Source organism: Rhizobium sp. T1470 (assembly GCF_042140505.1).
Classification (GTDB): Bacteria; Pseudomonadota; Alphaproteobacteria; order Rhizobiales; family Rhizobiaceae; genus Rhizobium; species Rhizobium favelukesii.
Window position 1 is genome coordinate 746,809 of the sequence record NZ_CP148093.1, and the last position, 115,343, is coordinate 862,151.

Consider the following 115,343-nt stretch of genomic DNA (forward strand, 5'->3'; position numbering starts at 1 on the left):
CTTGACCTAGCGAAGCCGGAAGCGGAATTGCTGCGGGCGCTTCCGAAAGGTTCGCTAGCCGCCGAAACTGTACGGGCAGGATCGGACTAGCCTTGCTGCTGTGACACCAATACGGCAGAACATTTGAATGAGCTGCATAGCGGCGCGAGCTATGGCACGAAACTTCGCACCATACTACTTTCGAGGTTAACTTAAGTGGTCGGCCTGCGGCTGACGGGCCAAACGGGGGTCTTCTGAGTCATGTCATCGGCCTCAAAATCAAAGTCCTGGTCCAAAGCCATCCTTGTCCGCGTCGTGATATGGCGTCGATATCTTGAGGCGGCAGCAAAGCCCTATCTGGAAGTCGTAGAGGCTCTTTATAGAACGTGGCCGATTACATTGGTAATGCTCGGCTTGACCGTATGTTTCATTATTCCAGGGCTGGCTGCAGAGCAGACGCATGAAGCGCTCCTAGAATACGTTCGCGTTGACGAGCAGGTTCAAACTGTCTGGGGTACACTGCGATCAGCGAGGCGCGACGGCTTCCGAGCAATCGCTTGCTGGAATGCTGAAGCACGATTACAGCGCTCGGCGGAGTCACAGTGCGCCGCCTTCAACCAGGCTCAGATAACGAGATCCCGCGCTCCGAGCATCACTTGAACGCAATACCAAGGGCGCTTAAAAATTCGAGCATGAGGTCATTGACGGCACGCTGGCGCAAAATCCGGGCTTCTCTGATTTCCGTGTCGTCTGCAGCACCTTCAATTTCGAACTGCGCCACGGCAACGTTGCCTTCGCGCAGGTAACCTTCGTCTGGCTCCGGATCACAAAATCGGGTGAGCAATAGCGTCAGGGCACGTTCGATGACCTCCCGATCGTTGCCTTTCAGAGCCTCTTGGAATTTGGCGATTGCACCGCCGAGCCCGCCTTCTCCGTGTTCGAGGCAGTAGACGAGATCGTGCGCATCTTTGCGCTCACGCCGGTGATCAAAGGCAAACGCCTTGAGGCATGTGAATGCCACGATATCGGCGTAGGGGATGGATTCTGTCGAGCGGCCTTTTTCACCCAACAGATCAGCGGTGACTTCCACCCGATCGTGGTGCCCGAACACGAGCGACGCGTGAGGAATATTCACCGCAGAAACATTTCCTTCCGTCGGCAGTTCCTGCAATGCGCCACCCCGGAGCTTCGGATCGTCTGCCAAGAACTCCAGAATGACGAGAATGCCGTGCTCGGTCATGGTCTGCCAACGCCAATTGACCTTGTTGCCCTTGTCATTTTGCGCACGCTCGAAACACATTTTTTTGAGGTTCTGCTCGAGCGTCCGGTATGCCTCTGTATCGGCGAGGATCGACAGATCGACAGATCGACGACGACATCGATATCGCCGGTTCCTGCATGAGGCGGGACATCAGGCGATCGCTTGGTGACAATGTAGCGCGGGGCCAGCCCACCGACCAGAAAGACGGAATCACGCCAGGGGCCGAGCTCGCTGAACAGCGTAACCAGGACGCGCTCGCAGTCGCGGGTAACATCGGCACTATATTCAGTCAGTATCTGGGGCTTTGTCATTCGGGTACCGCGAGTTTTGTCAGCCGAAGATGGTCGGCCAGTTCCTTTGAGCGACCGCTGTCAAGCTGCAGGAGGTCGAGGTAAGTTTGAAGTGGATCTGTGACCCAGACATGACCGACCCGTTGGCGAAACAGAAAGTCGTGGCGTGGATTAGAGTCTATAACTCCCAGATTCCAGCCCTCTTTGACAGCCTTTGCTCCCAGTTTTCCAAGAAGGCTTTCGCCGCCGTGATCGATGCGGCAATGGATTTGGGATATTTTCGAGAGGTGCGGTGCATGGATCTGGCCGGCCATGAGCCCGGAAATTTCGTAGCGAACTCCCGTCTCATCGCAGATGCGGTCAATCTCATGGATCACCTCATCGATATTGGTCATCCGCATATAGTACGAGCGGAGCGGCTTTGGCTTGATCGAAGCGACATAGGAAGACCACTCGTCAAGCAGCGCGCGGGGATTGGAGAGTATCCTTTCCTTCGATGGACCGGCACCCTTGGAGTTCACCCATTCGCGGCGCTCTAGTTCGATAAGAACCTGGGATGCAGTTGTCGGAGATACGGATGCCCGCTCGGCCAGTTCATGCACACCGAACCATTGGTCCTTAAATGTCCAGACGGCATGGAGGGCCTGTGCGCGACTTCCAACGAACAGATTGTTGAGCGATCGAGCCTGCTGCTTCGAGGCTGGCTTTTCGACGAGAACAAAAAGATTGTCGGCCGAAAGATAGAGACTGCCGCTACGATCGAAATAACCGACCTTCTCCTCGCGCAGGAGTGCACGTGCACCTGGGGAAATGGTATCGGCCATCAATAGGGGGAGAACTCGGGAATTGCCTGGTGGCATGGCGGCAATGTATCTTTTTAGCTGCCAGATTGCTTCCCTGACGTCCCTTGGAAAAGCTGATCTCTTGGCTTCGACAACAAGCTGGAAAGGTGCGTCGGAAAATCGCGCATCGATAAGGAAATCTGCGTGAGAGTTTCCCATCTGGGGCTCAAACAAGGGCTCGGACGTGATTTTCCCGCCTGCCTCCGTGAGGCTGGCCGTCAACTCATTCAACATATCGAAAGCTATGGACTCTTCCATAGATATTCCCTGCGCAGCAAATATAACTCTTATGCCGTATATCCGCGAAAATGTATATCTACTGCACAGCAAACAAATGAAAACTGCTGTGCCAGCTCCGGCCCGCGCGGCAAAAGAGTCCGCGTCTTCTCATAGACGAGGTTCATCCGTTGATTGGCAATTGCGCCTGCTATAGGTTCGTTTCGCGCGTGAACATTCGGCCGCCTCCCACCGTGCATCGAGACAAAGCTTCGCTTGGTTCAGCAGATCGGGATGCGCCGTGAGATACCAGTAGGTATCCCGGACATGCGTGTGGCCCAAATAGGTCGAGAGTTCGGTAGTCGCCGCTCGATATCGTCGCCACCTCGGCACCAGGAAAGCAGGGTGCGCACCGCAAAGGAATGCCGGAGGTCGTGTATCCTTGGGCCTTCGGCTTCCGTCGGCTCCCGCAATCCGGCTTGGCGTGTCCACAGGATGAAAGAGTAGTGTGGGCTTGTGTCGTTCAAGCCACGTCCGCGGTCTCCCGTGAAGAAGAATCTGCTGCCGCGCCTTATCGGGCAAACATCGCGGTCCGCCGAATATCGTCTGAGAGCGTCCGTCGTGCTTGGATGCAAAGGGACGAGGCGGCTCTTGCCGAACTTCGTCTCTCGGATCGTCAGCATCCCTGCTTCCACATCGGCGTCCTCGCGAAGTAGTCGTGCCGCCTCTGAAAACCGCAGACCTGTGGACGCGAGCAAACCGAAGAAATGGTGGTAGGTCAGCCCTCGAAAGCTCGCTGGATGCAGCACGAGCATTGTCGCAAGAAGATCGGCGATCTGCTCGTCCGAATAGATGAAGGGTCGTGGCCGGCGCTGCGGCGGGAAAATGCCAGAAGGCGGAATCTCGGTTCGAGGGTCGTCAACCTTCAGGTGGCGAGCGAATGATCGCACCGTCGAAAGGCGCGATGACCATGTCGCAGGCCCACATTGGTGATTTGCCCATTCCACCGCGAGCTTCGAGGTAATGTGCTGCGCGCCACGCGCCTGCGCAAATTCCACAAAGTTTCGCAAACGGCTCTCCTGGCTCTGAAGATTGAAACCGAGCGACCGACGCAGCGTCAGGTATTGTTCGAGGGCTTCCGTCAGGTCGGTCATTGAATCTCTCCCGCCCACGGCCGCGAGAGGGAGCGCAGGCCCTCGATGTCGAGCTTCGCGTAAATCCTGGTGGTGTCCGGGTCTTTGTGGCGAAGTACCTGGGCAAGCTCCGTAAGACCGACGCCTGATCTGATCGCAATCGTCGCAAAGGTATTGCCGGAACACATGCGCATGATGTGATCGCATCCCGGAAACATCCGCGCGCTTCAGTGCTCTACGAGCGATGAGGATAACTGGCGTCGCCGTCCGAAACGGCGTGCATGGGGTGTCAACCCTATGAAAGATGACACGGGAGCTGGATGTTGGACGTCCATGCAAGATATAGTCGGAGATCTATAGCGCGACGATCAGGATGAGACGCGAGCGACAATCTGGATGAGATTCTTATGTCGCGGTTGGAGCGAAGTTATCATGTTGATTGTCGCTGGCAAGAGTTTCATCGTGTTCTGATTGCCGCTCCGCGACAAGCTGGGAAGAGCTTTTGATTGTCGCGAATGAGGCGGGTCTGCCGCGCTGGCGTTTGGCTTCCATGGCCGAACGCCGCCGGTAGCTTTCGACATTCATCTCGAAGATTGTTGCGTGATGGACAAGTCGGTCCACCGCGGCAAGCGTCATGGCCGGGTCTGGAAAGACGCGGTTCCATTCTCCGAAGGGCTGATTGGCGGTGATCATGATGGAACGCCGCTCATATCTTGCGGAGATGAGTTCGAAGAGCACGCTCGTTTCGGCCTGGTCCTTGGTGACGTAGGCCAGGTCGTCGAGGATGAGAAGATCGAACTTGTCGAGCTTTGCGATGGCGGCTTCGAGCTGAAGCTCCCTCCGCGCGACCTGAAGCTTCTGGACGAGATCGGTCGTGCGGGTGAAGAGCACGCGCCAGCCGTTCTCGATTAGCGCGAGGCCGACGGCTGCGGCGAGATGGCTCTTTCCGCCGCCGGGCGGACCGAACATCAGGATATTGGCGCCTTTGGCGAGCCAGCTATCGCCGGCTGCAATCGCCATGACCTGGGCCTTGGAGACCATGGGAACAGCGTCGAAGGCGAAGCTGTCGAGCGTCTTTCCGGGTGGCAGGTGGGCCTCGGCGAGGTGTCTTTCGATCCTGCGATGGGCGCGTTCGGCCAATTCATGCTCGGCGATGGCCGAGAGGAAACGGGCAGCAGGCCATCCTTCCCGATCGGCCTGCTCGGCAAATTGGTGCCAGAACGTCTTGATCGTCGGCAGCCTCAGTTCGTTGAGCATGATGCCGAGGCGGGCTTCATCGACTGTGTGGATGTTGCTCTTCATGCGACCTCTCCCGCATAGGCCGTGCCGATCAGGGCTTCATAACCATTGAGCGACGCGAGTTGCACATGAACGATCGGCAACTGATCCGGGTCCGGGCTGAAGACCGCTCTCAAAGCCGCCAGATCAGGCAGTTTGTGGGCGTCGAGCGTTTTGGCAAGCTCCTCGGCCAGTTCACGCTCGCAACTGCGATCGTGAGCCAAGGCAAGCAGTTCCACGGTGATCTTGCAAGCCTGCCGCTCGGGCAGTTGCTCGATGAGCGCGTCGAAAGTCCTGCGATATTCCGGCCTGGGGAAGAGCTTGTCGCGATAGACGAGCCCCAAAAGCGCCATCGGCTTTTTGCGCAGGGAATGAATGACGTGATGATAGTTGACGACTTGATCGTGCTTGCCACTCGCGTGGGCGCGGCCTCGGGGTAATGTCAGCAGATGCGTGCCGCCGATGAAGACGTCGAGGCGATCGTCGAACAGACGCACCCGCAGCCGGTGGCCAATCAGACGGGAAGGCACGGTGTAGAAGACCTTGCGCAAGGCGAAGCCGCCGGTGCTCGATACGGTGACGATGACCTCTTCGAAGTCGGTGGTGCGACGATCGGGAAGAGCTTGCAGATGCGTGCGCTCGGCATCGATGCGCTTGCCATGTGCGGCATTGCGGCGGCTGACGATCTCATCGATGAAGGCGCGATAGGATCCGAGGTCGCCAAAGTCCCTGGTTCCGCGCATCAGCAGAGCATCGCGGATCGCATTCTTGAGATGGCCGTGGGAACTTTCGATCGAGCCGTTCTCGTGCGCGACGCCCTTGTTGTTGCGCGTCGGCGTCATGCGATAATGGGCGCACAGTTCGTCGTAGCGATGCGTCAGATCGACCTTGGCGTCGGCATCGAGGTTGCGGAAGGCGGCCGATAAGCTGTCGCTGCGATGATAGAGCGGCGAACCGCCAACCGACCACAGGGCGTTCTGCAGCCCCTCGGCCAGAGCGACGAAGCTCTCTCCACCCAGGATGACATGGGCATGCTCGAAGCCCGACCAGACCAGCCGGAAGTGATAAAGCAGATGATCGAGCGATTGGCCGGCGATCGTCACGCCGAGGCTGCCCATGTCGGTAAAATCCGACAGTCCTAACCGACCGGGTTCGTGCATCTGACGGAAGATCACTTCCTGCTCCTGACCGTGAACAGCCCGCCATGATCGGATACGACGCTCAATCGTACGGCGAACACCTTCTGACAGCTCTGGATGACGCCGCAGCATCTCGTTGTAAACGGCGACCGCTCGGATGCCGGGCGCGGCCTTGAGGAGCGGAACAACCTCGGCGTCGAAGATGTGCTCAAGGGGATCGGGGCGACGCCGGTCGCGCGGCGGCTTGGTCTGCGATGGAAGACGCGCATCCTTCTCGATGCGGTAAGCCGTCGCCCGGCTGATCGACGCCTTGGCGGCAGCGACCTCAATGGGGTTGTTTTGTCGGTACTTCATAAAAAGCCTCGTCTGATGATCGGTTACATGGCGACCCGGCACAAAGGTGATTCTCCATTCTCAGAAAATCACCGACGCTACCGGGCCAACCGCGATCATGAGACGCCGAAAAATTGCGCCGCGGCGGGGGTGTAACTCCAGTCGGGCTACGCCCTCCCTTCGTCACACCCCCGCCGCCGAGTCTCATCCTGATTGACGCTGAGTCTCACCTTGTTTGTCGCCGCGCACGGAGATCGCCGCCCCAACGTCTTGTGGGAGCGGCATTGTTGCGATCCGACCAACCTTGCCCTTCACTCGAAGGAGGCCGACGCGCCAGTCGATGTCGTCCAATGACAGGCATGCGGCCTCGTTCGCACGCAGTCCCAGCCGCGAAAGCAGTAGGAGGACCTCGAAGTCCCGGCGGCCCGCGATCGTGGTACGATCGCAACCTTTTAGAACAATTTCTAGTTGATCGGCGCTCATGAAGGAGGGAAGCGTGGTGAGCCGAAGGTTCCTCACAGTGGGTATTGCCAGAGCCAGGTCATTCTCCGTGAACCGAGCGGCCCGACAGAACCGAAGGAAAATGCGAAGCTTCGAAGACATCACCTTAGACGTAGCGCTGCTTTGGCGGTCGAAGTGACCGGCAAGATAATCGCGCACGTTATCGTGCGTGAGATGAGAAATTCCGTTGTGATCGTCCCATACTGTTCGGAGGAAGCGTTGGATAAACCAACGGTGTGAGGCGATAGATCGCTCAGCATAGCCTCTGCGGTGAAGTTCCGCTTCGTAGAGCACTTCGATATCACCGCGACAATCGCTCGTCGCAGGAGGCCGGCTTAACGCGCCCGCCTTTACAAGCTCTGCTCGCAAACGGTGGATGGCGCGACGATCGCCGTAGCGAAGCGTACCCCTAGTGGCCAAGCCTGAGATGAAATGGTCAATATCCTCGTAGGCGAGCTGCGTTGGATGGCCATCATTGCGATCACTCTGGTGTGCGATGAAAGCAACGATGGTCCGGATTGCCGAGCGGATGCTCTTGGCCTTGTAACCTTCGTCAGTCATCGATTTGATCAGGGAACTGACGCAGGCTCGATGCGGCCAATCTTCGATCGGCGCCAGAGCGCCGAGTTCTCGAATGGATTCGTAGTCATTGATGTCTCCGCTAGGTTTGTTGTGCGGAGGCTGCTTATTATGCCGAGCTTACGATCCGGACCTACCGGAAATCGCGGGCTTTAGGAAACTGGCTCGGCATAGTCTCGGGCTCGGGATAAGTTCCCTTGGACTAACCCGCTCCGCTACGCCGGAGCGGCAAGGAGATGAGGTATTCAGTAGGAGCCCCAACTGCGCGAGGATGGGACGACTGGTAGCCCATCCATCGGACAGAGGAGCTCATCATGACCCCACTTCGCCAGCGCATGAGCGAGGATATGCAGGTGCGCAATTTCTCGCTCAATACCCAGCACTCGTATCTGCAGCAGGTGTCGCTGTTCGCACGACACTTCGGCAAGTCGCCGGACTTGCTCGGCCGTGAGGACATCCGGACCTATCAGGTCTATCTGGCCAACGAGAAGAAGCTGGCGCCGGGCTCGATCCACATCGCCCTTTCGGCACTGCGCTTTCTCTATAAGGTGACGCTCGAAAGAGATTGGGTGCCGGAAGAGGTCCTGCCGCTTCCCAGGAAGCCACAGAAACTGCCAATCATCCTCAGCCCGATGAAGTGCAGCAGTTTCGTATGCATCCGAGCAATCACGCGGGATGAAGGCTCGCGCGTGAACTTCAGCCGGGTTATGATCGAGTGATACGGTTCAAGTTGGGTCCTTTTGCATGCCTTCAGATTTTTCGGCGCGCTCTTCGGGCCCATTTGGCAGCCAGATCGTCGACGGCTTTGTTGAGTTGGCTGAGGTTGGCATTGCCAGGATCGTAATCGCTGCCGCCCCACCATTCGACGAGTTCGGCATGTCGCTCGTGTGCCGGATCGACAAGCGCCTCGCGGAACTCCTGATACCCCCATGGGCCACCGACGTCCTCGGGTGGGCAGTGTCCTGCCGCTTCGAGGAGCATCGGGCCTTCCGTGCCGATTGCCGGGAAGGTGCGCTCGATCTTGATGCTGTGCGTCCAGCCGTCGCCAAAGTCGTAAAGGTATTTGAACGATTTCGCGCCGGTGTCCTGGACTGCCGACAGCAGCGAGACTTTGCGAGCGTCGATGGGACCATCCCCCCATTCCTCGTCAGGCAATCCAAAACCGACGTCACGCATGCGGAATTCATAAAGATGGCTGTTGGTCCAGCCCATCGCCGCCTGCAACACCTCGTGCAGCCGACTGAGCCTGATACGGAATGGCACGACAACACGCCGCATCACCATTGGATCGACTTGATCGAGGGTGACCTTCAGGCGGACGACGGAGGCAGCCATCTTCAGGCCGCCAGCATATGAGCTGTCGCCGACGCACTTTTCCAGTTCCATGGAAGCAGTTCGTGCAGGCGAGAGGCGGGAAGATCAGCGATGCGGGCCAGGACGTCGGCGAGCCAGGCTTTCGGGTCGATGTCGTTGAGGCGGCAGGTCGTAATGAGCGTCAGCATGACGGCGGCACGATCGGCCCCGCGCGGGGAACCGGCGAAGGTCCAATTCCGCCTTCCCAATGCAATACCTCTCAGCGCGCGCTCGGCGGCATTATTCGTGAGACAAACTCTTCCGTCTTCGAGGAAGCGGGCAAAACCATCCCAACGTTTCAGCATGTAGTCCATGGCTTTGATGAGGTCGGAGGATCTGCTGAGCGCGGCACGTTCGCGTTTCAGCCACTCGTGCATGTCGTCGAACAGAGGCTTGCTCTTTTCCTGCCGCACGGCCAGTCGTTCTGCTGCACTCAAGCCGTTGATCTGTCGTTCGATTTCAAACAGGGCGTCAAATCGTTTGACCGCCTCCAGCGCGATCGGGGAGATCGGCCTGCCGTTGCGTTTGCTATCGCGGGCGCTTTTCTCGATATCGGCCAGCTCAAAGAATTTCCGCCGCGCATGGGCATGGCAAAAAGCAAACGTGATCGGCACTTCTTTCTTTTCGGCAACCGATATCGGTTCGAACCCGTTGTAACAATCCGTCTGTAGAATGCCGCCATATCCGGCCAGATGTTTTTGCGGATGCTCGCCCCGACGGTCGCTTGAAGCATAGTAGATCGCCGCCGGCGCGGCCCCGCCGCCATAGGGCCTATCATCACACACGTAGGTCCATATGCGCCCGGTCGTGCATTTGCTTTTGGCCCGGATGGGAATGGTGGTGTCGTCGCCAAAAAGCCGCTCAGCCGCAAAGACATGCTTCTCGATCAGATCAACAACCGGCATGAGAGCGGATGTTCCAAAACCAACCTGATCGGCTAGCGTCGAAGTCGAAAGATCGATCCCTTCGCATTTGAACCGGGTGCTCTGGCGGTTGAGCGGGCTGTGCATGCCGAACTTGTCAAACAGGATCGTCGTCAGGAGATGAGGGCCGATAAAGCCGCGCGGCGTGGCATGGAAAGGCGCTGGCGGCTGGCTGATCGCCTCACAATCACGGCAAGAGAACTTTTCCCGCACTGTTTCGATCACTTTGAACCGGCGCGGGATCTCTTCCAGCGTTTCGGTGACGTCCTCACCCAGTTTAGACAGGCGCGAGCCACCGCAGCATACACAATTGATCGGAGGATCGATCACCACGCGCTCGCGCTCGATATCCTCCGGCCAGGGCTTTCGCACCGGCCGTTTGCGCACAAACGGACGCACGGACGAGGTCCGGGCGGCGGCAGCCTGCGCTGCAATCTCATCTTCCGTAGCTGCCGTGACCAGTTCCTCAAGCTGCAATTCCAACTGGTCGATCAGGCGCGCCGTGCGCTCGCTGCTCTGACCGCGCAGTTCGCGCTTGAGCTTGTCGATCCTCAATTCAAGACTGGCGATCAGGGCGTCGCGGTCGGACAGCAGGGCTTGCGCATTAGCAGCTTCGGCAACCGCCACATCACGTTCAGCCTGCAATACCTCGCGCTCGGCCAGCAGCGCCATATAGGCGCCGGCAAGGTCCGCAGGAAGATCGTCAGGCTTCACAGTCATGAAGTCATTCGATCAGATTCTCACTGTATTTTCAATGGAATAATGCTATCCAACCCTCGTTGGACGCCATGTTTCCTGCGGATGGCGCCAGTCTATGCCAGACAGGAGATAGCTGAGCTGTGCAGGTGATATTGCAACCGCACCACCTTCGGCAGAAGGCCATATGAACTTCCCGCGTTCCAATCTTTTTGTGAACAAGCAACTGCCCTGGCCGTCATGCCAAACCAATTTTATCAGGTCACCGCGCCGGCCCCTGAAGCAAAACAAATGACCGCCGAGCGGGTCATGCTTCAAGACCTCCTGCACCCGAAGCGCCAGAGAGGGAAAGCCACAGCGCATGTCCGTATACCCCGTCGAAAGCCAGACTTTGACCCCTGTTCCCATCGGAAACGGGTTCATCGCAATGTCTCCAGTCCTCGGACAATCCGCAGCAGAGCCTCAACGTCGACATCGCGGTCCACGATCACACGGCGGCCGTTCGCGCTCAGCACCTCCATAAGGCCACTTTGTGCCATAAGGCCACTTTGTGCCATCGAAGGCTTGGTCGCAGCGACCGGGATGCCTGGCTCCGGAACCAACAGGGCAGGAATAAACCCCTCAATGCCACGGCCACTGCCAAGCCGTCCCTCACGTGCTGCCTTACGCCAATCGTTCAACTGAAAGCGCGTGATGCCATGTCGCCGTGCCGTTGCCGTGACCTGCTGGGGAGCGGAATAACTCTCCGCAACGATCGCAAGTTTGGCCTCGTTACTGAAACGGCGACGCCGCCCACTGTCGACAATCTCCATCCGGCTGACTTGCGGCCGGCCCTCTATCGTTACGTCCATCGCTATTACACCGTCTATATTGACGTCCATATAGACAGATCATCCAATTCCGCTCACTTCTCAGCAAGGCGGCCTCCCCCGGATGCATACGCAGTTTCTCGATTGCGTGCTCGATCTTAAACATCACGCCATCCTGACCACCTGCTATGCGGCCGGTTTGCGCATCTCTGAAGCGGTGCACCTGAAGCCCACGGACATCGACAGCCAGAGAATGGTCGTCCGTGTCGAGCAGGGCAAAGGCCAGAAGGACCGCTATGTGATGCTATCGCCCAAGCTGCTCGAGATCCTGCGCAATTACTGGAAGATGCGGCGGCCGAAGGAGTGGCTCTTCCCCGGCGATCGCGCCGGCCAGCCAATCACCAGGGACGCAGTGGGGCAAGCTTGCGCGAAAGCGCACAACCTCCCCCGCTTGTCCAAACCGGTCACACCACACGGCATGAGGCACGCCTTCGCGGTTCATCTCCTGGAGGCAGGCAGGCGCCGACGTGCGCACCATTCAGCTGCTGCTCGGTCACCGCGGCCTCGCGACCACCGCTCATTATCTGCGCATCGCCACCAACTAGTGCCGCGCCACAGAGATTATGACTCTTTGACGGGGTAAGCTTTGCGGAGCTTTTGGCGGGCTTTTTCGGTTGTGAACATCCATTGGATCTTTGCGCCATTAGCGTTGCGTTGCTGCTCCCAGGCTGCGACTTCGGCGATTATGGTGTCTTTATTGTCGATACGACGGTCGAGGCATTGGCTGCGCAGGACACCGATCTCGATCTCGACCATGTTGAGCCAACTGGCGTGCTTGGGCGTGTGGTGGAACTCCAGTCGCTTCAGCACCCTTCGAGCCTCCGGGGCTGGAAATGCGTCGTAAAGCGCCCCGGCGGAATGGGTGGAGAGGTTGTCCATCACCACGCGGATGATCGGGGCGTCGGGATAATCGACGTCGACCAGTTCGCGCATGCACTGGGCGAAGTCTTGGTTGGTTCGCCGATCGGTGACCTTCACCCTGCGCCAGGGCTGGTGGGCGTCCATGAAGACAAACAGATTGACCGTGCCGTTTCGGCGATACTCGCAGTCGTAGCGTTCAAGCTGGCCAGGCTTGGCCGCAATGGGCTCGCGCACTTCGCCGATGAGTTGGGTCGGGCTCTCGTCGAAGCAGACCACGGGCCTTTGTGGATCAGGCGTCTCTGCGTAGAGGTCGAGAACATCCTCCATGCGCGCGACGTATTCCCCATCGAGCTTTGGGATGCACCACATGTCTTTGCGCCAAGGTTTGAGATGATTCTCAGCCAGCCGGCGACGTACGGTCTCCGAGGACAACTCGTCATGATCGGTGAGTCGGACCATCTCATCGGCCAGAAGCTCCAGGGTCCAGCGGGCTCGCCCGGGCGGCGGCTTTGAGCAGGCGGTCGCCACCAACAGCGCCTCCTCCTTGCTCGATAGCTTGCGCTCAACACCCGGGCGCGGTTCTTCACTGAGCGCGCCTTCCAGATTGGCTTCCACAAACCGGCGCTTGGTCCGGTAAATCGTCGATCCGCTGACGTTCAAGGTTGCCGCGATCACCTCGTCGCTGAAGCCTTCGTCCGCCGCCACCAGGATCTGGGCGCGCTTGATCTTGCGCGACGCATGGCGTCCCCCGCTCAACAAAACGGCCAGTTGATCACGTTCCGATTGGCTAAGCTCTACGTGAAACTTTATAGTCATCGACACCTCCTTCAGCGCGGAGACGCAGATGAATCCGAAAATGAGTCCCTCACTTGACCCGCAAGCCGCAACGGCAAGACATGGCCTTACGCAAGTCCAAGGCCAGTACCTGGCCTTCATCTACGCCTACAGCCGCATCTTCAAACAGCCTCCGGCCGAAGCCGACATGCGTCGCCACTTCGCCGTTACGGCTCCGTCTGTTCACCAGATGGTGCTGACCCTCGAGAAGGCAGGATTTATATCCCGCGTGCCAGGCGCAGCACGCAGCATCCAACTTCTCATCCCACCAGAAGACTTGCCCATTCTACGATAACCCAACCCGTCATAATCTCTGTGGCGCGGTACTAGGGCTGCGCAACCTCGAGCCCCTTCGAGCTATTGCCGCGTCCAGCTCCCACCCCGCCGCCGCCCGCCAAACCTGAGTATTTCTGAGCTCCCGATGGTCCGTTCGGGGCCGGAAGTGGCGGATATATTCCGTCGCTACGGGGAGGCCTATCGTGCCCGGCACACATCGCTGTCCACTGCTCAGCGCCGTGTCATGACGGCGATCGAGTTGTGCCGGACCGCTGCGCTCGGGGGGCACGTCGAAGCGTGCGACCAATGCGGCCACCGGCGCATCGCCTTCAACAGCTGCCGCGACAGGCATCGTCCCCGCTGCCAATCGCTGGCCCGAGCGCAATGGCTGGAGGATCGGCGCGCCGAGCTTCTCGACACACAGTACTTCCACGTCGTCTTCACGCTGCCGCAGGCCATTGCCGCCATCGCGTACCAGAACAAGGCGCTCGTCTACGGCTTGCTGTTCCGCGCCACCGCCGAGACGCTGCGCACCATCGCCGCCGACCCCAAGCATCTCGGCGCCGAGATCGGTTTCTTCGCCGTGCTGCACAGCTGGGGGCAAAATTTGTTGCACCACCCCCATCTGCACTGCGTCGTCCCGGGTGGCGGGTCTCGCCGGACGGCACGCGATGGATCGCCTGCAAACCCGGTTTCTTCCTGCCGGTCCGGGTGCTCTCACGCCTGTTCCGGCGTTTGTTCCTCGAGCACCTGCAGAAAGCCTTCGACGCCGGCAAGCTGCAGTTCTTCTCCGACTTGCGAGCCTTGAGCGAGCGCAACGCCTTCCGGCACTATCTGGCGCCCGTTCGAAGGGCCGAGTGGGTCGTCTTTGCCAAGCCGCCCTTCGCCGGGCCCGAACAGGTGCTCGATTACGTCGGCCGCTACACGCACCGCGTCGCCATCTCCAACAACCGCCTCGTCGATATCGAGGATGGCGCGGTGCGTTTCGCTGGAAGGATTATCGGCACGGCGATCGGCAAAAGGTCATGAGCGTGTCGGCCGACGAGTTCATCCGCCGCTTTCTGCTGCACGTCCTGCCCGAGGGCTTCCATCGCATCCGCTATTACGGTTTTCTCGGCAATCGCTACCGCGAACAAAAGCTTGCCCATTGCCGCGACCTGCTCGGCATGCCGGTTCCCGAGCCATCAGAGAGCCAACCTTCAAAGGACTACCGCGACCGTTACGAGGAACTCATCCGGTGTTCCCTCAGGCAATGCCCGGCCTGTCGTCAAGGACAGATGATCATCATCGAAATCTTCGACGGCGTCCGCGGACCACCGCCATATAGGGATACGTCATGAAAGAAGCGCACCGCTTTCATTGTCGCCGTCGCACCAATCCGCCGGAAACCGGTCGGTCCCGAGAAGGTGCGTGCCGTCGCGCCCACCAGCCCATCCCGGCAGGAAACAGCATCAGTTGTCACGTTTATCGAGACCGGAACCGCGCCGCTTTCATCACCCGCGCTGCGGCCACCCCAGCATCCACACCACTACGCGATGCCTTTCCTAGAGACGGGCACCATTCAATACCCATAGATACCACTCGCGCCCGCGGCTCAGTCCAACACGTTTTTAGCTTACCGTCGCTGTCAGACTCGGCGCGTTCCGCAATGTCGAATACCGCGACGCCAAGCTAAAAACGCTCTGCATTATGCCGAACTCGGCATAATGGGACAAAAATATCCCTCGGCTGGACCGCCGGCGCTCGATCCCGCGAATCCGGACTTCCCGGCGAGCCATGGGCGAACTCGTCGCCGCGGCCCGTCGGCAGTTTGAACTCTCCATCACGATCCGCCAAGGCGGATAGATCGCCCGACAGATCGAAGAGCTGCTGGGCGATGAGGTGCACGACCACCCCTTCCCGCTGGATTCGGCCGTTGATGGCCATCATGCTCGATCCGAGTACAACGCGCCGGCGCCGCTCGAAAAGCTTCGGCCAGACGACGACGTTCGCCGGACCGGTCTCATCTTCGATCGTCAGGAACATGACGCCTTTTGCCGATCCGGGCATTTGACGGACGAGAACGAGGCCTGCGGTCATCAACCAACGGCCATCGCGGGCCGACATCGCCTCTCCGCAGGTGACGATGCTTCGAGCGGCAAGGTTCTTGCGCAAGAACGCGATTGGGTGGTCGCGCAGGGTCAGACCGGTATGGCTGTAGTCCTGGATGACGTTGTGCCCATCTGTCATCTGCCGGAGCTTGACGTCGGGCTCCTGCTGCTCAGCGATCGTCTTCATCTCGCGCTCGGCCGCAGCAGCAAAGAGCCGCAGTGGCTCATCGCGCAGAGGTTTGATTGCCCACAACGCGTCTCGTCGCTGAAGTTCGAGCGATGGCAGGAAAGCATCGGCCTATCTGATGGACATTGCGCGGCGCGGTCTTGAAGATTCCAAGTGCAAGTCGAATGAAGCCCTCGGCCGGTCCGGAATAGGCACCATGATTGTCATGCGCATCCGGCCAGTACGCGCTCCGCAGCGCCTCCTCATCCGCCCGGTCGATCCCGCGGCAATACCGATAGAGGCAGTCTCGGATCGCCTCGCGGTCGAGTAGTTCGGTCGTGCTTGCTTTGTCCAATGGCTCATTCATTTGCGGGTTCTGAGGTTGGAAGCGGCGTTTTCATGCCTTCACGTGCGCAGCCAGGGTTTCGGATCTTTTTGGCGCAGGCGAAAAACCTAAGACGCCGGGAGAACCCCAGGCCTGATGGCTAAACTCGGCGGAATGCGGGGCACGGTGCCCCCCTTTTTCGCTTCGTGCCCGACCACAAGGAGGATCGTCATTACACAGGCCATCAGCGCTGATATGAATAGTATGCCGTAAATCACCTGTCCGTCCCTTCTGCCCGAAGATGACCAGATTGGTTCACCGCCTGGAGTTTCTCAGTCTGCACGAAAGCCATGTCGACGCGCTTGCGCATCTGGCCTGACTGCCGTACCGCGTCGCCGCAATCAGTGCTTGTAGAAGCGAAATGTTTGCTAATATGCTGGCCGGGACTGTAGCAATCGTATTCGGCGACTGTTCGTTACCGATCCTGATGGTGGTTTCGATGAAAGGCTTGCAAGTCCTGACATTTCTTTTCCTCGGTCCGTGCATTCGCCGACTAGTTTACTCGCTCCAGCGATCGCTCCCGCCTAAATCCCAGTCGGGCAGCGTTCCGAGCGCCTATTGAGGAGATTCAAGTCTCATGCCAGTTCGGCTGAGAGCGCTGAAAAAGATTTGGCCTTTTCTTTTCAGCTACCTAGCCTTAGTTGAAAACAAAAGGTGGACCAAAGAGGCTGTGTTGTGGATGCGACAAAGCCGACGAAATTGTCGATGCCCTTATCGGCTGCGCTTGCGAGTGTGGTCAGTTACCTGATCCTAGAATGATAGCCGCGATAGCGCGGCGTTTTTTTGGCTTCGAAACGCGTGGCAACCTTGCGGAATTGCTTGTGGCTCGAGAAGCGGCATTCGATCAGATGGCGCTGGCATAGAGATGCTTGTGAAGCGAGCTCCTTTGCGCGCTGATTGAAACGCGCACGGCCGGTCGCATCGACGCCGAAGTTCTGCCCGCGACCTTCCCGCCGAACGCGAGCATCTGCAGATAGATGAAGCGAGCGGCGCGTTTGAGGTCGGTCAGAGTGGCGGGATCGCTGCTTTTGAGGCGCTCGAATTCTCGGCGGCTGGTGATCTGGGATTTGAGGGTATCCATGAACTGCGGATAGTGCCGCCGTAGGATCCGAAATAGTTCACCTCGTCGCCGTTGCGCTCGTTGATTTTCACCGCGCGGCACTCTGGTCCGCCTGAACACGCCCCACAGCAGCGGAGAGGACTATCATGAAGCGAGGCCCGGAGATCGTGATCACGACGAGCGCCTGAAGACATGTACCAGAGCGATCACCATCCCGGTCATCTACCCGGAACCGCCCCCTAATCACGTGCCAGCGCCACAACAGGATCGAGTTTAGAGGCGTTGCGGGCGGGGATAAAGCCGAACCCAATTCCGATCAGGCTCGAACACACCAGCGCCAGGACAATGGAAGCCGACGAGTAGATAAGGGGAAACTCGGTGCTGAATTGCGCGAACAGCATCCCGAACACGGCGGCGATCAAAACGCCGAGTAAGCCACCTAGCAGGCAGACCAGAACGGCTTCGATAAGGAATTGCTGCAGGATATCGCTCCGGCGTGCGCCGATGGCCATGCGCACGCCAATTTCGTTGGTTCTTTCCGAGACAGCGACGAGCATGATATTCATAACGCCGATACCGCCGACGAACAGAGATATGCCGGCAATGCAGGCGATCAGCAGAGCAAAGGTTTCCGTCGTCGCTTGAATGGTATTCTGCCAGCTGTCGATATTGAAGATAACGAAGTCTTGCTCGCCATGACGTTTTGTTAGAAACGTCGTTACCATCTTCTCCGCTTCGGCGGCGTCCATCGTATCGTTGACACGCGCCATGATGGATTGCAGTGAGCGCGAACCTGTCATCCGCGTTTGCACGGTCGTATATGGCAGGAGCACTTCCAGATTTTTTGCTTCTCCCATTTCCTTAACGACGCCGATGATGCGCACGGGCATATCTTTCAGAAGCACGATCTTGCCAATAACCGAACCGTATTCGTGCGGGAAAAGGGTCGTCTTCGCATTCGCATCAATAACAGCATCCTGCGCCAGATCGTCGACGCTCCTCTTGTCGAAGAAACGCCCCTCCAGCAGTTTGCTGTTGCGCGTGACAAAATGCTGATAACCGACCCCGCTCACCATTACGCTGACTTCCTTGTCGCCAACCCGTACCGTCGATGTGGATGAACTCATAGGCGTAGCTGCTACCACATAGGGCAGCTTGGCGAGTTCGTTCGCATCGCCCACCGTCAGCGTGGTGATCTGTTCGGCCTTCAGGTCACCGAAACTGCGGCCGGGACTGATATAGAGTGAGTTGGTACCAAGATCGCTGATCTGATCGAGAATCCGTTTCTGCGAACCCTGGCCGAGTGCTACCACGCAGACCACCGATCCCGTCCCGATAATGATACCCAGCATGGTGAGGAATGTCCGCATACGATGCGCATTCAAGGATCGCAACGCCATCGCAAAGGCCTCATTGAAGCGATCTCGCATTCCGTTGAACAATTTAGGCTTTTCTGGCTTTCTATCTATCGGGAGATCATTGCTTGCGCGCGCACCTGCGGCAGCGTCGTTCCGCGTATCAGCGATAATTTCACCATCTCTGATCTCTATAATCCGCTGCGCGCGCGCCGCCACATAGCGGTCATGGGTAACGATGATGATCGTCCGGCCATCGCGGTTCAGTTGCTGAAGTATCCCGAGGACCTCTTCCCCGCTATGGCTGTCCAGTGCGCCGGTCGGTTCGTCGGCAAGTATGACATCGGCGTCATTGATCAGCGCGCGGGCAATGGAAACACGCTGCTGCTGACCGCCTGAAAGCTGGTTTGGTCGATGATGCGTGCGCTCTCCCATCCCAAGGCGCTGCAGAATTGCTTCGGCCTTTTCGCGCCGCTCGTCGCGGCTTCGTCCGGCATAGATCGCCGGGATTTCGACGTTGCCGACTGCGTCGAGTTCGTTCAGCAGATGATAGCGCTGGAAAATGAAGCCGAAATGTTCACGCCGCAGTTCCGCCAGTTCATCGGCCTCAAGTTCCGAGGTCGGACGTCCCGAGATCTGATATTCTCCCTCGGAAGGCCGGTCGAGACATCCGAGAATGTTCATCAGCGTAGACTTGCCCGACCCGGAAGCGCCGATAATGGCCACCATCTCTCCGCGATGAACGGTGAGGTCGATATGATGCAGGACTGTGGTCACGTCGTCACCCGAGGGATACCGTCGGGTGACGCTTTTGAGCGATATCAGGGCCGCTTCGCTCATGTCACGTTCCGGCAGAGGTTGGAACGGGTGTTTGATTGTCGGTGACAACTTTGTCGCCTTCCTTCAAGCCCAAACGAATTTCCACATTGATCTTGTCTGTGATGCCAGTCTCAACGGTTCGCTCTTCGATAGTGCCGCTACTCGTAACAACGCGAAAGGTCGCCTTGTTTGGGTCATCCGACATCCGCTGTGCCGACACAGGAGCCAGAAGCACATTCCTAGCCTGGGCAAGCAGAATGTGAATTTCAGTCGTCATATAGGTTCTGAGCAGCCCGTCCGGGTTAGGCACGCTGAATATGCCCTTGTAGTAAATAGCCGAAGCCGTCTCCCCGTTCGATGAAGATGCGCTGCTGCTGCTGCTCGAACTGAAGCTCTTATCGTTGACGATGGAGCCCGGCGCGGGCTCGATCTTTTCCAGCTTCGCTTCGTAACGCTTTGAATTCTGATCGGAAATGGTGAAATAAAGCGGCAGGCCTTCGTGCACCTGCGTAATGTCAGCTTCGGAGATAGCCGCCTCGACGGTCATCATGTCCACCTGACCCAGAATTGCGATCGTCGGCGCGCTTTGTTCCGCATTGACGGTCTGGCCTTCCTGGACCACCGTGGCGAGAATGGTCCCATCGATGGGAGCGGTGATACGCGTATAGCCGAGGTCGGTCTCGGCAATTTGCACATCGATTTTGGAAGCAGCGATGACCGCTTCGCTGTTGGCAAGCTGCGCTTCCTTCGCCTTCAGCGTGGCGACAGCCTTGTCATACTCGGATCTGGCGACAGCGTTCTTATCAGTCATCATTTGATAGCGGGCAAGGTCCTGCCGCGCTAGTTCCAGATCCGCGATATTCTGATCGCGAGTAGCCTGATTTTGCAGCAAGGTCGCCTGGGCTTTGTTAAGCTTATTCTGCTGGTTGGTCGAGTCGATGAGCGCAATGACATCACCAGCCTTAACCTGGTGTCCTGGCTTCACATTGAGTGACAGGATGCGGCCTGTCGCCTGCGCGCCGATGGCGACGAGGCTTTTCGGTCTCAAGGTTCCGGTAGCAAGAACCGAGCTTTCTATGTCGCCACGCCGCATGGTCGTCGTGCCCGGAAGCGGCGCTCCCTTCGTCCAGTGACGGACTGCGACAGAGGCCATGATCAGCAATGCCGCCACAACCGCGAACCAAAGACGCCAGCGGAAACGTCGTTTCGATCTGGGTTTCATAGCGGCCTCTGTTCTGATGCCGGCGAGGCCGGTATGGTTGGCCTGACGAAATGCGGTCCTGTGTAACCGTCAATGACTTCCGGTTCGCTGACATCGTCGCGGCCATTCCAGCCGCCTCCAAGCGCTTTGTGCAAGGCGACGTAATTGGTCACAAGATCCGTTCTGGCCTCAGCAAGGCTGGTCTCCGCGTCAAAGAGGTCACGCTGCGCGGTCAGCACGTCGATAAAGCTCTTCTTGCCAGCTTTGTATTGACTCAGCGTTAGTTCGTTGATTTTCCAGCTGTTGCTCATGATCTTCCGCAGCTGCGCCACACGCAGACGGTTCTGGTTGAGCGATACGCTTGTGTCTTCAACTTCGCTCAGCGCCGTCAATACTGCCTTGCGATAGGCGATGAATGACTGGTCGCGTGTGGCCCTGGCCACATCGACAGCGGCATTCAGCTTGCCGCCTTGAAAAATCGGTACGCTGAGACTTGGACCGAAACTCCACCCGATCGTTGATCGCAGAGCCAGATCGCCGAAGTCTGTGCCGTCCGCATTGATATTACCACTCAACGAAATGCTGGGATAAAGAGCGGCTTGCTTCTGTCCGACGCCTGCTGTCGAACTCGCGTATTCACGTTCGGCCGCACGAATATCTGGCCTATTCGCTAGTACGCCGGCGGGCAATCCGACGGAGATCCTGCGCGGCACGGAAGGAATGGGGCGGGTTTTGTCGAGCATAGCCGAAAGAGCGGACGAGGAACGGCCAGTCAAAACAGAAAGGGTGTTGAGATATTTCGCATAGGTGATGCGCTGGCTGGGTATCCGAGCTTCCGTGGATGCGGCTTGCGTTTCTGCCCTGAGCAGATCGACCTGCGATACGTGACCAGCTTCCAGTTGAGCGCGTGTTAGCTCGACGGTCTGGCGTTGCGATGCCGCGCTGCGCTTCGCTATTGCGATGTTCGCCTGCACACCACGCAATTGCGCATAATTCGTCGCAATATCGCCTATAAATGTGACGAGTGCCCCGCGAAGCTGCTCACTGGCCGCTTCCATACTGTAGTAAGCAGCCTCCGCGCCTCGACGATTGGCGCCGAACAGATCGAGTTCCCACTGAGCCTTGAAGACGAGGTTCGACCCGCTCGACGTATCGGAGCGCGTATAGCTCCCACTACCGTCGAGCGATGGATAAAAGATGCCGCCTGCGGACGCATAATTGGCCCTGGCTTTCCGCACCCTCGCCTTTGCGGTTGCAACATTGGGACTTATTGCAATGCCATCTGCGATCAACTGATTGAGTACAGGATCGTCGAGATTCTTCCACCAATCGCCGATACGCGGTGTTGCGGCGCTGACCTTGCTGTTCCATTTGGACGGCGTCAACACTACAGGCATTTGATAGTCGGGACCAACGGCTACACACGCTGGCATCAAGGGCAGAATGGCCGTGAGTACTGCCAGGCGAACAAGCGGCGTCGTCAAATAATCGGTCCTGAAATATCGGTGCACTACTGAAGACTTTGCAACGGAACCAATTCCCGCCGCATGACTTTGACGACCGCCGGACAGCAGGAGTCCTGCGCCGGGAAGTCAAGGTTGTATTCTCTATCCAGCCGCTCGAGCGGTTGCGGGAGTCCAAAGCGTTTGGCAATGTCTACCAGCCAGCCGGTCATTCCGGCTCTCCGCCAGCAAGAAGCGCGAGCGGCATTTTCATGGAACTACCTCTCGCCAGCCGCAAGCAACGCGCCCCGCCAACGAAGCCTGTTGGGCGACCCCGATTTCCGTGAGATGCGCTTTGCTCCACTGGATTGGATCGGTAGACCCGAGAACTTCAGACATCCATTCCTCTCTAACGTGGTTGACTATCCATATGCTCGTAGCTTGCTCTTTTCACTTTTCCGATCTAGGTCATTCCATCCGACGAAATACTCGCCGACTATAAGGTCAATGCCTCGGCGACGTTGGTCACGCGCCTATGACGACACTAGCCACTTGGTGACTTTCCACCGCATTCCACAGGCAAATGCTGTGCCATCCACCGGCAAGGTCCAACCCCGACAGCTCCGGGACATGGTATTGGCTAACAATAGCCGGCTAATGCCGCGGGCGAGTTGGGTGAGGTTGTGGGCGGTGCAAATCAGCGCCAATTCGGCGCCTTCTTGACGCTGCCCACCAGGACTGCTTCTTACCTGTTCGATCTTCCGAACAGCGGCTCGACTTGCTTTCTGCAGCGCCGTGTCAAGTCAATCGGACGAACGGAGGAAATATAAAGCTTATTTGGATCTCTGATGCCCGAACGGATCAAGCGCGTTTGCAACGGGACATACCGAGACTTGGGGAACTTGGTCATGCGCACCGTTGCACAGCGGGCTTCAATATCGCGGCATCGCGGTCGATCGCCTCGAAATGCGCGGTCCGGGCGCGGCGATCGATCCGATCTGCGACTCGGACCAGGCCGATCGCAGTTCACCCGGCGGTTGGAGTGCACGGGCCGCGGCCGCCCATTAGGTCGAGGGTCTTGGGCATAGATATGGGCGTCAGCCCTCCGCCGTGACTTGCCGAATATCGGCATTGTCGCAATCTTTTGCCGGATCCAGACGCATAATGTAAGCCGAAAAAGGCTTTACGACTGCGAGCCAGTGCGCTGCGCGCTTGCTGGCTTGAAGGAGCTTGGCCACACTATTACCGCTCACTTGTCGAGCCTAATCGAACTGCCGGCGACGCGACTGCCCCGGCGCTCCAATCGCGACTTCACCCACGACGAAGCGCCGCGGCCGAGGCGACGACGGATGTCACGCGAGGATGGTGTCGTGTTCATAACAAAATGTCAGAGATCGGACATAGAGGCTGGCGGCTCACCACGTTGTAATTGAGACCTATTTTCTTTGGCACGTTAAGTGCTATCCGACAAAATGTTGCGGTACGGAATACAAGAAGGTAAGCGTCATGCGGTTTCGCGCGCCAACGATCCACCCGGCCGTGACGTGAATTCACACAGGGGCAGGCACTAGCCAAGCCGGCTATCCCGATGCTCATCGGACCAGCCGCGGAGAACTGAAATCATTCGCGCATTCAAATTTCGGGAAAGCATTCTCTCGGTCAACCGCATGCCCAAATCCTACTGGACGATCGAAAAGGCCAAAGGTGAAAACTCAAAACCCACGAGCCTTAATGCCAAGGCGGTCACCGGAAGCAATCTTGCTGACGACGAGTTCGTCTCCGTGTGTCTTCCCAACGAGCTTGCCGCCGGTACCACGGTGCCGCCGAGCTATGGATTGATATATTCCCACCGCTAAGACGTCGAGCGATTACGGGACGCCGGCGCCTTTCTTCGAGGTCGTCGCTGCTGCTGCTTTGTGCTCACCGGCAGCAAACTCAACGATATCGGACAGAGGGGCAGCCGGCGCGCAGTCGGCGAAGCGCGCATTGGGGCTTCATGGCCAAAACGCTCACCAAGACGATTGAGGTCGACGGCGAAACACACATCAGCCGCTCTATCAGAGCCTCCCGAAATCGATCCTGCCGGTCAAGCAATACCTCTTCACGGTGGCCAGGATGCCCGAAGCAATCCGTTGCGCATAGGCTCCGGGGACGGCTTCATTTTCGACACACTTGCATAGCCGTAGGGGTCGCAACCGGACGGCAGTCTGCGCGGTATCGATACAGGATACGACAGCCTGATACGGCAAGCCATAGATCAGGTCGAAGTTGATGCTGCCGATGCCGGCCTTTTCGCAATTGCTGGACGGCGGTCTCCGTCTGCTCGAAAGTCTGGTTGCGGTTGATGACCGTCTGGACCACCGGATCGAAACTCTAGACGCCGAGGCTTGCGCGACAGACACGTCGTGACGAGACTCGGTCGTGGGCTCTACCAGCTTCGCGGGTGACAGATCACGCACTTAGGCACCCGTTGGCACAGCGCCGCCAGGTCTTGGCCGCCTCAAGAAGTCTGATGTTTTCCTTCGCCGCCCCACGACCTTTCCAGAATGCCATCCTTCCTCGCGCTTTCTTTCTTATTTGAAGAGCAGTTCGATATCCACCATCGGCCGAAACAGCTTCATCGGCTGGTCGGGAAACGGCAAAAAGCTTTCGCGCTCGTAGAATCGGCGCGCAATGTCATCCTTGGCGTCAACGATCACAGCGAAGGAGGCGATCTCGCTTTTGACCGCCCGAAAAAGGGCGTCCGCAAGCAGAAACCGGCCAAACCCCTTGCCTTGATGGTGCCGATCGACCGCGAGGCGGCCGAGAAGGGTTGCCGGAACGAGCGGATAGCGCGGAAGTTTCCTAACTATCTTTTCCGGCAGGTCCCCGAGATTCACTGCCATCGATGAAAGGGTGTAGTAGCCAGCCACCGTCCCATCCGCCAGAACCAGCACGAAGGGAGCCGCCATGTTCTTGCGCGCGTCCTGACCTGCCTGAACGCGGAAATACCGATCGAGCGGCTCTACGCCGCTGTCGAATGCGGACCTGTCGTGCTGCGAGCCGAGAATTTCTACCCGCAGTGTTTCTTCGACGTCGTTCCCCACCCGTCAGACGCCAGTCGCCTGGCGATAGCGGCGCACGGTGTCGTGCAGACGGGCGTTTACCGGTTGCGGATTGAGCAACGCCTCGATGAAGGTCTTGCTGTCACGGACCGACAGGTCCAGACGTTGATGCTCCTCGATCGCCCGGTGGGCGGCCTCCTGGACGCTGAACAATACGAAATCGGTCACCGTCCGGCCCTGAAGGGCCGCTGCGCGCTCAATAAGATTTTTCTGGTCGGCCGTAACGCGCGTCTCTAGACGCTCGCCACGGACCCGGCCGCGCAGCGGGTTTGTAGTTTGGGCCATCATCATTCTCCTTGGCTTTTATGTACGGCCAATGGCCGGAAAAGTCAATGACTGCCGTCGCCCGTTAGAGGAAAGTCTTCCCCAACGCTCGGGCCTTGTCTCAGCTGATCCCTCCTACTGGAAGCGCGCAACACGGAGAGTAACGGTTCGTCTTGGTTGTGAAAGAGAGGCTGCCGGAACCCGTCGTCGACGATTGATCCCATAAGCATACACGTTCTGGAAACCAGCAGCGACCCCAACGGCGGCCACAAAGTAAATGTCAGCCGCGGCGATTGGATCAGCAGCGTGTCCTCGGTGCGGTTCTCGCTGCCGGTCGACGAACGCTACCTGTCGCATTCGAGCTGGGGCCGCGGGGTGGAAAGTCAGCTGATCGATGTCAAGGCGAAACGCACTGATCCGCATAGCTAGTGCCCATCCACAAACGGTAAACCGCTGAAATTATTGTATGAATCGCGATATTGCCGCGGGCAAAGCCCGGCGGTTTCAGGTATACTTTAGATCAAGCGACTGATTCTAAAGACAAACCCGTAACCGCCGGAGCCGACAATGCGCCAAGAACGCACCGTCCAATCCAGTATATTCGATCTTTTTGCCGGGCACGAGATCGGCCGTGAATTGAAAGCCATGTCTCAGTGGCTGGATGAGCATGGCGAGGTGCTGAGCCAAGTGACAGAGGACCTGCGCCGACAAGGGGTCAAGGAAACCGGCCGCGAGGGGCTGCCGGCCGAGGCTGTGCTGCGCTGCGCGCTGCTCAAGCAGCATCGCCAGCTGAGTTATCAGGAACTGGCCTTCCATCTCGAAGACTCCGCCTCGTTCCGCGCCTTTGCCCGGCTGCCGTGGGGATGGAGCCCGAAGAAATCGGTCTTGCACAAGACGATCAGCGCGATCCGGGCGCAAACCTTTGAAGAGATCAACCGGGTGCTGCTGGCGAGCGCCAAGCGGGAGAAGCTGGAAAATGGCAAGGTCGTGCGTGTGGACAGCACCGTCACCGCGGCACTGATCCATGAGCCGAGCGACAGCAGCCTGTTATGGGACGCCGTGCGGGTGATGGTGCGACTGTTGCAGCAGGCCAAGGCACTGGGTAGCGCCATTCCATGGCACGACCACCGCCGCGCGGCAAAGAAGCGGGCTCGGGCGATCGAATATTCCCGCGGCCGCCCGAAACGGATCAAGCACTACCGCACACTGCTCAAGATCACGCGGACCACCTTGAGTTATCTGCAGCAGGCGAGCGAACAGTTGCCCCAGACGGCGGGCCCGGCCGGCGAACTGTGGCAGGCCCAGCTCCGCCACTACCGGCCACTGATCGCACGGATCCTCGCCCAGACCGAACGGCGGGTCCTGGCCGGGCAGCCGGTCCCGGCCGGCGAGAAGCTGGTGAGCCTGTTCGAGCCGCATGCCGACATCATCGTCAAGGGCAGCCGCGACGTCGACTACGGCCACAAACTCAATCTGACGACCGGCAGAAGCGGACTGGTCCTCGACCTCGTCGTCGAAACCGGCAACCCGGCCGACAGCGAGCGCTTGCTGCCGATGCTGGAACGCCACATCGCCTTTTATGGCCAGGCGCCGCGTCAGTCGGCAGCCGACGGCGGCTATGCCAGCCGCGAAAATCTGAGCGGAGCCAAAGCCTGCGGCGTCCGCGACATGGCCTTCCACAAGAAGTCCGGCCTCCGCATCGAAGACATGGTCACAAGCCGCTGGGTCTATCGCAGGCTGCGCAACTTCCGCGCCGGCATCGAGGCCGGCATCTCTTGTCTGAAACGCGCTTATGGCTTGGGGCGCTGCACCTGGCGCGGGCTCGACCACTTTAAGGCTTATGTCTGGTCCTCGGTGGTCGCTTACAATCTCGCCCTCTTCGCCCGCCTCAGGCCGACCTGACACCCCTCATCCGGCAGCGTTCAGAGCACACCCGGCGAGCGGTGGCCGATACCTCATGACCCCATTGCCGCCAGATCGCTCTTCGGGCCATAACCTGCGAGGTCTTGTGCCATCACGCGTCCCAAGAAACGATGTCAGCCGGCAAACAACCTTTCAAAACCGCAGAAAAACAGCCGTTTATGGACGGGCACTAGCTAGTGCCCGTCCATAAACGGTAAACTGCTGAAATTATTGTAGGAATCGCGATATCTCCGCGGGCAAAGCCCGGCGGTTTCAGGTATACTTTAGATCAAGCGACTGATTCTAAAGACAAACCCGTAACCGCCGGAGCCGACAATGCGCCAAGAACGCACCGTCCAATCCAGTATATTCGATCTTTTTGCCGGGCACGAGATCGGCCGTGAATTGAAGGCGATGTCGCAATGGCTGGATGAGCATCGCGATCTGCTCGGGCTGGTGACGCGGGACCTGCGCCGGCATGGTCTCAAGGAGACCGGTCGCGAGGGGCTGCCGGCCGAGGCTGTGCTGCGCTGCGCGCTGCTCAAGCAGCATCGCCAGCTGAGTTATCAGGAACTGGCCTTCCATCTCGAAGACTCCGCCTCGTTCCGGGCCTTTGCCCGGCTGCCGTGGGGATGGAACCCGAAGAAGTCGGTCTTGCACAAGACGATCAGCGCGATCCGGGCGCAAACCTTTGAAGAGATCAACCGGGTGCTGCTGGCGAGCGCCAAGCGGGAGAAGCTGGAAAATGGCAAGGTCGTGCGTGTGGACAGCACCGTCACCGCGGCACTGATCCATGAGCCGAGCGACAGCAGCCTGTTATGGGACGCCGTGCGGGTGATGGTGCGACTGTTGCAGCAGGCCGAGGCACTGGGTAGCGCCATTCCATGGCACGACCATCGCCGCGCGGCAAAGAAGCGGGCTCGGGCGATCGAATATACCCGCGGCCGTCCCAAACGGGTGAAGCACTACCGCGCACTGCTCAAGATCACGCGCACGACCTTGAGTTATCTGCAGCAGGCGAGCGAACAGTTGCCCCAGACGGCGGGCCCGGCCGGCGAACTGTGGCAGGCCCAGCTCCGCCACTACCGGCCACTGATCGCACGGATCCTCGCCCAGACCGAACGGCGGGTCCTGGCCGGGCAGCCGGTCCCGGCCGGCGAGAAGCTGGTGAGCCTGTTCGAGCCGCATGCCGACATCATCGTCAAGGGCAGCCGCGACGTCGACTACGGCCACAAACTCAATCTGACGACCGGCAGAAGCGGACTGGTCCTCGACCTCGTCGTCGAAACCGGCAACCCGGCCGACAGCGAGCGCTTGCTGCCGATGCTGGAACGCCACATCGCCTTTTATGGCCAGGCGCCGCGTCAGTCGGCAGCCGACGGCGGCTATGCCAGCCGCGCCAATCTGCGCGGAGCCAAAGCCTGCGGCGTCCGCGACATGGCCTTCCACAAGAAGTCCGGCCTCCGCATCGAAGACATGGTCACAAGCCGCTGGGTCTATCGCAGGCTGCGCAACTTCCGCGCCGGCATCGAGGCCGGCATCTCTTGTCTGAAACGCGCTTATGGCTTGGGGCGCTGCACCTGGCGCGGGCTCGACCACTTTAAGGCTTATGTCTGGTCCTCGGTGGTCGCTTACAATCTCGCCCTCTTCGCCCGCCTCAGGCCGACCTGACACCCCTCATCCGGCAGCGTTCAGAGCACACCCGGCGAGCGGTGGCCGATACCTCATGACCCCATTGCCACCAGATCGCGCTTCGCGCCATAACCTGCAGGGTTCTGTGCCATCACCCGTCCCAACAAACATCCTTCAGTGGACAAGCAACCTTGAAAACCCCAGAAAAACAGGCGTTTATGGACGGGCACTAGCTAGAATTTAGATCGAGATGCGGTGTGCCTTCGCGAACCCCCGATCCGAGGCAATGAAGCGCTCCAGCACAGCCGCGATCAGGCGAACCAGCACCTCGGCATAGGCGGTGAGATCGCGATGGAGCTGCGCGGGCAATTCCATCGACACCTTCACCGGTCTTGTCGTCAGCGATCGGACCAATCTTCAACTTTGTCAGAATCAGCTTGTATACTTAACTCGGCGGGGATTCCCGCATGGACGGCCTTCAGCAACGCATGCGTGGCACCAGCAGGAAGGACAGCGCTCAGCGTCTCGATGTCGTCATCGGGAAGCGAAGCGGGTTTTGCATGACGTGTCATTGATCAACCTTCATTGCTGTTCGTCGAACGGTGGGTAGCCGTCGTTGTCTTCCCTCGTCGATGTTCTCGGCCGCGGCCGTCAGCGCCGTCTTGACGTCGCCGCCATTGAAGATCTCGTCGACTGCCTGCATGAAGGTGGAGGTGATCATCGGATAGGCCGGATGCGGCGGCCTGGCGATCGCCGTCTTTGACACCTGCTGGGAGGCCGTGGTGATGGCCCAGATCCAAGTGCCGTTCGGACTTGCGCCCTTCGGTCCGAATTTGGGCAGCGGCATGACGACAATGTCATCCTTCATCGAGGCGGCGGCTTCCGCGTAGACCCAATGGCCGCCGAGCGCGAGAGCAGCCGGATGTCCTTCGGCGTAGAACTGGTTGGTACCGGAGGATTGCGGCACGACCCAGCCGTTCTTGACCCAAGTCTGCATCAACCTCAGCGCATCGACGCAAGGTTCGCTGTCGAGCGTTCCCACGAATTTCCAGGTCTTCCGGTCGATCAGGTCGCAGCCTGGCGATTGTAGGATCGGGCTATAGGCATAAGTGATCCATTCGGTCTTGATGCCGTAGCCGCGAAACGTGTCGATCGGCCATTTGACGTCTTCGAGGTTCGAAAGCTTTTCGAGGTAGCCTTCGAACTCCTCTCGCGTCCATGCGTCATCGACGGATTTGGGAATCCGGGCGCCAATCGCTTCGAGATACTTTTTGTTGCCGTAAAGGACGACCGAGGAGTCCGTCAGGCCGAGCGCATAGAGCTCCTCGTCGACGGGATAGGTGCCCTGGGCGATGTTGGAGTCTGTCATGTCGTCGAGGACACCCGGATCGATCAAAGGTTTGATTTTCTGCAGGTAGCCGGACCAGACGTAGTTTGCGAGAAACGGCGCGTCGAGCTCCATGATGTCAGGCATCTGCTTGGACATGACGGCGGCGCTGAACTTCTCGTTATAGGCGTCGTGCGGCGCGTAGATCAGTTCGACATCCACGTCCGGATTAGCCTCTTCGAAGCGTTTGGCCACCGCGCCACAGGCCGAAACCGTATCGGGATCGCCCTGATGCATGACCTGGATGACGGTCTTTGATTCGGCCGGACTTATGGCGAATCCCAGCGCCGCGGATGCTACGAGCATAGAAAGTAAACGATTACTCATTTGTTTCACTCCTCCTCAACGGGTTTCACTTCCAATTGCATTTATACGGATGATCGCTCCACCAACTGGAACGGCGGCTTTCGCACCTCACCGGGTGCCATCGGCAACGACCCCGAAAAGCGCCATCCAGCCTATCAAGGGCTTGATCTTCAGCCCCTTGTTTGTGCCGGTGGCGTGCCGATTGACATGGATGATGGTGGAATCAACGATTAGGAATTCGAAGTCTGGATCGTCCGTTAACGCGTCGAACATGCGCCACCAGATGCCCTTCTCGCTCCAGCGGCTGAAACAGCGGTAGACGCTGTTCCACTCGCCGAACACTTCCGGCAGGTCACGCCAGGGCGAGCCGGTACGCACAATCCAAAGCACTGCTTCTACAAACATGCGATTGTCGCGGCCCGACGAACCGCGCGTGCGCTCATCGCCAATTATGTGGGGTGATATCCGCTCCCACTGTTCGTCCCGAAGAATCAGACGATCCAAAATACGCATGATTATCTCTAAGCTCGACTTTGTACAAAATCGGTGGTGATTTCGGGGGCATCTGAGCAGCCCTGGGTGAATCAATTCGCCGCAGGGTCCCGGCCTTGCGCCATTCGTTTGATCGGATTCGAACGAATGGATGAGCGAACAACATGATTGTAGCCGTGAGCCGGGAGACGCGGTCCCCCACATCCTTCGCAAATGGCTGTCGCCGTTTCGTTTCTGGTTTACCGCGCCAAGCTGGGAGCATCTGCTGGTCCTGGTGATGGGTGCGCTCCTTTCGCCTGGCAAGCGAACGGTGACGGCCTGCCTGCGCATCACCGGACGCGCGGAGGTAAGTAATTTTGCCGCCTATCATCAGCTCCTCAACCGAGCCCGCTGGAACCCTCGCACGTTGGCGGCCCGTCTGCTGTCCGTCATTGTTGCCCGGCTCGTGCCCGAGGGCCCTGTCGTGATTGGCATGGATGATACAATCGAACGGCGTTGGGGCCAACGCATCGCCGCGCGTGGAATTTATCGTGACCCGGTGCGCTCCAGCCATGGCCACTTTGTCAAGGCCAGCGGCTTGAGATGGTTGAGCTTCATTGTTCTTTCACCTGTCCCATGGGCAAAATGTATTAAAGCCCTGCCGGTGCTGACGATCCTGTGTCCCTCTGAGCGCCATGATCAGAAGAAGGGCCGAAAGCACAAGCTGCTGACTGATTGGGCAAGGCAAGGCGTCTTGCAGCTTTGCCGCTGGCTGCCGGGCCGCGAAATCATCTTTGTCGGCGATAGCAGCTTTGCCGTTCATACACTGGCTGCGGCTCTTCCCGACACGGCCACTCTCATCACGCGGTTGCGTCTGGATGCCAGTCTCTTTGCTCCACCAGATCAACGGCACGAACATACGCTCGGGCGACCGGCGCAAAAAGGCAGGCCATTGCCGAAACTGAAAACGCTCCTCAAAGACGCAAAGACCGAGTGGCAGCGCATCGTCGCATCGTCCTGGTACGGCAAGCAAACCGACAAAACCCTTGATGTCACATCAGGAACCGGCCTCTGGTATCGGCGTGGAACGCCCCCAAGACCAATTCGCTGGGTTCTCGTTCGCGATCCATCAGGCCGTCGTGAACCCCAGGCGTTCATGAGCACCAACGTCAACCTTGAGCCCGCTCAGATCATTGCCTATTTCGTTCGGCGCTGGCAGATCGAGGTCACCTTCGCCGAAACGCGAGCGCATCTTGGCGTGGAAACCCAACGGCAGTGGAACGACAAAGCCATCATGCGCACGACCCCGTCGCTGCTGGCGCTCTACAGCCTCGTCACACTCTGGGCATGCGATCTGCTCGGTCATGGCGTCATTCCCTATGCCGCCGCCTGGTACAAGAAAACAGAGTTCACCTTCTCCGATGCCATCGGTGCGGTTCGCATGATCCTGTGGGATCAGGATATTTATCGACAGTACCCGCCAGACCCGGACATTCCTGAAACTCAACCAAGCCGCCTCAAGCGGATGACACAAGCACTTTGCTTCGCTGCATAATGTACAAAGTCGAGCTAAGAGGCTGCCTCAAAAAGAAGTGGGTGATTTCAACAGGTTGTGATTCCTTCGGATTTGCGAAGATTCGATGGAGTTCACGATGGCCTGGACCGAAACCACCCGTCGGCAATATGCCCGGCGAGCAGCACGCTATGCAAGCGATATGACGGATAGAGAATGGCGAATTGTCGAGCCGCTCCTACCTGCGCCCCGTCGACTTGGGCGACCGCGAACAACGGTGCTGCGTGAGGTCATGAATGCGCTTTTGTATATCGCCTCGACCGGCTGCCAATGGCGGATGCTGCCAAAGGACTTTCCGCCGTGCTCGACGGTTCAGCGATACTTCTATGCGTGGCGGGGTATTGGGCTTTGGGCCCGCATCAACCACCATCTAGTGATGGCGGCGCGCGAACTGGAAGGCAAAGAGGCCAGTCCTACGGCAGGCGTGATCGACAGCCAAAGCGTCAAAACCACCGAAAGCGGCGGCATTCGAGGTTACGACGCCGGCAAAAAGATCAAGGGCCGCAAGCGCCATATCGTCGTCGACACACTCGGCCTGCTGGTTGGCCTCATGGTTCACAGCGCCGATATCCAGGACCGCGATGGCGCTCCCGATTTACTGAAATCCATTTGTCACAGATGGCCATGGTTGCTGCATGTTTTCGCCGACGGTGGCTATGCGGGCGACAAATTGAAACGGAAGCTGAAGAAGGTCGGTCGCTTCACGGTCGAAATCATCAAGCGCAGCGACAAGACCAAAGGCTTCGAAGTGCTACCACGCCGTTGGGTCGTCGAGCGAACATTTGCATGGCTTGGAAGGTGCCGGAGATTGGCGAAGGACGTCGAAAAATCCATCGCTTCAGCCGAGGCATGGATCATGATCGCCCATATCCGCCTCATCACTAGACGTCTCGCAAGGTATTGTTACCATTGAACTCTTTTCGAGTCCGACTCTAAACATCATGAATTTGATTTGATCAGCCTTGGGAAGCCAAGAGTCCACTAGCGCTCCCCGGACCGTAGACGAATCTTCTTGCACGCCACATGCCATGGCATGCTGTAGGAAGAATGCCCACTGATTGGGGGATCATTGCGCTAAGAGCCTCTGTCATCCGTTCACTCCCGTTTAAAGCCCACAGTGTGGTGCGGCCGAGAGCACCTTGTTTTTCGCCACGCCAGCGAGGCTGGTCAGGACCAGGTCAGAATTAAATTTTGAACTCCGAATACATGACCCCCATGGGTAATCGGCGCCGTACCTTCCTTGATCCGAAAGGTGGGGATCCGCGCCAGCCATTCATGGACCCCTATAGCAATCTCCCGCCGGGCAAGGTTTGCCCCTAGGCAAAGATGAGGACCATAGCCAAACGCTATGTGGTGGTTGCCCTGTCGTGCCAGGTCGATCCTGTCAGGGCACTCAAATTCGGCGGGGTCGCGGTTAGCAATCATCGTGGCGCAGGAAACGAAGTCTCCCTTACGGATCGTTACTCCTTCAAAGTCGGCATCTTTCGTAGCCACACGAATAATCTGAACGGTTGAATAGGCGCGCAACAATTCTTCAACCGCGAGGGGGATCCGGTCCGGCTCTCTCCGTAGCAATTCCTGATCCTCTGGATTGCTTGCGAGATAGGCCAGGTCAAAGCCTAATGCGGCAGCGACCGTGTCGAGTCCCGCAATCAAGAAAAGTACGCCGATGCCGCGCACTTCCTCGTTTGTCAGGGAGCGACCCTCGACCTGCGCCCGCACAACGAACGTCATGAAATCAGCAGCTGGTTGCTTCCGACGCATCGCTGCAACTTCATCAATAAAATTCACGATCGATTTGGCCGCTTCCGTTCGATTAACACCATTGCCGTGGAGCAAGTCGCTTACCCAGCGAATGAGAACGTCGGATCGGCTGTTCGAGAACCCCAAAAGGCCGAGGTAAACGTCAACTGTGAATGGGATGGCGAAATCCTTCATGACGTCACAGCTGGTCCTCATTCGGGCGATCAGGTTGATCAGCGCACTCGCTTGCTTACGGACATTCCGCTCCAATGCCATCACTCGCCTAGGGGTGAACAGCGGATCTAGGAGTGCACGAAAGATACCATGGTCGGGTGGCTGGAGCTCGAGCGGGATCATTGGCCAGTCTTCGCCGAGTGCGGAGGAGAAGATGCTGCGATGGCTGGAAAAGGTTTCGATATCCTCTAGCACCTTGCGCTGGTCGCGCGCGCGAGTGATTACCCAGGTACCCCGTCCATCCCGCGTGTTATAGGGGGAATAGAAAATGTGGGGCTCTCCATGGACGCGAGCAACAGCTGCGTGCGGGTCTCCATTCGCTGTTGGTGCCATGCCGGGCGATGTGAACAGACTGAAGTCCCTCACCAACGCGGACGGAACATGATCTGGAATGTAATCTCGCTGCACTCTATTTTCTCCTTCTGTCCAACCGACTCGTCAGCTTCACGGGTGCGAAGTAAGACAGTCAAATCTCATGCCAATCTCCCCGATCAAGACGAGGAGTGAATTACGGGCGATCTTTCAATAACTTAGGCTCAGGATGTTAAAGAAGGCTGTGTCGCGACTCCGACAAAACCTCCGGGGAGGTATCTGATGACGTCACCTGACGCCGCTGTCGCCAGTTTGGCGCTTTCGAAGGAAGTGCCCCTGGAGCGTCTAGCGGTGCGCTCACTGCGCTGATAACGCGTCCTCTACACGGCGTCCAAAGTCTAACAAGGAGCCGCCAGCAGAAGAGGTCGATCGGTCATAGGTATAGCGCGTCAACCTAGTACTACAGTTGCGCCTGTTTTTGTAGTGCGCGCTCATTGCGGAGGCTTGATGTTTTCGTCTCCAGAGTGACCATGCGAGAACGAAGGCTGTCTTGATCGGGGGTCGCAGTAGGAGCCGTGTGATCAGATAGCGGATCTCTGCGACGCTTGGTAGAAGCGCGAGTTTGTTGGTCAGGCGGCGATTGGCTGGTTTGGACTCGTTTCGTTCGGTTTGCCACCGGCGCTTCGGCGCAGATCGGAACCCAACTTGGCGAGGAAGGCTGCAGCCGCCATGACGAGTGTCATGTGACGGTGCCAGGCATGCTAGGAACGGGCCTCGCAATGGTCAAGGCCGAGATCATCCTTGGCGCGCTGGAAGCATTCCTCGATCGTCCAACGCAGCCCAGCAGCACCTGCCAACTCGCAAAGCTCGGTCCCGGCAGGCGCAAAGACAAAATAATAGGCGCGGTCATTTGGCTCGCGCCGGTTGCGGCGGATCAAGAGCCAGCGCTCCCATTGTGGATCAGGGCGAGAGCTAAGAGGAATGCGAGCCCACTCATAGAGCCTCAAGCCTTTAGCCCCTTCGCCGGCGGCATGGCTGTGCCAAGCTTCTGGTTTCAACTCATCGGCCATGGTTTCGGGATCGGTTTGCTCGATCCCCTGGTCGCGAACGAAGCGCAGGCGATGATTGGAGCGCACCGCCAAAACATAAGGCTGGCCGCGGCCTTCCAGCATCCTGCGTAGCCGTGAATCCGAACCATAAAGTGCATCGGCCAGCACCCAGGCACAGGGTACGCCGGCATCGAGTGCCGCCGCGATCAGATCACAGGCGATCTCCGGCTTGGTGGCAAAATGCTGCTCTTGTGGGATCTGCGCAGAAGCACGCCGCACCTCATCGTCAGCCCAGGCTTTCGGCAGATACAGCTGCCGGTCGACCAGGGTTTGGCCATAGCGGCTTGCATAGGCAAGGAAGACACCCACCTGACTGTTCTCAATTCGGCCGGCCGTCCCGGAATATTGCCTTGCCACCCCCACCGAATGCTCGCCCTTTTTCAGGAACCCGGTCTCGTCCACCACCAGAACGCCGTCTGCATCCCCCAGAGCCTCCACCGCATAAGCCCGAACGACATCGCGCAAAGCGTCAGCATTCCAATGGCTGCGCCCCAATAGCGATTGCATCCGATAAGGACGCTCCAGGCCAGCCTGCTCGGCCATCAGCCAACCGGTCTTGCGCTCCACCCCCGACAGCACGCCATCAAGAAAGGCACCACTCGATAAGCGCAATTCATGGCGACGAAAAACCGGCCCCAGGCGCTCCTTCAATGCATCGAGCTCGCGTTGCCATGCCAGTACCGATCCAGACCAGCTTGCGACGGACATGAATTCCCTCCAGCTAAATGCCAAGAGTGAATCATGATTTCATGTCAAACGCAACTGTAGTACTAGATGAGAGAACGCGTCTCACCTTGATTGATTGCCGCCCTGTACACAGCGTTGGTCTGACCCACCGCCCGTGGGCGATCTCATTTTCCGGTTTCGCCGGAGCTAAATTTGGCGTGCAGTCCGGAAATGAGGCTCTTCAGCTCCCATTCCGGAACCAATGAAGATGCCTCGGTTGGTGGCAGCCAGATTAGCACGCGTTCTCGACACTCCGGAAATGTGAATCTAACCTTTTTAACCTTCAGGAGATGGACTTCCACGACGCACTGAATGGAGCGATTGTCTTTAAGCCTCTTCAGATATGTGTAGTACCCGTACGGCTTCTTTTTGCCTTTGCCTTTTATGCCGCCTTCTTCCCACGCTTCACGTTCCGCAACCTCATGCGGCCGCAACCCCTTGATCGGCCATCCCTTCGGGATGGTCCAGCGGTGCGTTTCGCGTGTCGTGATCAGAAGAACTTCCAGTATCCCGTCAGGATTGACCCGAAAGCAGATGGCACCGACTTGATCGGCAGCCTGTCCATGCATTATGGCCTCCGCATGCGGAGCAGGCCGCGCACTCGCCCAATCGAGTACAGCGAATTTAGGAGTGCACCAAAGATGCCATAGGCCGGTGGATGTAGCTCGAGCGGGATCATTGACCAACGTTCGCTGAGCGCTGGGAAAAAGATGCTGCAATGACTAGGGCGTCGACTCATAAACTCTGACACCAGATCCGCGCCGCGACAAGTTTGACAGCGGCGAGATAGTTTTCCGGGCGCTTGTCGTAGCGTGTGGCGATACCTCTGAACTGTTTGATCTTGTTGAAAAACCGCTCCACGAGGTTTCGCTGCCGATAAACCCAGCGCGAGAATGAGAAGGAGCCCGTCCGATTTGCTTTGGGCGGGATGTTGGCCCAGGCTTTGCGCGCGGCCGCCTTAGCCCGGATGGCGTTACTGTCATAGCCCTTGTCGGCAAGCAGGATGTCGCCTTCGCCGAGGCTGTCAGTCAGCGCATCGGCTTCAGTGCAATCAGCAATCTGCCCGCCGGTCAGGCGGAGCGTGACGGGCCGACCTTCAGCATCGACGAGCGCGTGGATTTTGCTCGTGAGCCCGCCGCGGGAACGTCCCATGCCACCATCGTCTTGATCCCCTTTTTTCCCGTGGCCGCGTGCTGGTGAACGCGAACACAGGTCGAGTCGATCATGACGATGTCGCCATCGTAAGCTTCTGAAACCGCTTCAAGAAGCCGATCCCAGACACCAGCCTTCCGCCAGCGGACGAAGCGGTTGTAGCAGGTGGTTGGCGGCCCATACCGCTCAGGAACTTCCGCCCAAGGAGAGCCTGTTCGGAAGCGCCAAAGGATGCCATTCAACACCCGTCGGTCGTCGACACGGGGAACGCCGCGCGGCTTGTTGGGAAGAAGTGGCGAAATAATCGACCATTCCTGGTCCGTGAGTTCGTAGCGGCGGCGTGTCATCATGGCTCCTCATTCGGAAGCCTTGAATCACGAGGCACGCAAAACGCCAAGAACATTAATGGGTTTACGCCCTAGAAAGGGTCTGCGGGTCATCCAGCGCCTTGCACTGGTCTCGCGGGCGCGGGATCAGCCATGTACCTGGCCCATCGCGCGTGTCAAAGGGGAAACGAGACAGGGGTTCTCCATGGATGCGACAGATGCGTGTAGCGGAGTTCCATTGGGCGCCGGTACAGGCCGGACGATTTGAACAGTTAAGTCTCAACAATCGAGCGGGATATGATCGGGAACGGAAATCGCTTTCCCCATAGGTTTTACTTCTCTCTCGCCACTCATCAGCTGGGTCGTTTTCAGGTTGGGCCGGGTCGCTAATCTCGTCAGCGGTTTGCGGCCTCTCAAGCGAAAAGCGAGCGAAAGGACTCGCCGCGCGGCGGTACTTTCTCAAGCTCGAATGGCGCGATGAAGAAGCCTGATCACGCGCTGCCGACGGCGACAGGCAACACGGTTCAAAAAGATCGGAACCGGCGTCGCAACGCACTCTAAAATGGAGCAAAACGATGAGATTCTCCTCTTCCATGCAGCGTAATACTTTTCCAAAGTTTCCTCTTCCTTTCCTCCATCGCGTCTGCCCGCGACACAGCTGCAGGCTCGTAGTGGCCGCTGCTTTGTGATGGAGAGGTTTCAAATCTCATGCCAATCTGACTAATTATACCAACATGCATTGATCAAAACCGATGCGCCCACTCGCGCAGTCCAATGGACATTATCTTCCAGGGTTGCGCGACGAGTTTGTTCCAGGCGGCACAGCAGTGAGCGACGATGTCCTCGTAGTCTGTGAAGATGCGGTTCGACAGCCAGTTGTCCCTCATAAACTGCCAGACGTTTTCGACAGGGTTCAATTCAGGCGAACGCGGCGGCAAGAACAGCAATGTGATGTTGTCAGGGACGCTGAGCTTCGGCGTGACGTGCCATCCGGCTTGATCGAGGATGAGGACCGCGTGAGCGCCGTCATCGACTGCCTGGCTGATTTCCAGCAGATGTTGATTCATGGCGTCGGTATCGCAATAGGGCAATACGAGGCCCGCGCCCTTACCTTTCTTGGGGCAGATGGCACCGAAGATGTACGCCCACATCGTCCGTTGATCCAGCGGCGCTGAAGGTCGGGTGCCACGGCGAGCCCATCGGCGGGTGATCTTGTTTTTCTGACCTATGCGCGCCTCGTCGGCCCACCAGAGTTCGATCTCGGTATTCTTCGGGAGGCTGCTTCTGATGGCTGCCAATGCGGCAGGGAACTCTTTTTAAAAGCGTCCACTTCGGGTTCATTCTGGGCGTAGTGGCGCGGCCGGGCAGACAGCTTGGCAAAGCCGAGAGCCTTCAATTCGCGACCAACCGTGGTCTCGTCCATCGAGATCCGGAATTCCTGGAAGATCCATTGGACCAGATCCTTGCGCCGCCACCGAACGACACCGTGGATAGCCGGGATCGGACCACGCTCTACAATCTTGGCCAAGGCCTGGCGCTGATCATCATTCAGCTTGGGCCGATTGCCGGGAGCCTTGCCGTTGAGGAGCCCGGCCGACCCGTGCTCATTGAAACGAACGACCCAGTCGCGAACAATCTGCAAGGTCACGCCCCCGATCCGGGCCGCATCTGTACGCGAGCCGCCGTCATAAATTTCCGCCAACGCCAGAAGCCGCCGCGCTTGAGCGGCATCCTTGGTCCCTTTCGCGAACTGCCGCAGAGCAGGACCATCAAAATCATCGCGCAATGCAATCGCCGAACCCATTGCAAACCTCCCGTTTGCCCCATGGATTCAGATTTTCACCGATTCGGGAATCTGGAGGGTTATGTGAGGTCGGATAGGACAGTGGCGTCATACTCGGCCGACCTCACATAAGCCGGATTGAACGAAGGCGCGGGTTGTTTGGCACTATGGGGATTGCGTTCTGCGTCCGGTTCCGGCGCGGTGATGCGGTGGCCCTGAGGGCGCGCAATCAAGTGGCAGACGGCGAGGTTTTACATGATTGTCGAAGCGCAATGTCGCGGGTCGCTGTGCCGGTTGTGCCGATATGGATGCATTTGCGCCTACGGATCGAACATCTGGCCTGGTTCCAGGCAGCGACGATTGTCCGCCGGAACGGCGTCCAAGTCGGCGGGTGATATGGGTCGTCTGCCGATCGCCTGATGTCATGATGTGTCACATCGGAATGAAGATGACCGTGCTTGAGCGGGTCGGATGTTGGCCTTCATCCGACGCATCGGCCGGTCACATTCGGGGCATGTGAAGGGGTAGCCTTGATTTGGGTTGAGGCAATGCGGTTGCTCGGCCGACGTCGACCGCTGGCCCAGCAGGTCCCGACAGAGGGCGATGCGTTGCCGGCGATGGCTATTGGCGAGAAAGCCGAAGTGACGCATACGGTGAAAGCCGTCGGGTAGTACGTGGAGAAGGAAGCGCCGGATAAACTCGAGCGGGTCAAGGCGCATGATCTTCTCGCGATCATGTCCTTGGCGTCGATAGTCCTTCCACCGGAAGTCGACATGCTCGTCATCGGCACCGACGATACGACTGTTGGCGATGGCCACACGATGGGTGTATCTGCCGAGATAGGCGAGCACTTGGTCCGGTCCGCCAAACGGCGGCTTGGCGTAGACGACCCATTCACTGCGACGGGCGTGCGCGAGATGGCTGGTGAAAGCGGTGGGGTCGGCAAGGCGTGCAAGCGCGTTGGAGAAGCGAAGTTTACGCTGAGCGAAGGCGTCAGCAAGGGCCGTCAGAAAGAGCCGCCGGAAGACACGCGATAGAACTCGGACGGGCAAGAAAAAGCCCGGCCGGCATGCAATCCACTTTGACTTATCCGGTGAGAGACCGCCGCCTGGTATGACGCAGTGGACGTGGGGATGGTGGGTCATCGCCTGGCCCCAGGTGTGAAGCACGGCGATGATACCGATCTCGGCACCCAGCCGTTTAGGGTCGGCGGCGACCGTCTGCAGCGTCTGGGCTGCGATCCGCATCAGCAGTGCGTAGACGACCGCCTTGTTGTGGAAGGCTATCTCGGCGATGCCAGGCGGTAGTGTGAAGACCACATGGAAGTACTGGACCGGCAAGAGATCGCAGATGCGGGCCGCGACCCATCCCCTGCGAGCTATGCCCTGGCACTTCGGGCAGTGACGATTGCGGCAGGAATTATAGGAGATGCGAGTCGTGCCACACTCATCGCAGGCATCGACATGGCCGCCGAGCCTGGGTGTGCGGCAAGCTTCGATCGCGCCCATGACACGTCGTTCGCCACGACTAAGATGACCGGCGTTCTCTCGCCTGTAGCAGCCACCGTGTCGCCGAAAGATGTCGGCAACTTCGAAAGCGGGGCGCAACCGATTATGATACCGGCGGCGTCACCTCCAGTCGCAATCGGTCAAGCGGGCTTGCCGTGGAGCGGATCGTGTCGGTGGAAACCCGCGTGTAATGTGCCGTGCTCGACAGGTGTGCATGACCGAGCAGTACTTGGATAATACGAATATCGGTGCCGTTCTCCAGCAAGTGGGTGGCAAAACTGTGCCGCAATGTATGGATGGTGACCCGCTTGGCCAGTCCCGTTGCTGCAACCGCCGAACGACAAGCGGCATGCAACACCGTCGGCTCGATCGGCTTGTCAGGATTGCGTCCGGGAAAGAGCAGCGTCTTGGGCCTCGTCAAGCGCCAATAGCTGCGTAGGATGCCGAGCAGTTCCGGCGACAGCATGACGTAGCGGGCTTTGCCGCCCTTGCCATGGCGGATATGAATCACCATGCGCGAGCTGTCGATATCACCGATGCTTAGTCCGCAGACTTCCGAGACCCTGAGACCGGCTCCATAGGCGCAGGTTAGTGCCACACGCGCCTTCAGGCTGGAGACAGCTTCCAGGAATTGGACTACCTCGTCCGTCGACAGAACGATGGGTAGCTTCCGCGGTGCGCGGGCATAGGGGATGCGCTCCGGGATCTCATTCTGACCGAGCGTGACCCCATAAAAAAACCGCAGCGCGCAGACGATCTGGTTCAATGCCGCCCAGGATATTCCACCTGAGACAAGGTAGACTTGGAACGCGCGGACATCTTCAAGATCAAGCCGATCCGGCGAGTGGCCGAAATGGCGGCTGAACTTCTGGACGGCATTGATATAGGATCGTTGGGTGGCCGGAGACAGATTGCGGACCGTCATGTCCTCGATCATCCGGCGGCGAAGAGGGCTTATCTCGGCCATCTGGACCTCCTGTCTGAAGGGTGGGTTTGCAACACCCTCATCCTCTCAGCCAGGAGGCTCTTCTCAAAGCCCGCCGCAATTGCCGCGGTAGCGGCTTAGTTCAATCCCAAGTGAGTCGTACTCTGCGCTCGCTGGTATTAGGCCGCAGAAATGTTTTTTATGACCGTTTTCAGATATTTAGGCCTAGGGAAAGCGAGAGGTTGACGCGACTGGCCTGTGTCACGGATGCAACAAAAAAAGGTGCCGGTTTCATTTCGAATGAGGGCAGGAAGTCGGAGCTGCACACACTAATCTGAGCCAATCAGCGAGCTACTGGGTCCCTCCCTGGCGGTGCTGCTTCCAGTTGTCTTCGTATGCTGCAGGCAAGGTGCGCCCATCGGCGCAAAAAAAGCGCGATCTGGAGACCAGATCGCGCTAAACCGCACTTGCCGTGCGGGCCCTGGGAGGCATTACTTGGCCGGCTTGGTCACCGGCGGAATGATTTGATCGGCACCTCGCCGGCAAGCGCTGCCGAGAGCTGCGCTCGATCGAGCTCGCCTTCCCACTTCGCCACGACGAGCGTTGCAATTGCATTGCCGATAATATTAGTAATTGCCCGGCATTCCGACATGAAACGGTCGATGCCGAGGATCAGCGCCATACCGGCGACCGGCACCGCCGGAACGACCGAGAGCGTCGCGGCAAGCGTGATGAAACCGGCGCCGGTTATGCCGGCTGCACCCTTTGAACTCAGCATGGCGACGAACAGCAGCAGGATCTGGTCGCCGAGAGAAAGCGGTGTGTCGGTCGCCTGGGCAATGAAGAGCGCCGCAAGGGTCATGTAGATGTTGGTGCCATCGAGGTTAAAGGAAAAACCGGTCGGGATGACGAGACCAACGACCGAACGCTTGCAGCCCGCCTTCTCCATCTTGTTCATGAGGCCTGGAAGCGCAGCCTCTGAGGACGAGGTGCCCAGTACCAGCAGCAGTTCCTCCTTTATATAGCGGATGAGCGCGACGATCGAAAAACCGTTATAACGCGCCACCGCACCGAGCACGAGGAAGACGAAGAGGAATGAGGTGAGATAGAAGGTGCCGATCAACATTGCGAGGTTGGCGATCGAGGCGACGCCGTACTTGCCGATCGTGAAGGCCATGGCTCCGAAGGCACCGATTGGTGCCGCTTTCATGAGGATCGTCACCAGCTGGAAGATCGGCAGTGCCAGCGCTTGCAGGAAGTCGACGACTAGCTCGGCCTTCTTTCCGACCATAGCAAGGGCCATGCCAAAGAGAACGGAGATAAAGAGAACTTGAAGGATGTCGCCTTCGGCGAAGGCGCCTGCAAGCGTCGTCGGAATGATGTGCATGAGGAAAGCGGTCACCGACTGATCGTTTGCCTTCGCCATGTAGGTGGCGATCGAGTTCACGTCGAGCGAGGCCGGGTCGATATGCATGCCCGCGCCCGGCTGCACCACATTCACGACCACGAGGCCCACGACAAGCGCCAGCGTCGAAAAGGTCAAGAAGTACGCCATCGCCTTAGCGGCGACGCGACCGACCTTGGCGAGATCGGTTATGCTGGCGATACCAGTTGCAACGGTCAGGAAGATGACCGGCGCGATAATCATCTTCACGAGCTTGATGAAGGCGTCGCCGAGCGGCTGCATCTGCGTGCCGACTGCGGGGTACAAATGCCCGAGCAGGATACCCGTGGCGATTGCCGCAAGAACTTGGACATAGAGATGTCGATGGAATGGTGTCTTGCCGCGGATCTTCGCAGAATGCTCAACGTTCATTGCCGAATCCCCCATATGGCGTGAACCGTGCTCAAAGCCGTTTGCCGAATCGACGCCGAGGGCGTAGTTGCGGCCACTAGCAAACGTTAGCTTCACCTAATTCAAACCGGTCGCGCATCCCGGTGTTTCGCTTTGCTCAGGAACAAAGCAGTTTCTATATTCCTTACATTCTCGGCAACTGGGTGCCGTGCATAGCGAAAACCCCTCGGCCTCACAAAGCATGCGATAAAGATACTTTTTCCACCTCATGTGATTGGTATTGCCGGCCGCTAGTGTGGGAAAATGGATGGCAAGCAAGAGGCTAAGTTCGGACCTATCGGATAGACCAAGCTCCAGCCACAGATGGTCGTGGCGCAAGGCGCGCCGGGCGATGATCTTGGCGAAACAAGCGCTTGTTGGGTCGCCCTGTCGAGCATGCGCGAGCAACAGATCCCGCAGAAGTTCCTCTTCCACACCCGGCTCGGCTTCGCGCACGTTTTCCAAGCTGAACGCCTGCTTAACAGTGGCGGGAACACAGTGTTTAAGGATGTCTCGCAGTTCGGCACGGGAAAGGCCGGTTGCCTCGGTCGCAGTTGCCACGTCGGCCGCAATCTCTTCCAACACGTGCAAGAGCACGCAGGAAAAGACGTACTGATCGAAGTCCATATCCAAGTCTATAGGTTGCTTCAGATCCAGCGATTGCGGTGATTGTAGCGAACCAGATCGATCAGTCGGGAGGGTCACTCTCCTATTCGACAAATTTCGGATCTGAGTGACACTTGACATGTTGCTTCCCTCCTTCGCTACGTCGCCACGAGATGATCTGCGGCGCGGCAGCGTACTGCTCTAGGATAGTGTTTCAAAACTCATGCCAATCGCGTTTACAGAGGCTGCTTGATCAAGCTTTTGCTATGTTTTCAAAAGGCTAAGCAAGCTCCTGGTTGCAGGCAGGGTGGACACCGAAGTGTCTAGGAACCGACAAAACGACAAGTTGCGTGTCGGTTCTGCGCCGAAAGTTGCGGGGGCCTCGTTATTGAGACGCTGACAATAAATTCGCGGCGTTCTGGCTTTGCAAGACTGCCATCGCAAGGACAAGGTCAAACGTGGGGTCGAGCTCGCGCCGCGGCCATTTTGGGGCCGCGTTGCATTGATTGTGTCAAAGCTGCGCCTGCCGTCCAACCGGAGAGGGCATGACTTAAAATATAGGCAGCGCTTGCTCAAACTGAAGGGAAAGGGGACTCAGTACGCGCCATGCCAGATCCTTAATCGTGCAGGGCAACGCAGTGCAGTCACGGACAGATGTCAAATGGCACGGCGCTTGCAGCCCGTTGGAAGCCGCCCAACAGCCAAACAGAGCAGTTGACGCGACGCCGCTTACGGGTCCGACTATTGTGAGTTTTTTCGAGACCTCTGGGCAATATTGAGGACACTCTATAGCGGGCTCGAAAGCATCCAGAGCCGGAAAGGAGCAATGCTGATGACGATGAAGAAAAGGGTTCCGTTCGTTACTTTTCGCACACGTGTTCGCGATGAGACCGTGGACGGACCAAATCCGTACCGTTGGGAAAACAAGACGACGGAAGATTATTTTGGCGGTAGGCGCACGATTTTATTTTCGCTCCCGGGCGCCTTCACGCCGACCTGTTCAACTTATCAATTGCCCGATTTTGATAAGCTCTACGAGGAATTTGAGAAGCACGGAATCGAGTCGGTCTACTGCCTCTCTGTCAACGACGCATTCGTAATGAATGCGTGGGGCAAGGCATCTGGACTGAAGAAGGTCAAGCTAATTCCTGATGGTTCGGGTGAATTCACTCGCAAGATGGGCATGTTAGTCGCAAAGGACAATCTGGGCTTTGGCCTTCGCTCCTGGCGCTACGCTGCCGTGATCAACGATTGTCTTATAGAACAATGGTTCGTGGAGGAAGGCCTTTCGGACAATTGCGAAACCGATCCCTGGGCCTCGTCGCCACAGAACATTCTCAAAACGCTGAAGTCTCTCGAGACCGAGTCCGCCCCCTGACCAAAGGAGAGAGCTGGCTCGGCTCTTTGAGAGAGGATCCTAAATTTCATTCCACGACAAGCTCGTGCTCCAATGCTTAAGGTGTGGTTCTGCGTTGGGTTGGTGCGCTGAATGCGCCCCTACCAAGCCTGGCGTACACACTCGTATCGATGCCTGACCAAACCCAGTGCTAACCAGGAATGACCCCTAAGAGTTCACGCTATCCCAGGCGCCCCTCTGCGTTGTTCGGTCTCGACGGTGTTGGAAATGCGACATAGCGGCCTGAGCTTAACGCTGCTTTAGCAGGGTTTTTCGGTTGGCACGCTAAGTGCATCGTCGAATTACGAACAAATCTCGAAACCAGGAGAAACGATCAGATGATCACGCTCACCGAAATGGCAATCGCCGCAGTGAAGGGCGTCATATCCCAGGCTCCCGAGCCTGTGACCGGCTTGCGCATCACCGTCGAAATGGACGGCTGCGCCGGCATTCAATACAATGTGGGCTTGGAGATCGATTCCCGAGAGGGCGATGCTGTTATTGAGACGGGTGGGGTCAAGGTGTTCGTGGACGCAGGATCTCAACCCCACATTGCCGGCTCGACCTTGGATTTCGTCACGGATCCGGGTTCCTTCGGTTTTATCATCGATCATCCTAACCCGCTGGAGAAGTGCGCCTGCGGCAAGTCCTGTGGCTAATCACATCGCATGCGAACCTGCAAGCGGGATCGACACAGTTGCAATGTTTGTGTCACATCGGTCGTTGAGTGGTATCCAATGGAAGCTATTTATCTCGACAATAATGCATCAACACAAGTCGATGCCGAAGTTGTTCATGCGATGCTACCGTTCTTTTTGAATCAGTTTGGCAACCCTTCATCGATGCATGACAGCGGCGCCGCCGCCAGCGCAGCGATTAAGACGGCGCGGCGGCAGTTGCAAGCGCTGACCGGCGCAAAGTTTGACCATGAGATCGCTTTCACTTCGGGCGGGACCGAAAGCGTTAATACAGCGATTCTTTCGGGTCTTGAGATGGATCCCGGGCGCACGGAGATAGTGACTTCGGCGGTAGAGCATCCGGCCGCGCTGACGCTATGCGCACACCTTGAGAAGACGCGCGGCGTCAAAGTGCACAGGATCCCGGTGGACCACCATGGCCGCCTCGACCTTGATGCCTACAGGACCGCCCTCACCCATCGCGTCGCAATCGTTTCGATCATGTGGGCGAACAACGAGACAGGCACAATATTCCCCGTCGAAAGGCTCGCTGAGATGGCGAAGCAAGTTGGCGCACTTTTTCACGCCGATGCAGTGCAAGCGGTCGGCAAGCAGACGATGGACCTGAAATCGACGGCAATCGACATGCTGTCGCTCTCCGCCCACAAGCTACATGGACCGAAAGGCGTCGGCGCCCTCTACATAAAACGCGATGCGCCCTTTGAGGCACTCGTAAGGGGCGGTCATCAGGAGCGCGGCCGACGCGCCGGCACAGAGAACGCGCCCGGGATCGTAGGTTTAGGCAAGGCGGCCGAGCTCGCATTGGAGCGCATGGACGAGGAAAACAAACGCGTAAAATCGCTCCGCGATCGATTGGAGAGAGGACTTCTTGAGCGCATCCCCGGGACCTTCGTCACCGGCGACCCCCTGGCACGATTATCTAATACCACGAACGTCGCCTTCGATCGCATTGCTGGCGAAGCAATACAATTTGTGCTCAATCGCCATGGCATCGCTTGCTCCTCGGGCTCCGCCTGCACTTCTGGTTCCTCGGTGCAGAGCCATGTTCTAACGGCCATGAACATTCGCCAGGTTACGCCACTCGGGGCAGTTCGCTTTTCCTTTTCACGCTATAACCGCGATGAGGATGTCGATCGAGTGCTCGAACTAATACCAGGAATCGTGGCGCAGCTACGTGACGGCGCCGCCCCCGTCTCCAGGGGGCAGGCAAAGTGATGCCGGCCTTCCAATCCCGCTATCCGCTTGAGAGTAACCGAGGTCCAGAAACCGCGATGTTCCACAATAAAACGCCGCTAACAAGGCCCCTGGCGTCACCTCACCCCGCGAGACGAATGGAGACCGTCCACTCGCTCACTTCGGCCTGCGTCCTCAATGCGGGATCGATAGGTCTGCGCGCCGAAGAGATCGACGAGGTTCGTGCCACGGGCGCTTTTGGGCCTCCCAATTCAGCGCAAGTCCCGGATAATACCGTGAGCGGCGTCGCCGCTCTCAACCGCGTCGCATTCTCAATCTGCGAACCACGCGGCGGCGCCTCGGATTCGAGCGAATTGTAGACCACCAAAGGAAAAGGCAAATGAACAGTTGTGCGGGCGAGAGCTATCCCATTGATGTTACCAACATTCTTGAGCGGTTAAAGCGCTTGTCGGCTACTGAGGAATTCTTCGAAGTCCTAGGCGTCTCTTATGATGTGAAGGTGCTCAATGTCTCGCGGCTCCACATCATGAAGCGCATGGGGCAATATCTGGCCGAGGAGGATCATTCAAACCTCCCGGACAAGGCAATCGCTGCTTGCGCGCGCGCCACTCTCGCACGCGCTTACGAAGACTTCGCAAACTCTTCACCGCTTTCCCATCGAGTCTTCAAGGTGCTCAAGGACCGCGATCCGACAAAGGCCGCCGCGCCGCGTCGCATCTTTGTACCATTAGGCCCCAACTTGACCTCAGTCGGACAGAAATAAGTGCAGCAGGGTTGCGACACAAATGTCTCCAATCCGACAGGATCCGTCGTGTCGCTGAACCCTCACAAATGGAACACATTAAGATTTCAGGGGGTTTACCTACCCCCGACGTGGTTGGCACGAGTAATGCTTAGTAAGAAACGCCAATCCACTTCGATCGGGAGCCCAAAGTCATCATGCACATCGTAGTCTGTATCAAGCAGGTGCCGGACTCGGCCCAGATTCGCGTCCATCCGGTGACGAATACCATCATGCGCCAAGGCGTGCCGACAATCATCAACCCGTACGATCTCTTCGCGCTCGAAGAGGCATTCAAAGTGCGTGACTGCCATGGGGGGACGATCACTGTCCTCACTATGGGCCCACCCATGGCAGAGCAAGCGATGCGCAAGGCGCTCACTTATGGCGCCGACCGCGCGATACTTTTGACCGACCGTCACTTTGCGGGGTCCGACACGTTGGCGACTTCATTCGCTATCGCTCAAGCAATCGCGAAGATTGGCGATAGCTTTGGCGCGCCTGATATCGTCTTCACCGGTAAGCAGACGATCGACGGCGACACCGCCCAGGTCGGGCCTGGAATTGCCAAGCGTCTGAATCTCCAACAGCTGACTTATATAACGAAAATCGCTTCTATCGATCGCCATGCGCGCGAGATCACCGTTGAGCGGCGCTCGGAAGGCGGCACGCAGATGCTGAAGAGCAAATTTCCGTGCCTTATCACTATGCTGGAGGGTGTCAATTCTATCCGCCGCGGCTCTCTCGATGATGCTTTGCGTGCCGCCCGGTCCCCAATTCTGAAGTGGAGTGCGGCCGACGCTGGAATTGAGGAACTGGCTAGCTGCGGCTTGAGAGGGTCGCCGACGGTCGTGAAACGCGTATTCGCTCCCACCGCCCGAGCGCAAAAAGCTATGCAAATCGACACAACCGACAAAGCCGTTGGCGATGTCGCTGACGAGGTGGTCGCATCAATCTTCACCAACCAACCTGCGTTGGAGGGTGAGCTTTCATCCAATGGCAGCGCGTGAGCGGCAAGGAGGAGCGCATGATGGAAATCCAAAAAAGTGAGACGCCGTCTCAAGCCACCAGCCGTGCCGGCATGAAGAAGGAGTTGCCGAAGCATTATCAGGATCATCGGCACGTCTGGGTCTTCATTGAGCTGGAGCGGGGCCAGGTCCATCCCGTGTCCCTCGAATTGCTCGGTGAAGGCCGCAAGCTTGCCGACAAGCTGGGCGTTCAGCTTGCTGGCGTGGTCGTCGGGCCGCCGGACGGAGTGGGGACCGGGCCTGCCATTGCAGACGCCTTCGCTTATGGGGCCGATCTCGCCTACCTTATTGAGTCGCCGCTACTAGTAGACTATCGAAATGAGCCATTCACCAAAGCCCTGACAGATCTGGTCAATAGCCATAAACCTGAAATTCTGCTTCTGGGCGCGACCACGCTCGGCCGCGACCTTGCGGGTTCTGTGGCAACTACCTTGCAGACAGGGCTCACGGCCGACTGCACGGAACTTGACGTCGATGTAGATGGTTCCCTCGCGGCAACACGGCCGACCTTCGGCGGTTCTTTGCTGTGCACTATCTATACTCTCAACTGCCGTCCGCAAATGGCAACAGTGCGTCCGAGGGTCATGGCGATGCCGCAGCGATTGGCTAAGCCAATCGGACGCGTTATCCGACATGATTTGATAATGGTCGAGGAAGAGATCATCACGAAAGTCCTTGGCTTCCTCTCTGACAGCCAATCGGAAGATGCCAATCTCGCCTACGCCGATGTCGTGGTTGGCGGCGGGCTCGGGCTCGGCGCAGCCGAGAACCTGCAGCACGTGAAGGATCTCGCGAGGACGATCGGCGGTGAGTTTGGCTGTTCGCGACCGCTGGTCCAAAAGGGTTGGATGCCGTTTGATCGACAGATCGGTCAGACCGGCAAGACGATCCGACCCAAGCTCTACGTTGCAGCCGGAATATCGGGCGCAATCCAGCATCGGGTTGGCGTCGAAGGAGCTGATTTTATTGTCGCTATCAACACCGATCGGAACGCACCGATCTTCGATTTCGCCCACGTGGGCGTTGTTGCTGATGCAATCCGGTTCCTTCCAGCATTGACCGCGGCCTTCACGAGGCGATTGGCGCCGCGCGATCATCTGAAACTAGTGAACTGAGGAAGGTCCAATGAGCGAGGAGAAATTCGACGCCATCGTAGTCGGAGCCGGTATGTCCGGCAACGCTGCTGCTTACACGATGGCTAGGTCCGGTCTGAATGTGCTGCAATTGGAGCGCGGAGAGTATCCGGGCTCCAAAAACGTTCAAGGCGCCATATTGTATGCCAATACGTTGGAGACGATAATTCCCGATTTCCGCGACGACGCGCCTCTTGAACGGCATCTGGTCGAGCAGCGGTTCTGGATAATGGACGATACGTCGCACACAGGAATGCACTATCGATCGGATGACTTCAACGAGCAGAGGCCAAACCGCTACACTATCATCCGCGCCCAATTCGATAAGTGGTTCTCAGGAAAGGTGCGTGAGGCGGGCGGCACGGTACTATGCGAGACAACGGTGACGAAACTTGCCCAGGATTTGAGTGGTAAGGTGATAGGCGTCCACACGGACCGCACCGGCGACGTGATCCTTGCGGATGTCGTCGTTCTCGCTGAAGGGGCAAATGGGCTCCTCGGCACACGGGCCGGATTGCGCGAGATGCCGAAGCCGGAAAATGTTGCACTCGCCGTCAAGGAAATGCATTTCCTGCCGGAAGAAGTCATTGCAGAGCGCTTCGGCCTGACCGAAGACGAAGGCTGCGTGATCGAAGCAGGCGGGACAATCTCACGCGGAATGGCCGGACTGGGCTTCCTCTATACCAACAGAGAGTCAATTTCGCTTGGCATCGGCTGCCTCGTCTCCGGCTTAGCATCAACCATGGAAAAACCGTACGCTCTTCTCGACGCCTTCAAGGGCCATCCCTCGATCCGACCGCTGATAGCGGGGTCGGAGGTCAAAGAATACGCCGCGCATCTCATCCCGGAGGGCGGCTTCAAGGCAATCCCGCAGCTCTTCGGCAATGGCTGGGTCGTCGTTGGCGACGCAGCGCAACTCAACAATGCCGTGCATCGCGAGGGTTCCAACCTTGCCATGGCTTCGGGGCGCATGGTCGGCGAATCAATTTTTCAGATAAAATGCCGCGGAGGTGCCATGACCAAGCAGAACCTCTCCCTCTACAAGCGCATGCTGGACAGGTCCTTCGTTATGAAAGACCTGATGAAGCACAAAGATATGCCCGCCCTCCTCCATAACAATCGTCAAAGCTTTTTCACGACTTATCCGAAGCTGATATCGCAGGCCGCGCAGAATTTCGTGCGCGTTGACGGTACTCCTAAGATTGAGAGCGAAAAGGCGACATCCGGCGCCTTCATCAAGGCACGTTCGCGTTGGGGGTTGGTCAGTGACGCGGTCCGTCTCGCCTTGGCCTGGCGCTAAAGGAGAATTCAGATGAAGTTCACGACAATGGAACGCATCGAAGACAAACTCTACCAAAATCGTTATCTGGTCGATACGGGGCGCCCACACATAAAAGTGCGACCGCATTTGTCGCCAAGCCCGAACCTGCTTGCGTTAACGCAAATTTGTCCGGCCAAATGCTATGAGGAGAACGATGCCGGGCAGGTGGAAATTGTTGTGGATGGCTGCATGGAGTGCGGCACATGCAGAGTGTTATGCGAAGCAAATGGTGACATCGAGTGGAATTATCCGCGAGGCGGGTTCGGGATCCTCTTCAAGTTCGGATGATGAGGGCCATCTCCAGCTCAGAATGCATTGACCGCCCCTCTGCTAAGCGACGGCAGATAAAGGAATCGTCGTGACAGCTTGCATATCATTTTATTTTTTCTGCGGTTTCGAATGGAGGTATAAAACTTCCGAATGCTCGAACAACAAAGTTCGCGCACTGGGGGTAGAAAACTATGAGCAGCCTACCAAACGGGTTTACATACTCCGATAGAGTTCGGCCGGCGGGCGAGCAATCGGTCATGAACACGCATAACCCGGATATGTGGCGCAGTGGAATCTATCGGATATCGAGAGACCTCCTCGCTTCCTCTCGTCTTGAGATTGCATTTTCTAATGTGCTGAATAGCCTCTCTTTGCTTCTGCCAATGCGCCACGGCGAGATCGTGATTTCAGCCGAGGAAGGGAAGGCAGAGGTAACCATATGCTCCGGCTTCGGCCGTGACTCTCCCTCACCCACTCCCACGATCAAACCGAAGGCGGCAATAGAGCATATCATCGCTACCGGTGCGGCACTCGTCGTGCCTGATATTAGGAAATCGGACTTATTCAACACTACATTGCGGACGTCTCAAGACGGCAATCTTGCCGTTACCTTCATGGGGGTCCCCATCAAGGCGGGCAAGCTGGTGCTCGGGGCACTATGGATTGATCGCGTTAAGACTGGCACCACCAGTGATAACTACAAGGAGGAGATACTTTTCCTAACCATGGTCGCCAACCTCACCGGATCGGCCAGCCGGCTCAATCGAGATGTTTGCAGAGATGGCGAATCAATAATCGAGGAACGAGCAGAGCGGATTTCCCGCGTCGAGGGAAAGCCTGTCCCCACCCCGCGAACGCAAATCAGCTGGATTGTCGGAGAGAGTCCTGCGCTCAAGGAGGTCGTCCAGACCGCCGTTATCGTGGCGACGACCAACTCCGCTGTGCTTTTGAGGGGCGAGAGCGGCACCGGCAAGGAATCCTTTGCAAGGGCGATACACGAATTGTCGGCACGGCGAAAGAAGCCCTTCGTGAAACTGAATTGCGCCGCACTATCGTCGGGTGTTCTGGAATCCGAGCTGTTTGGGCATGAAAAAGGCGCTTTTACAGGAGCGATCTCGCAGCGTGCAGGCCGTTTCGAACTGGCGGATGGTGGCACGTTGCTGCTGGATGAAATAGGCGAAATATCGCCAGAATTTCAAGCGAAGTTATTACGCGTGTTGCAGGAGGGTGAACTTGAGCGGGTCGGCGGAACGAAGACGCTTAAAGTTAATGTTCGCCTCATATGCGCCACCAACAGAGACCTCGAGACGGCCGTTGCGTGCGGGACGTTTAGAGCCGACTTATATTATCGGATCAATGTGGTGCCCATTATTTTGCCGCCGCTGAGGCAGCGCGAGGGTGACATTCCGCGTCTAGCGAAAGTATTCCTCAAGCGATTCAACGAGGAGAATGATCGAAACGTTGACTTCTCGCCATCGGCACTGGACATTTTGTCGCGATGCGACTTCCCCGGTAACGTTCGCGAGCTCGAAAACTGCGTACAAAGAACCGCCACTCTAGCCGGTAAAAATACGATCGTTCCATCAGATTTCGCGTGTCAGCAGGGCCGATGCTTTTCTTCGCTCCTCGGGAAAGGAGCTGATTGTAATAGTTGCAACACCGCGATCAGCGACCTCGTTCCGGGCAACAGGGTGTTAGTCGGACCACCGGCCAACTCCGGCACTACAAGCGGTCCCGCATCCACAATCGGCGCACCGAGTCTGACCGACCGTGACCGACTAATCAATGCAATGGAGATGGCCGGTTGGGTTCAGGCCAGGGCGGCTCGTATCCTCGGCCTGACGCCGCGCCAAGTCGGCTATGCTCTGCGCCGGCTTCGTATAGAGGTCAAAAAGTTCTAACGGCGAGTGACATCATGGACTTCATCAGCGTCACTTTTGTCTTCAGTTGGTCTAACGCGACACACCGTGTGCGACGTGGCCCTGTCGCAAGTTCGACAAAACCATTGTAGCGAGCAAGCTCGCAAAACGGACACGCAAGCTATTGCGTGGAAACATTACCATTTTTTGAATTGGCATTGCTCTTGCGTCTGAAGCTGTAAAGTTAACTCGTCAATGGAGCCGTGCGATGCCGCAACCGATGATAGAGCTTGAGACTACCAGGAAAGCATCCCTCGACGGAGTGCCGCGGGCCGCAAAATCTGTCGGCTACGCACCTTCCTCCTGCGGCCTTTCGGCGCCGGACGACATAGATCCGGCGACCTGGGAAAGGATCAAGGACCACCCCTGTTTTTCGGAAGAAGCGCATCACTATTTCGCCCGCATGCATGTCGCGGTCGCGCCAGCCTGCAACATCCAGTGCAACTACTGCAATCGTAAATATGACTGCGCCAACGAAAGTCGGCCGGGGGTTGCATCGGAAAAGCTTACTCCGGACCAAGCGCTGCGTAAGGTGATTGCGGTCGCCAGCGAAGTGCCGCAGCTTTCCGTCCTCGGCATCGCCGGGCCGGGCGACGCTTGTTACGATTGGAAGAAGACAAAAGCAACGTTCGAACGAGTCGCGAGGGAAATCCCCGATATCAAGCTATGCATCTCGACTAATGGGCTCGCGCTGCCTGACCATGTCGATGAGCTTGCCGAGATGAATGTTGATCACGTTACGATCACCATCAACATGGTGGACCCGGAGGTCGGGGCAAAGATCTATCCCTGGATATTCTATGGGCACCGTCGCTACACCGGCATCGAAGCCGCCAGGATCCTTCACGAGCGGCAAATGTTGGGGTTGGAGATGCTGAAAAAAAAAGACATCCTCACTAAGATCAATTCGGTGATGATCCCGGGCGTCAATGACGCGCACCTCGTCGAGGTCAACAGATGGGTCAGGGACCGCGGCGCATTCATGCATAACGTGATGCCGCTGATTTCCGAGCCTTCACACGGTACCTATTACGGACTGACCGGCCAGCGTGGTCCACAGCCGTTAGAACTGGAGGCGCTTCAGGATCGCCTGGAAGGCGGCGCCAAGCTGATGCGCCATTGCAGGCAGTGCCGCGCCGACGCTGTTGGTCTACTCGGCGATGATCGCAGGCGAGAGTTTACGCGAGACCACATCTCCAGCGATATTACTTACAACGCCAGCAAGCGCCACGCCTACCGCCAGCTGGTCGCGTTGGAGCGCGGAGATCATCTGGCGGCAAGGAAGGACGCGATCACAGCTGTCACGTCCGCAGAGTCCGGCGGACGGCTTCATGTTGCCGTGACCACCAAAGGCGGCGGCCGAATCAACGAACACTTCGGGCACGCGACGGAACTCCAAGTTTACGCAGTCTCTCAGAAAGGGATTAACTTGGTAGGGCATCGCAAGGTCGAACAGTACTGCCTCGGCGGCTGGGGCGAGGAGGCCACCCTTTATAACATCATCAGTGCGCTCGAAGGCATAGACATCTTACTCTGTGCCAAGATCGGTGATTCCCCAAAGAAACAACTAGCAGAAGCGGGTGTGCGAGCAACGGACGCTTTTGGCTATGACTACATCGAAACTGCGATCGGTGAGCTTTACGCCGCCGAGTTTGGTGTTAAACCGTTGGTTGCAACGGCCTGAGCCGCCTTCTGACTGAACCTGGAGCTAGAACATGGCCTTCAAGATCATTGCGTCCCAATGCACCCAGTGCGGCGCATGCGAATACGAATGTCCCTCAGATGCAATCAATTTCAAGGGGGAAAAGTACGTTATCGATCCTAAGAAGTGCACCGAGTGCAAGGGAGAATTCGACACGCAGCAATGCGCGTCGGTGTGTCCGGTGCCTAAGACTTGCGTCCCGGCTTGACCACCAATCGATAATTGCAGCACAAGGATGAGAGGAGCGGCCATGGGCCTTCTACGCGAACAGGAAGTTGAAATCCGTGAGCGACCGCGGTTTAGGCCGGGTGAGCGGGTCCGCGCCACCCGCCAAGTAAGGAATGACGGCACCTATCCTGGGAAGGACATCGGTGAAAATCTCGTGCGCAAGGGCGACGAGGGCTTTGTGCGCGACGTGGGCACCTTTCTTCAGCAATTTTATATCTATGCGGTCGAATGGGTTGATCGCGGCACCATCGTCGGGATGCGTGCCTATGAAATAACGAGCCTGGAGGTTGCAACTCCGGGGACTTCTGAAATCGCCACTTGTCTTAAAGAAGGGATAGCCAGATGAAAGTGACCGTTCGTAGAAACGGCGCCGATTTGTCGGTTTATATTCCAAAGAAAGATCTCGAGGAGCCGGTGATTTCGGTCGAGAATGAAAATCTGTGGGGCGGCTTTGTATTGCTGAGGAATGGATGGCGGCTAGCCCTCCCCGAGCTGCCGCAGAACACCCGCCTGCCCGTTACTGTCGAGGCGAGGAGGCTACCCAGTGAAGACTGATGGAGTAGGAATCAAATAAGCGGCGAAGCCGATGCAGACATCCCTGGCGAGTATGGCATCGAGTGTAGTCGCGGCTGTTAGGCGTATCAAGCCGCGCTTCTGCCCAATCCCGCATATTGATCACTCTCCAGCAACTGACCTATGGAAATATCATCAACGTCTATGCCGCCGACGATGAGCAATCATCCTTCTGACCGAGATGGCATCGATACGCTGTGCCCTACGCTGGACAGAAGACAGGAACAACTTCCTCGATGATTCGAACCCTTTCAGATCCAGACGCCATCGTGCGTCTCAAAACGAAATCTCCACGGTAACAACTAGAGCGCCGTACCTTTAATCGAACCCATAGCCTGCGGCTGTAAAATAGTTTCGACATTCTTGGCTGTTGAAGAGGTTGCAGATGGATCCGAGCGCATTTGAGAGTGCGTCAAACGTGCGAGCGGCGGCGGCTCGGAGATGGGCCTTAATTTTGGTGAAGGCCATTTCGATCGGGTTCAAATCTGGCGAATAAGACGGCAGAAACAGGAGCCACGCACCAACTTCCTTGAGGCAGGCTTTGGCTTTATCGCTCTTGTGAACGCGAAGATTATCCAGGATGACGACATTGCCTGGTTCGAGTGTCGGCGCAAGCTGGGTCTCGATGTAGGTGTCGAAGATTTCCCGGTTCATCGGCCTGTCAATAATCCAGGGCGCAGTAAGACCGAAACAGCGCAAGCCTGCAATGAATGTCTGTGTCCCCCAGTGGCCAAAGGGCGCATCCGTGATGAGACGCTCGCCGCGCGGGGAGCGCCCACGCAGTCTCACCATCTTTGTGTTCACCGAGGTTTCGTCCAAGAAAACAAGTCGATGCGGTTCAAATCGCATCCGGGGTTGGCGTTTCGAATCCAGACATCACGATCCTTTCGGATATCAGCGCGAGCGCGTTCCGACGCCATTATCTGTTTTTTTATATGTGTATCCCTGCGTTATCAAAAACCGCGACAGGGACGATGGTGGAATAACCAATCCATGTTCATCCTCAAGGCGACGGGCAAGCTCTGGCATGGTGATATCCGGTTTGCCTTCGACCTGTGCGACCAGGAAATCGCGAAACGCCGACAGTTTCCCTGCACCTGGTGGCCTTCCTTGACGCGCGGGGGTTATCAGCCCAGTCCGCTCCCGGCGTTGCAGCAGCTTGATCGCACTGCTGTCGCTGATTGCGAAATGACGGGCAGCGGCTCGCCGTGATTGGCCGCTAGCGACCATGGAAACAACACGCTGACGAAGATCAACAGAATGAGATTTATACCAACGTGAGCGGTTTCTGACTCGTTTTGCGGTTTCCAAATCAGTTGAATTCTGAATCTCTGTCGCAAACGGAGGTTTGCGGATGACATTGGGAATTCCACTGCGCGATGACTTCGACGGTTTTGCCCTGCGGGCATTGGCCAAGAGCACGAAGGATGCGGCACAGGCTCGGCGGCTTCTTGCCCTTGCCGAAATCTATGATGGTCATTCACGCAGCGACGCGGCCAGGATCGGAGGCGTGACCCTGCAGATTGTCCGCGATTGGGTTATGCGCTTCAATGCCCGCGGTCCGTCAGGGCTCATCAACGGCAAAGCGCCTGGCAATCAAGGAAAGCTTTCCGCTGTGCATCGCCAGGCTTTGGCGAAGATTGTCGAAAGCGGGCCGATACCAGCAGTGCATGGCGTCGTTCGCTGGCGGCGCAAGGATCTGGTTCAATGGCTTTTCCAGGAATACCGGATCTCTGTGGACGAGACGACCATTGGCCGCGAATTGAAGGCGCTCGGCTTTGCAAAGCTGTCTGCTCGTCCGCGCCATTACGCCCAGAACGAGGGTGACCTGGAGAGTTTTAAAAAAACTTCCCCGCCACACTGGCAACCATCAAAAGCAGGCTCCCCAAGAACATCGAGATCGAGCTCTGGTGGGCCGACGAAGCTCGGATAGGGCAGAAGAACAAGATCACCCGACGATGGGCACGCAAGGGCACAAGGCCTTCGGCACCACTCGATCAACGCACGATGTGGACTTATATCTTCGGCGCCATCTGCCCCAAGAAGGGCAAAGCTGCGGGCCTTGTTCTTCCCTACTGCGACACCGATGCCATGAACCATGCCATGAACCAGCATCTGCTCGAAATCAGCCAGGCGGTCGATGAAGGTGCTCATGCCGTGCTGATCGTTGATCAGGCTGGATGGCACGTCACGCCGAAACTCAAAGTACCCGACACCGTCACCCTGCTGTTCCTGCCGCCGCGGTCGCCCGAATTGAACCCTGTCGAGAACCTGTGGCAATTTATGAGGGAGAACTGGTTGTCCAACCGGATATTCAAAGACTACGACGACATCGTTTCCCATTGCTGTGACGCATGGAACAAGCTGGTCGCGCAGCCGTGGAAGATCATGTCAATTGGAATGCGTGATTGGGCGCACCGGTTTTGATTAGCGCTCGTTGGTATTACCCATGTGATTCACCTCCAACCGCAGTGAATCTGGAGGGTTATGTGAGGTCGGATAGGACAGTGGCGTCATACTCGGCCGACCTCACATAAGCCGGATTGAACGAAGGCGCGGGTTGTTTGGCACTATGGGGATTGCGTTCTGCGTCCGGTTCCGGCGCGGTGATGCGGTGGCCCTGAGGGCGCGCAATCAAGTGGCAGACGGCGAGGTTTTACATGATTGTCGAAGCGCAATGTCGCGGGTCGCTGTGCCGGTTGTGCCGATATGGATGCATTTGCGCCTACGGATCGAACATCTGGCCTGGTTCCAGGCAGCGACGATTGTCCGCCGGAACGGCGTCCAAGTCGGCGGGTGATATGGGTCGTCTGCCGATCGCCTGATGTCATGATGTGTCACATCGGAATGAAGATGACCGTGCTTGAGCGGGTCGGATGTTGGCCTTCATCCGACGCATCGGCCGGTCACATTCGGGGCATGTGAAGGGGTAGCCTTGATTTGGGTTGAGGCAATGCGGTTGCTCGGCCGACGTCGACCGCTGGCCCAGCAGGTCCCGACAGAGGGCGATGCGTTGCCGGCGATGGCTATTGGCGAGAAAGCCGAAGTGACGCATACGGTGAAAGCCGTCGGGTAGTACGTGGAGAAGGAAGCGCCGGATAAACTCGAGCGGGTCAAGGCGCATGATCTTCTCGCGATCATGTCCTTGGCGTCGATAGTCCTTCCACCGGAAGTCGACATGCTCGTCATCGGCACCGACGATACGACTGTTGGCGATGGCCACACGATGGGTGTATCTGCCGAGATAGGCGAGCACTTGGTCCGGTCCGCCAAACGGCGGCTTGGCGTAGACGACCCATTCACTGCGACGGGCGTGCGCGAGATGGCTGGTGAAAGCGGTGGGGTCGGCAAGGCGTGCAAGCGCGTTGGAGAAGCGAAGTTTACGCTGAGCGAAGGCGTCAGCAAGGGCCGTCAGAAAGAGCCGCCGGAAGACACGCGATAGAACTCGGACGGGCAAGAAAAAGCCCGGCCGGCATGCAATCCACTTTGACTTATCCGGTGAGAGACCGCCGCCTGGTATGACGCAGTGGACGTGGGGATGGTGGGTCATCGCCTGGCCCCAGGTGTGAAGCACGGCGATGATACCGATCTCGGCACCCAGCCGTTTAGGGTCGGCGGCGACCGTCTGCAGCGTCTGGGCTGCGATCCGCATCAGCAGTGCGTAGACGACCGCCTTGTTGTGGAAGGCTATCTCGGCGATGCCAGGCGGTAGTGTGAAGACCACATGGAAGTACTGGACCGGCAAGAGATCGCAGATGCGGGCCGCGACCCATCCCCTGCGAGCTATGCCCTGGCACTTCGGGCAGTGACGATTGCGGCAGGAATTATAGGAGATGCGAGTCGTGCCACACTCATCGCAGGCATCGACATGGCCGCCGAGCCTGGGTGTGCGGCAAGCTTCGATCGCGCCCATGACACGTCGTTCGCCACGACTAAGATGACCGGCGTTCTCTCGCCTGTAGCAGCCACCGTGTCGCCGAAAGATGTCGGCAACTTCGAAAGCGGGGCGCAACCGATTATGATACCGGCGGCGTCACCTCCAGTCGCAATCGGTCAAGCGGGCTTGCCGTGGAGCGGATCGTGTCGGTGGAAACCCGCGTGTAATGTGCCGTGCTCGACAGGTGTGCATGACCGAGCAGTACTTGGATAATACGAATATCGGTGCCGTTCTCCAGCAAGTGGGTGGCAAAACTGTGCCGCAATGTATGGATGGTGACCCGCTTGGCCAGTCCCGTTGCTGCAACCGCCGAACGACAAGCGGCATGCAACACCGTCGGCTCGATCGGCTTGTCAGGATTGCGTCCGGGAAAGAGCAGCGTCTTGGGCCTCGTCAAGCGCCAATAGCTGCGTAGGATGCCGAGCAGTTCCGGCGACAGCATGACGTAGCGGGCTTTGCCGCCCTTGCCATGGCGGATATGAATCACCATGCGCGAGCTGTCGATATCACCGATGCTTAGTCCGCAGACTTCCGAGACCCTGAGACCGGCTCCATAGGCGCAGGTTAGTGCCACACGCGCCTTCAGGCTGGAGACAGCTTCCAGGAATTGGACTACCTCGTCCGTCGACAGAACGATGGGTAGCTTCCGCGGTGCGCGGGCATAGGGGATGCGCTCCGGGATCTCATTCTGACCGAGCGTGACCCCATAAAAAAACCGCAGCGCGCAGACGATCTGGTTCAATGCCGCCCAGGATATTCCACCTGAGACAAGGTAGACTTGGAACGCGCGGACATCTTCAAGATCAAGCCGATCCGGCGAGTGGCCGAAATGGCGGCTGAACTTCTGGACGGCATTGATATAGGATCGTTGGGTGGCCGGAGACAGATTGCGGACCGTCATGTCCTCGATCATCCGGCGGCGAAGAGGGCTTATCTCGGCCATCTGGACCTCCTGTCTGAAGGGTGGGTTTGCAACACCCTCATCCTCTCAGCCAGGAGGCTCTTCTCAAAGCCCGCCGCAATTGCCGCGGTAGCGGCTTAGTTCAATCACACCAATACCCTCGTGAAAACCCCACTCGATTCCCAATTCAAGTGCGATGCTCTAGTGGGGTGCATTGTGTCGATATGCGCATAAGGATTGGTTTCGTGCGGCCGCTACCCCTTCGGCAACAAGAGAGATGCGATAGCCTTGACACTCTCTTCGATTGGCGGACCTGCGCCGTGCACAGCAATGTCTGGTGCGAGTGGCCTTTCGTAGGGGCTGCCTATGCCTGTCATGTTGGGCAATGAACCGCTTCGGGCCTTCTTGCACAAGCCCTTCGGATCGCGGCTTTCACAGGTGTCGAGGGGCGTACCAACATAAACTTCCGAAAAATTGTTCTTACCAAGTAATTCGCGCGCCAACTCCCGCTCACGGAGAAACGGCGAGATAAACACAACCAATACGATCAATCCCGCGTCCATTATTAACTTCGCAACTTCAGCAATTCGTCTGATGTTTTCAGCCCCATCCGCATCGGTAAAACCGAGATCTTTATTGAGGGCGTGTCGAATGTTGTCAGTTCCTCTCTTCAGTGTAAGCGCGATTTTCGATGCGTATTGACGCCTGTTCCACACCGAACGGCGGATAGCATCGGTCGCGGTATCCGGCTCTATTCGGTCGTGGAGGTCTTGGAGAAGTTGAACGGGAGCAGGTCGCCGATGTCGGCATTCTCTTCGCGCTGTGGCAACTCGGTGAGTACGTGGCGCAGCCAGATCAGAGGGTCGACGCCACAGGCGCGGCATGTCAGCATCAGACTGTAAATCACAGCACTGGCCTTGGCTCCGTCAGCAGTGTCGCTGAACAGCCACGATTTTCTTCCGGTCGCAAAAACCCTGATGTCGCGTTCCAGGATGTTGTTATCGATCGGCATCCTGCCGTCGCTGGTGTAGCGCGTCAGATAATCCCATTGGTTCAGGGTGTAGGACACAGCATCGCCGAGCTTGGTATCCGGCACGACCTTCGGCGCGATGTTATCGAGCCACGTCTTGAGGGCGTTCAGGACAGGCAAACTGTGCTGTTGCCGGAAGCGGCGAATGCAGGCGGCCTGCGTTTCACCGGCGTCGGGCTTTATCTCTCGCGCCTGCCTCTCGATCCGGTAGAGCTGCTCGAAGAACCTGAGCGCTTGCTCCGGCGGGCCGCCGCCATTCTTTCTTGCCTTGAGGGCTTCGACGAAGCGCCGCCTGGAGTGAGCCATGCATCCGACATGGGTTGCGCCATGCAATGTGCGCCAGGCTGTGTAGCCATCGCTCACCAATATGCCGCGGTAGTCACCAAGGAAGGTCTGCGGGTGGATCTGGCCGCGCCCGGGCTGATAATCGAGCAGTACGATTGGCTGGTCACTGTCCTCGCCGCTGCGATAGGCCCACATGTACGATGTGCTGGTGGCCTCCTTGTCCTTTTCCTTGAGGACTTGAACCGTCGTCTCATCGCCATGAATGAGAGGCTGCGATCGCAACCGCAGTTTCAGCGCATCATAGATGCGGTGCAGATGCTTCTCGCTTGAGCCGATGACCCAGTGAGCGAGAGCGCCGCGGCTGATCGGAACACCAGCACGCTCGAATGTCTGAGCCACGCGGTAAAGCGGTGTGCCGTCGACGTATTTGTGGACGAGCGCGAAGGCTAACGTCGAGGCGGTAGCGATGCTGCCCGGCAGGGGCTGCGTCGGCATCGGTGCGATCACGACGGGTGTGTTGATCCCGGTGCGGTCGCAATGGCGGCAAGCGTACTTGAACCGCACATTCTGTAGGACCTTTGCCTTGACCTCGATATGGAGCTGCTCGGTAACAGCCTCGCCCATGCGATGCATCTGACCCTGGCAGCAGGGACAAGACTTCTGATCGTCGGGGAGGTCATATTCGACGCGCTCGCGTGGCAGGTCTTCTGGCAGAGGTCTGCGTCCACGCTTCTTTCCCGTTTGACCTTCTACCGCTGGCAGGCCGGTGTCCGGAAGCTCGACAACATCGCCTGCTTCGCTGCCATCCTCGACCGCAGCCTCTTCGGCCTCGTTGAAGAGACGATCAATGTGCTTTTCACTGCGGGGGGCAAAGCGATGGAGTTTTGCCAGTGCAAGCTCTTCTTCCAGCTTGACGACCCGCTGCGAGAGCGCTTCCTTCTCGGCTTTGAGCGCAGCGATTTCGGCAGCATTGGCTGCCAATTGCGCCATCAGTTCTGCAATGCTCGGTTCGCCGGTGCGAGTCATCAGATTCTTGAATCTGAACCGCCCAGCCGCGTCAACTGCTCAATTCGACATCCGTCAGCCGGCAATCTGATATTGCCGCACCGGATGGCGCACCATTGCGTCGATATCGATGCCATCGAGGATCCAGTGAAGCTGTTCTGTCGTCAGCATGACCACCGGCACCTCGCAACGGGGCCATCTGAACCTGTCCTCGGTCAACCGCTTCAGGACCATCACAAAACCGGAACGATCAAAAAACAGCAGCTTCATTCGGTCACGCCGGCGATTGCAGAAGGCAAAAACCGCAGGCGCAAACGGATCCAGCGCCATCGTCTCCTGGACCAGGACCGCCAGGCTGTTGATGCCCGCGCGGAAGTCGATCGGTTCGCGATGCAGGTAAACCTTGAGATCACCGCCCAGTCTGAACATGACCCAGCGCTCCTATGATTGCTTCCAGCACTTCCACACCGGCGCACTCGACGGTCAGGCTGACCCCGTTCGGCAGGAGTGCGCTCACCTTGGATGCGGGAAGGCACTGGCTCAATGGCTTGGTCTTCTTCAGATCGCCAGCAGAACCCGAGTGCATATCCGGAGCAATCTGAACCGGAACGAACGCCGAGGCCAAAGGCAATTGACGCTCCGCTCTGGACTTCTTCATCCACTTCCGGACGAGATTCGCATTGACGCCGTGCTCCAGCGCCAGCCGCGAGACCGAAACGCCGGGTTCTAACATTACAGTTGCATATCTATCTGTGGTCTGAATCTATGGGTCTCCATGATTCGGAGGTCATGGATGACAGGTGCATCAATCGAGACTACGCTTGAGCTTTGGGCATCATCGTTGCGCGACGTGAAGGCTCGCATGCGCAGACTGTTTACGCAGGAGCGAGTTGCAGCCTCTGCGAACCTTTTCCTGGACGGCTTGCTGGGTGACGAGCGGCGTAAGACAGGTTGGATGCGTGCTGAGGCGGCCGGTGATCCAGGCCCGTGGCGGCAACAAGCCATTCTGGGGCGCGGGCGCTGGGACGCGGACGCACTTCGCGACATCGTGCGAGAGTATGTCGTAGAAAACCTCGCCACGGATGATGCGGTCCTGGTCATCGACGAGACGGGCTTCCTCAAGCAGGGCAAGACATCGTGCGGTGTTGCACGTCAATATACAGGTTCGGCTGGCAAGATAACGAACTGCCAGATCGGTGTGTTCGCCGCCTATGTGTCCGTTCGCGGTCATGCCTTTATCGATCGGGCCCTGTACTTGCCCAAAAGCTGGACCGGCGATCCGGCAAGGCTGGCAGCAGCTCATGTTCCTCAGGCTACAGCCTTCGCTACCAAGCCAGGCCTGGCTGTCGAGATGATACGGCGTGCGCTGGCAGCCGATGTGCCGTTTTCATGGGTGGCCGCAGATGCGGTCTATGGCGTCGGGGACGTTGAAGGGACCCTGCGTCGAGCCTGCAAAGGCTACGTTCTTGGGGTTAAATCGGACCACCATTTCGGCTCCTGGTCGGGTAAGCCTCCGGTCGCCGGCACAGCGCAGGAGATCGCCCGTGATCTCGATCCAAGTGCATGGCAACGTCTTTCCGCCGGTGAGGGCACCAAAGGCGCGCGGCTTCATGACTGGGCCTATTGCGAACTCGCCGACCTCGATGCCGACGAATACAACGAGACGACATCTGGGCTTTGGACCCGTGGCCTCCTGATCCGGCGCAATATCAGCGACGGTGATCTCGCATTCTTCACCACATGGTGCCTGGCCGGGACGGACATCCAGACGCTCGTTTCCGTTGAAGGCCATCGCTGGGCGATCGAAGACAGCTTCGAGACCGCCAAGAACGAGCTCGGACTCGATCACAATGAAACCCGGTCATGGCATGGCTGGCATCGCCACGTCTCCCTCGTCATGCTTGCCTTCGCCATGATGGCGGTGATCCGGTACCGCGCCAATGACGCGACGCCCCAAAAAAGACCGCGGATGCCGACCATCAGGACTTGATCCGCTGGTCTATCCAGGAAGTCCGGCGCATCGCCATAATACCAACGAGCGCTAATCAAAACCGGTGCGCCCAGTCACGCATTCCAATCGACATGATCTTCCACGGCTGAGCGACCAGCTTGTTCCATGCGTCGCAGCAATGGGCGACGATGTCCTCGTAATCTTTGAAGATCCGGTTGGACAACCAGTTGTCACGCAGAAATTGCCACACGTTCTCGACGGGATTTAATTCGGGCGAGCGTGGCGGCAGGAAGAGCAGTGTGATGTTGTCGGGCACATCGAGCTTCGGCGTGACATGCCACCCCGCCTGATCAACGATCAGCACGGCATGAGCGCCGTCATCGACGGCCTGGCTGATTTCGATCAAATGCTGGTTCATGGCGCTGGTGTCGCAGTAGGGAAGAACGAGACCCGCACCTTTGCCCTTCTTGGGGCAGATAGCGCCGAAGATATAGGTCCACATCGTGCGTTGATCGTGTGGTGCCGAAGGCCTTGTTCCCCTGCGTGCCCATCGCCGGGTGATCTTGTTCTTTTGGCCTATCCGAGCTTCGTCGGCCCACCAGAGCTCAATCTCGACGTTCTTCGGGAGCCTGCCTTTGATGGCTGCCAGTGTGGCGGGGAACTTTTTTTAAAACTCTCCAGGTCGCCTTCGTTCTGGGCGTAATGGCGCGGGCGGGCAGACAGCTTTGCAAAGCCGAGCGCCTTCAATTCGCGGCCAATGGTCGTTTCATCGACGGATATCCGATATTCTTGGAACAGCCATTGAGCAAGATCCTTGCGCCGCCAGCGCACAACGCCATGCACCGCCGGTATCGGGCCACTTTCGACGATCTTTGCCAAAGCCTGGCGATGCACGTCGGAAAGCTTTCCTTGATTGCCGGGTGCTTTGCCATTGATGAGCCCCGACGGGCCACGCGCATTGAAGCGAATAACCCAGTCGCGGACAATTTGCAGGGTCACGCCTCCGATCCTGGCCGCATCGCTGCGGGAATGGCCATCATAGATTTCGGCAAGGGCAAGAAGCCGCCGAGCCTGTGCCGCATCCTTCGTGCCTTTGGCCAACGCCCGAAGAGCGAAGCCGTCGAAGTCATCGCGCAGTGGAATTCCTGATGTCATCCGCAAACCTCCGTTTGCGGTATTGATTCAGAACTCAACTGATTTGGAAACCTCAAAAAGAGTCAGAGATCGCTCACGCTGGTATAAGACTCGCTCAGCGTCGCATAAGCCCCGCCTACGTCATCGCATGGTCATGCTGGAGGCGCGCCCATCAGGCGGCCGCTCGACGAGCTCACCTCAAAACTAAAATGCAACTGTAATGCTAAGCACGCCGCGACGTGCTTAGAACCCGGCGTTTCGGTCTCGCGGCTGGCGCTGGAGCACGGCGTCAATGCGAATCTCGTCCGGAAGTGGATGAAGAAGTCCAGAGCGGAGCGTCAATTGCCTTTGGCCTCGGCGTTCGTTCCGGTTCAGATTGCTCCGGATATGCACTCGGGTTCTGCTGGCGATCTGAAGAAGACCAAGCCATTGAGCCAGTGCCTTCCCGCATCCAAGGTGAGCGCACTCCTGCCGAACGGGGTCAGCCTGACCGTCGAGTGCGCCGGTGTGGAAGTGCTGGAAGCAATCATAGGAGCGCTGGGTCATGTTCAGACTGGGCGGTGATCTCAAGGTTTACCTGCATCGCGAACCGATCGACTTCCGCGCGGGCATCAACAGCCTGGCGGTCCTGGTCCAGGAGACGATGGCGCTGGATCCGTTTGCGCCTGCGGTTTTTGCCTTCTGCAATCGCCGGCGTGACCGAATGAAGCTGCTGTTTTTTGATCGTTCCGGTTTTGTGATGGTCCTGAAGCGGTTGACCGAGGACAGGTTCAGATGGCCCCGTTGCGAGGTGCCGGTGGTCATGCTGACGACAGAACAGCTTCACTGGATCCTCGATGGCATCGATATCGACGCAATGGTGCGCCATCCGGTGCGGCAATATCAGATTGCCGGCTGACGGATGTCGAATTGAGCAGTTGACGCGGCTGGGCGGTTCAGATTCAAGAATCTGATGACTCGCACCGGCGAACCGAGCATTGCAGAACTGATGGCGCAATTGGCAGCCAATGCTGCCGAAATCGCTGCGCTCAAAGCCGAGAAGGAAGCGCTCTCGCAGCGGGTCGTCAAGCTGGAAGAAGAGCTTGCACTGGCAAAACTCCATCGCTTTGCCCCCCGCAGTGAAAAGCACATTGATCGTCTCTTCAACGAGGCCGAAGAGGCTGCGGTCGAGGATGGCAGCGAAGCAGGCGATGTTGTCGAGCTTCCGGACACCGGCCTGCCAGCGGTAGAAGGTCAAACGGGAAAGAAGCGTGGACGCAGACCTCTGCCAGAAGACCTGCCACGCGAGCGCGTCGAATATGACCTCCCCGACGATCAGAAGTCTTGTCCCTGCTGCCAGGGTCAGATGCATCGCATGGGCGAGGCTGTTACCGAGCAGCTCCATATCGAGGTCAAGGCAAAGGTCCTACAGAATGTGCGGTTCAAGTACGCTTGCCGCCATTGCGACCGCACCGGGATCAACACACCCGTCGTGATCGCACCGATGCCGACGCAGCCCCTGCCGGGCAGCATCGCTACCGCCTCGACGTTAGCCTTCGCGCTCGTCCACAAATACGTCGACGGCACACCGCTTTACCGCGTGGCTCAGACATTCGAGCGTGCTGGTGTTCCGATCAGCCGCGGCGCTCTCGCTCACTGGGTCATCGGCTCAAGCGAGAAGCATCTGCACCGCATCTATGATGCGCTGAAACTGCGGTTGCGATCGCAGCCTCTCATTCATGGCGATGAGACGACGGTTCAAGTCCTCAAGGAAAAGGACAAGGAGGCCACCAGCACATCGTACATGTGGGCCTATCGCAGCGGCGAGGACAGTGACCAGCCAATCGTACTGCTCGATTATCAGCCCGGGCGCGGCCAGATCCACCCGCAGACCTTCCTTGGTGACTACCGCGGCATATTGGTGAGCGATGGCTACACAGCCTGGCGCACATTGCATGGCGCAACCCATGTCGGATGCATGGCTCACTCCAGGCGGCGCTTCGTCGAAGCCCTCAAGGCAAGAAAGAATGGCGGCGGCCCGCCGGAGCAAGCGCTCAGGTTCTTCGAGCAGCTCTACCGGATCGAGAGGCAGGCGCGAGAGATAAAGCCCGACGCCGGTGAAACGCAGGCCGCCTGCATTCGCCGCTTCCGGCAACAGCACAGTTTGCCTGTCCTGAACGCCCTCAAGACGTGGCTCGATAACATCGCGCCGAAGGTCGTGCCGGATACCAAGCTCGGCGATGCTGTGTCCTACACCCTGAACCAATGGGATTATCTGACGCGCTACACCAGCGACGGCAGGATGCCGATCGATAACAACATCCTGGAACGCGACATCAGGGTTTTTGCGACCGGAAGAAAATCGTGGCTGTTCAGCGACACTGCTGACGGAGCCAAGGCCAGTGCTGTGATTTACAGTCTGATGCTGACATGCCGCGCCTGTGGCGTCGACCCTCTGATCTGGCTGCGCCACGTACTCACCGAGTTGCCACAGCGCGAAGAGAATGCCGACATCGGCGACCTGCTCCCGTTCAACTTCTCCAAGACCTCCACGACCGAATAGAGCCGGATACCGCGACCGATGCTATCCGCCGTTCGGTGTGGAACAGGCGTCAATACGCATCGAAAATCGCGCTTACGCTTGAAGGAAGCAGCGGGGGGTCCCACCGGCTGCCGAACACGTTCATGATTCAAAGGTGCGGCTGCTAAACGCAGGACGGACAGCATCGGGTACGCAAGTGGGAGCGCAAGAGTATACTCAAAGGCCATCAAGAGCAGCCGGAATATCAACAATTTACTATCGATGGGCGTTTCGATCCGCAGAAATCCGAGGAATTCTTGATCAATATCAGAGTTAATGCTCTTGGCAACTCCTAAGACGTCTCCGACTGAGGATCAATGCGCGACGCCTCCTGCAACAGTATTTCCCGCAACCAAATGTTTCCGGGATCAGTGTTGTGAAGGGCGGGCCACTGGACAGCCTCAGTGAACAAGAGGGGTGGCAGCGGAGATTTGACCATGCGCAGTGGTATCGTTTGTTCGAAATACCTGACGAGACGCAATGGGATAGTTGCTATACGGTTGGTACCCGACAACAACGGCGGAATCAAAGTAAAACCTGGTACAACAAGCTCGATACGTCTCTTGAACCCGTGCCCAAGCAGCAGCCATTGCTCGACGGAGGGCTTCAGCTCACGTCCGAACTGGGCGGCAACATGCCCCATCGACATATATGTCTCGACCGAGATGTCCCCCAATAGCTGCTTATTCGTGGGGCAGCCGACGCACACGAGTTCCTCGTCGAACAACTTCGCTTTGGGATGCGCGCTCGACATGAACACGTCCGGAAGAATTAAAAAATCGACATCACCGCGCCGGAGAAGCTCGTGGGGATCATCATCGAGAGGCAGCAACTCGAAGCTGACGCCGGGAGCCTCCCGGGCTAAGCGCTCCACAACCCTCGCAAAGAACACGAGTATCATGAAATCAGAAAGAATGATCCTGAAACGGCGATCCGACTGGGCTGGGTTGATCGGATCCCAGGGAATGACGGAGAGCTGAATGTGGAGCAGGGCGTCGCGCACCGCTGGGGCGAGCGCCTCCGCACGTGGTGTTGGGACAAGTTCGCGACCCTGCATCGAAAACAGCTCGTCGCCGAAATAGGTGCGCAGTCGCGCGATAGCCGCGCTCATGGCCGGCTGACTGAGGTTGATCATGCGTGCGGCGGCCGTGAGCTTGCGCTCAGTCATCAGCGCGTCGAGCGCGACGAGGAGGTTTAGATCTAGGCCTTTGAAACGCATGTGCGGCATCCATAGCGCAGATGATCGTTATCCAAACAATCAATTTTACCAACCTTGCAGAGTCCTATTAGAGAAGCCTGAGGTTAATGAAATCAAGGTGCGGCGTGAGAAAAGTTTCAGAAGTACAGGATGGTTTCGAATTTGGATCCGTCGCCTAAGCGCTCGGCCAGCGGTCCAGCGCTACAGTTTGTGTCCCCGGTGTGACTTGCCGGGTACTCACCGCTCCGACCGTGCTTTGAAGAAACAACACACTGGAGTTCTTACATGTCCTTAAAAGTGCAGTGGAAACTATGCTGGGAAAATCAGCTGGAACGGGCAGACCACCAGGAGCTCTCAGAGTTTTTTCGAAAAACTTATGGGCCAACAGGAGCGTTCCACGCGAAACCATTCGAGGGCGGCCGCAGTTGGGCCGGCGCGAGGCCGGAACGCCGTGCAATTGCTTACGACTCGCTCGGGATAGCAAGCCATATGGGGGTGTTGCGCCGTGTTATTAAGGTTGGTGAGACTGATCTGCTTGTGGCTGAACTGGGATTATACGCGGTGCGACCCGATCTGGAAAAAATGGGCATCGCTCACTCGGTAGGTGCTTTGTCTCCAAGTCTGCGGGAGCTTGGCGTCCCATTCGCCTTTGGTACGGTTCGGCACGCCATGCGGAACCACGTTGAGAGATACTGCCAACACGGTATGGCTAGCATTTTGACCGGAGTTCGTGTGCGGTCGAGCATCCCAGAAGCGCATCCGGATCTCCCCTCCACGCGCACCGAGGACCCCCTCGTAGTAGTATTCCCGGTTGGACAACCGATGAGCGACTGGCCGCCAGGCACATTGATTGAACGAAACGGAATGGAGCTATGAAGCGCCCCGATTATATATGCGAGGTGCCGAGTAACTGCGATGACCGGACCGAAGATCGTAGTATTTACTTGACGTTTGACGACGGCCCCAATCCATGCTGGACGCCGCAAATCCTGAATGTGCTGGCTGAATACGGCGCGCCGGCGACTTTCTTCGTCATCGGTGCGTATGCGAAAAGCCAGCCGGAACTCATCCGACGGATTGTCGCGGAAGGTCACGAAGTGGCTAACCACACGATGACACACCCGGACCTGTCAACATGTGGGCCTCTCGAAGTTGAACGCGAGATAATTGAGGCAAATGAGGCCATTATCGCCGCTTGTCCTCAGGCGGCCGTCCGACACATACGAGCACCTTACGGTGTCTGGAGCGAGGAAGTGCTTACAACATCGGCGGGCGCTGGGCTGACTGCGGTACATTGGTCGGCAGACCCGCGAGATTGGTCTCGCCCTGGCGCCAATGCGATTGTCGATGTAGTGCTGGCCTCGGTTCGGCCCGGTGCAATCGTGCTGTTGCACGACGGATGTCCTCCCGACGAGTTGGGCCAATGCGCGGTTACCTCTCTGCGTGACCAAACTCTCACGGCGCTTTCCCGTATTATCCCGGCGCTGCATGAGCGTGGTTTTGCGATTCGTCCACTTCCCCGCATAACTGAACAGACGAGAACCCATGTATCTGCTTGACACAACCAGCACCGCCGCTATCTCGATCTACGCGCTGCTCTTGACGGCTTACAAGAGCATGCAAGTCCTATATGCTCGGCCTTTAAACGGTCCAGCAGTGTCGGCAGCACCGATCGAGACCGGCCCTCTGCCAGCCGTGGATGTTATCGTCCCCAGTTTCAATGAGGATCCAGGCATCCTCTCGGCGTGCCTAGCGTCCATTGCAGACCAGGATTATCTTGGAGAACTGCGAGTCTACGTTGTTGACGACGGTTCTCGGAACCGAGAGGCTATCGTGCGTGTACATGATTCCTATGCGCGCGATCCGAGGTTCAGCTTCGTTCTGCTCCCAGAGAACGTCGGAAAGCGGAAAGCACAGATCGCTGCGATAGGTCAATCCTCTGGGGATCTGGTGCTGAATGTGGACTCAGACAGCACGATCGCTTTCGACGTTGTCTCGAAGCTTGCCTCGAAGATGCGAGATCCAGAGGTCGGTGCGGCCATGGGCCAATTGACGGCTAGCAATAGAAGTGACACTTGGCTGACGCGATTAATCGACATGGAGTATTGGCTTGCCTGCAACGAAGAGCGCGCGGCACAGGCTCGTTTCGGTGCCGTTATGTGTTGCTGCGGCCCATGTGCTATGTACCGCAGGTCCGCGCTCGCTTCTTTGCTTGATCAGTACGAAACGCAACTGTTCCGCGGCAAACCAAGCGACTTCGGTGAGGATCGCCATCTGACGATCCTCATGTTGAAGGCAGGCTTTCGAACTGAATATGTTCATGACGCGATAGTGGCGACAGTCGTTCCGGATAGGCTGGGATCGTATCTGCGTCAACAACTGCGTTGGGCACGCAGCACGTTCCGCGACACATTTCTAGCACTCCCTCTACTGCGCGGCCTCGACCGCTATCTCACGTTGGACGTAGTCGGGCAGAACGTCGGGCCCCTGTTACTCGCCCTTTCCTTAGTGACGGGACTGGCGCATTTCATAATGACGGCCACAGTGCCATGGTGGACAATTTTGATGATTGCATCCATGACCATGATACGCTGTAGCGTGGTAGCATTGCATTCTCGCCAACTTAGATTTCTTGGTTTCGTTCTGCACACACCCATCAACCTCTTTCTCTTACTTCCCGTGAAAGCTTATGCGTTGTGTACATTGTCGAATAGCGACTGGCTGTCGCGCGGTTCCGCGCCAAACGTACCAGTCAGCGGGGCAAAGCAGATCCCAATACAAAGCTCACGGCTGGTGCCACCTGACTGCACTTGCAGCGGAGAGTGACACATGAGACAGGCAGTAAAAGATCAATTGTTAGATGGTGAGTTGGCCCAAGACGTTCCGCGTCGGCTTGAGCTGAATCCGTTCGTGACGGAGGGCGACACGGGTCTAAGCGTTAAGACTTCCAAACCCGGCTCCATACCAACCGTGGCAATCGATCTTGCCAGCGTAACAAAGTCATACGGTAACAAGCCCGTAGTTAACGGACTGTCGTTCACTGTTGCGGCCGGTGAGTGCTTCGGTCTGTTAGGCCCGAACGGTGCGGGCAAAAGTACGATTACGCGCATGATCCTCGGCATGACAACGCCTGGTAGTGGCGAGATCACGGTGCTTGGGGTGCCAGTGCCCGCGCGGGCTCGTTTGGCACGCATGGGTATCGGTGTAGTTCCGCAGTTCGACAACCTCGACATTGAATTCACGGTGCGTGAGAACCTGCTGGTCTTCGGGCGCTATTTCCGGATGAGCACGCGCGAGATAGAAGCGGTCATCCCATCGCTCCTTGAGTTTGCTCGCCTCGAAAGCAAGGCGGATGCTCGTGTTTCGGATCTATCTGGCGGCATGAAGCGGCGGCTGACACTTGCACGTGCACTCATCAACGACCCCCAGCTCCTGATATTGGATGAGCCGACCACTGGACTTGACCCGCACGCACGTCACTTAATTTGGGAACGGCTGCGGTCGCTGTTGGCACGCGGCAAGACGATTCTCCTGACCACACATATCATGGAAGAGGCAGAGCGGCTGTGCGACCGGCTGTGCGTGCTCGAAGGAGGGCGCAAGATCGCTGAAGGCCGACCTCACGTGCTAATAGACGAGCACATCGGTTGCCAGGTGATTGAGATATACGGTGGGAATCCCCATGAGCTAAGTGCATTGGTCAGTCCGTATGCCCGCCACATCGAGGTGAGCGGCGAGACCGTCTTCTGTTATGCGCTCGACCCGAAGCAGGTGCGAGTCCAACTGGATGGGCGCGCAGGTGTGCGCTTTCTACAGCGTCCACCTAATCTTGAGGACGTTTTTTTACGGCTAACCGGGCGGGAACTGAAGGACTGAAGGATGTGGAAGCTTTATGCGGCGGCTCTGCCCGCCAACGGGTGGAATTGGATTGCCGTGTGGCGCCGCAACTATCTCGCGTGGAAGAAGGTCGCGCTAGCGTCGATCCTTGGTAACCTCGCCGACCCATTGATTTACCTGTTCGGCCTGGGTGCGGGCTTGGGGGTGATGGTGGGGCGCGTTGACGGCGTTTCGTACATTGCATTTTTGTCGGCAGGAATGGTGGCGACAAGCGCGATGACTGCGTCGACTTTCGAAACGATCTACGCAACTTTCGCTCGCATGCGCGCTCAGCGCACGTGGGAAGCAATCCTTCACACACAGGTCACGATCGGCGATATCGTGCTCGGTGAGTTGGCGTGGGCAGCGACCAAGGCTTCTTTGGCGGGTACAGGAATTGGTATCGTCGCCGCTATGCTGGGCTACGCGGAATGGCCGTCCCTCCTTTATGCGCTGCCGGTCGTCGCCCTGACTGGCTTAGCGTTTGCGAGTCTGGCGATGATCGTCACGGCACTTGCGCCCAGCTACGAATATTTCATATTTTATCAGACGCTCGTCATAACACCGATGCTATTCCTGTCGGGCGCTGTCTTCCCGGTCGACCAGCTGCCGGGCGCTTTTCAACACGCAACAAGATTCTTGCCGCTGGCCCATTCGATCGATGTTATCCGTCCGATAATGCTCGGCAATCCGCTGGTGAATGTCGGTCTACATATAAGCGCTCTTTGCTTCTATGCAGTAGTACCGTTTTTCTTGTCGACCGCATTGCTCCGTCGGCGCCTAATGCCTTGACTCAAATTCGTCGCGACTTTACGCCGTTTCGATCATGGATATCATCGTCATTAATCGGAAGCGTCGGTCGATCGGCATGGACGGTCTAGGCGCGCTAGCGTTTGGATAACTCATCCCTCTGGATTGTTGATAGCCGCTGCGCGGGACGGCCATCCGGCGGAAACATCAATCGACGTGGATGCGCGGCTGAGCCACCCACCTCCTCGTGTCGGGGAGTTGCTACACGCGGAGACCACCAGCGAGGCGCCGCAGAAGACGGCGAACATCCCCAGTGGGCGCATGGAAAGAGATTGAAAGAGGTTCGCTTCTGTATTGCGCAATTGAAAGCGGCGTCATTTGCCTTGCATCCTGCGGTCAAGGAATTCCTCGATCGCGTGCGCCAGTTCTGTCAGTTGATGGCCAACGGTACGTATATGAAGTTCTGGGTTTTCCGGGGTTTCATAGGGCGAGGATACACCGGTGAAGTTCGCGATCTTACCTGCGAGCGCCTTCTCATAGAGGCCCTTCGGATCGCGGCGTGCGCACTCCTCGATCGGAGTGTCTACGAAGATCTCGATGAACTCGCCCTCCTCCATCATTTCCCGCGCCATTCGCCGCTCATCGCGGAACGGTGAGATGAAGGACACGAGGACGATAAGACCGGCATCGGCCATGAGCTTCGCCACCTCTGCCACGCGGCGGATGTTCTCGACCCGATCCTCTTCGGTAAAGCCAAGGTCCCGGTTGAGGCCGTGACGCACATTGTCGCCATCGAGCAGGTAGGTATGCTTGCCCTGGGCGTGAAGTATCCTGTCCAGCTCGTTAGCGATGGTCGATTTGCCGGAGCCCGAAAGCCCGGTGAACCAGAGAACGGCAGGAAGCTGGTTCTTCATGGCGCTGCGCGCGACCTTGTTCACCTCGAGCGCATGCCAGTGGACGTTATCCGCGCGCCGAAGCGGAAAGTCGATCAACCCCGCGCCGACCGTGGCGTTCGTCACCCGGTCGACGATGATGAAATTGCCCGTGGCCCTATTGTCCTTGTAGGCGTCGAAAGCGATCGGCGTCTGTGTCGAGATGTTGCAGACACCCACTTCGTTCATCTGCAGCGACTTCGCTGCCTCGCGGACGAAGCTGTTGATGTTGACCTGGTGCTTGAGTGCGGTGACCGTCGCACTGACGCTGTCTGTCTCCGTTCTCAAGATGTAGCTTCGTCCCGGCATCATCGGGCTCGCATCGAACCAGATCACATGCGCCTGAAATTGGTCGGCCACGAAGGGCCGGGCGCCAGGCGCTACGAGCATATTGCCGCGGGAGGCGTCCACCTCGTCGGAAAGGACCAGTGTTACCGCCTCGCCCTCCCCTGCCGTCGCAAGCTCCCCGTCATAGGTCACGATCGCCTTGACCGAAGTGCGCTGCCCGGTTTTCGCGACGACGACCGGATCGCCCACGGAAATCCTGCCGCAAGAGATCTGACCCGCATAGCCGCGGAAGTCCGAGTTCGGCCGCATGACCATCTGAACTGGGAAACGGAAAGGCTTGGCCCGGTCCATCGGCTCAAGCTCTACCGTTTCAAGATATTCGAGCAGCGCGGCGCCTCTGTACCAGGGCGTATTGGGGGAAGCCGAGATGACGTTGTCGCCGTCTCTCGCTGAGATCGGTATCGGCCGGATGCTGGCAAAACCGAGCTCTTTTGCAAAAGCCATGTAGTCGGCGACGATCTCGTCGTAACCCTTTTGTCGAAAATCTACGAGATCGATCTTATTGACGGCTAGCACGACATGGCGGATTCCGAGAAGCGAGGCGATATAGGAATGCCGTCGGGTCTGCTGAAGGATGCCCTGCCGGCTGTCGATGAGGATGATGGCGAGATCTGCCGTAGAGGCGCCGGTCACCATGTTGCGCGTATATTCCTCGTGGCCGGGCGTGTCGGCGACGATGAACTTGCGCTTGGACGTCGCGAAATAACGGTAGGCGACGTCGATGGTGATCCCTTGCTCGCGCTCGGCCTCGAGCCCGTCGAGAAGCAGAGCGAGATCGATTTCCTCGCCGTTGGCAGCACCGGGAGAACCGACGCGCCCGAGGTTTGCAAGTTGGTCCTCGAAAATCAGCTTCGCATCATAGAGCAGTCGACCGATCAGGGTCGACTTGCCGTCGTCGACCGACCCGCATGTGATGAACCTCAGGATCGACTTGTTGTTGTGGTCGGCCAAATGCGCTTCAATGTCATGTGGCGGTATGGATTGAACAAATGACATCAGAAGTAGCCCTCCCGCTTCTTTTTCTCCATTGCCCCGACTTCATCCGAGTCGATCAGGCGGCTCTGCCGTTCAGACGTGCGCACCGTCAGCATTTCCCGCAATATGTCGGGAACCGTGGCAGCCTCGGACTCCATCGCCCCAGTCAGCGGATAGCAGCCAAGGGTACGGAAACGGACCTCGTGCTCGAGAACCTCCTCTTCGGGCTGGATCGGCATTCGCTCATCGTCGACCATGATCAGCATCCCGTCGCGCCGAACGACTGACCGCCGAGCCGCGAAATAAAGCGGTACGATCGGAATGTCCTCGCGCAGGATGTATTGCCAGATGTCGAACTCGGTCCAGTTTGAGAGCGGGAAGACGCGCATGGTTTCGCCCTGCCCCACCCGCGTGTTGTAGGTCTTCCACATCTCCGGGCGCTGACGCTTCGGATCCCAGCCGTGCTGGGCACTGCGGATGGAAAAGATACGCTCCTTGGCCCGTGATTTCTCCTCGTCCCGCCGCGCGCCCGCCAGCGCCGCGTCGAAACTGTATTTCTCCAGCGCCTGCCGCAGCCCCATCGTCTTCATGATGTGGGTGTGAACATTGGAGCCGTGCGTGAAGGGGCCGATGCCCTGATCGATCCCGTCCTGATTGACATGGACGAGCAGGTCGAAGCCCAGCTCCCGCGCCATTCGATCGCGGAACTCAATCATCTCCCGGAACTTCCATTTCGTATCGACGTGCAGGAACGGAAACGGCGGCTTGCCGGGGTAGAACGCCTTCATTGTCAGATGCAGCAATACGGAGGAGTCCTTGCCGATCGAATAAAGTGCTACCGGGTTGGAGAATGTTGCAACGACTTCTCGAATTACGTGAATCGATTCGGCTTCAAGCCGCCGAAGATGAATAAGAGACATTTATGCCTTGTCTATGCTCAGGTACTCGTTCGAGTTGCACCTGCACCGACGAACTCGGGCAGGCTGCAATGGTTGATTAGCCGGAACTTTTTTGCGGCCCGGCTATCCGGTCGTTCAATGGAATCACGTCTCCTTCTTACCTACCTGAATGCCCGTTGCGTTATGGTCTCGGCCGACGGTTGCCGGGCAGGCGCTCGGTGGCTCCTGCCTCGCTCAAGGCAGCTGCCCCCTGCGCATGCAGCACGCGGGCGATCGCCCCACGGATGGCTCCCGATGCGCCAGCGACGAGCGCCTTCCGACCGTTCAATTCGAACATGTCTTATCCTCTTGTGAATTCAATTACCTCAGGTTCATAGTATCTTCCTCGCCGCAGCCGCCGGCCGCGATGTCGCGGCTGATGCGCGGGGTAGGTCAGACAACACCTTGCCAGCTCCGCTTTCGTCGAAAATACAGGCTCTCGAGAGGCGAACCATTCCACCGCTGATGCCGGTAAACGCTGGCAATGCCTCAACGACGTCTCGCGTAGATCCGTTGCGCCACCGGAAAAGCTGGCTCACATGAACGCAGGCCGATCACGCGATCTCTGAAACGCTAGGCCCAACCTCAACCGCTGCCAGACCCGCCGCTCCTTCTCCTGACGAGACCGGCGCCCAACGCCGCTCGCCGCACGCAATCACCTTAATCTGATACAAACAGGGCTTCTCATACCCATTCAAGAGGTGAACCTACAGGATCAACTCACATGACTTTTACGGCTGCCTGAATGCCAGAACAGCGTTCACGCCGCCCATGGCGAAGGCGTTACTCATCGCGACCCGCACCTTACGCTCACGCGGTACGTTGGGCGTGACGTCCAGATCGCACTCGGGATCTGGCTCAAGATAGTTGGCGGTCGGTGGCACGACGCCTTCTTGTATCGCCATCACGCAAGCGATCATTTCAAGCGCACTCGCTGCGCCGAGGCAATGCGCGTGGGTGGACTTGGTGGAAGAGACAGACATCGAATAGGCATGGTCTCCGAAGACGCGCTTGATGGCTGCGGTTTCGATTTGATCGTTAGCCTTGGTGCCGGTGCCGTGCGCGTTGAGGTAGTCCACGTCTTCGGCGTTCAGTCCCGCATCGGCAAGGCAAGCGCGCATCGCCGACTCCGGCCCATGGACAGCCGGTGCGGTGATGTGGAAGGCATCGGCGGAAAGGCCAACACCGGCGACCTCGGCAAGTATCGTTGCACCGCGGGCAGCGGCATGTTCATAGCTTTCCAGCACGGCCATGCCCGCACCCTCGCCGAGTACCACGCCCTTCCTGTCGGCGGAGAAGGGTCGGCAAGTGTCCGGAGCGAGTACGCGCATAGTTTCCCATGCCTTCAGCATGATCCAGACAAGTGGGGCATCGCTGCCTCCGGCAAGCATGACGTCGGCCCGACCGCACTTGATCTGGTCTACCGCCGAAGCGATCGCATGGTTGGCCGAGGCACATGCGGAGGTAACGCCGAAGACTGGGCCCCGCAGGCCGAGGCTCATACCGACCTGGCAGGCGGCGGCACTCGGCATCGCCTTTACAACAGTGAAGAGCTCAGTGCGCGTCGCTCCGCCTAGAAGTAGGGTGCGGTAGGCTTTTTCGGTCGCGTCCCATCCCCCAGAGCCAACGCCCACTGTGGCGCCGAAACGAAGGGCATTTCCTTCATTGCAGGAAAGTCCGGCCTGACGCATGGCTTCGTGCGCTGCAAGCACGGCAAGCACACTAAAACGATCCATTGAGACGAGCTGCTTGCGGTCGATGTCGTGCTCAGGGAGCGTCCTGATCTCAGCCCCGACTATGCCCTTCAGCCCGTGAAGCTCTGAATTGAGAAGCGGACCAATGGCGGAGCGGCCTTCGCGCATCCGTTTCCAGATGGAGGTGGCGTCGGTGCCCAGTCCGCACAGGCCCCCCATTCCGGTGATGACAACTCTCCTATCCATTCAAGCCTCCTTAGTGCGCAAGCCGCGGATGGCTTCCACCATGTCGCCGACGTTCTGCAGATTCGACCAGGCCTCGGCCGTGTTCATCTCGATCCTGATACCGTAGGCCTTTTCCAAGTCCCAGAGGATGTCTGCCAAACCAAGCGAATCGACACCTATCGAGGTCAATTCCGTGGCAGCCGTTAATTCGCCGACAATCGATGCAGTCCCTCCATCGCCGCTCTCTAATTCGACGCGGCTCTTGATGATGGCAATGATTTCCGTTGCGAGTTGATCTACCATTCTGTTCCCTTTAGCTCGTGTTTCGACGTGTCTGCTGCTTAATTCCTGAGGCGCGTCGCATCGCGAAAAATTGCCGTCAGGCTTGCGCGACCGTCCAAGCCCAATGCTCATAGGAGCCGGGCGAAATCCGGCTGGTCTGCGCCGAAGGTCCGATGACGAAGAACATCATTGGCCTCAATCGTGTGGAGCTTGTGCTATGTATTAGTGCGATTGGTAAAATCGATTGTTTGGATGTAGGCCATCTGTGCAATGGATAGCTGAAGAGCACATTGCACATTACCCATTCTCGTAGATCTAACGAGTAAGCCTAATCTCACGGATATGTGATGCATCCAAAGAAGCACCACCGAAACATCTTGCCGTGAACCATACCAATTGACACTTTCGTCACTTTGCCAGGCAGCGCTGTGTTCGCGCTCCACCGCATGACGTCCTCAGCTGTCGAAGATTCGGCTATTCAGCTCGCTACTCATATTAACCGCGTGGATGCACGTCATAAAAACAATCAATTTTACCCATCTGGCCAAACGCGATTAGAAAGCTTGCTTTAATCCGTCCTGATTTAGATGAGGAAAAGAGGCGGAGGCGCCGGCGCAACGGGGCCAAACACAACCAAACGAGAAGGTCTAGCTCTGACGAGGTCAGGATCAAGGCGGGCATACGATGACCAGCACTTGGGGAGCAGCGCCGGCCTCCCCAGACTGGACGAGCCTATGGATAGCCAGGATTCTTTGCTGGAACGACCGCTGTTAAATGGAGACACGCTGAATGACCCAATCCACACTGTCGCCTGAACCATTTGCAATCCTTGCGATGCCAAGGACCGGTACCCACTACTTGGAAGAATGTTTAAACGAGCATCCGAATGTGCTGAGCAACGGTGAATTGCTCAACACATACGACACGAACTGGCCTGATCAAGAACGCCTGCTACTCAGCGACCGCGAGCTCCTTGAACGTGCCTTCATGCGCTATCCCCTACGAAGCGACAAGAAGGTGATGCATGTGGGCTGCAAGATCAACGAACCTCAGTTTCAAGAGCGTCCAGGTTTTTTTGCCGAGCTGGCCGCTTGGCCAGGCCTTAAGATCATCCTTGTGATTCGCAGAAACACATTGGAATCACTGAGATCGTTTGTGCAGGCAAGGCAAACCCGCCAGTGGCTTAAGTTCGATTCGGACAATGCCGCGCCACCGCCACCAGTGACGTTATCATTCGCCACATGCGAAGCTTACTTCAAAGCTGCCGACGATTTCCACGCTCGCGTGGTGAACGCCGTTGATTCAAGCAAGATACATTTAATCGAGTATGAGAGTCTTCTTCGCGATCCCCACGCTTGCATGGCAACGATCTTAGATTTCCTCGGCGCTCCCGCGATGCAGCTTTCCGATCGCGGCATTCTTCGGCGTCAAGAAATGCGCCCATTGGACCAAACGGTACGGAACTTTCATGAGTTGCGGGTTCATTTCGCACATGGACCTTACGCGAGCTATTTCGAACTTGGTAAAGAGCTGGCTCCGTTCGTCTGAACAGTTCCCGGCGTTTGTTTAAGTGGTTTTTCGCCTGCCGGTTCTGATCTTATGGCATGGTGAGGCGACCCTGGTGTTGACCACGGACAGAAGCATGATCCCGGTGACGAGATTTTGGTACTGAGGGACTTGACGAACAAAGGCCCATTACAGAAGCATTTTCTCATAGTCGAGTCGTCGCGATGATTTCCGTCCGCTAGGTGCTTTGTGACCGTCTACCATGCTGTTGATTTGCATCTCGCTAGAATGAGTTTTCAACCATACCCAGGGCGCTGATGGGATACGGACTTTGCATGGCATGGGCTGACCGGTGGGCACTAGTATGGCCATCCCTTGATCTGACTCGGAGCGATTCCATCGATGTACTGAGGAAAATCGCGGAGAGAAGTCGCTGCCACGGCAGATGTTCTCACTCCGAACGTGGCGGACTGGTTGTCCGCGGCGTCCTCGTCCTCGGCCGCCGCGATCCCGCCGAAATTCGAGTGGCGCGACATTAATGACATCTGCCGCCTGGTATGCCCAAGAGGCTGCTGACGAAGCAGGGTCCGGAGGCCATCATCTGTCCGGAGGCAGATTCGATCCCGTGTGCCCGTAGGAACGAAGCCGACGCAAGCCCTGAATGGCAGCGTCTTTCACGGTCCTCTCGTATTTTTTCAACGACGGGCAAAGAGAAGGCCAAGCGAGGGCCTTCATGAGGCGGCGCGGACTGGCTCATCATTGATCCGCAGCTGGTGGCCGCCTGCCAGGGTTTGCCGGTGAAATTGGCGCCTAAGAAGATGCTCGCTCCCCCTACAAGCTGTGGGGAGCGAGCTGCACCACAATCCATTTCGCACGTAAAGTACGTCCTGAAGGTTATCCGAAGGCGCATGTCAGGAAACCTCGACAGAACGAACTGACGCTTGTCGGTTTCCGCGGCCTTAAGCTCGGCCAGGTCTTCGAGAGGCCGTGGGGGTTCCCTTCGTCGGAGCTGTCCCGCCGTGATGCCGAGGTCTATTCGGCAAAATGTTGGCCTGAACTGATCGTTCGGATGGTGACCTTCCCTATTATGGATACATATGAAGATATGCGTTTCAAAGGCCTTGATCTAAATCTCCTCGTCGCACTCGACGCACTGATGACCAAACGAAGCGTGACCGCAGCGGCACGCATGATCAACCTCAGTCAGCCGGCCATGAGCGCGGCTATCGCGCGACTGCGCACCTATTTCGGCGACGAGCTGTTTTCGATGCAGGGTCGCGAACTTGTCCCAACACCACGTGCGGAGGCGCTCGCCCCAGCGGTGCGCGACGCCCTGCTCCACATTCAGCTCTCCGTCATTGCCTGGGATCCGATCAACCCAGCCCAGTCGGATCGGCGTTTCAGGATCATTCTTTCTGACTTTATGACACTTGTATTCTTTGAGAGGGTTGTGGAGCGCTTGGCCCGGGAAGCTCCCGGCGTCAGCTTCGAGTTGCTGCCTCTTGATGATGATCCTCATGAGCTTCTCCGGCGCGGTGATGTCGATTTTTTAATTCTTCCGGACGTGTTGATGTCGAGCGCGCATCCCAAAGCGAAGTTGTTCGACGAGGCACTCGTGTGCGTCGGCTGCCCCACGAATAAGCAGCTATTGGGAGACATCTCGTTCGAGACATATATGTCGATGGGGCATGTTGCAGCCCAGTTCGGACGTGCGAAGAAACCCTCCGTCGAACAATTGCTGTTGCTTGAGCACGGGTTCAAGAGACGTGTCGAGATCGTCGTGCCAGGTTTTACGTTGATTCCGCCGTTGCTGTCGGGCACCAACCGTATAGCAATTATCCCATTGCGGCTGGCCAACCACTTTGCGAAAATCATACCACTGCGCATGGTAAATTCTCCGCTGCCACTCCTCTCGTTCGCTGAGGCTGTCCAGTGGCCGGCCCTCCACGACAAGGATCAGGCAAGCATCTGGATGCGGGAGATTATGTTGCATGAGGCCTCGCGGCTGGCTGCTCCGCATGAGACCGGGTCTCTTGAGCGCTAGACATTGACGGATGCGGCGTTGTTTTCATCGCTCTTTTCAGCGGATCGAGATAGACTAGTGCCCATCCACAAACGGTAAACCGCTGAAATTATTGTATGAATCGCGATATTGCCGCGGGCAAAGCCCGGCGGTTTCAGGTATACTTTAGATCAAGCGACTGATTCTAAAGACAAACCCGTAACCGCCGGAGCCGACAATGCGCCAAGAACGCACCGTCCAATCCAGTATATTCGATCTTTTTGCCGGGCACGAGATCGGCCGTGAATTGAAGGCGATGTCGCAATGGCTGGATGAGCATCGCGATCTGCTCGGGCTGGTGACGCGGGACCTGCGCCGGCATGGTCTCAAGGAGACCGGTCGCGAGGGGCTGCCGGCCGAGGCTGTGCTGCGCTGCGCGCTGCTCAAGCAGCATCGCCAGCTGAGTTATCAGGAACTGGCCTTCCATCTCGAAGACTCCGCCTCGTTCCGGGCCTTTGCCCGGCTGCCGTGGGGATGGAACCCGAAGAAGTCGGTCTTGCACAAGACGATCAGCGCGATCCGGGCGCAAACCTTTGAAGAGATCAACCGGGTGCTGCTGGCGAGCGCCAAGCGGGAGAAGCTGGAAAATGGCAAGGTCGTGCGTGTGGACAGCACCGTCACCGCGGCACTGATCCATGAGCCGAGCGACAGCAGCCTGTTATGGGACGCCGTGCGGGTGATGGTGCGACTGTTGCAGCAGGCCGAGGCACTGGGTAGCGCCATTCCATGGCACGACCATCGCCGCGCGGCAAAGAAGCGGGCTCGGGCGATCGAATATACCCGCGGCCGTCCCAAACGGGTGAAGCACTACCGCGCACTGCTCAAGATCACGCGCACGACCTTGAGTTATCTGCAGCAGGCGAGCGAACAGTTGCCCCAGACGGCGGGCCCGGCCGGCGAACTGTGGCAGGCCCAGCTCCGCCACTACCGGCCACTGATCGCACGGATCCTCGCCCAGACCGAACGGCGGGTCCTGGCCGGGCAGCCGGTCCCGGCCGGCGAGAAGCTGGTGAGCCTGTTCGAGCCGCATGCCGACATCATCGTCAAGGGCAGCCGCGACGTCGACTACGGCCACAAACTCAATCTGACGACCGGCAGAAGCGGACTGGTCCTCGACCTCGTCGTCGAAACCGGCAACCCGGCCGACAGCGAGCGCTTGCTGCCGATGCTGGAACGCCACATCGCCTTTTATGGCCAGGCGCCGCGTCAGTCGGCAGCCGACGGCGGCTATGCCAGCCGCGCCAATCTGCGCGGAGCCAAAGCCTGCGGCGTCCGCGACATGGCCTTCCACAAGAAGTCCGGCCTCCGCATCGAAGACATGGTCACAAGCCGCTGGGTCTATCGCAGGCTGCGCAACTTCCGCGCCGGCATCGAGGCCGGCATCTCTTGTCTGAAACGCGCTTATGGCTTGGGGCGCTGCACCTGGCGCGGCCTCGACCACTTTAAGGCTTATGTCTGGTCCTCGGTGGTCGCTTACAATCTCGCCCTCTTCGCCCGCCTCAGGCCGACCTGACGCTCCTGATCCGGTAGCGTTCAGAGCAAGCCCGGCGAGCGTCGGCCGATACCCCATGACCCCATTGCCGCCAGATCGCTCTTCGGGCCATAACCTGCGCGGTCTTGTGCCATCACGCGTCCCAAGAAACGATGTCAGCCGGCAAACAACCTTTCAAAACCGCAGAAAAACAGCCGTTTATGGACGGGCACTAGACTAGGAACTCACGTCCATTTTCCGCCTTGCGCCGGCGGAACTCTGCACCGGAGGCGTAGCCGGCTAACCGGCGCGACTCCGAGGAAAAACGATCACTTCACACACATCCGGGGAGGGCGGCGCTTCCCTCCCGCGCAAGACGACTTCGCGCGGTACCTCTTATTTCGAAGCCGGCAATGGCGAGACGTTAATCCTCATTCATGGGGTCGGCATGCGGCCGGCGCATCGGGTATCGAGGTCTGGATCATCAGGTAGTGCGAACGGCGTCCCTCGTCGTTCTTGTCCATTAGGGGAATCATCACAGGGGCATTGGCGGGGCCGCGCGTATCGCAGAAGGCAAGGTATGATTTAGCGCCCACCGCCTGATTGCGGGATTCGAGGTGACGAAGCGCCTCCCGGAGGATTGTACGACTGACACCGAGTTGCGCGCAGAGATCGCGTTCGACCAGGCGGTCACCGGGGTCTGAAATATCCTTCAATAATCGCGTCCCGGACTTTGTCGAGCGCCAGTTCCCGCAATGTCTTGGTGGGACGCTCTACGCGAATCGTATTCCCTGCCGGTGCCTCGTTCATTGCCTCACCTCGTCTCGATCTCTCGATCTGCCGAACCAGGTACAAGCTTCGCATAAGAACGGATCTGACCTGCTGTATTATGGCGTACCAGAGTATAAGTTTGCTCGCTATGATTTTCCGATGCGTAAACGGGGACTCGGGAACCCAAATCGCCGCCGGGCTGGCGGCCCAGCTATTGTGATGCTTGACTTACTGTCCACCTCACCATCATGACCGTCGGATTTGACGGCTTACGCGTATGAGGAAGGGACGGAAGGACAATGTAAAGCCCATAGGATCGACCATGATTGCGTCAGCCGTTTAGAGGGTACCAGAAATTGAGTAAGCCGGACTATCGGGGATATCGCCCACCATGAAGACCGCGGCCACCTTGGGGAGACATGTGGAAGAATAGATTGTCGAAAAGAATGGGCCCGCTAAGACGATGCGAGCCTTTTATGAGTATCCAATAAGGGCGAGGGATTTTAATGAGATGCGTCAAAGTCATGCATCGGCATTATCGCAACGTGGTCTGGATTGGTTATGGGTGCGTAGACTGCTGGTTCGTCAGATTCGCCCCGCATTGACCCCACGACGGTCGGAGCGACTTCTGGCGCGTTGCCGCGGAACAGAGAAGCGTTCAACCACTGAACCGAGTGTAGCGAGTAGTCTGTACCCATTTCTACGCTTGGCTTTCTAGTGGCGTAAAGGGCGGAATAATTGTCGACGTAATCCCTCGGAGACATTGTCTCTACGTTTCTACCCGCGGAAATACGCGAGCCGTGGTCGCCATGAACGACGATCGTGGCATCCTGAAACCTTTTATCGCTGACAACCGCATTAAAGAACTTATCCAGTTGCTTGGCCAGACAGAGCGTTTGAGCGAAGTAGAATCCATATTCTTCCGCGCGCGCCTCATCTAGCTTTTGACCTACCAACCCGCGTGCTTCCGTAAGATAGGATCTCGAAACCCAACGGTTCGTTGGTTTGCAATCTTTGTCGTAGACGGCAGGACTGTGCGGAAATAGAAAATGCCCAAAAAAGGCGTTCCCACGACCTTTATCTAGAATTGTGTTCTGAAACTGTTGAAGCCAGTAAGGAAAGGCTAGTTGGTCGTAAGATCGCGGATGCCATTCCTGCAATTCCGTCTCGAATGTCCCCAACATATTGGAGGCCGCGACTCCAACTGCTGCCATTGCAAAGCTTCTCCTGTTTCCATCCACCAGCGCCTTAACATCCGCCAGTGCCGCAGTAGCGGGAGGAACGTCCCGGTATGGTCCGCCCTCGATTCGCTGCCGTTCAAGAAACCTAGTACCGCGCCACAGAGATTATGACGGGTTGGGTTATCGTAGAATGGGCAAGTCTTCTGGTGGGATGAGAAGTTGGATGCTGCGTGCTGCGCCTGGCACGCGGGATATAAATCCTGCCTTCTCGAGGGTCAGCACCATCTGGTGAACAGACGGAGCCGTAACGGCGAAGTGGCGACGCATGTCGGCTTCGGCCGGAGGCTGTTTGAAGATGCGGCTGTAGGCGTAGATGAAGGCCAGGTACTGGCCTTGGACTTGCGTAAGGCCATGTCTTGCCGTTGCGGCTTGCGGGTCAAGTGAGGGACTCATTTTCGGATTCATCTGCGTCTCCGCGCTGAAGGAGGTGTCGATGAATATAAAGTTTCACGTAGAGCTTAGCCAATCGGAACGTGATCAACTGGCCGTTTTGTTGAGCGGGGGACGCCATGCGTCGCGCAAGATCAAGCGCGCCCAGATCCTGGTGGCGGCGGACGAAGGCTTCAGCGACGAGGTGATCGCGGCAACCTTGAACGTCAGCGGATCGACGATTTACCGGACCAAGCGCCGGTTTGTGGAAGCCAATCTGGAAGGCGCGCTCAGTGAAGAACCGCGCCCGGGTGTTGAGCGCAAGCTATCGAGCAAGGAGGAGGCGCTGTTGGTGGCGACCGCCTGCTCAAAGCCGCCGCCCGGGCGAGCCCGCTGGACCCTGGAGCTTCTGGCCGATGAGATGGTCCGACTCACCGATCATGACGAGTTGTCCTCGGAGACCGTACGTCGCCGGCTGGCTGAGAATCATCTCAAACCTTGGCGCAAAGACATGTGGTGCATCCCAAAGCTCGATGGGGAATACGTCGCGCGCATGGAGGATGTTCTCGACCTCTACGCAGAGACGCCTGATCCACAAAGGCCCGTGGTCTGCTTCGACGAGAGCCCGACCCAACTCATCGGCGAAGTGCGCGAGCCCATTGCGGCCAAGCCTGGCCAGCTTGAACGCTACGACTGCGAGTATCGCCGAAACGGCACGGTCAATCTGTTTGTCTTCATGGACGCCCACCAGCCCTGGCGCAGGGTGAAGGTCACCGATCGGCGAACCAACCAAGACTTCGCCCAGTGCATGCGCGAACTGGTCGACGTCGATTATCCCGACGCCCCGATCATCCGCGTGGTGATGGACAACCTCTCCACCCATTCCGCCGGGGCGCTTTACGACGCATTTCCAGCCCCGGAGGCTCGAAGGGTGCTGAAGCGACTGGAGTTCCACCACACGCCCAAGCACGCCAGTTGGCTCAACATGGTCGAGATCGAGATCGGTGTCCTGCGCAGCCAATGCCTCGACCGTCGTATCGACAATAAAGACACCATAATCGCCGAAGTCGCAGCCTGGGAGCAGCAACGCAACGCTAATGGCGCAAAGATCCAATGGATGTTCACAACCGAAAAAGCCCGCCAAAAGCTCCGCAAAGCTTACCCCGTCAAAGAGTCATAATCTCTGTGGCGCGGCACTAGTTCCGTCAAATGATGCGAAGGTATGGCAATCGACTTTGATTTCGGTTTGGCAGTAATCTAGATGAGCAGACTGGAAGACGGTGACTGCTAATACCAACGTGAGCGGTTTCTGACTCGTTTTGCGGTTTCCAAATCAGTTGAATTCTGAATCTCTGTCGCAAACGGAGGTTTGCGGATGACATTGGGAATTCCACTGCGCGATGACTTCGACGGTTTTGCCCTGCGGGCATTGGCCAAGAGCACGAAGGATGCGGCACAGGCTCGGCGGCTTCTTGCCCTTGCCGAAATCTATGATGGTCATTCACGCAGCGACGCGGCCAGGATCGGAGGCGTGACCCTGCAGATTGTCCGCGATTGGGTTATGCGCTTCAATGCCCGCGGTCCGTCAGGGCTCATCAACGGCAAAGCGCCTGGCAATCAAGGAAAGCTTTCCGCTGTGCATCGCCAGGCTTTGGCGAAGATTGTCGAAAGCGGGCCGATACCAGCAGTGCATGGCGTCGTTCGCTGGCGGCGCAAGGATCTGGTTCAATGGCTTTCCAGGAATACCGGATCTCTGTGGACGAGACGACCATTGGCCGCGAATTGAAGGCGCTCGGCTTTGCAAAGCTGTCTGCTCGTCCGCGCCATTACGCCCAGAACGAGGGTGACCTGGAGAGTTTTAAAAAAACTTCCCCGCCACACTGGCAACCATCAAAAGCAGGCTCCCCAAGAACATCGAGATCGAGCTCTGGTGGGCCGACGAAGCTCGGATAGGGCAGAAGAACAAGATCACCCGACGATGGGCACGCAAGGGCACAAGGCCTTCGGCACCACTCGATCAACGCACGATGTGGACTTATATCTTCGGCGCCATCTGCCCCAAGAAGGGCAAAGCTGCGGGCCTTGTTCTTCCCTACTGCGACACCGATGCCATGAACCATGCCATGAACCAGCATCTGCTCGAAATCAGCCAGGCGGTCGATGAAGGTGCTCATGCCGTGCTGATCGTTGATCAGGCTGGATGGCACGTCACGCCGAAACTCAAAGTACCCGACACCGTCACCCTGCTGTTCCTGCCGCCGCGGTCGCCCGAATTGAACCCTGTCGAGAACCTGTGGCAATTTATGAGGGAGAACTGGTTGTCCAACCGGATATTCAAAGACTACGACGACATCGTTTCCCATTGCTGTGACGCATGGAACAAGCTGGTCGCGCAGCCGTGGAAGATCATGTCAATTGGAATGCGTGATTGGGCGCACCGGTTTTGATTAGAACGCCGTACCTTTAATCGAACCCATAGCCTGCGGCTGTAAAATAGTTTCGACATTCTTGGCTGTTGAAGAGGTTGCAGATGGATCCGAGCGCATTTGAGAGTGCGTCAAACGTGCGAGCGGCGGCGGCTCGGAGATGGGCCTTAATTTTGGCGAAGGCCATTTCGATCGGGTTCAAATCTGGCGAATAAGACGGCAGAAACAGGAGCCACGCACCAACTTCCTTGAGGCAGGCTTTGGCTTTATCGCTCTTGTGAACGCGAAGATTATCCAGGATGACGACATTGCCTGGTTCGAGTGTCGGCGCAAGCTGGGTCTCGATGTAGGTGTCGAAGATTTCCCGGTTCATCGGCCTGTCAATAATCCAGGGCGCAGTAAGACCGAAACAGCGCAAGCCTGCAATGAATGTCTGTGTCCCCCAGTGGCCAAAGGGCGCATCCGTGATGAGACGCTCGCCGCGCGGGGAGCGCCCACGCAGTCTCACCATCTTTGTGTTCACCGAGGTTTCGTCCAAGAAAACAAGTCGATGCGGTTCAAATCGCATCCGGGGTTGGCGTTTCGAAATCCAGACATCACGATCCTTTCGGATATCAGCGCGAGCGCGTTCCGACGCCATTATCTGTTTTTTTATATGTGTATCCCTGCGTTATCAAAAACCGGACGATGGTGGAATAACCAATCCATGTTCATCCTCAAGGCGACGGGCAAGCTCTGGCATGGTGATATCCGGTTTGCCTTCGACCTGTGCGACCAGGAAATCGCGAAACGCCGACAGTTTCCCTGCACCTGGTGGCCTTCCTTGACGCGCGGGGGTTATCAGCCCAGTCCGCTCCCGGCGTTGCAGCAGCTTGATCGCACTGCTGTCGCTGATTGCGAAATGACGGGCAGCGGCTCGCCGTGATTGGCCGCTAGCGACCATGGAAACAACACGCTGACGAAGATCAACAGAATGAGATCTACCCATGTGATTCACCTCCAACCGCAGTGAATCACACCAATACCCTCGTGAAAACCCCACTCGATTCTCAATTCAAGTGCGATGCTCTAGCGCTCGTTGGTATAACCCTTGTTGATGCCACAGATCGAACAACGACAATTCCTTGAAAGTCGTTACCTTGCCCGGGTACGCATAATGCGATCCATCGCCGGGGAAATTATACGAATAGTCCATGTTCAAGGGTATCCGTTGCGAGCGCCCCACAGCCATGGGCGTGACGCCGATCCTCAACCCGGACTAAGCGTCGTTGGCGGGTGCGCCTGGGTTAAAGCGCATCGGCTGGCAGTGCGCGTAAATACCCTCGACCGCGAACGGAAGCGTACGCCAGGCATCTTTGAGAATGGCCTCGGGAGGCTTGGGGAATGCCGTCGAGATCATTTGGATCAGCTCAGGCTTTGTGCATTGAGTGAGAATAGCCATAAGCGGATCGCCGGTCTGCTTTTGAGCGAACAGCGGTGCCCATTCCTCGAGATTTAAACCAATGGCCCCGAAGAACCCGTCGGCCCAGTCGCCCGCAAGCACTTCGCCCTCGTCGGTGCGCATCAATACCGGGGCATAGCGCCCGGGCGCCGTCAGCTGATGGGCTATGAGGTTATAATGATCGACGATCGTGTCGATCACCGCCTGGATCTTGTTGCCGATGAAGGCTCTCTTTTCGTGATCGCCGATGACATGGAACATCCAGTCGTTGGGCAACAGGAAGACCGGTCCAGCCGCCAGACCCGTGAGGAAGCCATTCATCATTGAGACGTCGCGGCAATGGGGTGCCGGCTCGGCCTTTTCAAACCAGACTTCCAGCTGCTCCAGGGTTAAAGGTTTCGCACGCTTGGGCCGCTTCACGCTGCTACCGCCATATTCATATCGGCATGTTCTTTCTTCCATTGCCACGGCAGGCAACGCTCAAGGGAGGTCGACTTTATTTCGCCCGACACGATGCGTTCAAGCACGTCGTGGAGCCAGGTGTACGGATCGACGCCGTTCAGCTTGGCTGTCGTCAGCAAGGAGCCTAAAATGGCCCAGGTTTCGGCACCGCCATCACTGCCAGCAAACAGACTGTTGACGCGCCCAAGCGCAATACTTCTCATATTGCGCTCCACGGTGTTGGAATCTACCTCAAGCCTACCGTCGTTCAGGAATAGGGTCAGGCCGGACCAAAGCCCCAGAGTGTACTTGATGGCGGATGCGACAGGGTCCTTGGCAGAGATATCTTTGATCGTATCCATCAGAAGCGCTTTCAGGTCAGCCATCAAGCCTTTGGTTTTCGCCTGACGAACAGACAGGCGATGCTCGGCGCTCGTGCCGCGGATTTTAGCTTCAATCGCATAGATTTCGGCTAACCGCTCGATCACCGTTTTGGCCAGCTCCGATTTGTACTTCTTATACACATCCACAAACTTGCGACGCGCATGGGCCAGACAATAGGCGAGTTTAATCGTTCCGGCTTTACGACCGGGCCGGGTCAAACTCTTATAAGCTTTATACGCATCGACTTGCAGAAGCCCGTTGTAGCTGTCCAGTTGCGACTGGATTTCCGCCTTGCCTCGACCTTGGGCAAACACATAGGCAACCGCAGGATACGCGGGACCGTTCCATGGGCGATCGTCCACCGCATGCGCCCAGAATTGACAGACCTTGGCGCGTTTTTGGCCCTTTTTCAGGACAGGCATCCGGGTCTCGTCCACAAACACCCGGCTATGGCTGTGAATGTAAGCTAAGAGCTTGTCGTAGAGCGTTTTTAGCCACCAGGCCGAGCGTTTCACCCAAACGCAAAGTGTTGATGTGTCTAAACGGACCCCTTGTCCTTTCAGCATCTGAACCTGGCGGTTGAGTGGCAGGTACCAGGCATATCGCCATACGACCACATTGCTGATCATGGCCGTCGTCGCCAGGCCGCCATCGAACAACCGCGGTTTCGCTTTGGCTTGAACAATGCCGGTTTCGCAAGCCCGGCAGGCGTACTTCGGTCGCACGGTGCGCAGAACATAAAGCGTGGCCGGCCGTGACGCGAGGGCCTCGCTTTCTTCTTCACCAATGCGATGGAGTTGCCCCTGGCAGCAGGCACATTCCAACGATGATGGCTCAATGACCTCAACGACGCGTTCAAGATGTTCAGGGAGGGCACCGAGGTTGCGGCGAGGCTGAGATTTGGAGCTTGCTTGACGCGGCGCCTTGGCGGGCTTTGGCTCATCGTTGGTCGCGTCCACCGCAACGTCACGCTCCGCGTCCCCTAGATCGAGACGGATCTGCCCTTCGAGAACCGCAATGGACTTTTCGGACTTCTGCCCAAAAGGTTGCGCGTTGGCCGCCTTCAACATGCCCTTCAGACGCTCGATTTCAGCGTCTCTTTCCAGGACCATACCGACCAGAATGTCTGGGTCCCGAGGCAGGGGTTGGCCACGGTTGAGCATGGCAAACACTAGCCAAAATTCGCGGAATTGTCCATGGATTACAATAAGATCACGCTATTTTTTCAGGGCGCTTCACGGGCCTTTGCTCTACTTTTGTCCAGTCCAGACCATCTAACAAAAGCGCCATTTCGCTCGCGCTGAGATGAACCGCCCCATCACGAGCGGCAGGCCAGGTAAAGTGACGATCTTCCAAAACCTTGGTCACCAACACCATGCCACTGCCGTCCCAAGCCACCATCTTCAAACGATCGTTGCGCTTGCTGCGGAAGATATACACGTCGCCCGAATACGGGTTCGCGCCAAGCGTGGTCGACACCAGCGCCGCCAGACCGTTTATGCCTTTCCTATTATGCGGAGCACCGCATAATGCAGAGCGTTTTTAGCGCACCGTCGCCATCGGCCTCGGCGCGCTCGTCAACGTCGATATCGGCGACGCCACGCTAAAAACGCTCTGCATTATGTGAAGCGTGCAGTTATGTGGAGTCCGCCGCGGCTCAAGCTGCTTCCTCGTTTTGTCCAATAGCTTAGATCGGTCATGAGCCTTTCCCACTCGGCATAATTGTTGTCGTCTCGAGACGTTTTTTTGTCATCGAGAGGAGACCACCCATGCCAAAATCGACGGAAGTTCTACCGGAATGCACGCAACTGATGGACGCAGGCAAATTGCGCCCGTTCGTAGAGGCGTTCACGAGCCAATTGTTGAACTTGGGACATACCCGCCTGACTGTGTCAGGCTACGAAGCTTCGGTCCGTCATTTTGGACAGTGGCTACAGAGCACGAAGATTGCCATCACTGAGATTGACGACGATGTCGTTCGCCGCTTTGCGCAGCACCGATGCCGTTGCCCTGGCAGCCGGCAAACCGATTTTCTATCGGCCAAATATGTCAATCGTGTACGCCGGTTTGTCGGTTTCCTGGTGGAATACGGGGCGGTGACGCCGCCGACACATGAGCTGCCAGGTGTGGACCATCACGAGGTCCAAATTGCTGCTTTCCAGACTTGGCTGAGACGGCATCGAGGGATATCCGAGCGCACCGTCCATCGCCACGGTCGCATGGTCACGCGTTTGCTTGCCGGCCTCGGTCGTGATCCAAAACTGTACGACGCCCGTCTTGTTCGGCAAGTGGTTCTTGACGAGGCCCAGCGAAGTTCGCGCGCCAACCTCAAAACGATGACGATGGCGTTGCGAGGCTACCTCAAGTATCTGGCTACCCAGAGTTTGTGTCAACCGGGGCTTGATCAGGCAATACCGACGGTCCCGCAATGGCGGTTATCGGCCTTGCCGCTCTACATCTCCACCGCCGACGTTGATCGGGTGGTTGCGTCGTGCGACGTCACGACACCGGTGGGCATGCGCGATCACGCGGTTCTGCTGCTGCTTGCACGTCTCGGCCTGCGCGCCGGCGACGTTTCGAGCATGTGCCTAGAAGACATCGACTGGCGAGAGGGCACTTTATGTGTGCGCGGCAAGGGCCGCCGCGAGATCCGGCTTCCGCTGCCTCAGGACGTCGGTGAAGCGATCATCGACTATTTACGGGAGGCCCGTCCGCCCGCCGCCTACGAGGAGGTCTTCCTGCGGGCTGTCGCGCCGCATCGGCCGTTAGCGAGCGCGACTGTCTCTAGCATCGTCAAGCTTGCGCTTGTTAGGACGGGTATCGATAACGCTCCCTCCCGAGGCGCCAATCTCCTGCGGCACTCCGCGGCGACCAGCATGCTTCGGGCCGGCGCCACGCTGGATATGATCGGGACAGTGCTTCGCCATCGATCGGTCAACACGACTGCCCACTATGCGAAGGTGGACATCAACATGCTGCTCCAGATCGCCCAGCCTTGGCCGGGGAGTGCGTCATGCTGAGCCAGGATCTGTCGCGATATGTGGAACTCCAGCGCACGGTGGGCTTCAAGTTCCGCGTCCAGCACACGCTCTTGAGGAGCTTCGTCACCTTCGCCGAAAGGCATGGCGATCGGCACATTGAAGTCACTCGTGTACTTGAATGGGCGACGCTTGCGCCATCCCCACAGCAGCGCCGCAACCGGCTGGTGACGGTCCGCCGCTTTGCGTTGGTACTAGCAGCCGAGGACCTGCGCCATCAGGTTCCTTCCGCAGAAGCCTTGGGGCGCAACCTGCTCAAGCGGCGGATCCCGCACATCTATACGCCGGATGAGATCAGCGCGTTGTTGCAGGCGGCCGCACGATTGAAGCCGTCAGACACGATCCGGCCGCTGATGTACGAGACCCTGTTCGGATTGCTGGCCACCACCGGAATGCGCATTTCCGAAGCCCTCGCGCTTCGACTTGAGGACGTGACCGCCGATGGGTTGGTTATCCGACAAACCAAGTTCCAGAAGAGCCGCTTACTGCCGCTCCACGACACGACGCGGGACGCCCTGGATAAGTATTTGTTGGCGCGTCGTCGGCTCGGAACCTTGAGCAGCATGCTGTTCGTTTCCGCTATGGGCGCGCCGCCGGCCTACAGTACCGTGATTGCTGTCTTCCTCCGCCTCGCACGATCGCTCGGTTTGCGGGGAGAGCCTGGGCAAACGGGCCCCCGCATTCACGATCTGCGGCACACATTCGCCGTGCGCTCCCTCGAGCAATGCCAGCCCGATCATCATGCCGTTGGCCGCCACATCGTCGCCCTCAGCACCTACCTCGGCCATGCCCACGTCAGTGACACCTACTGGTATCTGCAGGCAACGCCGATCCTGTTGAGGCAGATCGCAGCGGCTGGCGAGGCCTTGCATCAAGGAGCCGTCACATGACCGCGCTGGCTCCGCATCTCACCACCTTTCTACGAGAACATCTGCCGCAAGAGCGGCGGGCGAGCCCACACACCTGCGAGGCTTACGCCTACAGCTTCCAACTGCTGCTCTGCTTCGCCGCTAGCCGATTGAAGACCACCCCGTCCCGCATCGAGATCGAGCAACTCGATCCGCCGCTCCTCCTCGCGTTTTTGGAGCATATTGAGAGGGAGCGCGGCAACTCGGCGCGCACCCGCAACGCCCGTCTTGCTGCCATCAAAGCCTTCTTCCGTTTCCTCGAGTACCGGCTCCCTTCCTGTCTGGATCAGGCGCGCCGGGTTCGGGCGATCCCAATGAAGAAGATCGACGAGGCGCTCGTCAGCCATCTCAGCCTCGACGAGATGCAGGCTTTGCTTGATGCACCGAACCCGCGTCAGGTATCCGGCATTCGCGATCGAGCGATGCTGCATCTGGCCTTCGCTGCCGGGCTGCGCGTCTCCGAGCTCGTCAGCATCCGCCTCGACCAGATTGACCGCCAGACGGTCACCAGCATCCACATCATGGGTAAGGGACGCCGCGAACGTGTGTTGCCCTTGTGGAAAGAGACCACGGCGGCGTTGAAGGCTTGGCTGGCAGTCCGCCCGGCGAGTGGCGACACCGAAACTCTTCCTCAATGCCGTGGGACGCGCGATGACCCGGGCCGGATTCGAATATATCCTTGCCAAGCACGCCGCTACCGCGGCGCAGAAGCTCCCATCTCTCGCCGATAAACGCGTTACCCCACATGTTTTGCGCCATACCTGTGCCATGCACACTCTGAAAGCGACCCGCGATGCGCGCAAGGTGTCACTCTGGCTCGGTCACGCCAGCCTGCAAAGCACGGAAATCTATCTGCGGGCTGATCCAACCGAAAAACTGGAGGCGCTTGCAGCGATGGCGCCGCCGTCGCTCAAGCCGGGTCGCCTTGCTGCTCCCGACAAGCTACTCGCGATGCTGAAGTCCATCGGACGATCGAAAAATTATGTCGAGTAATCCCACTCCCCAACACCGCAGGCGGCAAGTAGTTGTCGCGGCGGACTCCACATAACTGCACGCTTCACATAATTCCTAAAATCGACCGGCTTGGAAGCAATCAGGATCCGCAAATCCGATCTAAGCGCAATCAAGCCGAACCCCGTATCGCGCTGAACACCGTCCGCAACGTATGCTCATCAACACCGCCGTCGATAACGACACAGGCGCGGTTAATCTCAACGCGAACGGTCAACATCTTTCCGAGAGATGGTTGAGGCTGTTCGTCGCCAACCTTCACGACCGGCACGAAACGCATCTCCTGCTCATCCGATGTGCTTTCGCGGGCGCAGCGACGCCAATAGTGCAACAGGCCTTGACTGACGCCGTGTTGACGCGCAACGGCAGAGATATTGGCGCCGGGCACAAAACTCGCCGCTGTGATCTTCGCCTTGTCCTCCGGGCTCCATCGACGGCGGCGATCCTCGCCGATGATGACTTCGACACGACGTGACGTCGATCGAGCCCGCTCTGCATTACCTTGCGCATAGTGCTGATGACTGTCATCAGCACTATGCGGCACAACTTGCTCGTCGCGCTCGATTGGCACCAGATCCATCATTCCCACCTCTCAATCTCGAAAGATCGGGATTATGCGCGAACTGAAATTCAATGAAATGTGGGGCGCTCGCAACGCTTACGTTCAAGGCGGCTGGGACCGAAACTTGAGTAAGAACGTGCCGACTGAAGGCCTTTGAATGGAGCCGAAACCCATACTTCTGAAAAACCTGCAACAATGCGGCTTTGGCTTCTGCTCCATGTGGTAATCTTGTGTCGATCCCAGAAATGCCGATCATTTCATCAGTCACGATATAAATCACGGCCGGGGCAGATTCTTCGGCGCTCGCCTCAGTAATCAAGCCGCGATCAAGAATTGTAGAGCCCAGTAAGGCGGGAGCGCGGGGGACGAAAGCAGCACGGATTCCGGTGTCGATAAACGTGACGATTGACGCGGCATCCTATCGGGAAGCGCCGGTGGGCGCGATGGCGCGCACTTTCGAGGGATCGGCCCGGCCGGCCGAACGGGCGATGCGGCGACGATGAAAGCAGTGTGGTTCTTTCATGACGTATCCCAGTACCGCAAGGGGCCGCTGACGCCGTCGAAGATTTCGATGATGATCATCTGCCCTTGATGACAGGCCGGGCATTGCCTGAGGGAACGCCCGGTGAGCTTCTCGTAGCGGTCGCGATAGTCCTTTGCGGATCGGCTGTCCGACGGCGCGGAAATCGGCATGCCGAGCATCTCACGACAGCAAGCGAGCTTTTGCGCGCGATAGCGATTGCCGAGGAAGCCGTAGTAGCGGATCCGATGGAAGCCCTCGGGCTGGACGTGTAACAGAAAGCGGCGGATAAATTCGTCGGCCGATAGGGTCATGACCTTTTGCCGATCGCCGTGCCGATAATCCTTCCAGCGAAAACGCACCGCGCCATCCTCGATATCGACGAGGCGGTTGTTGGAGATGGCGACGCGGTGCGTGTAGCGGCCGACGTAATCGAGGACCTGTTCGGGCCCGGCGAAGGGCGGCTTGGCAAAGACGACCCACTCGGCCCTTCGAACGGGCGCCAGATAGTGCCGGAAGGCGTTGCGCTCGCTCAAGGCTCGCAAGTCGGAGAAGAACTGCAGCTTGCCGGCGTCGAGGCTTTCCCCAGGTACTCCAGGAACAGGCGTGAGAGAACGCGGACCGGCAGGAAGAAGCCCGGCTTGCAGGCAATCCATCGCGTGCCGTCCGGCGAAAACCCGCCACCCGGGACGACGCAGTGCAGATGGGGGTGGTGCAACAAATTTTGCCCCCAGGTGTGCAGCACGGCGAAGAAACCGATCTCGGCGCCGAGATGCTTGGGGTCGGCAGCGATGGTGCGTAGCGTTTCGGCGGTGGCGCGGAAGAGCAAGCCGTAGACGAGCGCCTTGTTCTGGTACGCGATGGCGGCAATGGTCTTCGGCAGCGTGAAGACGACGTGAAAGTACTGTGTGTCGAGCAGCTCGGCGCGCCGATCCTCGAGCCATTGCGCACGGGCCAGCGATTGGCAGCGGGGACAATGCCTGTCGCGGCAGCTGTTGAAGGCGATGCGCCTGTGTCCGCATTGATCGCACGCTTCGACGTGCCCACCGAGCGCGGCGGTCCGGCACAACTCGATCGCCGTCATGACGCGGCTCTGAGCGGTCGACAGCGATGTGTGCTGGGCACGATAGGCCTCGCCGTAGCGACGGAATATGTCCGCCACTTCCGGCCCCGAACGGACCATCGGGAGCTCAGAAATACTCAGGTTTGGCGGGCGGCGGCAGGGAGGGCGCTGGACGTGGCAAAAGCTCGAAGGGGCTCGCCGTAGCGCAGACCTTGCTGTTGGCGATGCGCAGATAATGGGCGGTGGTCGCGAGACTGCAGTGACCGAGCAGCAATTTGAATAGTGCGCACGTCAGCACCGGCCTCCAGGAGATGGACGGCGAAGGCATGCCGCAAGCTGTGCGGCGTCACCGGTTTGGACAAGCGCGAGAGGTTGTGCGCTTTCGCGCAGGCCTGCCGCCGACATCGGCATAATGTGCACTTCCTGCGCAATACGCTCGACCATCTGCCGCGCATCGCCCATTTTGCTGAACTTGACGCACATAACCCAAATCCGCATCAACGCTCTTCTCAACAAACGAGCGCAGGTCCATCATATCATCGGTCATCGGTGATCTTTCCAAAAGGTTGTGATTGAACAACCCAACCCTACCGGAAAAAGCCGATGGCCACCGCTATCGACCTACACCACCTCTTGGGACCCCATTTGCCACGGTCAGTTCACAACCTATCAGTCGGTCCCACAAAGCGGGAGCAGTCCGGCGATGTATGGCAGGCGTTGCCGGAGGACGCGTGTCAGACCCTCACGGCTCTCATAGTGCGACTACTTGTAAACCACGCAAACGGCGAGAGCGCCTCGCAGCAGTCGGAGGCTGGTTACGATGCATGCGAATCGGGCCACACCACTTGGAACGCAAGACCATCCTGTATGTCCGCCAGTCCTCGGCCCGTCACGCTCTGCACAATTGCGAAAGCAGCGTCTTGCAATATGCGATGCGCGGCCGCCTGACAGCACTTGGATGGTCGCGTATCGACACGGTGGATGACGATCTTGGCCGTTCGCTGGTCAACGGTCTGGAGCCCAGAGCAGGTTGCGCATAGGCGTAGGCCCGATTCCCCGAAGATCCGGGCCATGCACATCAGCCATGATGGCATTTACCAAGCGCTGTAGGGGACGTCGGCACTGCGTTGGGAGTTAGGCGCCAGCTGCGGTCCGGACGCGCTTTGCGCATGCCTCGGCAACGATACGCAGTTAAGTTTGCCAACGCGCGTCAGCCAGCGTTTTCCTCAGCATTAATGTGAAATGGACACGGCAACATCCGGGACATGGATGCCTGCTATCAACAAAATCGATTTCTTCAGTCGCCAGGCAGAGCATAATAGTGGGCATGTGGCATCGTGGCATGCGTCAAAAGGAGCATACAAATAATGAATTTCACTTCCCCGATCAAAATTCCAGGTAGCCCTGAGTTGCTTGATGTCATCGACCTGACTCCCCGCGATGACCTGACTCCCCCGCGATCCTCTGACAGACTCGTAAATTTGGGGCCCGGCGACAACATATTCACGGGGACCAATGGCAATGACCGCATTTTGGCCAACGGCGGCAACGACTGGATCTTCGCTGGGCTAGGCAACGACAGGGTTTTTGGGGGGCCCGGTAACGACACGCTCTATGGCAACTCCTCGTATTCGTCGTCTCGCGGTGTCGGCTCAGAGGGGGATGATGATCTTCTCGATGGCGGCGACGGCGACGATCGCCTTGTCGCCGGTGACGGTATAGATACTCTGACTGGCGGCGCTGATCACGACCGGTTCGTATTCTCGTTCAATGACCCGATGTCCGAACCCTCGTTAGATCGCCTGAAGGTCACCGGTGTTACGGATTTCAACCTGACTGAGGACAAAATCGTACTGGACGCTGTTGACTTCGACTCTTTTGGCCGACCGCCCTCGCAGCAGGGAACCGTTGGGAACTTCATCAACGGCCGGAGCCCTATTTTTTTCACCGATCGAAGCTTCGCATCTGCCTCTGAGGCCGCAAACGCTGCTTCTCACGAAGTTCGCGGCGACATCTTGGTTTACTACAAAACTAATGCATTAGAGGGCGGAGTTGTAGCTCTAGCCTATGTTGACGGTGATAACACCGCGCATGATTTCGGCTATCTGGAAAATAAGACTATGGCTGACTTAGCCTCTATGACCTCGAATAATTTCGAGTACTGCTGACCGGTAGTTCCGCACGGGAGCACCCCAGCGCTTCCCTCTCTCTGAACAGAGGCTCCCCGAGGAGCCTCTGTTCTCATGGCGTCAACGAGGTTCTTCGGCTTTCCAGTCGGTTTCAAGCGTCGCCTCGATCGAGATGAAGAAAGACACTTCAAAGCGATCCTGAGCACAAGTTTATCGTTACTGAAAAGATTACTGGAGGTCTCGCCAATTCGATCCTGCCGAAGACTGTCGCGTTTACGAGCCTACATCAGGACGTCTCCCGCCTTACGCCTGCAGGAATAGGATATTTTTTGTTGCGCAGTAATCTCAATCGGCCACAGGTCTTTTTTGTGGCGGCGCTTTCTTCGATGAAGAAGGCCGTTTCTGGCCTGGCCATGACTAGCGCCGTCGTCAACATGCTTGCTTTGACCGGCTCATTCTTTATGCTTCAAGTTTATGATCGGGTAATTCCGGGCCATAGTCTGCCCACTCTCGTCGGTCTCGGGATCATCGCCGGCACATTATACGCGTTTCAGGGAGTACTCGAACTCATTCGATCTCTGTTGCTACTACGGGTGGGCTTGTCCGTCGATGAGCGGTTTGGAAAATCGGTATACGAATCTCTCGTTCTGCTTCCTTCCCGCGTCCAGACGCCGGGCGATGGACTTCAGTCTGTTCGCGATCTCGACACTGTACGAGGTTTCCTATCCGGGCCAGGCCCAGTAGCGTTGTTTGACATTCCGTGGATGCCGTTCTATCTCGGGCTCTGCTTCCTGTTTCACGTCTGGGTCGGCGTCACCGCCCTGGCGGGAGCCCTCATGCTTGTTGCGCTGACAATTATGGCTGAGCAGAAGTCGCGTCGGCCGGCAAAGGAGGCGGCCCAGCTAGCATCGGAGAGGTTCGCTCTCGCAGAGGCGACGAGGCGAAATTCCGAAGCGGTTCTGGCAATGGGCTTCGGTCATCAGCTTGGTCGGATGTGGAGCGACGTAAATTGCCGGTTCCTTGACAATCATTTGCGCTCGACTTCTTTCACCATTTCTCTGTCAACCCTATCCAAGGTATTGCGCATGATGCTCCAGTCTGCCGTGCTTGCGGTGGGCGCGACTCTAGTCATACGACAGGAAGCGACTGGGGGCGTCATGATTGCCAGCTCCATTCTGTTGAGCCGTGCCTTAGCCCCAGTCGAACTGGCTATTGGCCAGTGGAAGGGATTCGTTAGAGCCAGGGACAGTTGGTCACGCCTCGTCCAACTGTCCCAAATCATGCCGACCGGTCTACCCGAGATCATGCTTCCCCGGCCTGCTGATGTTCTCAAGGTGGAGAATTTACATCTCGCAGCTCCTGGCAGCCAAAACGCGATCGTCCGTGGCATCGCATTTGAGCTTCGTGCTGGAGAGGCACTGGGGGTAATCGGTCCAAGCGCGTCAGGCAAATCCTGTCTTGCTCGGGGACTTGTCGGGCTGTGGCAACCGATCGCGGGCGCAGTGCGCCTGGATGGTGCCGCTGTATCGCAATGGGATCCCCAGTTGCTTGGCGGGCATATCGGCTACTTGTCGCAGGATGTCTCCTTGTTCGGTGGATCAATTGCGCAGAACATCGCGCGCCTTGATCCGGATGCCTCATCCGAAAAAGTCATTGCAGCAGCGAAGGCGGCCGGCGTCTATGACATGGTCGTGCAATTTCATGACGGCTTCGACACAATAATCGGAGAGCGGGGATCAGCCTTATCAGGGGGCCAGCGACAGCGCATCGGCTTGGCTAGGGCGCTTTATGGCGATCCTTTTTTGGTCGTTCTGGATGAACCCAATTCTAATCTTGACGCGGACGGCGAGGCCGCATTGTCCCGCGCGATTCTCGGGATTCGCGCAAGAGGCGGCATCGCGGTCGTTGTCGCGCATCGCCCTAGCGCACTTGCGGCAGTCGACAAGGTACTTGTGTTGGCGAATGGTCGAGCTAAGTCATTCGGCCCGAAAGATGAGGTGCTGAGAAGGACACCGCAGTCAGAACCAGTAGCGTCTGCTCGACTGATGGTGCCAGGCGAGGAGACGGCGCAATGAGCCACGATCAAGCTCCCCTTGCCGAGGGCGCAATCGGGCGCCTCACTTTAATTGCCCTTGCGGCGATTATCCTTCTCGTCGGGGTATTAGGCGGGCTTGCAGCAACCGTTCACCTTCACGGAGCAGTTATCGCTTCGGGGGCGCTCGTCGTCGACAGCTACATCAAACCCGTCCAGCACCAAACAGGCGGTACCGTCGGCAAGGTGTTCATCAAAGATGGAGATCGCGTCCAAGCCGGCCAGATACTTATACATTTGGATGACGCCCGGACGCGTGCCAATCTAGCGATCGTCTCAAAGCGGATTAAGGAGCTTACAGCGCGAATCGCGCGACTGTCGGCCGAAAGGGATTTAAAAGAAGCCATCGAGTTTCCTGAAACGCTCGTCAGGGATCAAGCTAGCGTCGGCGTGGCCACGATCATTGATGGCGAACAGCGACTATTCAATGACCGTCGTTCATCGAAACTCGGGCGAAAGGCGCAACTGACCGAACGAGTACGCCAACTCTCGAAGCAGACACAAGGGCTCGCCGCCCAACAAGATGGAAAACGGAAGGCCGTTGCCATCATAAACGAGGAACTCGCCAATCTTCAACCGCTGCTGAATCAACGCATTATTCCAGCAACCCGCGTCTACGCTTTGCAACGAGATGCGGCCGAGCTCACTGGAGGGCTCGGCAGTTTGGTCGCATCAGCCGCTGAGATAAATGGCAAGATTGCCGAAACCGAACTTCAGATCATTCAGATTGAAGACGATCAGAGAACTGAAGTTTCGGATCAACTACGTCAGGCAGAGAACGAAATGGGCGAATATGCCGAGCGCCTAGTTGCTGCAGAAGATGAGTTAAAGCACATTGATATTCGCGCTCCGCAGAAAGGTGTGGTCCATCAGCTCGCCGTCCATGCGAGCGGCGCGGTCGTCAAGCCTGGTGAGGAGATTATGCAAATCGTTCCAAGTGACGATACTTTAACACCAGAACTCAAACTAGCGCCACAAGATATCGACCAAGTTGTCGTTGGTCAGGATGTCACCCTCCGGTTTTCGGCCTTTAGTCAACGCACAACACCGGAGCTGAATGGGCGAGTGACGAAGATAGCAGCCGACCTAACTACAGACGAAAGAACCGGCCAGAGTTATTACACCCTGCGTATTCTTCTGCCGGAACAAGAGTGGGCGCGTCTCGGACACCTCGTGCCTGTTGCGGGAATGCCCGTAGAAGCCTTCATTCAGACGGGCGAGCGGACTGCGCTTGCGTACCTAACTAAGCCGATAACTGACCAAGTCGCTCGCGCTTTTAAAGAACAGTAGCGTTTCTTCGCATCCGCTGCCGAGCACTCAAATGATCCCGATCAGCTCCGGGGTGCGGGTGTGGATCGCGAGCGGTCACTGCGACATGCGCAAGGGGATGCAGGGGCTCGCACTTCTGGTGCAGGAAGGTCTCGGTCGTGACCCCTTCCAAGGTGACGTTTTTGTCTTCCGCGGGAGAAATGGACGACTGATAAAGGCCCTGTGGCACGATGGGATCGGGCTATCGCTTTATGCAAAGCGCCTGGAGCGGGGCCGTTTCGTTTGGCCCGCGACCGAGGGTGGCGCGATCGCTCTTTCCGCCGGTCAGATGTCCTATCTGCTTGAGGGGGTCGACTGGCGAAACCCGCTGCAGACCTGGCGTCCGACGAGCGCCGGATAGCGCATATTTTGCCGGGATTTGCGGCTCAGAATCCGAAGAAAAGCTATGCAAATCAGGGGTTTTGTGGTCCACTTCGAGCATGGAAACCGGCTCGGAACAGCACCCCGATTACGCCGCTGCCCTTGAGGCAGAGCTGATCGTCGCACGGGCGGAACGAGCCGCCGCGGTGACCGAACTTGCCGTCGCCAAGGCCAAGGAAGCCGATGATCAGGCCATCATTCTTCGGCAGAAAGTCCATATCGAAAAGCTTCAAAGGCAGTTGCGTGGCCGGAAGTCGGAACGAACCTCACGGCTGATTGCGCAGATGGAGCTGATGCTGGAGGACGCCGAGGCTGCCGCCACTGAGGATGAGCTTGCTGCCGAAATGGCCGTCGCCTCGGCGGCTCCAATCGCTGTCGTCGGCTTCACCCGCAAACGGCCCGTCAAGAAGCCGTTTCCCGCTCACTTGCCGCGTGAACGTGTTGTTGTGCCTGGTCCGGTTGCCTGTCACTGCTGTGGCAGTGATCGGTTGCGCAAGCTCGGCGAAGACATCACCGAGACGATGGAGAGCGTTCCGCGCTCCTGGAAGGTTATCCAGACGGTGCGGGAAAAGTTCTCGTGCCGCGACTGCGAGACGATCAGTCAGGCGCCTGCACCTTTCCATGTTATCCCGAGGGGGTGGGCGGGTCCGAGCCTGTTGGCGATGATCCTTTGCGACAAATTCGGCCAGCACATTCCCCTCAATCGTCAGGTCGAACGCTTTGCGTTGGAAGGTGTGCCAATCAGCCTGTCGACCGTGGCTGACGCGATCGGTTCCTGCTGCCATGTTCTTGAGCCACTGCTGAGGCGGATCGAAGCTCATACCTTTGCGGCCGAACGGGTTCATGGCGACGATACGACGGTGCCGGTTCTGGCCGCCGGCAAGACTGCCACGGGCCGCGTTTGGTCGTATGTGCGAGACGATGCTCCGTTCGGCGGATCTGCGCCGCCATCAGCCATGTTCTATTATTCCCGGGATCGAGCCGGCGAACACCCTCAAGCCCACCTGGCCAATTATAGCGGCATCCTTCAGGCCGATGCCTATACCGGCTATACCCAGCTCTATCTTCCTGATCGAAGTCCGGGTCCGATTTATGAGGCAGCGTGCCGAGTAGGCGGGGTCGTTACCGAGCCCCGGTCACCGGAGGCAGTCACCCGCCCCCGGTTCCCACAGAACGTAGCGTGCGGATTTCCCGCACTACGCTCTTCGGCAGCTTCACAGCACCGCGAGTGCTTGCAGCTTCCCGTAAGGAAGCCGCAGCTTGGGTCGCAGCAGCGGGTTCCGTTCTTTGATCTGGTTGAAAGTGTCCCATGTGAGGCGGCCACCATCTCGGCTGCGGCTGCGTAACATTCGGCACCAGTACCGTTCCGTGGCCCGATACACCTTGAGCAGCGACCGAAGGTTTCCGGCGATGCCATAATAGGCGTAGTGGCCACGAAGAGCAGCGTTGATTTCGCTGACCTGGTCCCTGATGACGTAATGTCGAACTTGCCGCATCAGCTCCTGCAGAGACGAGAGACTACGTCGAAGCCGAGACTTCTCCGTGCGCATCCCGACCTTGAAGTTACCCTTTTGGTTCCGCGAGCAGTACAGCGTCATGCCCAGAAAGTAGATCGTCTCCGGGCGATTTCTGCCGCGTTTGCTCGCATCTCTCTGAGCAAACCGACCAAACTCGACCAACTTGGTCTTGCTCGGCTCAAGAGTGAGGCCAAACTTCCCCAAACGATGACGGAGAGCGTCCTCGACGCGGAGCGCATCCGATTGATGTTGGAAACAGATCACGAAGTCGTCGATATAACGCACCAGCCGGGCTTCGCCCTTGAGCTGGACCTTCACCACGCGCTCGAACCAGAGGTCGAGCACATAATGGAGATAAACGTTGCTCAGCAAAACGCTGATCGACCCTCCTTGAGGAGTTCCTTCATCACTCGGGTGGACAGCCCCGTCCTCAAGGACGCCTGCTTTCAGCCAGCGCCTGATCAAGCTGATCACGCGCGGATCCCCGACTCGATGCTCGACAAACCGGAGCAGCCACTCATGCGACAGACTCCCAAAATAGTCCTTCAAGTCCGCCTCCAGCACCCAGCTCGTCCGGCCGCCGCAGATTGCCTCGTTGAGGGTCGACAGGGCATGATGAGCGCTAAGATGCGGCCTGCCGCCGAACGAGCAGGGCAAGAAGTCCTGCTCGTAGATCGCCGACAGCACCGCAGCTGTGCTGCGCTGAAGCGCCCGGTCCGAAACAGTTGGCACCCCGAGCGGGCGCTTCTCCGTCTTGCCGGGCTTGGGGATGTAAACGCGCCGCACTGCCGGCGCGCAATATCCCTGGCGGTGAATGGATTGGAGCATCGGCTCTATCCATTCTCCAAAGTGCAGATTCCGAGGCAATCCGCCCCCGCATTCCGAAATAATGCCGCCCTCTGATTGGGGTGTTTGTCGGGGTGTTCTGCTGGTGAGACGTTCGTCCTTTCAGTTGCCTGAGAGGAAGGAACGCGATGCCAGCGGAGAGACTAAAGATGCGGCGTGTCCGCGAGATACTGAGATACAGATTTGAGGAAGGCCTTGGCCACAAGTCGATTGCGGTGCGCGTTGGTGCGGCGCCGTCGACGGTGCGTGAGACGCTGCGCCGTGTGGACATTGCTGGGCTTTCCTGGCCGTTGGGCGAGGACGTCAGCGATGCGATGTTGGAAGCGGCTCTCTACAAGGCTGCCGGCACGAAGACCGGTCATCGCCGCAGCGCTGAGCCGGATTGGGCTCTTGTTCACCGGGAACTGAAGCGCAAGCATGTGACGCTGCAGATCCTCTGGGACGAGTATATCGGCCTTCATCCCGAGGGATATCGCTACAGCCGTTACTGTGATTTGTATCGCGGCTGGGCGCTGAAGCTGCCGGTGACAATGCGCCAAAACCATGCGGCCGGCGAAAAGCTGTTCGTCGATTATGCCGGCGACACGGTCACGGTGGTCGTCGACAGATTGTCGGGAAAGACGCGGCAAGCCCACCTGTTCGTCGCAGTGCTCGGCGCATCGAGCCCTTCATTTGCACATGCTCGCTGGAGCGAAACGTTGCCCGACTGGATCGAATGTCACCTGCTTGCGCTTGAGGCGTTCGGTGGCGCACCGGCGTTGCTGGTTCCCGATTACGTGCCCGGGCACGTAATCGTAGTTTTGTGTCCCGAACGGTTATGTGCCCCGGCGGGCGTAAGTTTCTGTGATCAAACGACCGGATTGTCTGTGGCGGCACATCTCTGGCGAACAACGAGCGCACCCTCCCATTCCCCTTAATTCAGAATGGAGGTTGTCATGTTGGAACGCTTTTTCGTCAAACCACAAACTATCGATCGGATTATGGATTGCTGGCTAGGGCCGCAGATCGAGCAGTACGTGAAGGCTTTGTGCGAACGTGCCTATACGCCTCGAAGCATCTATCGCCGCGTTCCCGTCCTGGTGAAGTTCGCTGTTGGCTCAGCTGATTTGCTCCCAGAAATTGTCGGGGCGGAGCAAATCAGATGAGGTACATCAGCGTGACGACCAACAAAGAATTGATTGCAGCTTTAGCAAAGCGCTACCTCTCCGATTCTTCCGGAACACTTAGTATTTCGCCGAAGCCGCGGTCTCGTTTCCGCTACTGCACACCTGGTCGCCGGCCGTCGAGGCAGTTCTACCTTCCGCGGTCTTTGGCGGTCATGATCATGATGCGATGGCTGAGGCCGTTGGCCCTGATCGCCGTCGCGCGCTGGGCCATGCCCCCTACTCCATCATGCCCGCAGACAGGTCTTAGCAGAACAAGAAAACCCTCGTCAATCTGCTGCCCCCAACCGTCGGCAGCAACAAAACGATGCGAATAGGCTAACGATCTGCCAGCTGATGTGGAGCCTGTCTGGGGCTGCGGCGACCTCAATCATATGCAAGGTTCTGTGATCAAAGCACCCTAGCAGAGATGGAGTTCACCGTTAAGCATTCCGGCCTTGCTCAACTACTGTTGAACATCCGCTGACATGACCTGCAAATTATTCAGGCTACATAGAATATCTGGAAACTTACTCATTACATACCGGAACAAAGCGTCAGTGACCTGAATGCAGACATCGTATCTTTTTTCCGATATAAGCTTTGTTGCCTTATTCATAAAATTGTACTTGTATTCTATGATTCCGGCGTTTTCTAAATAATGGTTGCGATATATCCATATTCTGTCCCACGCTCCACGAACAAACTCCTGTTCTGAATCAGAAAATATTGCAGAAGCCAACGAATCCTGCCAGCGCTTATATTTCTCCACGCTGTCTACTACCGTTCGATCGCTTGTTTCAACGTTTAGTTCTATAGTGTCGCCCTTGTCTTTCAACCTACCGATTGCATACGTATAATGTGATCGCAACTGATCCAAATGAAACAACGCGGTCGAGCTACTAATTTTCTCTACGAAGAACCCTCGGTTGCGCTCCCACCGAAGGAGGCCGCGTTCACTGAGCCTGAGCATGGCCTCCCTTATGGGGGCAACGCTTACGACGTGTTCTTCGGATAACTGCTTGGGATGAAAAAGATGCATTGGTCGATATCTCCCTGAAATTATATCGCTCCGGAGCATTTCGAATGTTTCAACACTGGTCGTCATCGCAAGCCTCCACTTACATAATAGAGGCAGCGATATAGGCATAGTGCCGTGCGCGGAAGCCAACTCAAGTTGTTATTTTCAGATTATAACGCCATTGGTTTTAAAATTAATCCAACCATGTCGAGCTTTTTTCTTCGTTAGGTTGTAGCGCACAGCGAAAGGAAATGGCTATGGGAAGGCCTCGAAACAATGAAGATGAAACAGCCGGAGCAATCCGTGGTCCTTGACCTCGTCGATGCGACGGAAAACGCCAAGGGGCTACGGTTAAGCAGGAGCCGATCCCGTCCGACTATCCGTTGGGGATTTGGCGATGAACGACGCGATGCCAGCCGCCCACAGGCCGCGCCGTGGGTAGCTGAAATCAAGCAAACGAAGCTGATAGATCGTCGAAGACGAATCGAAAGCGCGGCATAACGCGTTGAACGGAAGACCGACTCGGCGGCGGCGACTTAACCGACTGAAATGATGACATAACTTGTTACTATGCTTTGTGCGGCTTGCTGCACCTGCTGACGATTTTCGCAAGGGCGGCTTCCGGCTAAGAAATATCGCCCCGCCATCAGAGCAAGGCTGCAACGTTAAAATTCTGAGGGCGCTGCAAGCCGGGGTGTCGTGAGTCCCTGCTGTACCTGTGCAGGCTTTTCAGATGATTCATGCGCACGAATTCGAACGTTCTTTTGATGGCGATGAACCGCGAAGCTTTGGTGGCCTTCCCTCGAAGCCGGCGTCGGTGACATCAAGTCAACCAAACTTTCCTGGCGTGCAGAGGAAGGCCAGGCAATTGCACGTCGAGCACTTTCCTGCGCCCGCGCATGAGCGCGCTTTGGTTCAATTCAACGTAAGCGCGCTTTTCAGTGCACGTCGTAAATCGCTTTGAAGGGCGTCGGCTTATGCTGGCTGGCTTTTGAAGTTGAAGGGCAGCAGGTCGTCGATATCAGCATCGTCGGGGCGCTGCGGCAGTTCGGTGAGAACGTGCTTCAACCATGCGAATGGCTCGACGCCAAAGGCCCGGCAGGTCAGCATTAAGCTGTAGATGACGGCACTGGCTTTGGCCCCCTGGACTGTATCGCTAAAGAGCCAACTCTTTCTTCCAGTGGCAAAAATTCTGATGTCACGCTCCAGCAAATTGTTGTCGATCGGCATCCTGCCGTCGCCGGTATAGCGCGTCAGGTACTCCCATTGATTGAGCGCATAGGAAACGGCATCGCCAAGCTTGGTGTCGGGCACGACCTTTGGCGCGATTTTGTCGAGCCATTCCTTGAGGGCGGCAAGGACCGGGACGCTGTGTTTCTGGCGAAAGCGGCGCATATAATGATCTCGCGTTTCGTTTCGCCGTCGTCGGGCTTTTCGTCCCGCACCTGCCTTTCAATCCGGTAGAGCTGGTCGAAGAACTTGATGGCCTGTGCCGGCGGCCCACCGGGTTTCTTGCGCGCTTTGAGAGCATCGACAAACTTCCGCCTGGCATGGGCCATGCACCCGACATGCGTGGCGCCTTTCAACGTGCGCCAGGCCTGATAGCCATCGCTCATCAAGATACCGCGGTAGTCGCCAAGAAAGGCCTGCGGGTGTTCCTGCCCGCGGCCGGGCTGATAATCGAACAGCACGATCGGTTGCCGGCTGTCATCGCCGCTACGGTAGCCCCACATGTAAGAGATGCTGGTGGGATCCTTGCCCTCTTCCTTCAGCACCTGAACTGTCGTCTCGTCACCATGGACCGGGTACGGCGGCGATTGCAGAAGGCAAACACCGCCCGCTCGAACGGATTGAGGCCCATAGACTGCTCGACCAGGATCGCAAGGCTGTTGATCCCGGCCCGGAAGTCGATCGGCTCCCGGTGAAGATAGACGCGCAGATCGTCAGCCAGCCGGAACATCGCAACGCCCCAACGCTTCGATCATTGCCGACAGAACCTGAGCATCCGCATCTTCAAGCTCAAGCTGAACGCCGTTCGGTAGCGTCGCCTTCAAACGTACGCGTGGTGATGTCGGTCGAGCCGACGGGGCCGGTGATCGGACAACCGAGGCTGCCGCAACCACCGGAACAAAGGCCGGCGGCGCGCTGTTTGCCATACTTGTCAACTTTCTCGCCGCGGGCCGCTCCCGGCGAAGCTTGACCCAGTTGCGCAACTGATTGGCATTGATCCCGTGGGCGAGCGCCAGGCCTGCTATCGATATCCCCGGCTCAAGGGCCGCATCGATCAAACGCTCCTTCTCAACAGGATCAAACCGCCGCTTTCCGTTGCGAAGAATCTTCGTCACCCGAAGCGACCTCAATGGGCCCACGCCAGTCAATGTCATTATGTCCACAGTCTCCGTTGTGGACACAGAATCAATCAGGACGCTCCAATTGAACAGGTGCAGGGATTTGCGCGCTTACAATTCAACGACACATCGTGGAGCATGATTTCATCAAGGGTGCCGCCCTTGAGATTCTAGGCCGGTATTGCCTTTTATGCTCTCGGCGATGCACTCGCTCAACAGAGCCATCGATGGCATCAGCCTCGCTGAGCCGGCTTCTGGCCAAGGGCCCGCGGAGCTCAACAAAAGCACCTCATGGGCCACCTCAGCTAATGGTGAATTCTCACGCGTTGTGATCGCAAGTGTGTAGGCTCCTCTGCCACTGATTCGCGAAAACCCGAGAATCCGAGTGTACGGCAAAATCTTACGATCGAAGCGTCTCTGTTGGTTTCCACGCGGAACTGAGCCGGTTTTTCCACCAAGAAGTGAGCCACCTCTAAGTATGGTTTTCTGATCAGGATTTGGTCAAGGGATTGGCTTTTTCTCCTTTCTTCTGTGCTGCGGCAGCCGAGCTGGCTTTGAAGCGGAAGCTGTCGTTACCGGTTTCCAGGATATGGCAACGGTGGGTCAAACGATCGAGCAGAGCGGTCGTCATCTTGGCGTCGCCGAAGACGGTTGCCCACTCGCTGAAGCTGAGGTTGGTGGTAATCACGACGCTGGTCCGCTCGTAGAGCTTGCTTAACAGGTGGAAGAGTAGTGCTCCGCCTGAGGCGCTGAACGGCAGGTATCCCAACTCGTCCAGGATGAGCAGATCGAGGCGGACCAAGGTCTCCGCGATCTGGCCCGCCTTGCCTTTAGCCTTCTCCTGCTCGAGAGCATTGACCAGTTCGATGGTCGAGAAGAAGCGGACCTTTCGGCGATGATGCTCGATGGCTTGGATTCCAAGAGCGGTCGCGACATGCGTTTTTCCAGTGCCAGGGCCACCGATAAGGACAACGTTCTGCGCCCCATCCATGAACTCGCATCGGTGCAGTTGGCGCACGGTGGCCTCGTTGATCTCGCTGGCGGCGAAGTCGTATCCGGAGATGTCTTTGTAGGCTGGGAAGCGAGCAGCCTTCATGTGATAGGCAATCGAGCGGACCTCACGCTCGGCCATCTCGGCTTTCAGCAACTGGGACAAGATTGGCACGGCCGCATCGAAGGCGGGAGCACCTTGCTCGATCAGGTCCGTGACGGCCTGGGCCATGCCATACATCTTCAGGCTACGCAGCATGATGACGACGGCAGCACTTGCGGGGTCATGACGCATGACGACCTCCTACGATCCGGACCCGCAAGCCATCGTAGCGTTCTACATTGGCCTTGGGTTCGCGCAGCAGGGTCAGTGCCTGTGGCGTATCGATGTCGGGACCGTCGGTCGTCTTGCCATCAATCAGCCGATGCAGCAGGTTCAACACATGCGTTTTGGTCGCCACGCCTTGATCCAGAGCCAGTTCCACGGCCCTGACGACGACCTGTTCGTCGTGATGAAGCACCAGAGCGAGGATGTCGGCCATCTCACGATCACCGCCGGGGCGGCGAAGCATCTGATCTTGCAACTGTCTGAAGGCCAGCGGCAATTCCAGGAAGGGCGCACCATTGCGCAAGGCACCGGGTTTGCGCTGGATGACGGCAAGGTAATGTCGCCAGTCGTAAATCGTTCGTGGCGGCTTATCGTGGCTCCGCTCAATGACCCGCTCATGCTCGCATAGGATATTGCCCTCGGCCGCAACGACCAGTCTCTCGGGATAAATGCGCAGGCTGACAGGCCGGTTCGCAAACGATGCTGGCACACTGTAACGATTGCGCTCGAAGGTGATCAGGCATGTCGGTGAGACGCGCTTGCTCTGCTCAACGAAGCCGTCAAATGCGGGTGGCAGTGCCATTAATGCTGCCCGCTCATCAGCCCAAACATCTGCGATTGTGCCGGGCAAGGTGCCATGCGCCGTCTCCCGCCACAGGTCCTGGCAATGCTGTTCCAGCCAAGCATTCAATACCGCCAAATCCGGGAAGTCAGGCATCTGTTGCCACAGTCGTGGGCGAGCATCCTGGACGTTCTTCTCGACCTGCCCCTTCTCCCAGCCGGCAGAGGGATTGCAGAACTCTGGCGCAAAGACGTAGTGGTTCGTCATCGCGAGGAAACGGATGTTGACCTGCCGCTCTTTGCCGCGACCGACACGATCGACCGCCGTCTTCATGTTATCGTAGATGCCGCGACCAGGTACGCCGCCGAACACACGGAAGCCGTGCCAGTGGGCGTCGAAGAGCATCTCGTGCGTTTGCAGCAG

At 57.8% G+C, this 115,343-nt stretch carries 87 protein-coding genes and 30 pseudogenes (2 of these 117 only partly in view); 50 read left to right on the forward strand and 67 right to left on the reverse strand.

Annotation, left to right across the window (positions count from 1 at the left end):
* Window positions 1–90, forward strand: a pseudogene (locus tag WGT02_RS33420) (SOS response-associated peptidase family protein) (it extends 512 nt beyond the left edge of the window).
* Window positions 91–631: 541 nt separating this feature from the next.
* Here the strand turns inward: WGT02_RS33420 and WGT02_RS33425 are convergent.
* The 7 genes and pseudogenes from WGT02_RS33425 to WGT02_RS33455 form a co-directional block, all read right to left on the reverse strand.
* Window positions 632–1,551 (reverse strand): annotated as a pseudogene (locus WGT02_RS33425) (GSU2403 family nucleotidyltransferase fold protein).
* The gene (locus tag WGT02_RS33430) at window positions 1,548–2,702 is read right to left on the reverse strand and encodes a hypothetical protein (RefSeq protein WP_225040353.1); all 1,155 of its coding nucleotides are present in this window, start codon (window positions 2,700–2,702) and stop codon (window positions 1,548–1,550) included. Before WGT02_RS33430 ends, WGT02_RS33425 begins: the two are co-directional and overlap by 4 nt.
* 167 nt (window positions 2,703–2,869) lie before the next feature.
* Window positions 2,870–3,742: a tyrosine-type recombinase/integrase gene (locus WGT02_RS33435; RefSeq protein ID WP_318246586.1), complete on the reverse strand. Its 873-nt coding sequence runs from the start codon at window positions 3,740–3,742 to the stop codon at window positions 2,870–2,872.
* Window positions 3,739–3,915: a hypothetical protein gene (locus tag WGT02_RS33440; RefSeq protein WP_339151163.1), complete on the reverse strand. Its 177-nt coding sequence runs from the start codon at window positions 3,913–3,915 to the stop codon at window positions 3,739–3,741. Before WGT02_RS33440 ends, WGT02_RS33435 begins: the two co-directional genes overlap by 4 nt.
* A 211-nt stretch (window positions 3,916–4,126) precedes the next feature.
* Complete coding sequence (istB, locus tag WGT02_RS33445; protein ID WP_208245168.1) at window positions 4,127–5,023, reverse strand: IS21-like element helper ATPase IstB; 897 nt, start codon at window positions 5,021–5,023, stop codon at window positions 4,127–4,129.
* The gene (gene istA, locus WGT02_RS33450) at window positions 5,020–6,492 is read right to left on the reverse strand and encodes an IS21 family transposase (RefSeq protein WP_208245170.1); all 1,473 of its coding nucleotides are present in this window, start codon (window positions 6,490–6,492) and stop codon (window positions 5,020–5,022) included. Before istA (WGT02_RS33450) ends, istB (WGT02_RS33445) begins: the two co-directional genes overlap by 4 nt.
* A gap of 183 nt (window positions 6,493–6,675) precedes the next feature.
* On the reverse strand, window positions 6,676–7,533 hold the full coding sequence (locus tag WGT02_RS33455) for a tyrosine-type recombinase/integrase (protein ID WP_208246292.1): 858 nt from the start codon (window positions 7,531–7,533) through the stop codon (window positions 6,676–6,678).
* Between the two features lie 332 nt (window positions 7,534–7,865).
* On the opposite strand from WGT02_RS33455, the pseudogene WGT02_RS33460 reads away from it, so the two are divergent.
* Window positions 7,866–8,204, forward strand: a pseudogene (locus WGT02_RS33460) (site-specific integrase); the annotation flags it as partial.
* Window positions 8,205–8,301: 97 nt separating this feature from the next.
* On the opposite strand, the gene WGT02_RS33465 reads toward WGT02_RS33460, so the two are convergent.
* The 4 genes from WGT02_RS33465 to WGT02_RS33480 are packed head-to-tail and all read right to left on the reverse strand — an operon-like array spanning window position 8,302 to window position 11,404.
* Complete coding sequence (locus WGT02_RS33465; protein WP_208245634.1) at window positions 8,302–8,886, reverse strand: plasmid pRiA4b ORF-3 family protein; 585 nt, start codon at window positions 8,884–8,886, stop codon at window positions 8,302–8,304.
* A gap of 2 nt (window positions 8,887–8,888) precedes the next feature.
* The gene (locus WGT02_RS33470) at window positions 8,889–10,547 is read right to left on the reverse strand and encodes an IS66 family transposase (RefSeq protein ID WP_208245348.1); all 1,659 of its coding nucleotides are present in this window, start codon (window positions 10,545–10,547) and stop codon (window positions 8,889–8,891) included.
* 45 nt (window positions 10,548–10,592) lie between these two features.
* A complete protein-coding gene (tnpB, locus tag WGT02_RS33475; protein ID WP_208245196.1) occupies window positions 10,593–10,946 on the reverse strand; it encodes an IS66 family insertion sequence element accessory protein TnpB in 354 nt (117 codons plus the stop codon).
* Entirely contained in the window at window positions 10,943–11,404 is a 462-nt protein-coding gene (locus tag WGT02_RS33480; protein ID WP_375678551.1) for a transposase, read from the reverse strand. The genes tnpB (WGT02_RS33475) and WGT02_RS33480 overlap by 4 nt, the downstream gene beginning before the upstream one ends.
* A gap of 64 nt (window positions 11,405–11,468) precedes the next feature.
* On the opposite strand from WGT02_RS33480, the pseudogene WGT02_RS33485 reads away from it, so the two are divergent.
* Window positions 11,469–11,937, forward strand: a pseudogene (locus tag WGT02_RS33485) (tyrosine-type recombinase/integrase); the annotation flags it as partial.
* Between the two features lie 16 nt (window positions 11,938–11,953).
* Here WGT02_RS33485 and WGT02_RS33490 read toward each other — a convergent pair.
* Complete coding sequence (locus WGT02_RS33490; protein ID WP_208244984.1) at window positions 11,954–13,069, reverse strand: IS630 family transposase; 1,116 nt, start codon at window positions 13,067–13,069, stop codon at window positions 11,954–11,956.
* 28 nt (window positions 13,070–13,097) lie between these two features.
* On the opposite strand from WGT02_RS33490, the gene WGT02_RS33495 reads away from it, so the two are divergent.
* Both WGT02_RS33495 and WGT02_RS33500 read left to right on the forward strand, forming a co-directional pair.
* On the forward strand, window positions 13,098–13,382 hold the full coding sequence (locus WGT02_RS33495) for a LexA family transcriptional regulator (protein WP_225039569.1): 285 nt from the start codon (window positions 13,098–13,100) through the stop codon (window positions 13,380–13,382).
* A 126-nt stretch (window positions 13,383–13,508) separates the two neighbouring features.
* Window positions 13,509–14,703: pseudogene (locus WGT02_RS33500) on the forward strand (IS91 family transposase).
* A 331-nt stretch (window positions 14,704–15,034) separates the two neighbouring features.
* On the opposite strand, the pseudogene WGT02_RS33505 reads toward WGT02_RS33500, so the two are convergent.
* The 7 genes and pseudogenes from WGT02_RS33505 to WGT02_RS33535 all read right to left on the reverse strand — a co-directional run.
* A pseudogene (locus WGT02_RS33505) lies at window positions 15,035–15,751 on the reverse strand (OB-fold nucleic acid binding domain-containing protein); the annotation flags it as partial.
* A gap of 1 nt (window position 15,752) precedes the next feature.
* Window positions 15,753–15,986, reverse strand: a pseudogene (locus WGT02_RS33510) (nuclear transport factor 2 family protein); the annotation flags it as partial.
* A 914-nt stretch (window positions 15,987–16,900) separates the two neighbouring features.
* A pseudogene (locus tag WGT02_RS33515) lies at window positions 16,901–17,196 on the reverse strand (DNA adenine methylase); the annotation flags it as partial.
* 107 nt (window positions 17,197–17,303) lie between these two features.
* A complete protein-coding gene (locus tag WGT02_RS33520) occupies window positions 17,304–19,259 on the reverse strand; it encodes a MacB family efflux pump subunit (RefSeq protein ID WP_208246294.1) in 1,956 nt (651 codons plus the stop codon).
* A 1-nt stretch (window position 19,260) separates the two neighbouring features.
* The gene (locus WGT02_RS33525; RefSeq protein WP_225040349.1) at window positions 19,261–20,409 is read right to left on the reverse strand and encodes an efflux RND transporter periplasmic adaptor subunit; all 1,149 of its coding nucleotides are present in this window, start codon (window positions 20,407–20,409) and stop codon (window positions 19,261–19,263) included.
* Between the two features lie 47 nt (window positions 20,410–20,456).
* On the reverse strand, window positions 20,457–21,836 hold the full coding sequence (locus tag WGT02_RS33530; RefSeq protein ID WP_375679720.1) for an efflux transporter outer membrane subunit: 1,380 nt from the start codon (window positions 21,834–21,836) through the stop codon (window positions 20,457–20,459).
* A gap of 113 nt (window positions 21,837–21,949) precedes the next feature.
* Window positions 21,950–22,114 carry a hypothetical protein gene (locus tag WGT02_RS33535; RefSeq protein ID WP_208246297.1) on the reverse strand — a complete coding sequence of 55 codons (165 nt, stop codon included), beginning with the start codon at window positions 22,112–22,114 and terminating at the stop codon, window positions 21,950–21,952.
* A 1,434-nt stretch (window positions 22,115–23,548) separates the two neighbouring features.
* Here WGT02_RS33535 and WGT02_RS33540 point away from each other — a divergent pair.
* Complete coding sequence (locus tag WGT02_RS33540; RefSeq protein ID WP_024319135.1) at window positions 23,549–23,737, forward strand: hypothetical protein; 189 nt, start codon at window positions 23,549–23,551, stop codon at window positions 23,735–23,737.
* A gap of 324 nt (window positions 23,738–24,061) precedes the next feature.
* On the opposite strand, the pseudogene WGT02_RS33545 reads toward WGT02_RS33540, so the two are convergent.
* The 3 genes and pseudogenes from WGT02_RS33545 to WGT02_RS33555 all read right to left on the reverse strand — a co-directional run.
* Window positions 24,062–24,281 (reverse strand): annotated as a pseudogene (locus WGT02_RS33545) (coproporphyrinogen III oxidase); the annotation flags it as partial.
* Window positions 24,282–24,454: 173 nt separating this feature from the next.
* Window positions 24,455–24,967, reverse strand: coding sequence for a GNAT family N-acetyltransferase (locus tag WGT02_RS33550; RefSeq protein ID WP_208246299.1), 513 nt, complete (start codon window positions 24,965–24,967; stop codon window positions 24,455–24,457).
* A 3-nt stretch (window positions 24,968–24,970) separates the two neighbouring features.
* Entirely contained in the window at window positions 24,971–25,276 is a 306-nt protein-coding gene (locus WGT02_RS33555) for a DUF1778 domain-containing protein (RefSeq protein ID WP_176703669.1), read from the reverse strand.
* Window positions 25,277–25,816: 540 nt separating this feature from the next.
* Here WGT02_RS33555 and WGT02_RS33560 point away from each other — a divergent pair.
* Together WGT02_RS33560 and WGT02_RS33565 are read left to right on the forward strand one after the other, a co-directional pair.
* On the forward strand, window positions 25,817–27,151 hold the full coding sequence (locus WGT02_RS33560; RefSeq protein ID WP_208246301.1) for an ISNCY family transposase: 1,335 nt from the start codon (window positions 25,817–25,819) through the stop codon (window positions 27,149–27,151).
* Between the two features lie 336 nt (window positions 27,152–27,487).
* Window positions 27,488–28,822: an ISNCY family transposase gene (locus WGT02_RS33565; RefSeq protein ID WP_208246032.1), complete on the forward strand. Its 1,335-nt coding sequence runs from the start codon at window positions 27,488–27,490 to the stop codon at window positions 28,820–28,822.
* A 201-nt stretch (window positions 28,823–29,023) separates the two neighbouring features.
* Here WGT02_RS33565 and WGT02_RS33570 read toward each other — a convergent pair.
* The 4 genes and pseudogenes from WGT02_RS33570 to WGT02_RS33585 form a co-directional block, all read right to left on the reverse strand.
* Window positions 29,024–29,213: pseudogene (locus WGT02_RS33570) on the reverse strand (DUF2274 domain-containing protein).
* Window positions 29,182–29,355, reverse strand: coding sequence for a hypothetical protein (locus WGT02_RS33575; RefSeq protein ID WP_208246303.1), 174 nt, complete (start codon window positions 29,353–29,355; stop codon window positions 29,182–29,184). The pseudogene WGT02_RS33570 and the gene WGT02_RS33575 overlap by 32 nt, the downstream one beginning before the upstream one ends.
* A 10-nt stretch (window positions 29,356–29,365) precedes the next feature.
* Window positions 29,366–30,497, reverse strand: a pseudogene (locus tag WGT02_RS33580) (ABC transporter substrate-binding protein).
* 121 nt (window positions 30,498–30,618) lie between these two features.
* A pseudogene (locus tag WGT02_RS33585) lies at window positions 30,619–30,989 on the reverse strand (IS5 family transposase); the annotation flags it as partial.
* Window positions 30,990–31,119: 130 nt separating this feature from the next.
* On the opposite strand from WGT02_RS33585, the gene WGT02_RS33590 reads away from it, so the two are divergent.
* Together WGT02_RS33590 and WGT02_RS33595 are read left to right on the forward strand one after the other, a co-directional pair.
* Window positions 31,120–32,502, forward strand: coding sequence for a transposase (locus tag WGT02_RS33590; RefSeq protein WP_208245700.1), 1,383 nt, complete (start codon window positions 31,120–31,122; stop codon window positions 32,500–32,502).
* A 97-nt stretch (window positions 32,503–32,599) separates the two neighbouring features.
* Window positions 32,600–33,433 carry an IS5 family transposase gene (locus tag WGT02_RS33595; RefSeq protein ID WP_037070297.1) on the forward strand — a complete coding sequence of 278 codons (834 nt, stop codon included), beginning with the start codon at window positions 32,600–32,602 and terminating at the stop codon, window positions 33,431–33,433.
* A gap of 254 nt (window positions 33,434–33,687) precedes the next feature.
* Here the strand turns inward: WGT02_RS33595 and WGT02_RS33600 are convergent, their stop codons facing one another.
* From WGT02_RS33600 to WGT02_RS33640, 9 genes and pseudogenes are all read right to left on the reverse strand, one after another.
* Window positions 33,688–34,905 carry a cytochrome P450 gene (locus WGT02_RS33600; protein ID WP_208246305.1) on the reverse strand — a complete coding sequence of 406 codons (1,218 nt, stop codon included), beginning with the start codon at window positions 34,903–34,905 and terminating at the stop codon, window positions 33,688–33,690.
* A 533-nt stretch (window positions 34,906–35,438) separates the two neighbouring features.
* A pseudogene (locus WGT02_RS33605) lies at window positions 35,439–36,626 on the reverse strand (IS701 family transposase).
* Between the two features lie 143 nt (window positions 36,627–36,769).
* Window positions 36,770–37,213, reverse strand: coding sequence for an NUDIX hydrolase (locus tag WGT02_RS33610; RefSeq protein ID WP_208246307.1), 444 nt, complete (start codon window positions 37,211–37,213; stop codon window positions 36,770–36,772).
* Between the two features lie 166 nt (window positions 37,214–37,379).
* Window positions 37,380–38,143 (reverse strand): IS5 family transposase gene (locus WGT02_RS33615; protein WP_112334169.1). Its coding sequence is split into 2 segments (ribosomal slippage): window positions 37,380–37,828 and window positions 37,828–38,143, totalling 765 coding nucleotides; the frame shifts between segments, so codons are not numbered across the junction.
* 722 nt (window positions 38,144–38,865) lie between these two features.
* Window positions 38,866–39,926 (reverse strand): IS630 family transposase gene (locus WGT02_RS33620; RefSeq protein WP_112334090.1). Its coding sequence is split into 2 segments (ribosomal slippage): window positions 38,866–39,434 and window positions 39,434–39,926, totalling 1,062 coding nucleotides; the frame shifts between segments, so codons are not numbered across the junction.
* A 401-nt stretch (window positions 39,927–40,327) separates the two neighbouring features.
* On the reverse strand, window positions 40,328–41,512 hold the full coding sequence (locus WGT02_RS33625; protein ID WP_082321374.1) for an IS91 family transposase: 1,185 nt from the start codon (window positions 41,510–41,512) through the stop codon (window positions 40,328–40,330).
* 4 nt (window positions 41,513–41,516) lie between these two features.
* Window positions 41,517–42,380, reverse strand: coding sequence for a site-specific integrase (locus tag WGT02_RS33630; RefSeq protein ID WP_037069958.1), 864 nt, complete (start codon window positions 42,378–42,380; stop codon window positions 41,517–41,519).
* A gap of 466 nt (window positions 42,381–42,846) precedes the next feature.
* Entirely contained in the window at window positions 42,847–44,154 is a 1,308-nt protein-coding gene (locus WGT02_RS33635) for a dicarboxylate/amino acid:cation symporter (RefSeq protein WP_208246457.1), read from the reverse strand.
* Window positions 44,155–44,250: 96 nt separating this feature from the next.
* Window positions 44,251–44,799 (reverse strand): nitrogen fixation protein NifQ, encoded by a 549-nt coding sequence (locus WGT02_RS33640; RefSeq protein WP_263623149.1) that lies wholly within the window; start codon window positions 44,797–44,799, stop codon window positions 44,251–44,253.
* 811 nt (window positions 44,800–45,610) lie between these two features.
* On the opposite strand from WGT02_RS33640, the gene WGT02_RS33645 reads away from it, so the two are divergent.
* The 13 genes from WGT02_RS33645 to nifT all read left to right on the forward strand — a co-directional run bounded on the left by WGT02_RS33645 (window position 45,611) and on the right by nifT (window position 57,003).
* Window positions 45,611–46,156 (forward strand): peroxiredoxin, encoded by a 546-nt coding sequence (locus WGT02_RS33645; RefSeq protein ID WP_208246309.1) that lies wholly within the window; start codon window positions 45,611–45,613, stop codon window positions 46,154–46,156.
* 356 nt (window positions 46,157–46,512) lie between these two features.
* Window positions 46,513–46,833, forward strand: a complete 321-nt coding sequence (locus tag WGT02_RS33650) for an iron-sulfur cluster assembly accessory protein (protein WP_208246311.1) — start codon at window positions 46,513–46,515, stop codon at window positions 46,831–46,833.
* Between the two features lie 78 nt (window positions 46,834–46,911).
* Window positions 46,912–48,087 carry a cysteine desulfurase NifS gene (gene nifS, locus WGT02_RS33655; protein ID WP_208246313.1) on the forward strand — a complete coding sequence of 392 codons (1,176 nt, stop codon included), beginning with the start codon at window positions 46,912–46,914 and terminating at the stop codon, window positions 48,085–48,087.
* Window positions 48,088–48,445: 358 nt separating this feature from the next.
* Window positions 48,446–48,829 carry a nitrogenase stabilizing/protective protein NifW gene (gene nifW / locus WGT02_RS33660; protein WP_024318439.1) on the forward strand — a complete coding sequence of 128 codons (384 nt, stop codon included), beginning with the start codon at window positions 48,446–48,448 and terminating at the stop codon, window positions 48,827–48,829.
* A 176-nt stretch (window positions 48,830–49,005) separates the two neighbouring features.
* Window positions 49,006–49,857, forward strand: coding sequence for an electron transfer flavoprotein subunit beta/FixA family protein (locus tag WGT02_RS33665; protein WP_024318440.1), 852 nt, complete (start codon window positions 49,006–49,008; stop codon window positions 49,855–49,857).
* 20 nt (window positions 49,858–49,877) lie between these two features.
* Window positions 49,878–50,990, forward strand: coding sequence for an electron transfer flavoprotein subunit alpha/FixB family protein (locus WGT02_RS33670; RefSeq protein ID WP_208246459.1), 1,113 nt, complete (start codon window positions 49,878–49,880; stop codon window positions 50,988–50,990).
* 10 nt (window positions 50,991–51,000) lie between these two features.
* Window positions 51,001–52,308 (forward strand): FAD-dependent monooxygenase, encoded by a 1,308-nt coding sequence (locus tag WGT02_RS33675; RefSeq protein ID WP_208246315.1) that lies wholly within the window; start codon window positions 51,001–51,003, stop codon window positions 52,306–52,308.
* Window positions 52,309–52,320: 12 nt separating this feature from the next.
* Window positions 52,321–52,617, forward strand: a complete 297-nt coding sequence (locus WGT02_RS33680; RefSeq protein WP_208246317.1) for a ferredoxin family protein — start codon at window positions 52,321–52,323, stop codon at window positions 52,615–52,617.
* A 239-nt stretch (window positions 52,618–52,856) separates the two neighbouring features.
* Entirely contained in the window at window positions 52,857–54,500 is a 1,644-nt protein-coding gene (nifA, locus tag WGT02_RS33685) for a nif-specific transcriptional activator NifA (RefSeq protein WP_225040342.1), read from the forward strand.
* Window positions 54,501–54,726: 226 nt separating this feature from the next.
* Window positions 54,727–56,202 carry a nitrogenase cofactor biosynthesis protein NifB gene (gene nifB / locus WGT02_RS33690; protein ID WP_208246321.1) on the forward strand — a complete coding sequence of 492 codons (1,476 nt, stop codon included), beginning with the start codon at window positions 54,727–54,729 and terminating at the stop codon, window positions 56,200–56,202.
* 31 nt (window positions 56,203–56,233) lie between these two features.
* Complete coding sequence (locus tag WGT02_RS33695) at window positions 56,234–56,428, forward strand: 4Fe-4S dicluster domain-containing protein (RefSeq protein WP_024318446.1); 195 nt, start codon at window positions 56,234–56,236, stop codon at window positions 56,426–56,428.
* A 42-nt stretch (window positions 56,429–56,470) separates the two neighbouring features.
* A complete protein-coding gene (locus WGT02_RS33700; RefSeq protein WP_024318447.1) occupies window positions 56,471–56,794 on the forward strand; it encodes a nitrogen fixation protein NifZ in 324 nt (107 codons plus the stop codon).
* A complete protein-coding gene (gene nifT / locus WGT02_RS33705; RefSeq protein ID WP_024318448.1) occupies window positions 56,791–57,003 on the forward strand; it encodes a putative nitrogen fixation protein NifT in 213 nt (70 codons plus the stop codon). The genes WGT02_RS33700 and nifT overlap by 4 nt, the downstream gene beginning before the upstream one ends.
* 336 nt (window positions 57,004–57,339) lie before the next feature.
* On the opposite strand, the pseudogene WGT02_RS33710 reads toward nifT, so the two are convergent.
* Window positions 57,340–58,251: pseudogene (locus WGT02_RS33710) on the reverse strand (IS630 family transposase).
* A gap of 124 nt (window positions 58,252–58,375) precedes the next feature.
* Here WGT02_RS33710 and WGT02_RS33715 point away from each other — a divergent pair.
* A protein-coding gene (locus WGT02_RS33715) for an IS630 family transposase (protein ID WP_208246028.1) occupies window positions 58,376–59,448 on the forward strand; the annotation gives its coding sequence in 2 pieces (ribosomal slippage) (window positions 58,376–58,862 and window positions 58,862–59,448; 1,074 coding nt in all).
* Between the two features lie 400 nt (window positions 59,449–59,848).
* On the opposite strand, the gene WGT02_RS33720 is transcribed toward WGT02_RS33715, so the two are convergent.
* The 6 genes and pseudogenes from WGT02_RS33720 to WGT02_RS33745 all read right to left on the reverse strand — a co-directional run bounded on the left by WGT02_RS33720 (window position 59,849) and on the right by WGT02_RS33745 (window position 64,912).
* On the reverse strand, window positions 59,849–61,033 hold the full coding sequence (locus WGT02_RS33720; protein WP_082321374.1) for an IS91 family transposase: 1,185 nt from the start codon (window positions 61,031–61,033) through the stop codon (window positions 59,849–59,851).
* Between the two features lie 4 nt (window positions 61,034–61,037).
* On the reverse strand, window positions 61,038–61,901 hold the full coding sequence (locus WGT02_RS33725; RefSeq protein WP_037069958.1) for a site-specific integrase: 864 nt from the start codon (window positions 61,899–61,901) through the stop codon (window positions 61,038–61,040).
* A 212-nt stretch (window positions 61,902–62,113) separates the two neighbouring features.
* Window positions 62,114–62,518: pseudogene (cysC, locus tag WGT02_RS33730) on the reverse strand (adenylyl-sulfate kinase); the annotation flags it as partial.
* Between the two features lie 92 nt (window positions 62,519–62,610).
* On the reverse strand, window positions 62,611–64,200 hold the full coding sequence (locus tag WGT02_RS33735) for an IS66 family transposase (RefSeq protein ID WP_037069545.1): 1,590 nt from the start codon (window positions 64,198–64,200) through the stop codon (window positions 62,611–62,613).
* A gap of 54 nt (window positions 64,201–64,254) precedes the next feature.
* Window positions 64,255–64,608 (reverse strand): IS66 family insertion sequence element accessory protein TnpB, encoded by a 354-nt coding sequence (gene tnpB, locus WGT02_RS33740; protein WP_037069548.1) that lies wholly within the window; start codon window positions 64,606–64,608, stop codon window positions 64,255–64,257.
* A complete protein-coding gene (locus tag WGT02_RS33745; protein ID WP_208246322.1) occupies window positions 64,589–64,912 on the reverse strand; it encodes a transposase in 324 nt (107 codons plus the stop codon). The genes tnpB (WGT02_RS33740) and WGT02_RS33745 overlap by 20 nt, the downstream gene beginning before the upstream one ends.
* Before the next feature lie 42 nt (window positions 64,913–64,954).
* Between WGT02_RS33745 and WGT02_RS33750 the strand changes: the two genes are divergently transcribed.
* On the forward strand, window positions 64,955–66,169 hold the full coding sequence (locus WGT02_RS33750; protein WP_208244986.1) for an IS701 family transposase: 1,215 nt from the start codon (window positions 64,955–64,957) through the stop codon (window positions 66,167–66,169).
* Window positions 66,170–66,224: 55 nt separating this feature from the next.
* On the opposite strand, the gene WGT02_RS33755 is transcribed toward WGT02_RS33750, so the two are convergent.
* Window positions 66,225–67,285 (reverse strand): IS630 family transposase gene (locus WGT02_RS33755; RefSeq protein WP_208245220.1). Its coding sequence is split into 2 segments (ribosomal slippage): window positions 66,225–66,793 and window positions 66,793–67,285, totalling 1,062 coding nucleotides; the frame shifts between segments, so codons are not numbered across the junction.
* Window positions 67,286–67,579: 294 nt separating this feature from the next.
* Between WGT02_RS33755 and WGT02_RS33760 the strand changes: the two genes are divergently transcribed.
* From WGT02_RS33760 to WGT02_RS33770, 3 genes are read left to right on the forward strand one after another with little or no spacing between them, the layout of a single operon-like run.
* Window positions 67,580–67,828 (forward strand): hypothetical protein, encoded by a 249-nt coding sequence (locus WGT02_RS33760; protein WP_341353256.1) that lies wholly within the window; start codon window positions 67,580–67,582, stop codon window positions 67,826–67,828.
* Window positions 67,809–68,162, forward strand: coding sequence for an IS66 family insertion sequence element accessory protein TnpB (gene tnpB / locus WGT02_RS33765; protein ID WP_037069548.1), 354 nt, complete (start codon window positions 67,809–67,811; stop codon window positions 68,160–68,162). Before WGT02_RS33760 ends, tnpB (WGT02_RS33765) begins: the two co-directional genes overlap by 20 nt.
* Before the next feature lie 54 nt (window positions 68,163–68,216).
* Window positions 68,217–69,806 carry an IS66 family transposase gene (locus WGT02_RS33770; protein ID WP_037069545.1) on the forward strand — a complete coding sequence of 530 codons (1,590 nt, stop codon included), beginning with the start codon at window positions 68,217–68,219 and terminating at the stop codon, window positions 69,804–69,806.
* Window positions 69,807–70,116: 310 nt separating this feature from the next.
* On the opposite strand, the gene WGT02_RS33775 is transcribed toward WGT02_RS33770, so the two are convergent.
* Window positions 70,117–71,043, reverse strand: coding sequence for a LysR family transcriptional regulator (locus tag WGT02_RS33775; RefSeq protein ID WP_208246324.1), 927 nt, complete (start codon window positions 71,041–71,043; stop codon window positions 70,117–70,119).
* Window positions 71,044–71,307: 264 nt separating this feature from the next.
* On the opposite strand from WGT02_RS33775, the gene WGT02_RS33780 reads away from it, so the two are divergent.
* From WGT02_RS33780 to WGT02_RS33800, 5 genes are read left to right on the forward strand one after another with little or no spacing between them, the layout of a single operon-like run.
* Window positions 71,308–71,898: a NodA family N-acyltransferase gene (locus tag WGT02_RS33780; RefSeq protein ID WP_208246326.1), complete on the forward strand. Its 591-nt coding sequence runs from the start codon at window positions 71,308–71,310 to the stop codon at window positions 71,896–71,898.
* Window positions 71,895–72,581: a chitooligosaccharide deacetylase NodB gene (gene nodB, locus WGT02_RS33785; protein ID WP_208246328.1), complete on the forward strand. Its 687-nt coding sequence runs from the start codon at window positions 71,895–71,897 to the stop codon at window positions 72,579–72,581. The genes WGT02_RS33780 and nodB overlap by 4 nt, the downstream gene beginning before the upstream one ends.
* The gene (gene nodC, locus WGT02_RS33790; RefSeq protein WP_208246330.1) at window positions 72,568–73,848 is read left to right on the forward strand and encodes a chitooligosaccharide synthase NodC; all 1,281 of its coding nucleotides are present in this window, start codon (window positions 72,568–72,570) and stop codon (window positions 73,846–73,848) included. Before nodB ends, nodC begins: the two co-directional genes overlap by 14 nt.
* A 3-nt stretch (window positions 73,849–73,851) precedes the next feature.
* Window positions 73,852–74,898, forward strand: coding sequence for a nodulation factor ABC transporter ATP-binding protein NodI (gene nodI, locus WGT02_RS33795; protein WP_032494651.1), 1,047 nt, complete (start codon window positions 73,852–73,854; stop codon window positions 74,896–74,898).
* Between the two features lie 3 nt (window positions 74,899–74,901).
* A complete protein-coding gene (locus tag WGT02_RS33800; protein WP_024318764.1) occupies window positions 74,902–75,690 on the forward strand; it encodes an ABC transporter permease in 789 nt (262 codons plus the stop codon).
* A gap of 332 nt (window positions 75,691–76,022) precedes the next feature.
* Here WGT02_RS33800 and nodQ read toward each other — a convergent pair whose 3' ends face one another.
* From nodQ to WGT02_RS33825, 5 genes and pseudogenes are all read right to left on the reverse strand, one after another.
* Window positions 76,023–77,924: a bifunctional sulfate adenylyltransferase/adenylyl-sulfate kinase NodQ gene (nodQ, locus tag WGT02_RS33805; RefSeq protein WP_024318763.1), complete on the reverse strand. Its 1,902-nt coding sequence runs from the start codon at window positions 77,922–77,924 to the stop codon at window positions 76,023–76,025.
* Window positions 77,924–78,823, reverse strand: coding sequence for a sulfate adenylyltransferase subunit CysD (cysD, locus tag WGT02_RS33810; RefSeq protein WP_024318762.1), 900 nt, complete (start codon window positions 78,821–78,823; stop codon window positions 77,924–77,926). Before cysD ends, nodQ begins: the two co-directional genes overlap by 1 nt.
* Before the next feature lie 223 nt (window positions 78,824–79,046).
* Window positions 79,047–79,139 (reverse strand): annotated as a pseudogene (locus WGT02_RS33815) (beta-ketoacyl-ACP reductase); the annotation flags it as partial.
* A 433-nt stretch (window positions 79,140–79,572) separates the two neighbouring features.
* Window positions 79,573–80,781, reverse strand: a complete 1,209-nt coding sequence (locus WGT02_RS33820) for a beta-ketoacyl synthase (RefSeq protein WP_024318761.1) — start codon at window positions 80,779–80,781, stop codon at window positions 79,573–79,575.
* On the reverse strand, window positions 80,782–81,063 hold the full coding sequence (locus WGT02_RS33825) for an acyl carrier protein (RefSeq protein WP_024318760.1): 282 nt from the start codon (window positions 81,061–81,063) through the stop codon (window positions 80,782–80,784).
* A 768-nt stretch (window positions 81,064–81,831) separates the two neighbouring features.
* Between WGT02_RS33825 and WGT02_RS33830 the strand changes: the two genes are divergently transcribed.
* The 4 genes and pseudogenes from WGT02_RS33830 to WGT02_RS33845 all read left to right on the forward strand — a co-directional run.
* Complete coding sequence (locus WGT02_RS33830; RefSeq protein ID WP_208246332.1) at window positions 81,832–82,590, forward strand: sulfotransferase; 759 nt, start codon at window positions 81,832–81,834, stop codon at window positions 82,588–82,590.
* Window positions 82,591–83,653: 1,063 nt separating this feature from the next.
* A complete protein-coding gene (locus WGT02_RS33835; protein ID WP_208246463.1) occupies window positions 83,654–84,592 on the forward strand; it encodes a LysR family transcriptional regulator in 939 nt (312 codons plus the stop codon).
* Between the two features lie 196 nt (window positions 84,593–84,788).
* On the forward strand, window positions 84,789–86,123 hold the full coding sequence (locus tag WGT02_RS33840) for an ISNCY family transposase (RefSeq protein ID WP_208246032.1): 1,335 nt from the start codon (window positions 84,789–84,791) through the stop codon (window positions 86,121–86,123).
* Between the two features lie 286 nt (window positions 86,124–86,409).
* A pseudogene (locus WGT02_RS33845) lies at window positions 86,410–86,535 on the forward strand (alpha/beta hydrolase); the annotation flags it as partial.
* A gap of 43 nt (window positions 86,536–86,578) precedes the next feature.
* On the opposite strand, the pseudogene WGT02_RS33850 reads toward WGT02_RS33845, so the two are convergent.
* The 3 genes and pseudogenes from WGT02_RS33850 to WGT02_RS33860 form a co-directional block, all read right to left on the reverse strand.
* Window positions 86,579–86,891 (reverse strand): annotated as a pseudogene (locus tag WGT02_RS33850) (GntR family transcriptional regulator); the annotation flags it as partial.
* Window positions 86,892–87,355: 464 nt separating this feature from the next.
* Window positions 87,356–88,186: pseudogene (locus tag WGT02_RS33855) on the reverse strand (nodulation protein NoeB); the annotation flags it as partial.
* A gap of 27 nt (window positions 88,187–88,213) precedes the next feature.
* Entirely contained in the window at window positions 88,214–88,498 is a 285-nt protein-coding gene (locus WGT02_RS33860; protein ID WP_225039569.1) for a LexA family transcriptional regulator, read from the reverse strand.
* 28 nt (window positions 88,499–88,526) lie between these two features.
* Here WGT02_RS33860 and WGT02_RS33865 point away from each other — a divergent pair, with 28 nt between their 5' ends.
* Both WGT02_RS33865 and WGT02_RS33870 read left to right on the forward strand, forming a co-directional pair.
* Window positions 88,527–89,642 carry an IS630 family transposase gene (locus tag WGT02_RS33865; protein ID WP_208245192.1) on the forward strand — a complete coding sequence of 372 codons (1,116 nt, stop codon included), beginning with the start codon at window positions 88,527–88,529 and terminating at the stop codon, window positions 89,640–89,642.
* 195 nt (window positions 89,643–89,837) lie between these two features.
* Window positions 89,838–90,909: pseudogene (locus WGT02_RS33870) on the forward strand (IS630 family transposase).
* Between the two features lie 16 nt (window positions 90,910–90,925).
* Here the strand turns inward: WGT02_RS33870 and WGT02_RS33875 are convergent.
* The 4 genes and pseudogenes from WGT02_RS33875 to tnpB (WGT02_RS33890) form a co-directional block, all read right to left on the reverse strand.
* Window positions 90,926–91,876, reverse strand: a pseudogene (locus WGT02_RS33875) (IS630 family transposase).
* Between the two features lie 270 nt (window positions 91,877–92,146).
* Window positions 92,147–92,749, reverse strand: a complete 603-nt coding sequence (locus WGT02_RS33880; RefSeq protein WP_208246210.1) for a YecA family protein — start codon at window positions 92,747–92,749, stop codon at window positions 92,147–92,149.
* Complete coding sequence (locus tag WGT02_RS33885) at window positions 92,746–94,317, reverse strand: IS66 family transposase (protein WP_208246435.1); 1,572 nt, start codon at window positions 94,315–94,317, stop codon at window positions 92,746–92,748. The genes WGT02_RS33880 and WGT02_RS33885 overlap by 4 nt, the downstream gene beginning before the upstream one ends.
* 49 nt (window positions 94,318–94,366) lie before the next feature.
* A pseudogene (tnpB, locus tag WGT02_RS33890) lies at window positions 94,367–94,663 on the reverse strand (IS66 family insertion sequence element accessory protein TnpB); the annotation flags it as partial.
* 260 nt (window positions 94,664–94,923) lie between these two features.
* On the opposite strand from tnpB (WGT02_RS33890), the gene WGT02_RS33895 reads away from it, so the two are divergent.
* The 3 genes and pseudogenes from WGT02_RS33895 (at window position 94,924) to WGT02_RS33905 (ending at window position 98,093) form a co-directional block, all read left to right on the forward strand.
* Window positions 94,924–96,174, forward strand: a complete 1,251-nt coding sequence (locus tag WGT02_RS33895) for a tyrosine-type recombinase/integrase (protein ID WP_208246342.1) — start codon at window positions 94,924–94,926, stop codon at window positions 96,172–96,174.
* Window positions 96,168–97,082, forward strand: a complete 915-nt coding sequence (locus WGT02_RS33900) for a tyrosine-type recombinase/integrase (RefSeq protein ID WP_208246343.1) — start codon at window positions 96,168–96,170, stop codon at window positions 97,080–97,082. The genes WGT02_RS33895 and WGT02_RS33900 overlap by 7 nt, the downstream gene beginning before the upstream one ends.
* Window positions 97,079–98,093: pseudogene (locus WGT02_RS33905) on the forward strand (tyrosine-type recombinase/integrase). The gene WGT02_RS33900 and the pseudogene WGT02_RS33905 overlap by 4 nt, the downstream one beginning before the upstream one ends.
* Window positions 98,094–98,223: 130 nt before the next feature.
* Here WGT02_RS33905 and WGT02_RS33910 read toward each other — a convergent pair.
* The 4 genes and pseudogenes from WGT02_RS33910 to WGT02_RS33925 all read right to left on the reverse strand — a co-directional run.
* Window positions 98,224–98,694, reverse strand: coding sequence for a transposase (locus tag WGT02_RS33910; RefSeq protein ID WP_208246345.1), 471 nt, complete (start codon window positions 98,692–98,694; stop codon window positions 98,224–98,226).
* A 76-nt stretch (window positions 98,695–98,770) separates the two neighbouring features.
* Window positions 98,771–99,031: pseudogene (locus tag WGT02_RS33915) on the reverse strand (nodulation protein NoeB); the annotation flags it as partial.
* Between the two features lie 161 nt (window positions 99,032–99,192).
* Window positions 99,193–100,376, reverse strand: a pseudogene (locus WGT02_RS33920) (IS91 family transposase).
* Window positions 100,377–100,383: 7 nt separating this feature from the next.
* Window positions 100,384–100,651 (reverse strand): annotated as a pseudogene (locus WGT02_RS33925) (tyrosine-type recombinase/integrase); the annotation flags it as partial.
* Between the two features lie 429 nt (window positions 100,652–101,080).
* Here WGT02_RS33925 and WGT02_RS33930 point away from each other — a divergent pair.
* The 6 genes and pseudogenes from WGT02_RS33930 to WGT02_RS33955 all read left to right on the forward strand — a co-directional run.
* Window positions 101,081–101,287 (forward strand): annotated as a pseudogene (locus WGT02_RS33930) (ATP-binding protein); the annotation flags it as partial.
* Between the two features lie 336 nt (window positions 101,288–101,623).
* Entirely contained in the window at window positions 101,624–102,424 is an 801-nt protein-coding gene (locus WGT02_RS33935) for a calcium-binding protein (protein ID WP_208246350.1), read from the forward strand.
* A 347-nt stretch (window positions 102,425–102,771) separates the two neighbouring features.
* Window positions 102,772–104,460, forward strand: coding sequence for a type I secretion system permease/ATPase (locus WGT02_RS33940; protein WP_208245904.1), 1,689 nt, complete (start codon window positions 102,772–102,774; stop codon window positions 104,458–104,460).
* Window positions 104,457–105,767, forward strand: a complete 1,311-nt coding sequence (locus WGT02_RS33945; protein ID WP_208246352.1) for an HlyD family type I secretion periplasmic adaptor subunit — start codon at window positions 104,457–104,459, stop codon at window positions 105,765–105,767. Before WGT02_RS33940 ends, WGT02_RS33945 begins: the two co-directional genes overlap by 4 nt.
* Before the next feature lie 31 nt (window positions 105,768–105,798).
* Entirely contained in the window at window positions 105,799–106,146 is a 348-nt protein-coding gene (gene tnpB / locus WGT02_RS33950; RefSeq protein WP_208246354.1) for an IS66 family insertion sequence element accessory protein TnpB, read from the forward strand.
* Window positions 106,147–106,225: 79 nt separating this feature from the next.
* Window positions 106,226–107,272 (forward strand): annotated as a pseudogene (locus WGT02_RS33955) (IS66 family transposase); the annotation flags it as partial.
* Between the two features lie 108 nt (window positions 107,273–107,380).
* On the opposite strand, the gene WGT02_RS33960 reads toward WGT02_RS33955, so the two are convergent.
* A complete protein-coding gene (locus tag WGT02_RS33960) occupies window positions 107,381–108,511 on the reverse strand; it encodes a reverse transcriptase domain-containing protein (RefSeq protein ID WP_208246356.1) in 1,131 nt (376 codons plus the stop codon).
* Between the two features lie 167 nt (window positions 108,512–108,678).
* Here WGT02_RS33960 and WGT02_RS33965 point away from each other — a divergent pair.
* Window positions 108,679–109,302: pseudogene (locus tag WGT02_RS33965) on the forward strand (IS21 family transposase); the annotation flags it as partial.
* A gap of 162 nt (window positions 109,303–109,464) precedes the next feature.
* Window positions 109,465–109,674: a hypothetical protein gene (locus tag WGT02_RS33970; protein WP_225040338.1), complete on the forward strand. Its 210-nt coding sequence runs from the start codon at window positions 109,465–109,467 to the stop codon at window positions 109,672–109,674.
* 463 nt (window positions 109,675–110,137) lie between these two features.
* On the opposite strand, the gene WGT02_RS33975 is transcribed toward WGT02_RS33970, so the two are convergent.
* The 6 genes and pseudogenes from WGT02_RS33975 to istA (WGT02_RS34000) form a co-directional block, all read right to left on the reverse strand.
* The gene (locus WGT02_RS33975) at window positions 110,138–110,779 is read right to left on the reverse strand and encodes a GntR family transcriptional regulator (RefSeq protein ID WP_176703676.1); all 642 of its coding nucleotides are present in this window, start codon (window positions 110,777–110,779) and stop codon (window positions 110,138–110,140) included.
* 888 nt (window positions 110,780–111,667) lie between these two features.
* Window positions 111,668–112,494, reverse strand: a pseudogene (locus WGT02_RS33980) (IS66 family transposase); the annotation flags it as partial.
* Window positions 112,461–112,652, reverse strand: a complete 192-nt coding sequence (tnpB, locus tag WGT02_RS33985; RefSeq protein WP_208246234.1) for an IS66 family insertion sequence element accessory protein TnpB — start codon at window positions 112,650–112,652, stop codon at window positions 112,461–112,463. The gene tnpB (WGT02_RS33985) and the pseudogene WGT02_RS33980, both read right to left, overlap by 34 nt.
* Window positions 112,636–113,037 (reverse strand): transposase, encoded by a 402-nt coding sequence (locus WGT02_RS33990; RefSeq protein ID WP_318246585.1) that lies wholly within the window; start codon window positions 113,035–113,037, stop codon window positions 112,636–112,638. The genes tnpB (WGT02_RS33985) and WGT02_RS33990 overlap by 17 nt, the downstream gene beginning before the upstream one ends.
* Before the next feature lie 493 nt (window positions 113,038–113,530).
* Window positions 113,531–114,325, reverse strand: a complete 795-nt coding sequence (istB, locus tag WGT02_RS33995; protein WP_208245060.1) for an IS21-like element helper ATPase IstB — start codon at window positions 114,323–114,325, stop codon at window positions 113,531–113,533.
* Window positions 114,315–115,343, reverse strand: the 3' portion of a protein-coding gene (gene istA / locus WGT02_RS34000; protein ID WP_208180357.1) for an IS21 family transposase. Its footprint extends 492 nt past the window's final position; the window shows 1,029 of its 1,521 coding nt (coding positions 493–1,521); the start codon falls outside the window, past its right edge — the gene reads right to left on this strand; it ends in the stop codon at window positions 114,315–114,317. Before istA (WGT02_RS34000) ends, istB (WGT02_RS33995) begins: the two co-directional genes overlap by 11 nt.

Coding starts and splice junctions, on each gene's coding strand:
- WGT02_RS33435 (WP_318246586.1), bottom strand. CDS start 3,742: ATGACCGACCTGACGGAAGCCCTCGAACAATACCTGACGCTGCGTCGG.
- WGT02_RS33440 (WP_339151163.1), bottom strand. CDS start 3,915: ATGCGCATGTGTTCCGGCAATACCTTTGCGACGATTGCGATCAGATCA.
- istB (WP_208245168.1), bottom strand. CDS start 5,023: ATGAAGAGCAACATCCACACAGTCGATGAAGCCCGCCTCGGCATCATG.
- istA (WP_208245170.1), bottom strand. CDS start 6,492: ATGAAGTACCGACAAAACAACCCCATTGAGGTCGCTGCCGCCAAGGCG.
- WGT02_RS33455 (WP_208246292.1), bottom strand. CDS start 7,533: ATGACTGACGAAGGTTACAAGGCCAAGAGCATCCGCTCGGCAATCCGG.
- WGT02_RS33465 (WP_208245634.1), bottom strand. CDS start 8,886: ATGGCTGCCTCCGTCGTCCGCCTGAAGGTCACCCTCGATCAAGTCGAT.
- WGT02_RS33470 (WP_208245348.1), bottom strand. CDS start 10,547: ATGACTGTGAAGCCTGACGATCTTCCTGCGGACCTTGCCGGCGCCTAT.
- tnpB (WP_208245196.1), bottom strand. CDS start 10,946: ATGAACCCGTTTCCGATGGGAACAGGGGTCAAAGTCTGGCTTTCGACG.
- WGT02_RS33480 (WP_375678551.1), bottom strand. CDS start 11,404: ATGGACGTCAATATAGACGGTGTAATAGCGATGGACGTAACGATAGAG.
- WGT02_RS33490 (WP_208244984.1), bottom strand. CDS start 13,069: ATGACTATAAAGTTTCACGTAGAGCTTAGCCAATCGGAACGTGATCAA.
- WGT02_RS33495 (WP_225039569.1), top strand. CDS start 13,098: ATGAATCCGAAAATGAGTCCCTCACTTGACCCGCAAGCCGCAACGGCA.
- WGT02_RS33520 (WP_208246294.1), bottom strand. CDS start 19,259: ATGAGCGAAGCGGCCCTGATATCGCTCAAAAGCGTCACCCGACGGTAT.
- WGT02_RS33530 (WP_375679720.1), bottom strand. CDS start 21,836: ATGCCTGTAGTGTTGACGCCGTCCAAATGGAACAGCAAGGTCAGCGCC.
- WGT02_RS33535 (WP_208246297.1), bottom strand. CDS start 22,114: ATGACCGGCTGGCTGGTAGACATTGCCAAACGCTTTGGACTCCCGCAA.
- WGT02_RS33540 (WP_024319135.1), top strand. CDS start 23,549: ATGCCCAAATCCTACTGGACGATCGAAAAGGCCAAAGGTGAAAACTCA.
- WGT02_RS33555 (WP_176703669.1), bottom strand. CDS start 25,276: ATGATGATGGCCCAAACTACAAACCCGCTGCGCGGCCGGGTCCGTGGC.
- WGT02_RS33560 (WP_208246301.1), top strand. CDS start 25,817: ATGCGCCAAGAACGCACCGTCCAATCCAGTATATTCGATCTTTTTGCC.
- WGT02_RS33565 (WP_208246032.1), top strand. CDS start 27,488: ATGCGCCAAGAACGCACCGTCCAATCCAGTATATTCGATCTTTTTGCC.
- WGT02_RS33575 (WP_208246303.1), bottom strand. CDS start 29,355: ATGACACGTCATGCAAAACCCGCTTCGCTTCCCGATGACGACATCGAG.
- WGT02_RS33590 (WP_208245700.1), top strand. CDS start 31,120: ATGAGCGAACAACATGATTGTAGCCGTGAGCCGGGAGACGCGGTCCCC.
- WGT02_RS33595 (WP_037070297.1), top strand. CDS start 32,600: ATGGCCTGGACCGAAACCACCCGTCGGCAATATGCCCGGCGAGCAGCA.
- WGT02_RS33610 (WP_208246307.1), bottom strand. CDS start 37,213: ATGCATGGACAGGCTGCCGATCAAGTCGGTGCCATCTGCTTTCGGGTC.
- WGT02_RS33630 (WP_037069958.1), bottom strand. CDS start 42,380: ATGGCCGAGATAAGCCCTCTTCGCCGCCGGATGATCGAGGACATGACG.
- WGT02_RS33635 (WP_208246457.1), bottom strand. CDS start 44,154: ATGAACGTTGAGCATTCTGCGAAGATCCGCGGCAAGACACCATTCCAT.
- WGT02_RS33640 (WP_263623149.1), bottom strand. CDS start 44,799: ATGGACTTCGATCAGTACGTCTTTTCCTGCGTGCTCTTGCACGTGTTG.
- WGT02_RS33645 (WP_208246309.1), top strand. CDS start 45,611: ATGACGATGAAGAAAAGGGTTCCGTTCGTTACTTTTCGCACACGTGTT.
- WGT02_RS33650 (WP_208246311.1), top strand. CDS start 46,513: ATGATCACGCTCACCGAAATGGCAATCGCCGCAGTGAAGGGCGTCATA.
- nifS (WP_208246313.1), top strand. CDS start 46,912: ATGGAAGCTATTTATCTCGACAATAATGCATCAACACAAGTCGATGCC.
- nifW (WP_024318439.1), top strand. CDS start 48,446: ATGAACAGTTGTGCGGGCGAGAGCTATCCCATTGATGTTACCAACATT.
- WGT02_RS33665 (WP_024318440.1), top strand. CDS start 49,006: ATGCACATCGTAGTCTGTATCAAGCAGGTGCCGGACTCGGCCCAGATT.
- WGT02_RS33670 (WP_208246459.1), top strand. CDS start 49,878: ATGGAAATCCAAAAAAGTGAGACGCCGTCTCAAGCCACCAGCCGTGCC.
- WGT02_RS33675 (WP_208246315.1), top strand. CDS start 51,001: ATGAGCGAGGAGAAATTCGACGCCATCGTAGTCGGAGCCGGTATGTCC.
- WGT02_RS33680 (WP_208246317.1), top strand. CDS start 52,321: ATGAAGTTCACGACAATGGAACGCATCGAAGACAAACTCTACCAAAAT.
- nifA (WP_225040342.1), top strand. CDS start 52,857: ATGAACACGCATAACCCGGATATGTGGCGCAGTGGAATCTATCGGATA.
- nifB (WP_208246321.1), top strand. CDS start 54,727: ATGCCGCAACCGATGATAGAGCTTGAGACTACCAGGAAAGCATCCCTC.
- WGT02_RS33695 (WP_024318446.1), top strand. CDS start 56,234: ATGGCCTTCAAGATCATTGCGTCCCAATGCACCCAGTGCGGCGCATGC.
- WGT02_RS33700 (WP_024318447.1), top strand. CDS start 56,471: ATGGGCCTTCTACGCGAACAGGAAGTTGAAATCCGTGAGCGACCGCGG.
- nifT (WP_024318448.1), top strand. CDS start 56,791: ATGAAAGTGACCGTTCGTAGAAACGGCGCCGATTTGTCGGTTTATATT.
- WGT02_RS33725 (WP_037069958.1), bottom strand. CDS start 61,901: ATGGCCGAGATAAGCCCTCTTCGCCGCCGGATGATCGAGGACATGACG.
- WGT02_RS33735 (WP_037069545.1), bottom strand. CDS start 64,200: ATGACTCGCACCGGCGAACCGAGCATTGCAGAACTGATGGCGCAATTG.
- tnpB (WP_037069548.1), bottom strand. CDS start 64,608: ATGTTCAGACTGGGCGGTGATCTCAAGGTTTACCTGCATCGCGAACCG.
- WGT02_RS33745 (WP_208246322.1), bottom strand. CDS start 64,912: ATGTTAGAACCCGGCGTTTCGGTCTCGCGGCTGGCGCTGGAGCACGGC.
- WGT02_RS33750 (WP_208244986.1), top strand. CDS start 64,955: ATGATTCGGAGGTCATGGATGACAGGTGCATCAATCGAGACTACGCTT.
- WGT02_RS33760 (WP_341353256.1), top strand. CDS start 67,580: ATGAAGAAGTCCAGAGCGGAGCGTCAATTGCCTTTGGCCTCGGCGTTC.
- tnpB (WP_037069548.1), top strand. CDS start 67,809: ATGTTCAGACTGGGCGGTGATCTCAAGGTTTACCTGCATCGCGAACCG.
- WGT02_RS33770 (WP_037069545.1), top strand. CDS start 68,217: ATGACTCGCACCGGCGAACCGAGCATTGCAGAACTGATGGCGCAATTG.
- WGT02_RS33775 (WP_208246324.1), bottom strand. CDS start 71,043: ATGCGTTTCAAAGGCCTAGATCTAAACCTCCTCGTCGCGCTCGACGCG.
- WGT02_RS33780 (WP_208246326.1), top strand. CDS start 71,308: ATGTCCTTAAAAGTGCAGTGGAAACTATGCTGGGAAAATCAGCTGGAA.
- nodB (WP_208246328.1), top strand. CDS start 71,895: ATGAAGCGCCCCGATTATATATGCGAGGTGCCGAGTAACTGCGATGAC.
- nodC (WP_208246330.1), top strand. CDS start 72,568: ATGTATCTGCTTGACACAACCAGCACCGCCGCTATCTCGATCTACGCG.
- nodI (WP_032494651.1), top strand. CDS start 73,852: ATGAGACAGGCAGTAAAAGATCAATTGTTAGATGGTGAGTTGGCCCAA.
- WGT02_RS33800 (WP_024318764.1), top strand. CDS start 74,902: ATGTGGAAGCTTTATGCGGCGGCTCTGCCCGCCAACGGGTGGAATTGG.
- nodQ (WP_024318763.1), bottom strand. CDS start 77,924: ATGTCATTTGTTCAATCCATACCGCCACATGACATTGAAGCGCATTTG.
- cysD (WP_024318762.1), bottom strand. CDS start 78,823: ATGTCTCTTATTCATCTTCGGCGGCTTGAAGCCGAATCGATTCACGTA.
- WGT02_RS33820 (WP_024318761.1), bottom strand. CDS start 80,781: ATGGATAGGAGAGTTGTCATCACCGGAATGGGGGGCCTGTGCGGACTG.
- WGT02_RS33825 (WP_024318760.1), bottom strand. CDS start 81,063: ATGGTAGATCAACTCGCAACGGAAATCATTGCCATCATCAAGAGCCGC.
- WGT02_RS33830 (WP_208246332.1), top strand. CDS start 81,832: ATGACCCAATCCACACTGTCGCCTGAACCATTTGCAATCCTTGCGATG.
- WGT02_RS33835 (WP_208246463.1), top strand. CDS start 83,654: ATGCGTTTCAAAGGCCTTGATCTAAATCTCCTCGTCGCACTCGACGCA.
- WGT02_RS33840 (WP_208246032.1), top strand. CDS start 84,789: ATGCGCCAAGAACGCACCGTCCAATCCAGTATATTCGATCTTTTTGCC.
- WGT02_RS33860 (WP_225039569.1), bottom strand. CDS start 88,498: ATGAATCCGAAAATGAGTCCCTCACTTGACCCGCAAGCCGCAACGGCA.
- WGT02_RS33865 (WP_208245192.1), top strand. CDS start 88,527: ATGAATATAAAGTTTCACGTAGAGCTTAGCCAATCGGAACGTGATCAA.
- WGT02_RS33885 (WP_208246435.1), bottom strand. CDS start 94,317: ATGCTCAACCGTGGCCAACCCCTGCCTCGGGACCCAGACATTCTGGTC.
- WGT02_RS33895 (WP_208246342.1), top strand. CDS start 94,924: ATGCCAAAATCGACGGAAGTTCTACCGGAATGCACGCAACTGATGGAC.
- WGT02_RS33900 (WP_208246343.1), top strand. CDS start 96,168: ATGCTGAGCCAGGATCTGTCGCGATATGTGGAACTCCAGCGCACGGTG.
- WGT02_RS33910 (WP_208246345.1), bottom strand. CDS start 98,694: ATGATGGATCTGGTGCCAATCGAGCGCGACGAGCAAGTTGTGCCGCAT.
- WGT02_RS33935 (WP_208246350.1), top strand. CDS start 101,624: ATGAATTTCACTTCCCCGATCAAAATTCCAGGTAGCCCTGAGTTGCTT.
- WGT02_RS33940 (WP_208245904.1), top strand. CDS start 102,772: ATGAAGAAGGCCGTTTCTGGCCTGGCCATGACTAGCGCCGTCGTCAAC.
- WGT02_RS33945 (WP_208246352.1), top strand. CDS start 104,457: ATGAGCCACGATCAAGCTCCCCTTGCCGAGGGCGCAATCGGGCGCCTC.
- tnpB (WP_208246354.1), top strand. CDS start 105,799: ATGATCCCGATCAGCTCCGGGGTGCGGGTGTGGATCGCGAGCGGTCAC.
- WGT02_RS33960 (WP_208246356.1), bottom strand. CDS start 108,511: ATGCTCCAATCCATTCACCGCCAGGGATATTGCGCGCCGGCAGTGCGG.
- WGT02_RS33970 (WP_225040338.1), top strand. CDS start 109,465: ATGTTGGAACGCTTTTTCGTCAAACCACAAACTATCGATCGGATTATG.
- WGT02_RS33975 (WP_176703676.1), bottom strand. CDS start 110,779: ATGACGACCAGTGTTGAAACATTCGAAATGCTCCGGAGCGATATAATT.
- tnpB (WP_208246234.1), bottom strand. CDS start 112,652: ATGTTCCGGCTGGCTGACGATCTGCGCGTCTATCTTCACCGGGAGCCG.
- istB (WP_208245060.1), bottom strand. CDS start 114,325: ATGCGTCATGACCCCGCAAGTGCTGCCGTCGTCATCATGCTGCGTAGC.